Source organism: Pontibacter sp. CAU 1760, from assembly GCF_054482735.1.
This window is the reverse complement of sequence record NZ_JBTLRL010000005.1, coordinates 115344-230686: the sequence shown is the minus strand read 5'-3', so window position 1 is coordinate 230686 and position 115343 is coordinate 115344. Positions and strand designations below refer to the sequence as shown.

109 protein-coding genes (1 of these 109 only partly in view) are annotated in these 115343 nt (G+C 50.9%); 54 read left to right on the top strand and 55 right to left on the bottom strand.

The genetic code is table 11. The annotated features are described in order from the left end of the window. Positions 1-278 precede the first annotated feature (278 nt). Complete coding sequence (locus ACXYMU_RS09380; RefSeq protein WP_458986120.1) at positions 279-1928, bottom strand: carboxylesterase/lipase family protein; 1650 nt, start codon at positions 1926-1928, stop codon at positions 279-281. Between the two features lie 547 nt (positions 1929-2475). Between ACXYMU_RS09380 and ACXYMU_RS09375 the strand changes: the two genes are divergently transcribed. Together ACXYMU_RS09375 and ACXYMU_RS09370 are read left to right on the top strand one after the other, a co-directional pair. Next, complete coding sequence (locus ACXYMU_RS09375) at positions 2476-3672, top strand: MFS transporter (protein WP_458986119.1); 1197 nt, start codon at positions 2476-2478, stop codon at positions 3670-3672. Between the two features lie 206 nt (positions 3673-3878). Further along, positions 3879-6599, top strand: coding sequence for a PAS domain-containing sensor histidine kinase (locus ACXYMU_RS09370; protein WP_458986118.1), 2721 nt, complete (start codon positions 3879-3881; stop codon positions 6597-6599). A 78-nt stretch (positions 6600-6677) separates the two neighbouring features. Here the strand turns inward: ACXYMU_RS09370 and ACXYMU_RS09365 are convergent, their stop codons facing one another. From ACXYMU_RS09365 to ACXYMU_RS09345, 5 genes are all read right to left on the bottom strand, one after another. Further along, positions 6678-7580: a DUF5777 family beta-barrel protein gene (locus ACXYMU_RS09365; RefSeq protein WP_458986117.1), complete on the bottom strand. Its 903-nt coding sequence runs from the start codon at positions 7578-7580 to the stop codon at positions 6678-6680. Beyond that, positions 7564-8115 carry a YceI family protein gene (locus tag ACXYMU_RS09360; protein WP_458986116.1) on the bottom strand — a complete coding sequence of 184 codons (552 nt, stop codon included), beginning with the start codon at positions 8113-8115 and terminating at the stop codon, positions 7564-7566. The genes ACXYMU_RS09365 and ACXYMU_RS09360 overlap by 17 nt, the downstream gene beginning before the upstream one ends. Before the next feature lie 52 nt (positions 8116-8167). Next, positions 8168-8569, bottom strand: coding sequence for a hypothetical protein (locus ACXYMU_RS09355; protein WP_458986115.1), 402 nt, complete (start codon positions 8567-8569; stop codon positions 8168-8170). A gap of 113 nt (positions 8570-8682) precedes the next feature. After that, the gene (locus ACXYMU_RS09350; RefSeq protein WP_458986114.1) at positions 8683-9834 is read right to left on the bottom strand and encodes a CHRD domain-containing protein; all 1152 of its coding nucleotides are present in this window, start codon (positions 9832-9834) and stop codon (positions 8683-8685) included. Positions 9835-9936: 102 nt separating this feature from the next. Beyond that, the gene (locus ACXYMU_RS09345; protein WP_458986113.1) at positions 9937-10497 is read right to left on the bottom strand and encodes a fasciclin domain-containing protein; all 561 of its coding nucleotides are present in this window, start codon (positions 10495-10497) and stop codon (positions 9937-9939) included. Positions 10498-10858: 361 nt separating this feature from the next. Here ACXYMU_RS09345 and ACXYMU_RS09340 point away from each other — a divergent pair, with 361 nt between their 5' ends. The 3 genes from ACXYMU_RS09340 to ACXYMU_RS09330 all read left to right on the top strand — a co-directional run bounded on the left by ACXYMU_RS09340 (position 10859) and on the right by ACXYMU_RS09330 (position 14463). Next, a complete protein-coding gene (locus tag ACXYMU_RS09340) occupies positions 10859-11659 on the top strand; it encodes a PepSY domain-containing protein (RefSeq protein WP_458986112.1) in 801 nt (266 codons plus the stop codon). Positions 11660-11694: 35 nt separating this feature from the next. Beyond that, entirely contained in the window at positions 11695-12354 is a 660-nt protein-coding gene (locus tag ACXYMU_RS09335) for a DUF2911 domain-containing protein (protein ID WP_458986111.1), read from the top strand. Positions 12355-12693: 339 nt separating this feature from the next. Next, the gene (locus tag ACXYMU_RS09330) at positions 12694-14463 is read left to right on the top strand and encodes a chloride channel protein (RefSeq protein WP_458986110.1); all 1770 of its coding nucleotides are present in this window, start codon (positions 12694-12696) and stop codon (positions 14461-14463) included. Between the two features lie 61 nt (positions 14464-14524). Here ACXYMU_RS09330 and ACXYMU_RS09325 read toward each other — a convergent pair whose 3' ends face one another. Continuing rightward, positions 14525-14950 (bottom strand): hypothetical protein, encoded by a 426-nt coding sequence (locus ACXYMU_RS09325; RefSeq protein ID WP_458986109.1) that lies wholly within the window; start codon positions 14948-14950, stop codon positions 14525-14527. Between the two features lie 290 nt (positions 14951-15240). Between ACXYMU_RS09325 and ACXYMU_RS09320 the strand changes: the two genes are divergently transcribed. Next, positions 15241-15777, top strand: coding sequence for a YceI family protein (locus ACXYMU_RS09320; protein WP_458986108.1), 537 nt, complete (start codon positions 15241-15243; stop codon positions 15775-15777). Positions 15778-15912: 135 nt separating this feature from the next. Here the strand turns inward: ACXYMU_RS09320 and ACXYMU_RS09315 are convergent, their stop codons facing one another. The 5 genes from ACXYMU_RS09315 to ACXYMU_RS09295 all read right to left on the bottom strand — a co-directional run bounded on the left by ACXYMU_RS09315 (position 15913) and on the right by ACXYMU_RS09295 (position 20570). Next, positions 15913-16179 (bottom strand): hypothetical protein, encoded by a 267-nt coding sequence (locus ACXYMU_RS09315; protein WP_458986107.1) that lies wholly within the window; start codon positions 16177-16179, stop codon positions 15913-15915. A gap of 223 nt (positions 16180-16402) precedes the next feature. After that, entirely contained in the window at positions 16403-17407 is a 1005-nt protein-coding gene (locus ACXYMU_RS09310; RefSeq protein WP_458986106.1) for an ABC transporter permease, read from the bottom strand. Positions 17408-17484: 77 nt separating this feature from the next. Next, positions 17485-18594, bottom strand: coding sequence for an ABC transporter permease (locus ACXYMU_RS09305; RefSeq protein WP_458986105.1), 1110 nt, complete (start codon positions 18592-18594; stop codon positions 17485-17487). 9 nt (positions 18595-18603) lie between these two features. Next, positions 18604-20244, bottom strand: coding sequence for an ABC transporter substrate-binding protein (locus ACXYMU_RS09300; RefSeq protein ID WP_458986104.1), 1641 nt, complete (start codon positions 20242-20244; stop codon positions 18604-18606). 158 nt (positions 20245-20402) lie between these two features. After that, entirely contained in the window at positions 20403-20570 is a 168-nt protein-coding gene (locus ACXYMU_RS09295; RefSeq protein WP_458986103.1) for a hypothetical protein, read from the bottom strand. Between the two features lie 330 nt (positions 20571-20900). On the opposite strand from ACXYMU_RS09295, the gene ACXYMU_RS09290 reads away from it, so the two are divergent. The 3 genes from ACXYMU_RS09290 to ACXYMU_RS09280 are packed head-to-tail and all read left to right on the top strand — an operon-like array spanning position 20901 to position 25280. After that, entirely contained in the window at positions 20901-22388 is a 1488-nt protein-coding gene (locus ACXYMU_RS09290) for a hypothetical protein (protein ID WP_458986102.1), read from the top strand. Positions 22389-22400: 12 nt separating this feature from the next. After that, positions 22401-23912: a hypothetical protein gene (locus ACXYMU_RS09285; RefSeq protein WP_458986101.1), complete on the top strand. Its 1512-nt coding sequence runs from the start codon at positions 22401-22403 to the stop codon at positions 23910-23912. Between the two features lie 39 nt (positions 23913-23951). After that, complete coding sequence (locus ACXYMU_RS09280) at positions 23952-25280, top strand: MFS transporter (RefSeq protein ID WP_458986100.1); 1329 nt, start codon at positions 23952-23954, stop codon at positions 25278-25280. 89 nt (positions 25281-25369) lie between these two features. Here the strand turns inward: ACXYMU_RS09280 and ACXYMU_RS09275 are convergent, their stop codons facing one another. Both ACXYMU_RS09275 and ACXYMU_RS09270 read right to left on the bottom strand, forming a co-directional pair. Beyond that, on the bottom strand, positions 25370-27034 hold the full coding sequence (locus ACXYMU_RS09275; protein ID WP_458986099.1) for an amidohydrolase: 1665 nt from the start codon (positions 27032-27034) through the stop codon (positions 25370-25372). Positions 27035-27043: 9 nt separating this feature from the next. Next, entirely contained in the window at positions 27044-27817 is a 774-nt protein-coding gene (locus tag ACXYMU_RS09270; protein WP_458986098.1) for an AMP nucleosidase, read from the bottom strand. A gap of 178 nt (positions 27818-27995) precedes the next feature. On the opposite strand from ACXYMU_RS09270, the gene ACXYMU_RS09265 reads away from it, so the two are divergent. Further along, positions 27996-28361: a type I restriction enzyme HsdR N-terminal domain-containing protein gene (locus ACXYMU_RS09265; RefSeq protein ID WP_458986097.1), complete on the top strand. Its 366-nt coding sequence runs from the start codon at positions 27996-27998 to the stop codon at positions 28359-28361. Between the two features lie 30 nt (positions 28362-28391). Here the strand turns inward: ACXYMU_RS09265 and ACXYMU_RS09260 are convergent, their stop codons facing one another. The 3 genes from ACXYMU_RS09260 to ACXYMU_RS09250 all read right to left on the bottom strand — a co-directional run bounded on the left by ACXYMU_RS09260 (position 28392) and on the right by ACXYMU_RS09250 (position 32512). Beyond that, positions 28392-30263 carry an LTA synthase family protein gene (locus ACXYMU_RS09260; protein WP_458986096.1) on the bottom strand — a complete coding sequence of 624 codons (1872 nt, stop codon included), beginning with the start codon at positions 30261-30263 and terminating at the stop codon, positions 28392-28394. A gap of 111 nt (positions 30264-30374) precedes the next feature. After that, positions 30375-31487: an alanine dehydrogenase gene (gene ald / locus ACXYMU_RS09255; RefSeq protein WP_458986095.1), complete on the bottom strand. Its 1113-nt coding sequence runs from the start codon at positions 31485-31487 to the stop codon at positions 30375-30377. Positions 31488-31747: 260 nt separating this feature from the next. Further along, positions 31748-32512, bottom strand: coding sequence for a DUF1573 domain-containing protein (locus ACXYMU_RS09250; RefSeq protein WP_458986094.1), 765 nt, complete (start codon positions 32510-32512; stop codon positions 31748-31750). Positions 32513-32691: 179 nt separating this feature from the next. Here ACXYMU_RS09250 and ACXYMU_RS09245 point away from each other — a divergent pair, with 179 nt between their 5' ends. Further along, positions 32692-35100: an alpha-ketoacid dehydrogenase subunit alpha/beta gene (locus tag ACXYMU_RS09245; RefSeq protein WP_458986093.1), complete on the top strand. Its 2409-nt coding sequence runs from the start codon at positions 32692-32694 to the stop codon at positions 35098-35100. A 91-nt stretch (positions 35101-35191) separates the two neighbouring features. Here ACXYMU_RS09245 and ACXYMU_RS09240 read toward each other — a convergent pair whose 3' ends face one another. Beyond that, entirely contained in the window at positions 35192-35746 is a 555-nt protein-coding gene (locus tag ACXYMU_RS09240; RefSeq protein ID WP_458986092.1) for a hypothetical protein, read from the bottom strand. Between the two features lie 69 nt (positions 35747-35815). Between ACXYMU_RS09240 and ACXYMU_RS09235 the strand changes: the two genes are divergently transcribed. Beyond that, the gene (locus ACXYMU_RS09235) at positions 35816-36811 is read left to right on the top strand and encodes an acyl transferase (RefSeq protein WP_458986091.1); all 996 of its coding nucleotides are present in this window, start codon (positions 35816-35818) and stop codon (positions 36809-36811) included. A 35-nt stretch (positions 36812-36846) separates the two neighbouring features. Beyond that, entirely contained in the window at positions 36847-37770 is a 924-nt protein-coding gene (locus ACXYMU_RS09230) for a M90 family metallopeptidase (protein WP_458986090.1), read from the top strand. Between the two features lie 97 nt (positions 37771-37867). On the opposite strand, the gene ACXYMU_RS09225 is transcribed toward ACXYMU_RS09230, so the two are convergent. From ACXYMU_RS09225 to egtB, 5 genes are all read right to left on the bottom strand, one after another. Further along, positions 37868-38539 (bottom strand): AbiU2 domain-containing protein, encoded by a 672-nt coding sequence (locus ACXYMU_RS09225; protein WP_458986089.1) that lies wholly within the window; start codon positions 38537-38539, stop codon positions 37868-37870. Between the two features lie 253 nt (positions 38540-38792). Continuing rightward, positions 38793-39584 carry a phenylalanine 4-monooxygenase gene (locus ACXYMU_RS09220; RefSeq protein WP_458986088.1) on the bottom strand — a complete coding sequence of 264 codons (792 nt, stop codon included), beginning with the start codon at positions 39582-39584 and terminating at the stop codon, positions 38793-38795. Between the two features lie 405 nt (positions 39585-39989). Next, entirely contained in the window at positions 39990-41102 is a 1113-nt protein-coding gene (locus tag ACXYMU_RS09215) for a pyridoxal phosphate-dependent aminotransferase (protein WP_458986087.1), read from the bottom strand. 230 nt (positions 41103-41332) lie between these two features. After that, a complete protein-coding gene (egtD, locus tag ACXYMU_RS09210) occupies positions 41333-42313 on the bottom strand; it encodes an L-histidine N(alpha)-methyltransferase (RefSeq protein WP_458986086.1) in 981 nt (326 codons plus the stop codon). Positions 42314-42345: 32 nt separating this feature from the next. Continuing rightward, positions 42346-43617 (bottom strand): ergothioneine biosynthesis protein EgtB, encoded by a 1272-nt coding sequence (gene egtB / locus ACXYMU_RS09205; protein WP_458986085.1) that lies wholly within the window; start codon positions 43615-43617, stop codon positions 42346-42348. A 256-nt stretch (positions 43618-43873) separates the two neighbouring features. Between egtB and ACXYMU_RS09200 the strand changes: the two genes are divergently transcribed. Both ACXYMU_RS09200 and ACXYMU_RS09195 read left to right on the top strand, forming a co-directional pair. Continuing rightward, on the top strand, positions 43874-44923 hold the full coding sequence (locus ACXYMU_RS09200; protein WP_458986084.1) for an o-succinylbenzoate synthase: 1050 nt from the start codon (positions 43874-43876) through the stop codon (positions 44921-44923). Positions 44924-45282: 359 nt separating this feature from the next. Continuing rightward, positions 45283-45588, top strand: coding sequence for a ferritin family protein (locus tag ACXYMU_RS09195; protein ID WP_458986083.1), 306 nt, complete (start codon positions 45283-45285; stop codon positions 45586-45588). Positions 45589-45662: 74 nt separating this feature from the next. Here the strand turns inward: ACXYMU_RS09195 and ACXYMU_RS09190 are convergent, their stop codons facing one another. From ACXYMU_RS09190 to ACXYMU_RS09180, 3 genes are all read right to left on the bottom strand, one after another. Continuing rightward, positions 45663-46124, bottom strand: coding sequence for a DoxX family protein (locus ACXYMU_RS09190; protein WP_458986082.1), 462 nt, complete (start codon positions 46122-46124; stop codon positions 45663-45665). 25 nt (positions 46125-46149) lie between these two features. After that, positions 46150-46770 (bottom strand): trimeric intracellular cation channel family protein, encoded by a 621-nt coding sequence (locus ACXYMU_RS09185; RefSeq protein ID WP_458986081.1) that lies wholly within the window; start codon positions 46768-46770, stop codon positions 46150-46152. Between the two features lie 113 nt (positions 46771-46883). Beyond that, complete coding sequence (locus ACXYMU_RS09180; RefSeq protein WP_458986080.1) at positions 46884-47579, bottom strand: SIR2 family NAD-dependent protein deacylase; 696 nt, start codon at positions 47577-47579, stop codon at positions 46884-46886. Positions 47580-47756: 177 nt separating this feature from the next. Between ACXYMU_RS09180 and ACXYMU_RS09175 the strand changes: the two genes are divergently transcribed. Together ACXYMU_RS09175 and ACXYMU_RS09170 are read left to right on the top strand one after the other, a co-directional pair. Further along, positions 47757-48203 carry a LexA family protein gene (locus ACXYMU_RS09175; protein WP_458986079.1) on the top strand — a complete coding sequence of 149 codons (447 nt, stop codon included), beginning with the start codon at positions 47757-47759 and terminating at the stop codon, positions 48201-48203. Positions 48204-48209: 6 nt separating this feature from the next. Beyond that, complete coding sequence (locus ACXYMU_RS09170; RefSeq protein ID WP_458986078.1) at positions 48210-49487, top strand: Y-family DNA polymerase; 1278 nt, start codon at positions 48210-48212, stop codon at positions 49485-49487. Between the two features lie 373 nt (positions 49488-49860). Here ACXYMU_RS09170 and ACXYMU_RS09165 read toward each other — a convergent pair whose 3' ends face one another. Both ACXYMU_RS09165 and ACXYMU_RS09160 read right to left on the bottom strand, forming a co-directional pair. Beyond that, positions 49861-50565 carry a DsbA family oxidoreductase gene (locus tag ACXYMU_RS09165; protein WP_458986077.1) on the bottom strand — a complete coding sequence of 235 codons (705 nt, stop codon included), beginning with the start codon at positions 50563-50565 and terminating at the stop codon, positions 49861-49863. A 62-nt stretch (positions 50566-50627) separates the two neighbouring features. Continuing rightward, on the bottom strand, positions 50628-51260 hold the full coding sequence (locus tag ACXYMU_RS09160; RefSeq protein WP_458986076.1) for an NAD(P)H-dependent oxidoreductase: 633 nt from the start codon (positions 51258-51260) through the stop codon (positions 50628-50630). Between the two features lie 116 nt (positions 51261-51376). On the opposite strand from ACXYMU_RS09160, the gene ACXYMU_RS09155 reads away from it, so the two are divergent. From ACXYMU_RS09155 to ACXYMU_RS09105, 11 genes are all read left to right on the top strand, one after another. After that, a complete protein-coding gene (locus ACXYMU_RS09155; RefSeq protein WP_458986075.1) occupies positions 51377-51796 on the top strand; it encodes a winged helix-turn-helix transcriptional regulator in 420 nt (139 codons plus the stop codon). Positions 51797-52059: 263 nt separating this feature from the next. Beyond that, positions 52060-52683: a hypothetical protein gene (locus ACXYMU_RS09150; protein ID WP_458986074.1), complete on the top strand. Its 624-nt coding sequence runs from the start codon at positions 52060-52062 to the stop codon at positions 52681-52683. Between the two features lie 291 nt (positions 52684-52974). Continuing rightward, entirely contained in the window at positions 52975-53709 is a 735-nt protein-coding gene (locus ACXYMU_RS09145) for a pentapeptide repeat-containing protein (protein WP_458986073.1), read from the top strand. A 50-nt stretch (positions 53710-53759) separates the two neighbouring features. Next, positions 53760-54206, top strand: a complete 447-nt coding sequence (locus ACXYMU_RS09140) for a hypothetical protein (protein WP_458986072.1) — start codon at positions 53760-53762, stop codon at positions 54204-54206. Between the two features lie 310 nt (positions 54207-54516). Beyond that, positions 54517-55395 carry a helix-turn-helix domain-containing protein gene (locus tag ACXYMU_RS09135; RefSeq protein WP_458986071.1) on the top strand — a complete coding sequence of 293 codons (879 nt, stop codon included), beginning with the start codon at positions 54517-54519 and terminating at the stop codon, positions 55393-55395. Positions 55396-55458: 63 nt separating this feature from the next. Continuing rightward, positions 55459-56040 carry a DapH/DapD/GlmU-related protein gene (locus tag ACXYMU_RS09130; RefSeq protein ID WP_458986070.1) on the top strand — a complete coding sequence of 194 codons (582 nt, stop codon included), beginning with the start codon at positions 55459-55461 and terminating at the stop codon, positions 56038-56040. Between the two features lie 12 nt (positions 56041-56052). Beyond that, positions 56053-57141: an alpha/beta hydrolase gene (locus tag ACXYMU_RS09125; RefSeq protein ID WP_458986069.1), complete on the top strand. Its 1089-nt coding sequence runs from the start codon at positions 56053-56055 to the stop codon at positions 57139-57141. Positions 57142-57232: 91 nt separating this feature from the next. Beyond that, positions 57233-57640 carry a cupin domain-containing protein gene (locus ACXYMU_RS09120; RefSeq protein WP_458986068.1) on the top strand — a complete coding sequence of 136 codons (408 nt, stop codon included), beginning with the start codon at positions 57233-57235 and terminating at the stop codon, positions 57638-57640. A gap of 62 nt (positions 57641-57702) precedes the next feature. Next, the gene (locus ACXYMU_RS09115; protein WP_458986067.1) at positions 57703-58167 is read left to right on the top strand and encodes a cyclophilin-like fold protein; all 465 of its coding nucleotides are present in this window, start codon (positions 57703-57705) and stop codon (positions 58165-58167) included. Between the two features lie 8 nt (positions 58168-58175). Beyond that, positions 58176-58841: an NAD-dependent epimerase/dehydratase family protein gene (locus tag ACXYMU_RS09110; protein WP_458986066.1), complete on the top strand. Its 666-nt coding sequence runs from the start codon at positions 58176-58178 to the stop codon at positions 58839-58841. 88 nt (positions 58842-58929) lie between these two features. Then, entirely contained in the window at positions 58930-59385 is a 456-nt protein-coding gene (locus ACXYMU_RS09105) for a GNAT family N-acetyltransferase (RefSeq protein ID WP_458986065.1), read from the top strand. A 141-nt stretch (positions 59386-59526) separates the two neighbouring features. Here the strand turns inward: ACXYMU_RS09105 and topA are convergent, their stop codons facing one another. Further along, the gene (gene topA, locus ACXYMU_RS09100; RefSeq protein WP_458986064.1) at positions 59527-61977 is read right to left on the bottom strand and encodes a type I DNA topoisomerase; all 2451 of its coding nucleotides are present in this window, start codon (positions 61975-61977) and stop codon (positions 59527-59529) included. Positions 61978-62140: 163 nt separating this feature from the next. Here topA and ACXYMU_RS09095 point away from each other — a divergent pair, with 163 nt between their 5' ends. The 11 genes from ACXYMU_RS09095 (at position 62141) to ACXYMU_RS09045 (ending at position 75214) form a co-directional block, all read left to right on the top strand. Continuing rightward, positions 62141-62635 (top strand): SixA phosphatase family protein, encoded by a 495-nt coding sequence (locus ACXYMU_RS09095; protein WP_458986063.1) that lies wholly within the window; start codon positions 62141-62143, stop codon positions 62633-62635. Between the two features lie 99 nt (positions 62636-62734). After that, on the top strand, positions 62735-63484 hold the full coding sequence (locus tag ACXYMU_RS09090) for a ParA family protein (protein WP_458986062.1): 750 nt from the start codon (positions 62735-62737) through the stop codon (positions 63482-63484). A 148-nt stretch (positions 63485-63632) separates the two neighbouring features. Continuing rightward, positions 63633-67898, top strand: a complete 4266-nt coding sequence (locus ACXYMU_RS09085) for a HAMP domain-containing protein (protein ID WP_458986061.1) — start codon at positions 63633-63635, stop codon at positions 67896-67898. Then, positions 67898-68446: a chemotaxis protein CheW gene (locus ACXYMU_RS09080; protein WP_458986060.1), complete on the top strand. Its 549-nt coding sequence runs from the start codon at positions 67898-67900 to the stop codon at positions 68444-68446. Before ACXYMU_RS09085 ends, ACXYMU_RS09080 begins: the two co-directional genes overlap by 1 nt. Before the next feature lie 38 nt (positions 68447-68484). Beyond that, positions 68485-68847 carry a response regulator gene (locus ACXYMU_RS09075; protein ID WP_458986059.1) on the top strand — a complete coding sequence of 121 codons (363 nt, stop codon included), beginning with the start codon at positions 68485-68487 and terminating at the stop codon, positions 68845-68847. A 118-nt stretch (positions 68848-68965) separates the two neighbouring features. Then, positions 68966-70606, top strand: a complete 1641-nt coding sequence (locus ACXYMU_RS09070) for a chemotaxis protein CheA (protein ID WP_458986058.1) — start codon at positions 68966-68968, stop codon at positions 70604-70606. A 34-nt stretch (positions 70607-70640) separates the two neighbouring features. Next, positions 70641-71294: a chemotaxis protein CheC gene (locus ACXYMU_RS09065; RefSeq protein ID WP_458986057.1), complete on the top strand. Its 654-nt coding sequence runs from the start codon at positions 70641-70643 to the stop codon at positions 71292-71294. Positions 71295-71334: 40 nt separating this feature from the next. After that, positions 71335-72135, top strand: coding sequence for a putative phage abortive infection protein (locus ACXYMU_RS09060; protein ID WP_458986056.1), 801 nt, complete (start codon positions 71335-71337; stop codon positions 72133-72135). Between the two features lie 156 nt (positions 72136-72291). Continuing rightward, positions 72292-73599, top strand: a complete 1308-nt coding sequence (speE, locus tag ACXYMU_RS09055; RefSeq protein WP_458986055.1) for a polyamine aminopropyltransferase — start codon at positions 72292-72294, stop codon at positions 73597-73599. Positions 73600-73614: 15 nt separating this feature from the next. Then, positions 73615-74685, top strand: coding sequence for an agmatinase family protein (locus ACXYMU_RS09050; RefSeq protein ID WP_458986054.1), 1071 nt, complete (start codon positions 73615-73617; stop codon positions 74683-74685). A 196-nt stretch (positions 74686-74881) separates the two neighbouring features. After that, a complete protein-coding gene (locus tag ACXYMU_RS09045) occupies positions 74882-75214 on the top strand; it encodes a phage holin family protein (RefSeq protein WP_458986053.1) in 333 nt (110 codons plus the stop codon). A 71-nt stretch (positions 75215-75285) separates the two neighbouring features. Here ACXYMU_RS09045 and ACXYMU_RS09040 read toward each other — a convergent pair whose 3' ends face one another. Further along, positions 75286-75621: a four-helix bundle copper-binding protein gene (locus tag ACXYMU_RS09040; RefSeq protein ID WP_458986052.1), complete on the bottom strand. Its 336-nt coding sequence runs from the start codon at positions 75619-75621 to the stop codon at positions 75286-75288. 153 nt (positions 75622-75774) lie between these two features. Here ACXYMU_RS09040 and recQ point away from each other — a divergent pair, with 153 nt between their 5' ends. Continuing rightward, positions 75775-77913, top strand: a complete 2139-nt coding sequence (recQ, locus tag ACXYMU_RS09035) for a DNA helicase RecQ (protein ID WP_458986051.1) — start codon at positions 75775-75777, stop codon at positions 77911-77913. Positions 77914-77943: 30 nt separating this feature from the next. On the opposite strand, the gene ACXYMU_RS09030 is transcribed toward recQ, so the two are convergent. Next, positions 77944-79455 carry a S8 family serine peptidase gene (locus tag ACXYMU_RS09030; RefSeq protein WP_458986050.1) on the bottom strand — a complete coding sequence of 504 codons (1512 nt, stop codon included), beginning with the start codon at positions 79453-79455 and terminating at the stop codon, positions 77944-77946. A gap of 543 nt (positions 79456-79998) precedes the next feature. Here ACXYMU_RS09030 and ACXYMU_RS09025 point away from each other — a divergent pair. The 3 genes from ACXYMU_RS09025 to ACXYMU_RS09015 all read left to right on the top strand — a co-directional run bounded on the left by ACXYMU_RS09025 (position 79999) and on the right by ACXYMU_RS09015 (position 82610). After that, positions 79999-80766, top strand: coding sequence for an XRE family transcriptional regulator (locus tag ACXYMU_RS09025; protein ID WP_458986049.1), 768 nt, complete (start codon positions 79999-80001; stop codon positions 80764-80766). Between the two features lie 268 nt (positions 80767-81034). Continuing rightward, positions 81035-81754, top strand: coding sequence for a pirin family protein (locus tag ACXYMU_RS09020; RefSeq protein WP_458986048.1), 720 nt, complete (start codon positions 81035-81037; stop codon positions 81752-81754). Between the two features lie 76 nt (positions 81755-81830). Continuing rightward, positions 81831-82610: a TIGR02757 family protein gene (locus ACXYMU_RS09015; protein ID WP_458986047.1), complete on the top strand. Its 780-nt coding sequence runs from the start codon at positions 81831-81833 to the stop codon at positions 82608-82610. A 40-nt stretch (positions 82611-82650) separates the two neighbouring features. On the opposite strand, the gene ACXYMU_RS09010 is transcribed toward ACXYMU_RS09015, so the two are convergent. Both ACXYMU_RS09010 and ACXYMU_RS09005 read right to left on the bottom strand, forming a co-directional pair. Next, positions 82651-83343: a 2'-5' RNA ligase family protein gene (locus ACXYMU_RS09010; protein ID WP_458986046.1), complete on the bottom strand. Its 693-nt coding sequence runs from the start codon at positions 83341-83343 to the stop codon at positions 82651-82653. 471 nt (positions 83344-83814) lie between these two features. Continuing rightward, positions 83815-84279, bottom strand: a complete 465-nt coding sequence (locus tag ACXYMU_RS09005) for a YhcH/YjgK/YiaL family protein (RefSeq protein WP_458986045.1) — start codon at positions 84277-84279, stop codon at positions 83815-83817. Between the two features lie 203 nt (positions 84280-84482). On the opposite strand from ACXYMU_RS09005, the gene ACXYMU_RS09000 reads away from it, so the two are divergent. Continuing rightward, on the top strand, positions 84483-86885 hold the full coding sequence (locus ACXYMU_RS09000; protein ID WP_458986044.1) for an endonuclease MutS2: 2403 nt from the start codon (positions 84483-84485) through the stop codon (positions 86883-86885). A gap of 72 nt (positions 86886-86957) precedes the next feature. Here ACXYMU_RS09000 and ACXYMU_RS08995 read toward each other — a convergent pair whose 3' ends face one another. The 3 genes from ACXYMU_RS08995 to murB form a co-directional block, all read right to left on the bottom strand. Next, on the bottom strand, positions 86958-87416 hold the full coding sequence (locus tag ACXYMU_RS08995; RefSeq protein WP_458986043.1) for a hypothetical protein: 459 nt from the start codon (positions 87414-87416) through the stop codon (positions 86958-86960). A gap of 105 nt (positions 87417-87521) precedes the next feature. Continuing rightward, positions 87522-87941, bottom strand: a complete 420-nt coding sequence (locus ACXYMU_RS08990; RefSeq protein ID WP_458986042.1) for a hypothetical protein — start codon at positions 87939-87941, stop codon at positions 87522-87524. A gap of 163 nt (positions 87942-88104) precedes the next feature. Beyond that, complete coding sequence (murB, locus tag ACXYMU_RS08985; protein ID WP_458986041.1) at positions 88105-89121, bottom strand: UDP-N-acetylmuramate dehydrogenase; 1017 nt, start codon at positions 89119-89121, stop codon at positions 88105-88107. A gap of 207 nt (positions 89122-89328) precedes the next feature. On the opposite strand from murB, the gene ACXYMU_RS08980 reads away from it, so the two are divergent. Then, on the top strand, positions 89329-90510 hold the full coding sequence (locus tag ACXYMU_RS08980) for a THUMP domain-containing class I SAM-dependent RNA methyltransferase (RefSeq protein ID WP_458986040.1): 1182 nt from the start codon (positions 89329-89331) through the stop codon (positions 90508-90510). Between the two features lie 189 nt (positions 90511-90699). Here the strand turns inward: ACXYMU_RS08980 and murA are convergent, their stop codons facing one another. The 3 genes from murA to ACXYMU_RS08965 all read right to left on the bottom strand — a co-directional run bounded on the left by murA (position 90700) and on the right by ACXYMU_RS08965 (position 93188). Next, the gene (gene murA / locus ACXYMU_RS08975) at positions 90700-92004 is read right to left on the bottom strand and encodes a UDP-N-acetylglucosamine 1-carboxyvinyltransferase (protein ID WP_458986039.1); all 1305 of its coding nucleotides are present in this window, start codon (positions 92002-92004) and stop codon (positions 90700-90702) included. Positions 92005-92010: 6 nt separating this feature from the next. Then, positions 92011-92682, bottom strand: coding sequence for a DUF4290 domain-containing protein (locus ACXYMU_RS08970; RefSeq protein ID WP_458986038.1), 672 nt, complete (start codon positions 92680-92682; stop codon positions 92011-92013). A 149-nt stretch (positions 92683-92831) separates the two neighbouring features. Beyond that, complete coding sequence (locus ACXYMU_RS08965) at positions 92832-93188, bottom strand: tRNA-binding protein (protein WP_458986037.1); 357 nt, start codon at positions 93186-93188, stop codon at positions 92832-92834. Positions 93189-93384: 196 nt separating this feature from the next. On the opposite strand from ACXYMU_RS08965, the gene ACXYMU_RS08960 reads away from it, so the two are divergent. Beyond that, the gene (locus ACXYMU_RS08960; RefSeq protein ID WP_458986036.1) at positions 93385-94713 is read left to right on the top strand and encodes a type IX secretion system plug protein; all 1329 of its coding nucleotides are present in this window, start codon (positions 93385-93387) and stop codon (positions 94711-94713) included. 17 nt (positions 94714-94730) lie between these two features. Here the strand turns inward: ACXYMU_RS08960 and ACXYMU_RS08955 are convergent, their stop codons facing one another. The 3 genes from ACXYMU_RS08955 to ACXYMU_RS08945 form a co-directional block, all read right to left on the bottom strand. Then, positions 94731-95966, bottom strand: coding sequence for a bifunctional alpha/beta hydrolase/OsmC family protein (locus ACXYMU_RS08955; protein ID WP_458986035.1), 1236 nt, complete (start codon positions 95964-95966; stop codon positions 94731-94733). 120 nt (positions 95967-96086) lie between these two features. After that, the gene (locus ACXYMU_RS08950; RefSeq protein WP_458986034.1) at positions 96087-96662 is read right to left on the bottom strand and encodes a carboxymuconolactone decarboxylase family protein; all 576 of its coding nucleotides are present in this window, start codon (positions 96660-96662) and stop codon (positions 96087-96089) included. Positions 96663-96809: 147 nt separating this feature from the next. After that, on the bottom strand, positions 96810-97592 hold the full coding sequence (locus tag ACXYMU_RS08945; RefSeq protein ID WP_458986033.1) for a DUF6503 family protein: 783 nt from the start codon (positions 97590-97592) through the stop codon (positions 96810-96812). 261 nt (positions 97593-97853) lie between these two features. Between ACXYMU_RS08945 and ACXYMU_RS08940 the strand changes: the two genes are divergently transcribed. From ACXYMU_RS08940 to ACXYMU_RS08925, 4 genes are all read left to right on the top strand, one after another. Beyond that, the gene (locus ACXYMU_RS08940) at positions 97854-98612 is read left to right on the top strand and encodes a DUF547 domain-containing protein (protein WP_458986032.1); all 759 of its coding nucleotides are present in this window, start codon (positions 97854-97856) and stop codon (positions 98610-98612) included. A gap of 194 nt (positions 98613-98806) precedes the next feature. Further along, a complete protein-coding gene (locus ACXYMU_RS08935) occupies positions 98807-99772 on the top strand; it encodes a glycoside hydrolase family 5 protein (RefSeq protein WP_458986031.1) in 966 nt (321 codons plus the stop codon). A 170-nt stretch (positions 99773-99942) separates the two neighbouring features. Next, positions 99943-101235: an alpha-glucosidase gene (locus tag ACXYMU_RS08930; RefSeq protein WP_458986030.1), complete on the top strand. Its 1293-nt coding sequence runs from the start codon at positions 99943-99945 to the stop codon at positions 101233-101235. 32 nt (positions 101236-101267) lie between these two features. Beyond that, positions 101268-101675 (top strand): alpha-amylase family glycosyl hydrolase, encoded by a 408-nt coding sequence (locus tag ACXYMU_RS08925; protein WP_458986029.1) that lies wholly within the window; start codon positions 101268-101270, stop codon positions 101673-101675. Positions 101676-101768: 93 nt separating this feature from the next. On the opposite strand, the gene ychF is transcribed toward ACXYMU_RS08925, so the two are convergent. Then, on the bottom strand, positions 101769-102866 hold the full coding sequence (gene ychF / locus ACXYMU_RS08920; protein ID WP_458986028.1) for a redox-regulated ATPase YchF: 1098 nt from the start codon (positions 102864-102866) through the stop codon (positions 101769-101771). Positions 102867-103003: 137 nt separating this feature from the next. Next, positions 103004-103366, bottom strand: a complete 363-nt coding sequence (locus ACXYMU_RS08915) for a DUF3276 family protein (RefSeq protein ID WP_458986027.1) — start codon at positions 103364-103366, stop codon at positions 103004-103006. Positions 103367-103497: 131 nt separating this feature from the next. Between ACXYMU_RS08915 and ACXYMU_RS08910 the strand changes: the two genes are divergently transcribed. Further along, entirely contained in the window at positions 103498-103914 is a 417-nt protein-coding gene (locus ACXYMU_RS08910; protein ID WP_458986026.1) for a septal ring lytic transglycosylase RlpA family protein, read from the top strand. Between the two features lie 12 nt (positions 103915-103926). Then, positions 103927-104838 (top strand): DUF58 domain-containing protein, encoded by a 912-nt coding sequence (locus ACXYMU_RS08905; RefSeq protein ID WP_458986025.1) that lies wholly within the window; start codon positions 103927-103929, stop codon positions 104836-104838. Between the two features lie 150 nt (positions 104839-104988). On the opposite strand, the gene ACXYMU_RS08900 is transcribed toward ACXYMU_RS08905, so the two are convergent. From ACXYMU_RS08900 to ACXYMU_RS08875, 6 genes are all read right to left on the bottom strand, one after another. Next, positions 104989-105777: a PhzF family phenazine biosynthesis protein gene (locus tag ACXYMU_RS08900; RefSeq protein WP_458986024.1), complete on the bottom strand. Its 789-nt coding sequence runs from the start codon at positions 105775-105777 to the stop codon at positions 104989-104991. 33 nt (positions 105778-105810) lie between these two features. Continuing rightward, a complete protein-coding gene (locus ACXYMU_RS08895; RefSeq protein ID WP_458986023.1) occupies positions 105811-106434 on the bottom strand; it encodes a DNA-3-methyladenine glycosylase family protein in 624 nt (207 codons plus the stop codon). A 232-nt stretch (positions 106435-106666) separates the two neighbouring features. Continuing rightward, positions 106667-107794 carry a porin gene (locus ACXYMU_RS08890; protein WP_458986022.1) on the bottom strand — a complete coding sequence of 376 codons (1128 nt, stop codon included), beginning with the start codon at positions 107792-107794 and terminating at the stop codon, positions 106667-106669. A 243-nt stretch (positions 107795-108037) separates the two neighbouring features. After that, on the bottom strand, positions 108038-109357 hold the full coding sequence (locus tag ACXYMU_RS08885) for an ammonium transporter (protein ID WP_458986021.1): 1320 nt from the start codon (positions 109355-109357) through the stop codon (positions 108038-108040). Positions 109358-109432: 75 nt separating this feature from the next. Beyond that, entirely contained in the window at positions 109433-109771 is a 339-nt protein-coding gene (locus ACXYMU_RS08880; RefSeq protein WP_458986020.1) for a P-II family nitrogen regulator, read from the bottom strand. 456 nt (positions 109772-110227) lie between these two features. After that, entirely contained in the window at positions 110228-111274 is a 1047-nt protein-coding gene (locus tag ACXYMU_RS08875; RefSeq protein WP_458986019.1) for a threonine aldolase family protein, read from the bottom strand. 77 nt (positions 111275-111351) lie between these two features. Here ACXYMU_RS08875 and ACXYMU_RS08870 point away from each other — a divergent pair, with 77 nt between their 5' ends. Continuing rightward, positions 111352-111561: a hypothetical protein gene (locus tag ACXYMU_RS08870; RefSeq protein WP_458986018.1), complete on the top strand. Its 210-nt coding sequence runs from the start codon at positions 111352-111354 to the stop codon at positions 111559-111561. A gap of 112 nt (positions 111562-111673) precedes the next feature. Here the strand turns inward: ACXYMU_RS08870 and ACXYMU_RS08865 are convergent, their stop codons facing one another. Both ACXYMU_RS08865 and pyrE read right to left on the bottom strand, forming a co-directional pair. After that, positions 111674-112174 carry a metallophosphoesterase family protein gene (locus ACXYMU_RS08865; RefSeq protein ID WP_458986017.1) on the bottom strand — a complete coding sequence of 167 codons (501 nt, stop codon included), beginning with the start codon at positions 112172-112174 and terminating at the stop codon, positions 111674-111676. A gap of 138 nt (positions 112175-112312) precedes the next feature. Next, complete coding sequence (pyrE, locus tag ACXYMU_RS08860) at positions 112313-112951, bottom strand: orotate phosphoribosyltransferase (protein WP_458986016.1); 639 nt, start codon at positions 112949-112951, stop codon at positions 112313-112315. Positions 112952-113059: 108 nt separating this feature from the next. Here pyrE and ACXYMU_RS08855 point away from each other — a divergent pair, with 108 nt between their 5' ends. Beyond that, entirely contained in the window at positions 113060-113740 is a 681-nt protein-coding gene (locus tag ACXYMU_RS08855; protein ID WP_458986015.1) for an NUDIX hydrolase, read from the top strand. Here ACXYMU_RS08855 and coaD read toward each other — a convergent pair. The 3 genes from coaD to ACXYMU_RS08840 form a co-directional block, all read right to left on the bottom strand. Further along, on the bottom strand, positions 113694-114173 hold the full coding sequence (coaD, locus tag ACXYMU_RS08850; protein WP_458986014.1) for a pantetheine-phosphate adenylyltransferase: 480 nt from the start codon (positions 114171-114173) through the stop codon (positions 113694-113696). The genes ACXYMU_RS08855 and coaD overlap by 47 nt on opposite strands. Positions 114174-114300: 127 nt before the next feature. After that, positions 114301-115188, bottom strand: coding sequence for a DUF3822 family protein (locus tag ACXYMU_RS08845; protein WP_458986013.1), 888 nt, complete (start codon positions 115186-115188; stop codon positions 114301-114303). Between the two features lie 83 nt (positions 115189-115271). Continuing rightward, positions 115272-115343, bottom strand: the end of a protein-coding gene (locus tag ACXYMU_RS08840; RefSeq protein ID WP_458986012.1) for an NUDIX domain-containing protein. 414 nt of this gene lie beyond the right edge of the window; the window shows 72 of its 486 coding nt (coding positions 415-486); its start codon lies beyond the right edge, outside the window; its stop codon occupies positions 115272-115274.

The window sequence follows — 115343 nt, the reverse complement described above, 5'->3', positions numbered from 1 at the left end:
TGTCTGTTTTGATAAGGCACCATTGTGAGAGCCCTTTGGTATGATAGTATGGCTGGCCGCTTGACTATGCCTTCAGGTCACAAAGGGTTTGATTTCTTTGCCCTACATGCCGCATCAATTCTGAGCGCCTTTGCCATCAGACTTTAGGTATAAAATGAGCTATCCTACTGGTGAGTTGCAGAAGGCGCAGTAAATCTTAACGTATGCGAACAGCAAAACGCCCATCCAAAGACTTGGACGGGCGTTTTGCTGTTGATCCCACACACAGGGTTTGCGTTTTACTTCTTGCTCAGCTTGTCAAGCAGCAGGTAGCGGTCGCGTGTTTTGTCCTCCTCCAGGCGGGTGTTCACGTCGATGTGCATCACCGGAACTGCCTTGTCGCTGCTTTGCACAGCAGGCCACTTTGGCAGGTTCGCTCCGTTCGGGTCGCCCTTCTTAATGAAGTTAGCAAAGTAGTTCTGCATCACCTCCGAGATCTTGTAGTCCTCCGGTTTCCAGCTGTACACTTTGTTCGATGCGAGGTTACCCATGGCGTACTCTATTTCCGCAGAGTGCACGGCACCACGGGCAGCGGGCGCTTTAGGTGCAGTGGAGTCGCGTACCACACCTCCCGCCAAACCAGCCTGCGAGTTTCCCATCTCAGGGGTCATTTCGGGGCGCGGACGATCGTACATGTAACGGTATACTGGCTTGTTGCCGGTCTTGCTGTGCAGGTCAATCAGCTTCCAGGTGCTGTAGCCGATAAACAGATCACCGGCCAGGTCGGTTGCCGACTGCATCACTTCTTCGTTGGTGGCGGCAGGGTATAATTTCAGCACTTCAGTTGCTTTGTCTGCGTAGGTGCGCTCCACGGCTTTGCGGTAGTTCTCTGGAGTCGGTTCCTCCTGACCCAGCAGATAGCGGTAATTCATTTCCTCAGAGTTCCAACCGGCCAGCAAAGGCACTTGTGCCTGCTCCCCAGCCTCAAAAATAGCGATAGGCGCTTTCGGGAAGAAATACCCATCTACAATAGCCGAAAAGCGGGGTGCCTCAGGTTTGCCCGCAGCTTCCAGCAACTGCTGGGCAGGTATAGCACGAAGCGCAGCCAGCGAGTTAGCCCCAATGCTGTTGGCGAACTTAACACCTATTTGCTCGGCCTGCTCCAATGGAGTAGTAGGCTGCAACGACAGCAGGGACCCGCTTTCTCCGATTGCACCGGCGATCAGGTTTCTGGAAAGGGGGGAGGCCATTTGCGCGCTCACGGAATAAGACCCTGCTGACTCGCCCGCAATGGTTATTTTGTTTGGGTCACCGCCGAAGGCAGCAATGTTCTGTTTTACCCAGTGCAGGGCAGCCGACTGGTCATGCAGGCCATAATTGCCCGAGGCATTGTGCGGCGATTCCTTGGTGAGTTCCGGGTGCGCCATAAAGCCGAACACGCCCAGCCGATAGTTTACCGTGATGGCCACGATGCCCTTGGTAGCCATGCTTTCGCCATCATAGCGGGGCTCAGAACCATCGCCGGCCATAAAGCCGCCCCCGTAAAAGTACACCAGCACCGGCAGGCGTTCTTGCCCGGTTTTGGCAGGCGTCCATACGTTCAGGTACAGGCAGTCTTCACTCACGGTTTTCGAACGGAAGTTCATGTCGCCGAATATCGGAAGCTGCATGGCCCGGGGCCCGAACTCCTTTGCCGGGCGTACGCCTTCCCAGCTTTTTACTGGTTGTGGCGTTTTCCAGCGCAGGTCGCCGACAGGCGGGGCGGCAAAGGCAATGCCCTTGAACGTGCGTATCCCATTGGTGCTGGCGGTACCCTCCAACACGCCATTAGCGGTTTTAACCTGGTTGGCCGTGAGCTTGCCAGTGGTTTTACTTTGCTTTTGGGCAACTGCTGGCGCACTGATGGTGGCCAGCAGCAGCAACATGAAAATTAACTTTGTGTATTGCATAAACCTTTATTTTAATTGATCACCGGTTGAGCCACGCGTTACCGCGTTTTATTGTTTAATGATAATAAATTTTAAGCATATCTATAGGAAATTCTGGCGCTTAATCCCATTTAAGTTTAAACTTTAACCGTTTCGAATCAGTTGAGGCATCTATTGGTTTGTGACAGCTTGAGCAGGTCTGGCAATGGGCCCTAAGCTCCATGCACACGAAGGCAAAAATCGCCTACCCGGAGAATTACCCCGGAAGCTATTACCGCAAGTTTCCTGACTAAGTTAAATTCTGTGTCGTAACTTTGTGCTATGGGCAGGGTATGAGCTTTAAAAAAATAATTGGCATGTATTGCTTGAGCGTTAGTGGCTTAAGTTTAAACTTAATAGAAAGATAATCATTATTCCGAGCATAATCTCAGCTGCTGCGGGTATAAAGGGGCCTTCGGGGCTTACCACTCCAACCGTAGCCTCGTTTTACCTGCGAATAAGGGCAAAAACCTGAACATGTGGGGAAGGAAGCCGACCATATCGATATGAATATTTTAAGCATTGTATATTGAATAAGAAATTATTGCCGCTGGCATTAGGCGGATTAGGAATAGGAACGACGGAGTTTGTGATGATGGGGCTGCTGCCCGATGTTGCAGCCGACTTTAGCATCAGCATCCCCGAGGCTGGATATATGATCTCGGCTTATGCACTGGGTGTTGTGATTGGGGCACCGCTGCTAGTGGTAGCTAGCCGGAGTTTTCCGCCCAAGAAAATCCTCTGGACGCTGATGGTGGTGTTTACGGTGTTCAATGCCTGTTCTGCCTTTGCACCTACCAGCATGAGTCTGCTTATAGCCCGTCTGTTGGCTGGGTTGCCGCACGGCGCTTTCTTTGGGGTAGGGTCGGTGGTGGCAAGCCGTCTGGCCGATAAAGGGAAACAGGCGCAAGCCATCTCCTTTATGTTTGCCGGCCTGACAGTCGCTAACCTGCTCACGGTACCGTTGGGCACTTATATCGGGCACCATTTTTCGTGGCGCTACACGTTTGGACTGATCACGCTGATCGGGCTGGTGACCATGCTGCTGATTCAGCTGTGGCTGCCTGTGCTACCGGTGGCTAAGACGGGCAACATACGCTCTGAGTTAAGCTTATTTAAGAGCCGCGAGGCCTGGTTGATCCTGCTGATCACGGCTATTGGTACCGGCGGCTTATTTGCATGGATCAGTTACATTGCCCCGCTCATGACGGAAGTAGCAGGGTTTGCCCCGGACCAGGTGCCTTACATCCTCATTCTGGCTGGCTTTGGCATGGTGGTGGGTAACTTTGTGGGAGGGCGCCTGGCCGACAAAATCAAGCCTGTAAAAGCCTGCCTGGTGCTGTTACTGTGTATGGCGGCCACCTTGCTTGTCATCTTTTTTACAGCCCAGAGTCAGGTCATGTCTTTGCTGATGACTTTTGTGGCGGGCGGACTTGCGCTGGCCATTGCAGCGCCTATTCAGATCCTGATGATCAATACGGCCCGCGAGGCAGAAATGCTGGGGGCGGCCACCACACAGGCGGCGTTTAACATTGGCAATGCCTTGGGCGCTTTCTTTGGCGGGATACCTATCGCAATGGGCTATGGCTATACCTCTCCAGAACTGGTTGGGGTATTTATGGCAACCTTAGGTGCCGTGTTTGCAGTCTTGCTATGGAAGCGCCAGCAGCGCCCGGAACAGGTAGCCATACCGGGCCGCGTGCAGCAAGAACTGGTAGAGATCTAAGGCGCCACCAGTAGCTTATACTCAGCTGTTTTGGCCTGATAGCATACCGTTAAGTTCTACTTTAAAGTGGCTTCACGCTGTTTATAGGAGCCGTTTGCGTACCGAAAACGGACAGCTGAACCGTGCGGTTCGGGTTAGGTAAGCTTCCCATGTGTGCCACACATATTAGTGGCAATTGTGTATCTTCACTCAATCTTAATTTGAATATGCCCCTATTTTCTGCGATGGACCAGGATTTGGAAATGGATTACCAGTTGATTTTCAATACAATGCCCGGGAGTTTCCTGGTGCTTCGCCCTAACCATCCTGAGTATACTATCCTGGCTGTCAGCGATGTATTGCTTCAGGCAACTGCCCGCGAACGTCGGAATATGGTGGGGCGCAGCATCTTTGAGGCATTCCTCGAAAATCCTGACGCCCCTGGCGTTGCTCATATCAGGGAAGCGCTGCATGAAACCTGCCAAACGAAAAAGCCCAATGAACTGCCTGTCGTGCGCTATGATGTCCCTAACGCTGTGGGTGCTTTCGAAGAACGCTACTGGTCCGTCAACAATACCCCGGTTACAGATCATGATGGTGAATTAAAATACATCATCTATACCACCGCCGACATCACCAAACAGTTTCTAGCTGAAAAACAAAGCAGTGAGCTTACAGAGCAATTGGCTTCCAGCCAGTTAAAGGAGGAGAGTTATGCCCGTTTCCGCGGAACGGTAGAGCGGGCCCCAGTGGCCATTGCGGTTTTCCGTGGGGATAATTTCGTGGCAGAGGTTGCCAACGATGCTTATTTGCCGATTGCAGGTGTTGGAAGAGAGGATTTGATCGGAAAGCCGTTGTTTGACGTGCTTCCGCAAACTCGGGAAACCCTGGAGCCGATTGCGCGTGAGATGATGCGCACGGGAAAGCCTTTTCCAGCCAAGGAATTTGAGATTGTTCTCAAGCGAGACGGGAAAGAGGAGACCTGTTATTTTGATTCGGTATGGGAGCCATATTATGAAAACGACGGTACTGTCGACGGCTTTATTGTAGTTGCCCATGAGGTAACAGACCGGGTGTTGAGCAGGAAAAAGACAGAAGTGAGCGAGGAGCAAATTCGCTCCTTCGTGAACGGTGCCCCATTCCCGATCGGGGTATACATCGGGCCGGAGATGAGAATCCAGTATGCCAACCAGGCCATGCTGCATGCCTACGGCAAAAGTGCCGATGTAATTGGCAAGCGGTATGAAGAGGTCCTGTCGGAGATGGGGCCAGCGGTATTTCAACAGTTAAAGGAAGTTTATAACACCGGTGTGCCGTTTCATGCCAAGAACCAGCATATGGAGGTGATTAGGGAGGGAGAGCGCATGTCCTTTTTCTATGATTATAGCCTTATCCCGCTTTTTGATGCCCAAGGTAACATCTACGGCGTGATGAACACAGCCGCAGACGTTACCCAGTTTAGCCTGGCAAACAAAAAGCTAGAGGAGAGCGAATCCCGCTTCCGTAACATGGTGGAGCAGGCGCCGGTAGCTATTACCCTCACCCGTGGCCGCGACATGGTGATTGAGAGCATCAACACACCGATGTTGCGCATCATGGGCAAGACTGAAGAGGAGGAGGTGCTAGGTCTTAGGATGGTTGAGGTACTGCCAGAGATAAAAGACCAGGCGATCCTGGACATTGTGTTGAGCGTGATGGAGACTGGCAAAGCCTTCGAGGGAGCTGAGGTGCCAGTTCATCTGTGGGTAGCCCACAGCATGGAAGAACGTTTCTTCAACCTTTCTTATACCCCCCTGATTGAAGACGGTGCCGTAACAGGCGTGATTCATGTGGCACTTGATGTAACGGAACAGGTCATCGCCCGGAAAAGAATCGAGGAAAGCCAGGCGCAACTGAAAGGTATCATCGAGGCGACACCGGAGTGCATCAAAATAATCTCCGGGGACGGGACCCTGCAGTACATGAACCCGGTGGGGCTAAACATGATAGAAGGCGACCCAGGACTGCTGGGATGTGCCAACGTGCTGGATGTGATCGCACCGGAGTACCGCCCCCAATGGGCAAGAAACCATAAACGCGTTTGCAAGGGGGAGAGCCTGAGTTGGGAGTTTGATATTGTAGGCCTGAAAGGGACCCGCCGGCGCATGGAAACGCACGCCGTGCCGCTGCACAACGGACAAGGTACCCACCAGTTGGCCGTTACCCGCGATGTGACAGCACGCAAAGCATCGGAGGAAGCCCTGGAACTGAAAAACGCGCAGCTTACCCGCATCAATAACGACCTGGACAATTTCATTTATACCGCCTCGCACGATCTGAAAGCACCTATCTCTAACATAGAGGGGCTGTTGGATTTGCTGTCGGATGACCTGGAAACAGGTAAGGCCCCGGCAGGAGAGGTACAGCGCATTATTAGCATGATGCACGCAGCGGTGGAACGCTTCAAGAAAACGATTGAGAGCCTGACCGATGTCGTAAAACTGCAGCAGGAAAGCATAGCCGATGCCGTGCTGGTTAACCTGCATGAGGTAGTGCAGGAGGTAAGGTTAGATATGGAGCCAAGTATAAAGAAGGCGGGTGTGAAGTTAGAGGTAGACCTTGACAGGCACACTACTATTCGCTTCTCGCAAAAAAACCTTCGGAGCGTAATCTATAACCTGCTCTCGAATGCCATAAAATACCGTTCCCCGGAACGCACTCCTGTCATAAAAGTGAGTTGTGCCAGCACTGCCACACACCACGAACTGACTGTAGCTGACAACGGGATGGGTATCGCAGGCCCTTTAGACAAGCTTTTCACCATGTTCCGGCGTTTCCACGATCACGTAGAAGGCACCGGCGTCGGGCTGTATATGGTTAAGAAGATGGTTGAGAATGCAGGAGGCAGTATCGAGGTTGAAAGCCAGGAAGGCTCAGGCTCAACCTTCCGGGTATACTTCCAGAAGTAAGCACCGGCGTTAGCCTCAACAGCTTTCAGTGACCAGCTGAGTTATCAGAGCAGTATAGACACGATGCTGACCCCAGGGCTATTGTCCAGTGCCGAATGTGCGGGAAATGTTGAAACCGAACTTGAACTCGCCCTCGCCCCACGATGAGGTGGTGTTGGGGATGAAGTTATTCTCAACAATGCCGGCATTGTTGGTGAAGAACATATGAAACACGTGGCCACCCGTCTCAATTTCCACCCCAAAGCCCAAGGGAGCGTAGTAACCGCTGTTAGCCTCGTTTCGGATCCCGGAAAAGGTATAGAAATAGTCAGCCAATAAGGCAAATCGCTTGGTGAGTTTCAGCCTGCCCCCGATACCCATGGAAAAAAGATCGTGTTCGTCCTGTGGATCAAACAGGTAGTTGCGGTGTAGCAGCGTCGGCATGAGCTGCAGCGAGAAAAGGGGGCTAAACTTGCGCGCCACCAATACTTGATAGGTATAGGATAGCCGGTGTGCCACATTAGCATACTCGCTTTCGACAGCTCTTTGAGGCGTAAACCCAGCGTTTATGAGCAGGGTGGTTGAAACAGGCATGTGGTTATCCTGCGTTTGGGTAAAAAGGCTGTACTTGGCATACCCGTCCACCAGTTCACTTATTTTGCTTCTGCCTATACCTAGCGTAAGTTTATCTGTTACCCCATACTCAAAAGCTATCCGGATATCGGCTGCCTGGTCCAGCCCGTAGAGGGTATGCACATTCCCGCCGTCTCCACTGATGTCGCCGAAGTGGTGCGTTACCCTAAAGTCAAGGCCCCTGCGCTTCACTGTTTCCACGGAATGGCCGTTGACTACCCGCGTTGTTTTGAAAGTGGCAAACACTGGCTGGCTTTTATCCGCGCTGCTGTCTGCTAATGCGTCCAGCAGACTGTCCTGTGCCTGGGTTATGTTAGTGAGGAGGCACAAAAAAACCATTACCCATACCGCCTTACTTCTTAGGTTCATAGTGTGCTTTCAGTTTAACGTTGATATTTTGGGAGATCTTTGAGATCTTATCGTTGGGGATGTCGATGCGGTGATCCTCCACGAGCACGTCGAAGGCTGCGCTCAAGAGCATCTGCCCGTTTTTCACCTCAATTATACCTGCGATGGTGCGGTCCTTTGAGATCCCATGCACAGTCAGCCTGCCTGACACCATCACCTTGTAAGTCCCTTCCTGCGAGAGGTTTGTGCCCGGCATCAGCTTGCCTGCAAACGTGGCATTCGGGTATTTATCGCTTTCCATGTAGTTTTCGTTGAAGTGCTCCTGCATCAAGCCGTTTTGAAACACGAAAGAGCGGATCGGGATTTTGAAGGCAACCTCGCCGGTGGTGGTGTTGATGGCAGCACTGCCCTTACGCGAAGTCGCTTCGATGTTCTCGAACCGCGCTTCCGAAAAGAATGATGTTTCCAGGCTTTTAGCAAAGTACAGGTCCTGCGCAAGCACATTACCCGCCAGCGCCAGCAACAGAGTCAAGCAAAGGTATAGCGTTCTCATCATGTTAAATCTTAAAGTGGGGGAAGGGGTATAAGCCGGGCATCAGGCGTTGATGTCAGTTGTTTGGGGCACCCAGCTTTATCCAGGCCTCTATTTTGTGGATATCGGCTTCAGGCAGCGGGTCTTGTTTGAAAGGCATTCCGGGGAACTCCACGAAGCGTAAGCGGGCCTGTAGTTTGGTCATGCTGGCGTTGGAGGTGCTCGGTCTCAAAGCATACCGTTTCAGTTCCTCAAAGTCATCGAGAAAGGCGTAACCGGCTTTCTCGGGGTCGGTGGCATTGGCTGTGTGGCAGGAATAGCAATGCGTCGCGACAATGGGTTTAATATCCGCCTGGTAGCTTACTTGCTCAAGCGCAGGAGTAACCTCACTCGCCTGGTCATAGGTGCAACCGGCGGTTAAAAGCATCACGAAGCCCAAAGACCCCATGCGGCTGAGAAAAGCTGAGTAGTATGTCATGGCTTGCATTGCGTTAAATTTAAGGGTAACAATCCAGAGGCAATTCGTGCTGATGAATTGACCTAAAAATAAAAAGCCCTAGTACCACCGGGGGGCTAGGGCTTTTTGGGGTGTTATTTCACTAATTGGGCGCGGATCTCTCCACCTGCGAAAGCAGCTGTATGTACGTTCAGGTACCACAGGCCTTGCAGCAGATTAGCTTCCTGGGTAGCGTCCAGCGTCACAGTGCCTGTCATGCCAGAAGAATAGGGTCCTGCCACTTCTTTTTCTACGCCGCCGTTTGTGCCAGCAGCAGCTTTATGGAAGTGCATGGCTGTAGGTACAAGGCCGGTGTAGGCAATGTTATACGTTAGGTTCTTGGTCACCTTATCGTATATGGCATAAATGTTTCCGGTAGCCAGGGAGTTAGTTGGGCTTACTTCGTTCTCGCCAGAAAGCTTGTTGGCAAATACTACTTTCTGGTCTGCTACCACCTGTCCTCTGATCTCGCCACCTGGCTGTGCCGCGCTGTGTACGTTCAGGTAAAGATTGCCATTCAAAAGGTCTGTTTCCTGTGCCGGGGTAAAGGCAGCCGTGGTGCCTTTCAGTCCCATGATTTCCATTACCACGTCCCCGTTCACGCCCTGGGCAGCTTTATGCAGGTGCATGGCAGAAGCAGTCAGTCCGTTAAGGGTGATCGTATAATCAGCCTTCTTGGTTTTCTTGTCGTAGATGCCGTTAAAAGTGCCTGTTGCGTTGGAGGCATTGGCAGGCACTTCCTGTCTTCCGGACAGTTTGATATTACTCAGCACTACTTTATCCTCTGTTACGGCCTGGCCTCTCAGCTCGCCGGCGGCAAAGTTCGCGCTGTGCAGGTTCAGGTATATGTTCCCCGCCAGCAATTCTGCTTCCTGGGCTTCCGTTAGCTTCAATGTGCCTTTCATGCCAGAGGTATAAGGTCCTGGCACCTCCACCTCTACGCCTCCTGCAACACCTACTTCGCCCTTATGGAAGTGCATGGCTGTAGGGGTTGTGCCAGTATAATTGATGGTATAAGCCAACTGGTTGCTGTTTTTGTCGTACTGGATCGAGTAGTTTCCAGAAGCGTTTGAGGTGTTCTCAGGCACTTCCTGCTGGCTGCTCAGCTGCACGTTGTTCATGCTAATCATGTCTGCCATGGGCATGTTCATGTCGCTGTCTTTTTCATCGCAGCTGGTAGTAGCCAGGAGTGTACCGAATAGGCAGGCCGAAGCCATCAGCTTTTGGGTGAAAGCAATTTTTCTCATTTTAGTGTTTTTATAAATGGGGGATGGTTGATTACGAGGGGAGAAGAAAGCCCTGCCATAACAGGGCTTCTTGCATTCAGTTATTTGTAGCGGGAGTGGTGCTTACTTAGGTAACATCACTCTATCCAGCACGTGGATCACGCCATTCGACTGCTGCACATCATACACTGCGATGTTTGCAACGTTTCCGTTTTCGTCGGTGATGTTAATGTTACGATCGCCATTCATCATGGCTGTCAGCGTTCCGCCGCTTACGGTTTTCATGGTGGCTTTGCCTTTTCCGGCTTTGATCGCGGCCATGATCTTTCCGGAATCCATACGGCCCGGCACCACGTGGTATGTTAGCACAGTAGCTAGCGTCTGCTTGTTCTCTGGCTTCAGTAGTGTTTCCACAGTGCCATCCGGCAGGTTCTCGAAAGCATCGTTAGTTGGGGCGAACACCGTGAATGGTCCTTTGCCTTTTAAAGTCTCCACTAAACCAGCTGCCTTAACGGCTGCTACCAGGGTAGTGTGGTCCTTTGAGTTAACGGCGTTGTCAATGATATCCTTTGTCGTATACATCGCTTCGCCACCAACTGTAACGGTCTTCTGCGACTGAGCAGCCACAGGGGTTAATGCGGCAACACCAGCTACCAACATTACAGATAAGATTATTTTTTTCATGTGTTTGTTTGAATATGACTCACCTACGCCGTTGCTTGGATAACTGGATTTCAGGACACAGAAAAAATATTAATCTCTCCCTATATAATAGCGGCTTACATGTGGTTTATTGGTTGAATAACAATGTTTTGCGTGTAAGATAAAGGCTGAATTATTTTTTTTAAAAGCCATGGGGCAATCTGACGGCCTCTAAAAAAACAATTGATGTATTCCCGATAATTCACGTATCACGTTTGGGTTTGTCGCCGCAGGGCCTGGCTCTTGTCCTCTGGCTGAGGGCATAGCACAGCATCTATCGCATTTTTAAAATATTATAGCCTATAGCAGGGCTATTGTACTGATGAGCTGTTATATTGTGCTAATGAAATTAAAAAGCAGGAATTACTATATACGCAAGTCGCACCGTTACCTGGGTTTGCTATTGGGAGTGCAGTTTCTCTTCTGGACTTTAGGCGGACTTTACTTTAGCTGGAACAACATAGATGAGGTGCACGGTGACCATCTGCGGAAAAAGAAGCGCTCTTTCCCGGCCTCCATGCCATTAGCTTCGCCTGGGGCAGCGCTGAAAAACCTTGGCGCATTGGCCAGAGTAGATTCGGTGCAGTCGGTGCAATTAATTGATATAAACGGCTTGCCGGTATACCAGGTGCACTATTTTACAGGGGGTAAGGACCATGCGGCACACGAGCCGGGAGGACATAGGGCCATGCCACAAGGCAACCTAAAAGTGCAGTTAGCAAATGCTGAGACAGGCCAGTTGCTGGCACCACTCAGCAAAGATCAGGCACTTGAAATGGCTGCAGGCGCCGTGGTTGCCCCAGCTCAGGTAGAGGAGGTAGAGTACCTGACCGCGGTAGGGGATCATCACGAGTATAGGGGAAGGCCGCTGCCTGCCTGGGCCGTTACTTTCCGGGAGCCTAACTGCACCGTATACCTCTCTGCCGAGCAAGGCACTTACCAGACCATCCGGCATAACCAATGGCGTGTGTTCGATTTCTTCTGGATGCTGCATACCATGGATTATGAGGGCCGCGACAACATCGGCAACTGGCTGCTCCGGATATTCTCTGTTTTCGGGTTAATCACAATTTTGTCTGGTTTTGCGCTGTACTATATCTCATCGCCATCTGTCAGAAAAATGAAGCGTAAAATGCACGTATAATTCTCCGGTATAATCGCCATAAAACTTTAACGCCCATGAAGAGAACCATTATCGCCTTGGCAGTTGCTGCCACGGCATCTGCAACACTGCCAGGCTGCAACAATGCAACCCAGGAGCAGAACACGCCGGACGAACCCGTGGAGGCGACCGCTCCGGAAGACACGGTGGCTGCGGCGGCCGTGCAGGATACAATCAAAGGCAGCATCCCATCGGAGGCGACCGTGCAGGATACAATCAAAGGCAGCATCCCATCGGAGGCGACCGGTACTATTGGCCCAGCCAACCTGAGGATCAGTTATTTTGCACCGGGCGTAAAGGGCCGCAATGTTTGGGGTGGCTTGGTGCCTTATGACCAGGTATGGGTAACCGGTGCGCACATGGCCACGAGCTTGGAAACCGACAAAGCGCTGGTGGTTGGAGGCAAAGACCTGGAAGCGGGGAAGTACGCGTTTTTCACCATCCCCGGGAAAAAGCAGTGGACCGTGATCATTAACAAGAACTGGGAGCAGCACCTGACGGACGATTACTCAGCGGCGGAAGATGTGCTTCGCGTGCAAGTGAAAGCAGAGGATTCAGCGCAGCATCAGGAAAGACTCAAGTATGAAATAATTGATAGCGCAAATGCCTCAGGGGCTCTGCAAATGGCCTGGGGTAAACGGAAAATCTCTGTCCCAATTGAAGTAAAGACTCAGTAACAAACGCCCTGTCTGAAATAACATCAGACAGGGCGTTTGGGTTGTTGTCATACCTATAGCCGCGCAGGGCAGGGGTAATAAAGTGGCGCGTTGTTTACAACTGTTCTGCAGTGAACGGCTATGATGCAGCTTGCATGTATAAGGGATACAGTTTTTGCCCTCGGCCTGTTTGAGGCATCGGTAATACTGTTGTAATATTATTTTTATTGTATGTGTCTTTCTGCTTGAAAAACGTAAAGAGTATTTTGCCGGTGCGCCCTACCAGCTGATGGCAATAGGGGGTGGCACCCTGCTCACAGCTCCGCTGGCAGTGCATTTAACAGGACGCTATCCTAACTCATGAAGCATAAACTGAACCGTTACCAACTCGCTTTTTTCAGGTGGCGCAGAAGGCAGAGCAACAACCGGATCATGCCTTTTGTGCTTAGCGTAGTGGTAGGGTTAATCGTAGGCGTTTCGGCCATTCTCATCAAGTCCATCATCTTTTACATCGAGCAGTATGCGGTTTATTTCGCACCCACCCTGCTTTACTTTCTTTTGCCCCTCATCGGTTTTCTGGCTGTCACGTTCCTGAACCGCAACGTCTTCAGCAAAACAGCTCACTTCAACGGCTCACGTAACGTAATCGAGGCCATTGAGCGTAACGCTTCCATCATCAAACTCCGGCTGGTTTACTCTAAGTTTATCACCACGGGGCTTACCATTGGCTTTGGCGGAAGCTCAGGGGTGGAGGCGGCGATCATTTCGAGCGGGGCGGCGGTGGGCTCCAACGTAGGGCGTTTCTTAGGGCTCGGCTATCGGTTGCGCACGCTGCTGATAGGCTGTGGCGTGGCGGCAGGTATAGCAGCGGTGTATAACGCGCCCATGGGTGGATTTATCTTTGCCCTCGAAACCATATTGCCTGAGTTTACGCCCACCTTGCTGATCCCGCTTCTGGTGGCGGCAGCGGCAGGCAAAATCCTGTACGAGTTCATCATGGGCGAGCATTTGCGGTTCGGGGTGGCCCTCACCGATTTTGCCTACGAGCAGATTCCGATGGTAATTGTGTTAGGGATATTGGGTATGCTGATGGCCAATTACCTGCTCAAAACATATAGTTATTGCGCTATTTATTTCTCCCGGATAAAAAATGCCTATGTACGGGCTGTGGTGGGAGGGGTGGCGTTGGGGAGCATCATTTTCCTGCTGCCGCCTATGTATGGCGAGGGGTATGTGAGTATCAATGCGCTGTTGAACGGGGAGGAACGCTCCCTTATTGTCAACTCCCCTTTGGCGGTGCTGCCCGACACCATCTGGTATAACCTGTTTTTCTTTTTCCTGATCACGATGGTGAAGCCCCTTAGCACTGGCATCTGCGTAAACTCCGGCGGGGAAGGCGGGTATTTTGCCCCATCCATTATTACAGGTGGCCTGTTGGGGTTTGTGTTTTACAAGGTGATGGCGCTTCTCTTTCCTTTTTATGAGTTGAGCGCCGCTACTTATATGTTCCTGGGTATGGCCAGTGTGTTTGCCTGCATCATGAACGCCCCAGTCACGGCTATCTTCCTTGTAGCAGAAATCACGCAGAGTTACCAGCTTTTTGTGCCGCTCATGCTGGTCTGCGCTGTGTCTTACTTCCTGAAATACTACATCGAAAACCTAAGTCAAAGTGTGGACAAGCCCAAGGGGCAGAGCAAAGCCATGCGGGTAGACAAAATTTTACTGAACCAGTTGGACATTAGCATGCTGGTGGAAAAGGCCGGCCCACCGGTGCATGAAAGCACGTCGCTACGCACGGTGGTGGAGGTGTTTTCGAGTTCAAGCCGCGATGTGCTGCAGGTACTCGACAAGAAGGGTATGATGGCAGGTGTCATTTCGCTCAGCGACCTGCGGAAGCAGCTAGGGGATATCTCGAACTATGATATCATGACAGCAGGGGAGCTGATGCAGCCGCCGTCTGCGATGGTGGAGATAGATGAGTCGGCATCGGAGGTGCTGGAGAAGTTCGATAAAAGCAAGCTTTGGTCATTGCCAGTGGTCCGGAATGGCCGCTTCAAGGGGTTCATTTCTAAAAGCAGGCTCCTGTCGCAGTACCGGGATGAACTGACGCGGGTGAACCGGTTCTTTTAGGTTGTTGCCCACTGGCGCAAGAAGCAAAGCAAGGTAAATCGATAGCCGCAAAACCTGTCTGTTAGTTGCTCAGGCCTGAGGTATAAGAGGCAATCTCGTCCTCTTTCTCCTGTAGCTCTCTGTAAGCGAACTTGGTGAGCACATCCCCGGCCATGGTCGTCATCACGCCAACGATGCGCGCCTGGCTAATAACCTCCTCATTCCAAGCCGAAGCAATCACAACGATCACAAACCCATTATAAGGAGACAGGTCCATCAGGCTGGGGTTAGGAGCCGGCCATTTACCGCTGGTGAGGCTGTAATTGCCTTGCTCCCAGCGGGGAGGGTTTTCCAGTTTGTCCTGGCTGGCCTGGAAATAACCATCTGCCACAGTACCGATAAACAAGGCATTTACATTGCCCAGTGCCTTAAGGGCTACTGCCACAGGATCTGGTAGGGCTGTTGGCGCTTTTACAACTTCTTCTTTTGCAGTCTCTTCTGTATGCATTTTGTTTTAGTATGGTGTAGTATAGCAACAGGTGGCAACCTTCTTTTGGTTCTGAGCGAAACCACACGCAGTGCAGATAACTAAGGTGCACAATTAGACGTTTGTTCTGAGAAAGATGTTGTAAGAAGCCGTATAAAGCACAAGCTTACAGTTTTAAGTAATTTTAAGGTATAGGCTAACAGCAAAGCTTTTGATTCTTTAACATTTTTAATATATTTGATGTATATACATGTAATGTTTATACATTTGCAATGTCGAAAAATTTAATTTCAACATTAACACATAAAAATATGGCTAATTTTAAGTGGGTGGTAGACCCGATGCACAGTGAAGTACAGTTTAAGGTAAAGCACTTGATGATCACGACTGTAACAGGCTATTTCAACACGTTCCATGTAGAGGCAGAGAGTGAGGATGATCAGTTTGGCGGTGCAAGCAACATCCTTTTCACTGCTGATGTAAATTCTATCAGCACCAATAACGAGCAGCGGGACACACATCTGAAGTCGCCCGACTTTTTTCATGTAGAAAAGCATGACGAGATACGTTTTGTAGGCACCAACTATGAAAACACCGGCGGAAACGAGTTCAAGCTGCATGGCGACCTAACGATCCGTGATGTCACAAAGCCTGTGACAGTGGACGTAGAGTTCGGCGGAATTGTAGTAGACCCGTACGGGCAGACCAAAGCGGGCTTCACTGTTTCAGGTAAGATTAGCCGTAAAGAGTTTGGTTTAACCTGGAACGCCGTGACAGAGGCTGGCAGTGTGGTGGTGAGCGATGAGATCAAGCTACAGGCTGAGATCCAGTTGGTGAAGCAGGGTTAAAAAGCTTAACTTATAAAGTGCGGGCAAAACAAAAGCCCTGTAGGGGGGACTACAGGGCTTTTTGCCTAATCTAAACACAAACAACCAACAAATTTTCTTATTTCTAACTGATAGTAGATAGCTTTTTTAAACTAGTTAATAGCGGATAAAAGGGCCATTCAGGTGAATGGAGTGATAGCTGTCGGCCAGGCCTACAAAGTAATCTCCAATAAATATTCCTGCTCCGTTATTCACTGCACTGGTTACTTCCAGATGATGTACCATGTTCCCATCGATCGTGGCATAGCCGAGTAATTCTTCCTCGTGTGTATCGGCTGTTAACAGTGCAATTGCAGACAGGCAAGTGCTTTTGTAGCAGTTGGTTACGGTACTGTCGTTCGAAGGGCTAAGGGTTCCTTTCATGTGGGGTAGAGTGCTTACGTTTTTAATACGTAACAATTTTACAGCTTTCCTTACTCAGGAAACAGGAATATTCAGTAGCCCAGGTAACATGAATTTTCGTGCAATTTAAGTTGCATTTAGAGCGGCAAGTTTATCCAATGTTACAAATAATGAGGCCCAATCAGGTTAAATTAGCGGTAAATCGTAAATATTGTTTGTGTTGAATATTGCTAAAAGTAACATTTTAAGCATTGTCATTTCTATGAAAAACTGCCGCTAAATAGTGGCTACAAGTATAAAGTGCCAGGATAGTGAGCGTCAAAACCAGACCAGGGAATACCACCAGCCACCAAGCAGAGGTGTTCGATCGTACGTTGGCTATGGTTCTGCCCCAGCTCACAAAGTCTGTGGGGATGCCAATGTTCAGAAACGAGAGCGTAGATTCCAAGGCCAGCAAACTTCCCAAACCAAACGTGAACGACACCAGCACCGGGCCCAACAGATTAGGCATCGCCTGCCGCCAGATGAGCTGTCTAGGCCGCAACCCAATGCTTTTGGCTGCTTCGAAATAAGGGAGCTGCTTAATTCGGCGCATCTCTGCGCGCGCCAAACGGGCCGTGTTCGTCCAGATAGTCAGGATAATTATGATGGAAAGCAGCGACACAGATGGTGGCGTGTACGAAGCAAGCACCAGGATCAGGACAAACCTGGGGATGGTCGAAAGACTCTCGATCAGGCGCAACACGATCTGGTCTACAGGTATGGCTACCTTTTGGCGCATAACAGGAATAAAACGATGCAATATTTTAAAAACCGTAAAAAGTAACATTAGCAGTAGACAGCCCGCCAAAATACTTTCCCCAATCACGCGTTTCTCAAATGCCGCCTCCATCAAGTGCAAGGGGAGGTATAGCCCGTAATAGCCTATGCAAATTACACTGACGGGCAGCAGCAGTAAATTTGCTCGGGTTGTTTTTAAGCCCTTTTCCCCGAAATAGCCTGCTGCTGCCCCTAACAGTACCCCAATCAGGGTAGCAAGCAACATAATGGGCAAACTGATGAAAAATGCCGTGCGGATGCCATAGAGCACATTGGACAGCACATCACGGCCCAGACTGTCGGTACCCAGAAAATGCCAGCCAGCATTGCCCAAGTCTTGGAAAGGGGGCTGGAAGATATTAGCCAGGTCCAGTTGGTTGGGGTTATGCTGTAGCGGCAGCCAAGGAAGGGTAAATGCTAGAAGCAGCAAAAGGCCCAGGTATATTGCTGCTATCCTAAACGCTAACTTGTGTTGCCACAAGCTTTTTATATGCCGCCATACCTGCCTCATGCGTTACCTCCCTGCTTGATCCGCGGATCCGCCCAAGTGTAGGCGAGGTCAGCCAACAGATAGGCCAGCATTCTAAAAGCAGCCACGAGTAATATAATGCCAGTCAGCACGGGGTAGTCTCTGGCAAGCACCGAATCAATGAGTAAGCGGCCTGTACCAGGCACCGCAAAAACCGTTTCGATGATAAAAGTGCCTGCCACCAAAGCAGGTATAAAATCAGAGAGCAATGTAATGAGCGGCAATAGCGCGTTCCGGACCGCATGTTTTCGGATCACTTTCGCCTCCGCTAATCCTTTGGCCTTAGCCGTCCGGATGTAATCTTCCTGCAATGCCGCGCGTAGCGCATTATAAAATTGGCTAGTAAGGTATGGGAGGTTAAACAGTACAAGGCAGCTGAGCGGCAAGGCCATATAAAAGAGCCACTCCGTTAGTTGCTGCCCTAGCCCTACACCTTGAGGGGTATAGTATCCCATTCCGAAGGCAGGGAAAAGCGGGAGGAAATCCGGGTTGGCGAAAAGGGTCAGCAGCAACAGCGCCAGTACAAAAGGGGGTATACTATCGAGCACGAAAAGCACAGGCAGTAACAGCTTGCGGAGCCACTGGCCTTTGCCCTGCACCATTCGGATGCTCGCTTCAAAAGCCACTAGTAGCGCTACCAGCATACTGCATAACAACAACCAGAGCGTATTCCCCACCGAACTGCGCAGCAAATGCGCCACCGGCTGGCCGTTCTTCAACGAGGTGCCAAAATCGCCCTGGGTCGCCTGCCTTAACCACCTTTGATACTGGTTGTGGCTGCCGTGCCAGGTAAATTGAGGTATAAGGAAGGTGTATGCATCTGCTCCCGTTGGCTTTTTAGGCAGCGCAGCAGGAGAGAGGGAGAAATAAAACAGCGGCAGGTCCTGCCCTGTACGGTGCAAATAAGCCTGATAAGCCGCCTCCCGGTCGGCAGTGGCGCCGGTGCTGTAGAAACCAGCCTCAGCCCCCAGAATACGTTCGGAGGCATAAGAGCCTGGCAATATCCTGCTTAGCAAAAAAACTATAGTGCCCAGTGCCCACAAAGCGGGTATGATCAGTAAAAGACGCTTGAGCAAGTGGTAGCCCATGAAGCGGGGTTATTCTTTAAGGGTAAAAGCACTCACATCGTAGTTCGGCTTCAGGCCCGAGATTTTCAGATTGCCAAATCTTCTGTGAACGGCCAATCTTTCCTTCAGGTAGAACAGGGACAGAAAAGTGGCTTCTTCATGCAGTATTTCCTGCAAGCGTTTCAGCAGTTTAGCCTTCACTTCCGGCGTCTCGGCCTTGTTGATTGCCTCTAGTATGGTGTCACTCTCCTCCGTGCCGAAACCGGTCGTGTTCATACCGCCGGCCTGTGCAAAGCGGGTATGGAACAAGGGTTCGAAGTTCAGGACAAATGGGTTTCCAGATAAAGACCTGAGGTAAAGCTCAAAAGTCTGGGACTTGAGTTGCTGTACCAGCAAGCTGTTTTCCATGGCCCGAACCTCCACAGGTATACCTGCTGCAGCGGCACTTTGCTGGAAAATGATAGCCGTATTTTCATAACTGGTGTTTCCGGCCCGGTAAGCAATCTCTAACGTTAGCTTCTCCCTTTTTCCGTTTAAGGTCTGATACCAGCCATCAGCCTCCTTTTCCCATCCTGCAGCAGCGAGGAGGGCAGTCGCCTGCTGCACATTATAGGTATAAGGCTGCAGTTGGGCGTGATAAAAAGTTTTGAGAGAAGGCGGGACCGGCCCCACCGTAGGAGTGGCGTAGCTCTGCTGTGATGCTTTGATAATGTTTTTGACATCCAGGAGATGGGCAATGGCCTGTCGGGTGCGTTTATCCGCGAGTTTCGGAAGACGGGAGTTCAAGCCGGCAAAAATAAACTCGTAGGCATCGGGCGCATAAAGCGCATAATCCTTTTTAAAAGCGGGATCTGCTTTGAGGCGGTCGAACTCGGGTGCCGGGATGGTTTCGAGCACGTCCAGCTGCCTGTTTTTCAGAGCAAGCAAAGCCGTTGTGTTATCCGGGATCACCTGGAAGCTAATGCGTTCGGGGTTGGCAGTAAGATGGGTGGCCTCCGGTAAGGTGTTACCCCACCAGTTTTCTTTTTGCTTTAGTGTCAGGTATCTGCCGCTTTCCCAGTTTTCCAACACATAGCCTCCAGACCCTTGTAATAAGGCAGGGGTTGTGCCCATGGTCGGAGAGTTGAACTGTTTGGCAAAAGCCTGCAGTTCCTTGTTGTTTTCAAGCTTGGAAAGGCTCTCGTTAAGGTCTGCTACCTGCAAAGGCAGCAACAGGGAGTTTGGGTCGAGAAGGTAGGTTGGTAGGATAAAGAAGTCTCCGGTCAGGAGTTCCATCTCGGGGCTATAGCCATCGCAAACCAGCGTAAAGCGCTTTGGGTCAGCCTCATCCAATCTAATATCGCGGATAAACTGCACTTGCGGCTTCAGAGACTCATTGTTCAGCAGCGGGGCTTTCATCACCTTCAGTGTAAAGGCAACATCCGCTGCCGTTACAGGAGATCCGTCCGTCCAGACTGCCTCATCACGGAGTTGGTAACTAAAAAGCGTTGTCGAATCTGTCCGCTCCATCTCAGGCATCTCAGCGGCCAGATAAGGCTTGATCTGATCATCAGCCAGGTCGGCACTAAGCAAGCTCTGAAACAAGAGGTTCAGAATCTGCAACGAGCCCGCATCCCCGTGATGATTGATGGGGCTTAGTGTTTCCGGTTCTATAGCTAACCGAACGCGCACCTCATAAGGTGCGCGTTCGGGCTGGGTACAGCTTGATAGTATTACTATTAGGCTAAATAAGAATAACCTTACAATTTTCATTAACTCAACCTTGTTGCATTTGACAAATTCTTCAAGGGCAAGTTATGAAAAAGGTTATTAGCCTTACAATTTATTTATCAGTCTGTGCCATTTCCCCAGGTACCTGTGCCGCCTGCTGCGTTAGCAGTAGGAGTGGTTGACGTCGTTGTAGTCGTCGTCGTATCACCAGTTTTCTTGGGTATTGTGGTGCCTGTAGTAGATCCACCTACTATGGTGATGATAAGGGAAATTAGTAATGCTACCATTGTATCTGATTTAGGAGTTGTCTATGTATTACGTTACAAATATTAGACAGACTACCCTAATAAAAAAGGAATGTTTAATTAAAAAAGTAACTTTAATTATGTAAATATAAAAATAGATTATTTTTACTAATTAAGTGATACAGTCTCTAAATTATACTTCATTTTAAGTGAATCTGAAGTTTTTTGTTATAAATTGCTAAACCAACACTTAATAAAGATATTGTGTTAAATGCTCAATTAGCTTCGGTAAGCTATATCTTTCAAAGATATAAAATGCAAAGCATATATTAGGCTTAAAGAATTAAAACTTGCCTTTCTATTCTATTGATCATGAATGAATTATTAACATTAACAAATTTAGTAACTAGAGGGGTAAACTTAAATAAGGCCTTACCACTTGATAATGGTCGAAATAGCAAAGAACATCTATTCATAGAAAATCTTAGGAATAAGAAATTTACTTCTGATGAACAGGCTGCCAAGGAACTTTATGGTAGTAATCAGGGCGATGTAAGATATAAAATGTTAAAACATCGTTTAAAGAAGAAACTTTACAACAGTCTCTTATTTATCGATTACAATAAAATAGGCCTTAAGGAATACAATCAAAAAGAACACGAGTGTATGACTCTATTACATCAAGCCCTCATATTGCGTAGGCAGTATGAACTTGATATGGTCATTAATTTAGCTAATAAAGTCATCACAATAGCTGAAAGACTTGATTTTACGCATCATATTGTAACAGCATTAGAACTTAAAACATCATGTTACTCTGAGAATGGTAATGTCAAACTTTTCAATAAATCATCAAAGCTGCTAAAATCTTATTTGAGGGTAAGAAACAAAGAGATAGAGGCTATCTATCTCTTTCAAACAGTTGTAATAAACCTTAAAAAATCTGTTACAACTCGCAAAAAACTTCTTCCTCAAGTGCCTGATATAGTTTCAAAATTAGAGTCATTATGGAGAGAGACCAAGTCTAATAATATATTTGATGCATATTATAAGACTGCTATCTCTTATTATGAACTTTCAGGTGATTTTGACCGAATTGTTGAAATGACCATTAGCTCACTTAAATGGGTAAAGGAGGGATTAGTTAATGCGACTTTGTTTAATTCAAATTATAACAAGTTCGTTCTAGTGTATGCTCACTTAAGGAGCAAGAAATATGCTGCAGGGCTTAAGTATGCAGAATCTTACGCGAATGATTTTAAATACAGTTCTGTAAACTGGTTTCCTTTTATGGAAAACTATTATCTGTTAGCACTGCACTCCAAGCAGTATGATTTATCAAGCCTTTTATTGCAGCGGGTATTCAACAACCCTTCTTTTAAAATAATATCAAACGCCGCTAAGGAAAGGTGGAGTTTATACCGGGCATATTTTGACCTCGTTTCCCCGGCGCCTGATGCAGACGTTACCACAATAAAAAACCCGTATAGCCTTTCTTTGCCGGAATACAGCAAAGACAAACTGGGCTTTAACGTGGCGATTTTAATACTACAGTTTATCTACTATCTAAAAAAAGAAGATTCTGAAGCCTTGTTATACAGAATTGAAAGTTTGAAGAAATACATCCTTACGCATCTAAAGGATACTTTTAGTACCAGAAGTAAGACGTTTCTGAAATTATTGATTCTGACCGTGACAGAAGACTATGAAGCAGATACATGCCGTAAAAAAGGGCAGAAGCTTTATGTGAAATTAACTGAAACACCGCCACCAGGGGATGCCTATGCCGAAATCGAAATAGTTCCTTATGAGCATTTGTGGGAGTATATTCTTTCGATATTAGATCATCAATCAAAATAGTAATTGCCCTTTATGGAAGAAATCATAAGGTTGGTGAGGTTAATTGAGCTTAGAAAATCAAAATCTTCTCTTTTCATCAATTTAAACGACGATACCAATTTTGAGTCAAAATTATATAAACTGATCGATCAACAGTTAATTTCAAATGACGACGAGGCTATGACGGCGCTTTACGGTGACAGTGAGTCATCGGCGAAGTTCAGAGTGCTTAAGTCAAGGATGCGTAAAAAACTCTTGAACCAACTGTATCTATTGGATTTTCCCGCTGACAAGTTTGTTCAAAGTAATATTATTAACTGTAAAATTGATGCAGCCCTTTTAGAGGTTCAAATATTGATTACTGCCAATGAGTATAGGATTGCAAATAAGCAGCTGACATTCGCAATCACACTTGCTAAAAATCACGGCATGACAAGGTCAACTGTCAGAGCGCTGGAATTACAACAGAGCATTAACACTGCTTTAGGTGATAGAGGCAGTTTTCAACAATGTGACACACTTCTACAATCTTACTATAGTTTAGAAATTGCTGAACGAAAAGCAATAAGCTTATACCAAAATACCATTCTAAACTTACAAGTAGGGGGCGAAACGAAAAATAAGTATTTTTCAGAAGTGCCGGTCATTCTTCAGCAATTGAATTCCTTATGGGAAATCAATAAACTGCCACGTGTCTTCAGTTTGTATCATTTCCTAAGTATTTATTATTTAGAGCTCCTGGGAGATTATACAGCTATAGATAAAGTTATTGAAAAAGCAGAAAAGCTTTTGGAGAATGGCGTTGTACCCCTTACATGGTTTGACCAGAAATACAATGCTTTCATACGTATTTATGCATTGTTGCGCACAAAGCAGTTTAAGCTTGGGCTCGATCTTTCTGAGATATACCTGAACTTGTTTGACCCGGATACCGTGAATTGGTTTGCTTTTATGGAGAACTATTTGCTATTGGCTTTGCACAGTAAGCAGTATCAGGCTGCAGGCAACTTGTTCATGCAGATTTTGAATAACCCTTTCATTAAGCAAATCCAGGAGCCTGCGAAAGAACGGTGGGAGTTATACCGGCGGTATTTAGTGCTGATGGGTGAGGTACAGCCAGAGCAGTTAAAGGTAGATTTACCGAAGCGGGTATTCAGGCCACTGGTTAAGCTTTCGCATGACAAGGCAGGGTATAACCTGTCGTTGCTGGTGCTCGATATCACTCAAAGCTTCTCGTCTACTTCGATCGACTCTTATGAGCCGCAGATGCAGAGGTTGAAGCACTACATTAAAAAGCACCTGCGTGGCGACAAAGCCGAGCGGCCCCGTTACTTCCTGAGGCTTTTGCAACTGCCAATTAAAAAGGAGCTGAGTTGCAGGCACACGAAAGCCGCCGGAGCCAATCTGTTCACGAAGCTTAGTCAGACACCGCCTCCGGGCGATGCGTTTGCGGAGGTGGAGATAATCCCTTACGAACACTTGTGGGAAGTGGTACTGCGTGTGCTGGAGCTGCGTGAGAAGAAATTGAAGGGTAAGAAACGCTAGTGCGGCAACTTATGCATTAGAAATTCACTATTTTAAGGCATGCAAAAAAACAACCCCACCATCACCCGGGCCTGGTGCTTTTACGACTGGGCAAACTCTGTTTATTCGCTTGTCATCACTTCCACTATCTTCCCGATATATTTCAGTGCCGTTGCCCGCAATGCAGATGGCAGCAGCATGATAGATTCTCTGGGGTTTCGGCTGGATAGCTCCGTGCTGTTTACCTACGCTATCTCCGCGGCGTTTCTGCTGATTGCCATGTTAAGCCCTTTCTTAACGGCCATTGCCGACTATAGTGGCAGGAAAAAGCTGTTCATGCAGCTTTTCTGTTATCTGGGCGCCTTTTCCTGTGCTGGGCTATACTTTTTTACCCGCGAGACATTTACAATTTCCGTGTTTTTGTTCGTGTTGGCTACCATCGGGTTTAGTGGCAGCATTGTGTTCTACAACGCTTACCTGCCCGAGATTGCCACAGAAGACCAGTATGATAAATTGAGCGCCCGTGGCTTTTCGATGGGGTATGTCGGGAGTGTGCTGTTGTTGATTTTTAACCTGGCCATGATCATGAAGCCGGAGTGGTTTGGCATTGCGCCGGAAAACACTTCGCTGCCGCCTCGCATTGCTTTTTTAAGCACCGGCATCTGGTGGTTCGGCTTTGCCCAATATTCCTTTTACCACCTGCCAGGCAATGTGTATGCACGCAAACCTAAGGGAAGCTGGGTGCTGAACGGCTTTAAAGAACTAAAGCAGGTGCTGGACCAGGTAGAGGGTTTGCCGCAGCTGAAGCGCTTCTTGCTGGCTTACTTTTTCTATAACATGGGGGTGCAAACCGTCATGTACCTGGCGGCCATTTTCGGGGAGGTGGAGCTGCGCCTTCCAAGCGAGGTGCTCATCTTAACGATTCTGATCATACAGTTGGTGGCAATTGCTGGCGCGTATACCTTCTCCCGGCTTTCGGCAGCCTTCGGCAACATACAGTCGCTCATTCTTGCGGTGGTGATTTGGATCGGGATCTGTATCGGGGCTTACTTTACGTATACCGAATTTCAATTTTATATCCTCGCCGCCATTGTAGGCTCCGTGATGGGCGGGATTCAATCGCTTTCCCGTTCTACTTACTCCAAACTGATTCCGGCGACTACCCTCGATCATGCCTCGTTTTTCAGCTTTTATGACGTGACGGAGAAGGTTTCTATTGTGCTGGGTACTTTTGCCTATGGCCTGATCGCTTACTATACAGGCTCGATGCGTTACAGCATTCTGGCCCTAATCAGCTTTTTTGTGCTGGGCTTGCTTTTCCTGTTCTTGATCCGTCGAAAACAAACCATTTCCATGCGGCCAGATCGTATGCGTCAGGCGCACAGCTAAAGCGTTATTTAACAATGTGCGGTACATGACAAAAGACCCGCTGCATAATCTTGCAGCGGGTCTTTTGTCATGGTATGCTTAGCAAATGCTTATTTCTGGTACACCTGCTTTCCGTTCAGGTAGGTTTTGGTTACCTGTGTGTTGCGCATTTCAGCTGGGGCAATCTGCATCAGGTCACGGTCCACGATGATGAAGTCAGCGAACTTGTTGGGTTCGATGCTGCCTTTTTCGTTTTCCTCAAAATTTGATTTGGCGGCCCAGATGGTTATACCTCTCAGCGCTTCTTCGCGGGCCAGTGCGTTCTCCATCTGGAAGCCGGTTGCAGGCCAGTTTTTCGCGTCCTGGCGGGCCACTGCCGCATGGAAGGTATAAAACGGGTTAATGTCCTCAACCGGGAAGTCGGAGCCGAGCGGAATAAAGCCGTTTTGCTCCAGCAGCTCCTTGAAAGGGTAGGCATGCTTGATGCGCTCCTGACCCAAACGGTCGCCTGCCCAGTACATATCGGAAGTGGCATGTGTAGGCTGCACGGAAGGAATGATGCTGTATTGGCCGAACTTGGCCATGTCAGCCGGGTTCACGATCTGGGCGTGCTCAATGCGCCAGCGCCTGTCGTTCTTGCCTTTCAGCACATCGCCGTAAATATCTAGCAACAAGCGGTTAGCTGAGTCCCCGATGGCATGGGTGTTCATCTGGAATCCCTTCTCATACAGTTCCTTCGCTGTGTTGCGGAACTCTTGCTCAGAAGCCAGCAAAAAGCCATACTGGTTAGGCCGGTCGTGGTAGGGCTTCAGCAAATTTGCGCCCCTCGATCCAAGTGCGCCATCCGCGTATACCTTGAAAGAACGCACATTCAAGCGATCCGTTTTGTAAGGGCCATGCTGGAAGTAATGCGCTTTGTTTTCTTTGGTGGGGTTCAACATCGCATACACACGCATCTGCAGTTCTCCTTGCTGCTGCATGGCATCGATCAGGTCTACGGTCGCTTTATCCAATCCGGCATCGTCTACGGAGGTAAGCCCTACAGCAAAGCAATTGGCCTCGGCGTTTTTCAGGGCCGTTCGTTTTTCAGCCTCGTCAGCCTCCGGTATCACATCGGTTACCAAGTCTACGGCATTGTCAACCAGAATTCCTGTGACACGTCCGTTTTGAACTTCTACCAAACCGCCCACCAGCTTTGTGTTGGCAGTAACACCTGCCAGGTCAAGCGCTTTCTGGTTCGCCAGGGCTGCATGGCCGTCTACACGGGTAATAATCACGGGCGTGTTCGGGAAAAGCTCATCCAATTTCGCCTTGCTCGGAAACTCCTTTATCTCCCAGTCATTCTGGTCCCAGCCACGGCCGGTTAGCCAGTCAGCTTCCGGGTACTTGGCCCGGTGTGACTTCAGTTGCTCCAGCACCTCCTCAAAAGAGTCTGTTCCCACTAAGTCTGCCGACTGAAGCCCGAGGCCATAGCGGTAAAAGTGTGCGTGCGCGTCAATTAGCCCAGGGTATACCACTTGGCCAGCGGCATCCACTTCTTCTGTTGCGGTGTACTTTTGCCGGATGTCCTCGGTGCTCCCAACAGCCAGGAACTTGCCGTCCTTTATGGCAAAGGCCTCTGCCTTATCGAAGTTACTGTTAACGGTATACACCTGCCCGTTGTACAGGATCAGGTCCGCCTGCTGCGGTGTGTTTTGTCGGCTGCTGCTACAGCCGCTCCATAGCGCACTGCCCAACAGCAGGGCAGTGGCCACAGGCCTAAAAAGTTTTTTCATGGGTATGATTTACTCGAAGCGCATGTGTTTCACTGACTCGCCGGAGTTTATGAGCTCCTGCAGCGAATCGATGCCGATGCTAAGGTGCTTCTCCACGTAATTGCTCGTCACCAGCTTATCGCTCTCCGATGTTTTCACCCCCTCCGGGATCATCGGGTTGTCAGACACTAACAATAAGGCACCATGCGGGATTTCGTTGATGAAGCCTACCGTAAAGATGGTGGCGGTTTCCATGTCCACACCCATTGCACGGATCTGGCGCAGGTATTCCTTAAACTCCTCGTCGTGTTCCCAGACGCGGCGATTCGTGGTGTATACCGTGCCGGTCCAATAGTCCATCTCATGCTTTTTGATCATAGACGACACGGCGCGCTGCAGGCGGAACGATGGCAATGCCGGAATCTCAGAGGGCATATAGTCATCTGAAGTTCCTTCGCCGCGGATAGCTGCAATCGGAAGGATCAGGTCACCGATCTGCGTCTTTTTCTTCAAGCCGCCGCATTTGCCCAGGAACAGGGCTGCTTTTGGCTTGATGGCTGACAGCAGGTCCATTACGGTGGCGGCCATGGCGCTGCCCATCCCGAAGTTGATAATGGTGATGTTGTGGGCTGTGGCTGTTTGCATCGGCTTGTCCAGTCCGTTGATCTCCACATCGAAGCGGTCGGCGAACATGCGCACATAATTCACAAAGTTGGTGAGCAGGATGTACTCCCCGAACTGATCCAGTGGCACGCCAGTGTAGCGGGGCAACCAGTCGCTTACTATTTCTTCTTTGGTCTTCATTTGGCTGATATGCTAGAAGTGATATAAAAAATCCGCCGTAGCAGCTATAGCTACTGTGGCGGAGCATCGGAAATGGCTAAATTGCAGCATGGATGCTTTGAATTTGCCATCATTTGAACACAAAATTACGAAATCCGGGCCAAATTTTCTGATTTTTGATATTATCCGCCGAAAAAACGTGGTCCTGACCCCCGAAGAGTGGGTGCGGCAGCACGTGGTACATTACCTGATCGGTACGCTTTCCTACCCCAAGGGGCTCATCAGTATAGAGCGCGGAGCCAATTACAACCAGTTGCAGAAGCGCGCTGACCTTTGTGTGTATGACCAATCGGGCAAGCCGCACCTGCTGGTAGAGTGCAAGGCCGCGCATGTACCCATTACACAGGAAGTCGTGAAGCAGGTATCCGTGTACAACCAAACGCTGCAGGCACCTTACCTTTTGATCACGAACGGGCTGCAGCACTATTGCTGGCAGGTCGATTTCAACACGAGGTCTTTCCAAGCTCTGCAGGAGATTCCCTCCTGCGGCTTTGATGCAGGTTGATATACTCTGCTACCACAGCAACCTGGCGCTTTACTTCCTCCAGAGATACAAATTATTGCTCAGCATCCCATTCCGGAAGTACTGGACATAGGCCTTAAGCTGCTGCTCGGCGTTTGGAGCGGGTGGGGCAGGGCCCATTTCCGGGAAGGTATAAAACCGTACTTCGTCTTGTAACGTCAATTCTGTAACCTGCTCTGGCTGCACCAGGAAATACGCATGGCCATTAAAAAGCAAAGCTTTTCCTGCATTGCTAGTGTCTAAAACAGACTGGCCAAAGGGCAGCACCTCTTTTGTCGGTAAATTCAGGTAGTCAACCACGGTAGGCAGGATGTCGGCATGCTGTGTTACCCTGTCGGGGTTGATGGCTTGAAAGTTCTGGCCGGGGTGGAACAGCAGGAGCGGCACCCGGTAATGGCCTAACTCATTCTGGTATGCCGGGGCGATGCTCTTCTGAGTATGGTCTGCGGTCAGGATGAACAGCGTGTTGTTATACCACGGTTGTTGTGCGGCTTTCTCAAAAAACGCACGCAAGGCATAATCGGCGTAGCCAATGGATTCGTGTATCTCCAGTTCGCCTTTCGGGAAGCGGCCCTTGTGCGGCACGGGTATGGTATAAGGCTGGTGCGAGCTTAATGTGAAAGCCAGTGCCATAAAGGGCTGCGGCAGTGTCGTCAATTCCTGGGCTACATACTGCAGGTATGGCTCGTCGAATATTCCCCATTGCCCATCATAATCCTGCTCCCAACGCTCCGCGGGGTATTCATCCAATCCATAGTAGGCCTGCATGCCCGTTGTTTTCGCGAAGTTGTTAAAGCCCATCGAGCCGTTGGCTGCCCCATGAAACATGGCTGTGCGATAGCCCTGCCGCTGCAGCAAACTGCCCAGGCCGCTATAGCGGTTAGCCTGGTATGGAGAGGTAATAAACGGCTGATCCATTAGAGAGGGGATGCCTGCCAGGATTGAAGGGAGGGCTTCGATGGATTTCCGGCCATTGGCAAATGCGTTTCTGAAGAGAACCCCTTGGGTAGCCAGGGAGTCGAGGAAGGGGGTATAGCCCTGGCCATTGTTGAGCGTGCCCACGTACTCCGCTGCAAAGCTTTCGAGCACGATGATGATGATGTTCTCCTTTTTTGATGCTGCGTTATTGGCTTTTACAACCGCTGGGGTATGGGAAAGCACCGACAGCAGTGCCTGGTCTGATGGGAAGTAGTGCTTTTCGTTTAGCTGCGTTTGCCCCACACTTTTAATAAAGGTAAAGGGCGTGTTAAGACTCAAGTGGCCTAGGGCGGCGGGCTCCAGTATAAAAGCGTGACTTGGCCGAAGCGGCTTTAACTGTAGCCCACCCCGGATGCCCAGCACCATAAACCCGCCCACCAGCAGAAGGCGCAGACTGCGTACCCATACAGGCGCTTGGGGAGCCTGGCTAGCATGAGCCTTTGGATAGACCTTAAACAGCGCTACGAGGAGGAAGATAAATCCAACCCCCAGGTACCAGTAATACTGCAGCAACTGCCCCGTCTGCTCGGTAATGTCGCCGGCGATGGAAAAAAGCTCACTGCCAGATCGGCGGCCAATAAACTTAAAGAACTCCGTATCGGCCAGGGCCAAGGCTATAAAAGGCGCGTTTGAAAGCAGGTATACCCACTTTAGGGTGCGCTGGTAACGGGGGTGAAGTATGTTGTTGACAGGCAGCAGCGAAAGCAATACGAACAGGCTGTTGATGACCAGGATGGCTGCCACATCAAAACGGAAACCATGCAGAAAAGCCAGCATCGTCTCTGTGAAGCCTGCCTCGGCAAAAGCACTGTAATTCAAGAGGTAAAACACTGCCCGCAACACAAGGTATAGCCCTAAGAGCAAGGCAAGTCGTCGCAGGAGTAGCTTAAAAGAAAGATCAAACATGGAACGAAGGTACTATCGGCAAAAGAAAAAGCTAGGAGGTAAATGGTATAAAAACGGGCGCCTTTCCAACAAAGTCAGAAAGGCGCCCGCAAGTTAAGCTGTATTTGCTGGTTAGAGCACGTTTTCTGCCGGCACAAACTCAAGGCCGAACGCTTCTGCAACGCCCTGGTATACCACTTTGCCCTGTACCACGTTCAGGCCTTTCAGCAACTCATCGCTGTCGGCACAGGCTTTTTTCCAGCCTTTATTGGCTAACTGGATGGCGTATGGTAAGGTAGCGTTGGTAAGCGCCAGTGTAGAGGTATAAGGCACCGCACCTGGCATGTTAGCCACGCAGTAATGCAGCACATCATCAATAATGTAGGTTGGGTTTTCGTGGGTCGTTGGCTTGCACGTTTCGATACAACCGCCCTGGTCTACCGCTACGTCTACCACCACCGTACCCGGGCGCATCTCTTTCAGCATGTCGCGCGTGATCAGGTGCGGAGCCTTGGCGCCTGGTATCAGCACGGCACCCACTATCAGGTCGTGTGTTGGCAACAGTTCACGGATGTTGTACTCGTTGGACATGAAGGTGTTCACGTTCGCTGGCATGATATCATCCAGGTAACGCAGGCGCTGCAGGTTGTTATCCATAATGGTTACATCGGCACCCATACCGGCAGCCATTTTCGCTGCGTTGGTACCCACTACACCACCACCGATAATCAATACCTTGGCCGGACGCACACCCGGTACGCCACCTAACAGAATACCACGGCCCTGCATCGGCTTCTCCAGGAACTTAGCACCTTCCTGGATGGCCATACGGCCCGCTACTTCCGACATTGGCACCAGCAAAGGCAGGCTTCTGTCGGTTTTCTCCACTGTTTCGTAGGCAAGGCAAACCGCCTTGCGCTCAATCATGGCATGGGTAAGGGGCTCATAAGAGGCAAAGTGGAAATAAGTAAAGAGCAACTGGTCTTCGCGGATCAGGCTGTATTCCTGCTCAATCGGCTCTTTTACCTTGATGATCATCTCGGCGATGCCGTAAACTTCGTCTATGCTCGGAAGGAGAGACGCACCCGCCCGGATGTAATCATCATCCATAAAGCCGCTTCCCTCACCCGCAGTAGACTGCACATATACCGTGTGGCCATTGCGAATCAACTCAATGACACCGGCAGGCGTTACACCCACCCGGTTTTCGTTATTCTTTATTTCCTTCGGAACACCAATTATCATGTGGTTCTATGTTAAAGTAGTTTTAGTTTATGTGTTTTAGATCGTGGCGCAAAGATACCACTTCTGTTCTCAAATAAAACACCATCTGGCAAGGCAAATCAATGTGTAGCAACGTGCTGTAACTGGCGGGGTTACCGGTGCCATAAATCTGGCCGGGTAACTTGTGTTGTAAAGGGGGGGGAAATAAAAAAAGGCAGTGATAGAACCACTGCCATTAGTACAAAATAAAACTATGAAAAAAACTATCTCTAAGGGGGCCGTTATTTGCCTTCCCTTAACATATTTTGAGGTGCCTGCGGCTCTATAACATTGGCTTTTAACGTTAGCCGAAGCGTGGGCACTACAATATCATTTGAAAAAACTGTCACCTGCTCGCTTTGTTCGTTTAACACCGCTGCCGTGTATCTTAGTTCCAAAAGGGCCGTCTGCCCTGGTTTTAAAGATTTCTCCGAAACGCGGTACTGTATACAGTTGCACGGAGACTTTATGCCTTGTATCACAAGCGGTTGTCTGCCTGTGTTTTTTATCCGGAATTTAGCAATTACTTTTTGTCCTTTTTCAAGTTTTCCGAAGTTGTAATTGGTGCTTCCAACTGCCAAACGCGGCGACATCGCCTTTTGTTCCTGGGTGTAATTAGTTTTTAAATCTTTTGGTCCGACAACTCCTTTTAAGTGCAATACCTGCTCTGCTTCCAAGGCGTTTGAGCTCACGGTAATGGCCTTGTTGAAGGCGCCTGGCCGGCCGGTACTATTGTATACAGCAGATATCAAGCCAGTTTTTCCAGGCAAAATAGCCTCTTTTGTCCAGGTAGGGGTAGTGCAGCCACAGGCCGGGCGCACGTCGGCAATTATCACCGGCTGATCGCCCACATTCTTCACCTTAAACTCGTAAGTAGCTTGGGTGCCTTCGGCGATTAGCCCGAAATCGTGGGTGTCTTTTTCAAAGCTGAGTTTCCCCTGGGCCCGGGCTGACCCGAGGGTAATCAAAAAGCAAAGCAACAGAAATAAATATTGCCTTTTATTCATATACTAAATTGTCAAAAAGTGAGTAATCATTCCCCTGTAGGGTACAGCGCAAAACAAATATACAAATTCTTTCAGAAAAGAGCGTGGCCAACTCCGGCTAAACCCGCTCAAATTTGAAAATAGGGTATTTTTCTGTACTTTTGAAGGGTAATATAACTTACGAGCCAAACCGAGAAAACATGCAAACTGCTGAAGCATCTATTACTCAAAGACTAACAGCTGAAGAGATCCTGAATGACTACCGGATCGGGTGGGAGAGTCGTCAGGCAAGCCTTACCGGCCGCAAGGAAGTGTTCATGGGCAAGGCCAAGTTCGGCATCTTCGGCGACGGCAAAGAAGTAGCGCAGCTGGCAATGGCCAAATTCTTCCTGAAAGGCGATTTTCGCTCAGGCTACTACCGCGACCAAACCTTTATGTTCGCGGCCGGGGAGCTCACGCTTCAGCAGTACTTTGCACAGCTTTACGCCCATACCGATGTGGAGGCAGACCCTTCCACGGCGGGCCGCGCCATGAACGGCCACTTCGGTACCCGCTCGCTGGATGAGGAGGGGAACTGGAAGAACCTGATGGAGATCAAAAACTCAAGCGCGGATATCTCCCCTACCGCTGGGCAGATGCCGCGCCTGGTGGGGTTGGCCTATGCCTCAAAACTATACCGCCAGAACCCGGGGCTTCAGCACCTGGAGCAGTTCTCTGCCAATGGCAATGAGGTGGCTTTCGGTACGATTGGCAATGCCTCTACTTCTGAGGGGATGTTTTTCGAGGCGATCAATGCGGCAGGGGTGTTGCAGGTGCCGATGCTAGTTTCGGTTTGGGACGACGGCTACGGCATTTCTGTGCCAGCCGAGTACCAGACAACCAAAGGAAGCATTTCTGAGATCCTGTCGGGGTTCCAGCGCAACGCCGAGGACGAGCAGGGGTATGAAATTTTCAAGGTGAAGGGCTGGGACTATCTTGCCCTTTGCGAAACCTATGAAGCCGCCGTACGGGTATGCCGCGAGCAGCATGTGCCGGTGCTGATTCATGTGGAGGAAGTTACGCAGCCGCAAGGCCACTCTACCTCCGGCTCGCATGAGCGCTACAAGCCCGCTGAGCGTCTGTCGTGGGAAGCTGAGTATGACTGCCTGAAGAAAATGCGGGAGTGGCTGCTTGAAAACGGTATCGCCAGTGTCGAGCAGATAGACAAAATAGAGGCTGAAGCCAAAGAGGCGGTGCGCGTTGCCCGTAGTGCCGCCTGGAAAGCCCTGATGGACGAGGTAAAGCACGATCATAACGAGGCGCTTCGGTTGCTGGATAAACTGGCTGCTGAAAGCGAGCATGCCACGCAATTGGCTGCCCTCGCCAAAGAACTGCGCAAAGTTGACCCGCCCATCCGTACTGATGCGGTTCGGGCGGTGCGCAAAGCCCTGCGCTTTGTGCGTGCCGAGCGCAGCCAGGCCAAGCGCGAGTTGATTGGTTGGTTAGAGCAGGTTATGGGCGAGAACGCTGACCGGTATAATTCATACCTGTTCAGCCAGTCGGATGCGTCTGTGCTGAATGTGGAGGAAGTGAAACCCATTTTTGATGAGAACTGCCCTACCGTAGATGGCCGCGAAGTGCTGCAGGCCTGCTTTGATGCCATGCTGGCCCGCGACCCGCGTGTGTTCGCTATTGGTGAAGACGTCGGCTATATCGGGGATGTGAACCAGGCCTTCGCCGGCTTGCAGGAAAAATACGGTGAGTTGCGTGTAACAGACACCGGCATCCGCGAGTGTACCATCATCGGACAGGGGATAGGGGCCGCCTTGCGTGGACTGCGCCCTATCGCTGAGATTCAGTACCTGGACTACCTGCTCTATGCGATTCAGATTTTGTCTGATGATCTGGCGACATTACAGTACCGCACCAAGGGTGGCCAGAAAGCGCCATTGATTGTGCGTACCCGTGGCCACCGCCTGGAAGGTATCTGGCATTCCGGTTCTCCTATTGGTATGATATTGAATAGCCTGCGGGGAATGCATGTGCTGGTGCCGCGCAACATGACGCAGGCAGCCGGCTTCTACAACGCCCTGCTGAAGTCTGACGAGCCGGCGCTGGTAATCGAGTGCCTGAACGGTTACCGTCTGAAAGAGTGCCTGCCAAGCAATATCGGGGAGTTTACATTGCCGCTAGGCCAGCCCGAGGTATTGAAAGCAGGTACCGACATCACGATTGTGACCTATGGCTCCATGTGCCGCATTGTGCTGGACGCTGCCAAGCAATTGGAGGCTTTCGGGATATCGGCGGAGGTAATTGACGTGCAGACCTTGCTGCCTTTCGATGTGGACCATATGATTTCGGACTCTATCCGTAAGACCAACCGCGTATTATTTGCCGATGAGGATGTGCCGGGTGGAGCCACAGCCTTTATGATGCAACAGGTGGTGGATGGCCAGGGCGCCTACCGCTGGCTCGATTCGAAGCCGACATGCTTATCTGCCCATGCGCACCGCCCGCCTTACGGTTCTGACGGAGACTATTTCTCCAAGCCCAATACGGAGGACGTGTTCGAGATGGTGTATGAGATGATGCACGAGGTAAACCCGGAAGCGTACCCTACTATCTACTAAACAAAACCCCATACGGTATAAAGCAGGAACCCCCGGCAGAACTGATCTGCCGGGGGTTCCTGCTTTATACCGTATGGGAAATAATGTGCTGTTACTGGCCCTGGAAGAGCACGATATCATCGGAGTAAACGACGTTGCTTTTGTGGAGGGCACGGTCGTATATAAAAATCTCGAAGCGGACAGTATCGCGCGGGTCAAAAATATCGTTTGAAAAGTTGGTAAGCGTGTATTTGATCTCGCCTTCCAGCACCTCGTTTTTATCGTCGCGGGCTAGGCGCGGAAAACGGCCGTTAAAGTTAAGGAACTCAGAGGCGAAGGGGTACGGCACATAGCGGTTACCGCGCTTCACTTGGAGATTCACAAAGAAGTTATTGAAAAACTGAGAACTCTGGTCGAAAGGCGCCCTGAAATCAGGGTCACCGTCGCCGTTTGGGCTCCGGCGAAGCCCCAGGTCACCGTCACCGTCCTGAAAGTCCACGACCACTACCAGCGAGTCAAACGTGATCCGATTTTTGGTATAGGTAAACTGGTCTACCCGGTCAAACGAGATAGACGGCTCATCCGGATAATTGGGCTCTTCGCGGCAACTGCTCGCCAACAGGGCCAGCAAAACCAGGGCGAAGCTATACTTTAGCAAGTGTCTCATGTAGGAAGTCAAAAAATGAAGCTAAATTTACTAAATCAAACGCAGGAAATATAGCATTTGTTGTATCCAATGGATTTTATCAAACATCACACCAAATTGTTGCTACAAGCGGAGCCTTTTAATTTTGAGGCGGCTGCCCTGGCGCTTTTCCAGTATCAAGCCCAGCACAATGCGGTGTATAACGCTTACCTCACGAACCTGGGTGTTCAACCCGCCTCTATCCAAGCGCTCGAGAAGATACCGTTTCTGCCTATTGGGTTTTTTAAGGAGCAGGAAGTCAAGACCGATGACTTTAACCCGGAGGCGACCTTTTACAGCAGCGGCACCACGCAGCAAACCCGAAGCCGCCATTTTGTGGCTGACCTGGCCTTATACCAGTATGTTACGGAGCGGACCTTTGAGGCCTTTTACGGCCCTTTGCAGAATTTTGTGGTGCTGGCGTTGCTACCGTCTTACCTGGAGCAGGGCGGTTCCTCGCTGGTGGCCATGGTGGACTACTTCGTAAAGCGTACCGGGCAGCAGGAAGATGGCTTTTACCTGCGCAACCACGCCCAGCTGTTGCAGGCGATGCGGCAGGCGCGGAAGCGCGGTAAAAAGGTACTTTTGATTGGTGTTTCCTACGCCCTGCTAGACCTGGCAGAGGAACTGCAGGGGCAGGAGGATTTTACGGGCGTGACGGTGATGGAAACAGGGGGGATGAAGGGCCGCCGCCGTGAGATGATCCGGGATGAACTGCACGCACAGCTAAAGGCAGGGTTTGGGGTAGCGGCTGTACACTCGGAGTATGGTATGACGGAGTTGCTCTCGCAGGGCTACTCCCAAGGCGAAGGCATTTTCCTGCCCGGTTACAGCATGCGCGTACTTCTCCGCGACCTGAACGACCCGTTCGACATGGGCCCGCAGCATCGTTCAGGCGGCATCAACGTCATCGACCTGGCCAACCTGCACTCCTGCGCCTTTATCGAAACGAAGGATATTGGACGGATTTATGACGATAACAGCTTTGAGGTGTTGGGCCGCTTCGACAATTCGGATATCCGGGGTTGTAATTTGCTGGTTATATAGGCATCTTTCCCATTTTTCGTGCGTTTAAGTGCTCCATGGGATATATTGTTTTTATTGCACTGGTAGCAGGCATGGGCCTGCTTTTTTACCATTGGGCTACCCGCAAAACACGCAAACGCAAAAAGGTGCTGACGCAGGAATTCCCGGCCACATGGCGCAAGATTCTGCAGGACAGGGTCGGTTTTTATCATACCCTAAGAACCGATGAGGACAAGGCGCGCTTCGAGAAAATGCTGCAACTGTTTCTGGCAGAGAAGCGCATTACGGGTATTGACGTGGTGGTAGACGATGTAACCAAAATCCTGGTAGGGGCAAGCGCCATCATTCCCATTTTCGGCTTCCGGGACTGGGAGTACCAGAACCTGGGCGAGGTGCTGGTGTTTCCGGGAAGCATCAAGCGGTACAAGGACGAAAAGAGCGAGGCGGTGTCGGAGGTGCTGGGCCGCGTGAACCCTTTCCAGAACTCACACTACGTTACGTTGTCCAAGCCTGCCCTGGAGCGTGGCTTTAACGACATGGCCGACCGCAAGAACGTCGGCATCCATGAGTTTGCGCACATGCTAGACCAGGCCGACGGCGAGATTGACGGGGTGCCGGAGGCTTATCTGCCCGAAGAGCTGGTGCAGCCGTGGCAGGAACTGATGTACCGCAGCATTAAGAAAATCAAGAAAGGCGATTCTGACATCAACCCTTACGGAGCCACAAGCGAGGCTGAGTTTTTTGCCGTGGTTACAGAGTACTTTTTCGAAAAACCAGACCAACTAGCCGAGAAGCACCCGGAGCTTTATACCCTGCTCACCAAAATCTTCCATCAGAAAAACATCAAACGCCGCTTCCGCATCGACTTTAAGAAACTGCTGAACCCCTACGGCAAGCGGGTGCGCCGCAACGAAATGTGCCCCTGCGGCAGCGGCGAGAAGTATAAGAAGTGCTGTAGGCTAAAGCGTGCGGCGGCTTAAGAAGAAGAGGTGTATCAGGGTATTTCAGCTTGCTTGCACCGTGATGCTTGCTGAATAGTACTGATAAATATGCTTGTTCAGTAACTATCATAATGGCTTAGATATTATTGCCTATCGGCCTCTTCCCTAATATTATATCTCTAATGTTTTCAAGTTTCCCAATATTAGGTGATTTCCGCCTCTCATTTGAAATAAATGTTGCAATTTCGCGGAATCGTGACACGGCAATAATCTCATTTGGCGTTCTTCCACAACTTTCAAAGGCAATTTGACAATTAGAGAATCTTAAACTCAATTCATTATAAATATCCTGTAGAATGATTAAGGTTTTCCAGCAGTTTGATAATGTTACTTTGCTTTCGTGCTCATGCTTCGCTTTATCATTATGAGCGTAATACTTATCCCGTAATGTTTTAAAACTTTCAAGTTGTTCTTTATTTAAGTTATTAACTTTTTCTTTTAAAGTTTCTAGTTGCTCTATTGAAGTTTCTCTATGCCAGCAAATTCTCCTTCTCTCTGTAATAGCAAAGGCAAGGGTTTTCGCTAAACTGAAATGTTCATTAGGATGTAACAATTTGCAAACGTCGATTACAAATAGCTTAATTGAATTTCGATAAACTCTATATAAGAAGTCAGAATTTTCGACTGCATTTACAAAGTATTCAGACTCTTGATCAGAGATGAAGATGATATCTTTTTTAAGCTTTTCTAGGTCTCTTAAGATTTGGCTTATTTCATTAAGCTTTTTTTCAAAGTTAATTGTTTCCATTTAAGTAGATTGAACTAGCAGAAAATTTAATGAGAGCTACTGTTTTTGGCCCTAACATAGCAACATAGTGGGAGATTACATGGAAGAACTTTTCCGAATTACACTATGTATAGCGCAATATACATCAGACAGCTATAATTCCTACTTGTAACGCAGGTTAAAAAAATACCAGTCAGCTACTAACTGACTGGTATAAGTGTTATGTGTATTGCAAAAGTATATAATTTACTATGTGGGTAGTGGCTAACTCAGCTTATATAACTGGACTAACAGCTAATCTCTCCTCCAGCTTCGTTCGTATCTCCTCAATCGAACCTAAGAGTTGCTCGTACGAGTCAATCACAAAATACCTGTCCTGGAACGTGTCTTTCCGGTAGGGGGTGTCTAGAATCTGATCGACATTGTAAGCGAAGTGCTGCGGGGCATCGCTCAGGCTGAAGCGCGTTTCGCCGACGGAACTCAAAATGCCGGCACCGTAGATGCGCAGTTCGTTGTTTTCCCGGATCAGGCCAAACTCTATCGTGAACCAATAGATGCGGGACAGGAGTTCGATGGCCACCGGGTTATCGGCGTGCTGGTAGCCGATCTGGCTCAGCGCCTGTAAGAATTGCGTAACGGCGGAATTGCTCAACAGCGGTACGTGTCCGAACACATCATGAAACATATCCGGCTCCTCCAGGTAGTCCAACTCACTCATTTTGCGCAGCCATGTGGTGGCCGGAAACTTCTTGTCGGATAGCAGCCCGAAGAAGACCTTATCGTCCACGATGCCCTCTACGGCCACTACTTCCCAGCCATTTACGTTGCGCAGAATAGCGTTCACTTCCTCGAAGTTGGGGATGCCAGCCTCTTTAAACTCCACTACGCCCAAGCCTTCCATAAACGCTTTGGATGCCTGCTTCGGGAGTTCCTGCATTTGCCTCGAGAAGAGTACTTGCCATACCTCCTGGTCTTCGGGCGTATAGTTTTGGTAAACCTGCTGCATGTTCTGCAGGGTAGGTATTTGTCTTTTTAGAATAGTTGTGTCTTGTGTTGCGTGATTCATGGTAGTATGGGTTTTATTTGAGGTATGGACATAAAAAAAGCCTGACTCCGGTTCCGGAATCAGGCTTTTGTATCGTTGTTTGCTAGCTACATTACATCAAACAAACGCATCCCATTCCGAAACTGCTGTTGCGGCGATAGTAATAATAGGCGTATGCGTTGTTTGTGATTTTCATCAGGACAAAGATACAAGTGATTGGTTAATTAAAAAGTTTAAACGTTATTTTTCTTGGCGGGTTTAAAAGAAATTGTTTAGCCCTCGCTCGCCTCTGGCGAGTGTGAGATTTCCGGTGGCGTTCCGCCACTTACACCTTTCACATTTTAAACGCGGCCAGAGGCCAAGCTATAGCGCACACTCGCCAGAGGCGAGCGAGGGCGTGAAAGTTTATACTGTCTTTGAACTGCATCAATGGTTACGCAGCGCTTCCAATCCACGCTTTAGCCGCTGCATGGCTTCTTGCAGTTTCTCCTGCTCGATGGCAAAAGACATGCGCACATGGCCAGGAGCACCAAACGAATCGCCTGGCACGAGCTCTACGCCGTGGCTTTCACGGAGGTAGCGGCAGAGGGCTTCGGTGGTATGGAGTGCCTCGCCGGATGGCGTGTTTTGGTGGAGGTAATAACTGAAGTCGGGGAAGAAATAATAGGCTCCGTTTGGCAGGAAATAGCTTACATGGGGTATGGCATCCAAACCCTGCTGCATCAGTTCGCGGTTTTGCGCCAGCGCCTTCAGCATTTCAGGCATTAGCTGCGCTTCCTGCTCCAGTGTCGCCTGTGCGGCATCCTGCAAAAAAACGCTCACGCCCGCATAAGTGATCCCCTGAAAGTCTGTGCATTTTTTGATGATCTCTTCCGGACCTACCATATAACCGAGGCGCCAGCCCGACATAGCAAACGATTTGGAGAAGCCGTTTATGAGGAAGGTCCGGTCTTCTTTTGCCCCTTGGCAGGAAAGGAGAGGAGTAAAAGAGCCATCGTAAGTAACACGGTCATATATTTCATCAGAGATCAGGTATAGATTCGGAAGTTCATTTGTCACCTCCAGCAATGCTTCCAGCTCGGCTTTGGTATAGGTGCGACCGGTCGGGTTGCCGGGGTTTGTTAGTATGAGTATACGGCTGCGGTCGGTCAGAGTCTTGCGCAGCGCCTCGGGCGTCAGGGCATAGCCTTCGGCTTGGTTTGTCTCGAGGGGCACCAGCATGCTCTTGCTGTACTTCATCAGGTCCTGAAAACCGAACCAGGCCGGGGTTGGCACCACCACTTCGTCGCCGGGGCGCAGCAGCACTGTGAACAGGTTGAACAGCGCCTGCTTGCTGCCAGGGGTTACCAGCACCTGCTCCGGCCTTATGTGCAGCCCGTTTTTATTGTTATGATCGGCGATCGCCTGGCGTAGTTCCGGTGTTCCCTCGGTGGGTCCGTAGGCCGTTTTTCCCTCGTGCAGGGCGGCAATGGCGGCATCGATGGCTGGGGCGGGGCTTCGGAAGTAGCTGGCGCCGGAGGCTAGGGAGATTAGTGTCATAGGGTAGGGGCGTGTGGGTAAAAGTGTGTAATAGTTGAATGTACGGGGTATAGCGGTGTAAAGCAAAAAGCACTCTCCGGGTGGGGAAGTGCTTTTTGCTTTCGGGACCAGTCGAGTCACAGACTCGATTTTATAAGAAGGCACGGATTGCAAATCCGCGCCAGCGGAAGTTTTACTCGTGCTGAAATTCTCTTCTTGGGAGCAGGGCAGGTATTTACACCCACGACTCTTTAATCTACGGTAAACAGCACATCGGCGTATCGGCACTCGGCATCCTGGAAAACCGTTTCGATGCGGAAGCCACAGGTTTTGCCCAACTCTTCAACTTGCTTCAGCGAATATTTGTGTGAGTTCTCGGTATGGATTGCTTCCCAGGCATCGAAATGAAAGGTCTGGCCTGTGGCGCGAATATGCACGTCCTGCGTTTTTTTGCTGACGATAAAGCTGCGCATCACGCCCTCATGCGGGTTATAAATGGGGTAATGCATGAACGCATCCATATCAAAGTCACCGCCCAATTCTGAGTTAATCCGGCGCAGCAGGTTCATGTTGAACGCGGCCGTTACGCCGGAGGCATCGTTGTAAGCCTTCAAAATGGTGTCGGGGTCTTTGCGCAGGTCCACGCCCATCAGCAGCTTGTCGCCGGGGCTTAGGTTGCTGCGGATGCTTTTGAGGAAGCTGATGCTCTCGTCGTTTTTGAAGTTGCCGATGTTGGACCCCAGGAACAGCACAATCTTGCGCTCGGGCTTGTTTTGCTGCAGCCATTCCAAGGCCTTAAAATACTCGCCCACTACAGCCTGCACGTTCACGGAGGGCATTTCCTGCTGCAGGCTGTCGCTGAGCTGGCGCATGGCATCCCCGGAAATGTCCACAGGCACATAATCGAAGGCGTTTTGCTGCTGGGCAAGCTCCCGCAGGAGGATTTTTGTTTTCAGGGCATCGCCAGCCCCGAGGTCGATCAGGTGGAAGAAACCGCTTTGCGCAAACTGCCGCACAATCTCTTCCCGGTTCTCGGTCAATACCTCAAACTCGCAGCGGGTGAGGTAGTACTCGGGCAGCGCCATAATTTCCTGGAAAAGCCTGCTGCCGGTGGCATCGTAAAAGTAGCGGGAGGGGAGCGACTTTAGGCTGGCGCTTAGGCCCGCGGCCACATCGGCTGCGAAGGTTTCGGTATCATTGGTGCCGTCCTTTTTGCGGCTTAAATCTATCATGGGTGCAAGTGTCGTGGTCAGGTCCATAGGTTCTATTTTTGCGCCAGCCGGATGCCGTTGTATTGCCAGCGTTTGTCAGGGTGAAAGAAGTTTCGGTAAGTAGTACGGATATGGCTCTCGGAAGTGGCACAGGAGCCGCCGCGCAGCACCATCTGATTTAGCATAAACTTGCCGTTGTACTCACCGATGGCGCCCGGTGCCTTGGTAAAGCCAGGGTAGGGGTGATAAGCGCTATAGGTCCATTCCCATACATTGCCGTATAGTTGCTGCAATCCGCTAACGGTTGGGTCGGCGGGACGAGGCTCCAGCAGCCCGCTTTCCACGAAGTTTCCTCCTTTGGGCGGGTATACCTGGCTGGCTGCTTCCCACTCAAACTCGGTGAGCAGGCGCTTGCCAGCCCAGTTGGCGTAGGCATCAGCCTCGTAAAAGCTGATGTGGCACACAGGGGCATTCAGGTTCACTTTCTCCAGCCCGTGCATGGTAAAGCGGTGCCAGCCGTCTTCCTGCTTCACCCAGTAAAGCGGCGCCTCCAGGTTTTGGGCGTTTACCATAGCGAAGCCCTCATCCAGCCAATGCCTGAAATCTTGGTAGCCGCCATCCTGCATAAACGCCAGGTACTCGCCGTTAGTTACGAGGCGGTTCATGATCTGGAAGTCGTCCAGCAGCACGTCGTGCACGCCCAGCTCATTGTCAAAGCTAAAGCCCTCGCCCTGGAAGCCGATGGTATACACGCCGCCCGGAATGGGTATAAACTCGGCTTTGGTAGCCTGGGTGGTCTCTTCTTTCTGCTGCGGTTTATACAACGGCAACATGGGGTTGGTACTCAGAATGTATTTAATGTCAGTTACGAGCAGTTCCTGGTGCTGCTGCTCATGCTGCAGGCCCAGTTGGATCAGGGGCAGCAGTTCGGCTAACTTGTCCTCGTCGAGGCGCTGGAAGAGCTGCTGCATGTGCTCGTCTACGTGTTGGCGGTAGGTATAAATGTCGCGCAGCGGCGGACGGGTGAGGGTGCTGCGCTGGTCGCGCTGCACGCGGCTGCCCACGCTGTTGTAGTAAGAGTTGAACAGGTAGCTGTATTGCTCATGAAACACCTTATACCCTGGCAAGTGCGGCTGCAGCAAAAACGTCTCGAAAAACCAGCTGGTATGGGCCATGTGCCACTTCGGCGGACTCACGTCCACGATGGGTTGTACCACGGTGTCCTCTGGCTCCAGGGGCTTGCAAATGGCTTCGGTGTGGGCGCGGATGTGCGCGTATTGCTGCAGGGCATCCTGGGTGGCAGGGGCAGTAAGGGGGGCGTTCATAGGTATTCCTTGTTTGAGGGTTCGTAAAGGATATAAAATCAGCACAAAAACAGGTGCCTGGGGTTAAGCCGTTTTACTGTAGTTTCGTACATCGTGGCATATTTCCCGGCAATCATGACAATTGTTCGGCTAATGATGGCGGTATAGTGTCCTATTTTCAGACAACGTCTAGCAAGGGATGTCTATACTCGGTTTTCATTTACGTCAGAATTGTCCGTTATGGTTTATCTTGTCACCAAATTCAATGCTAAATAACATGGCCCTGCAGCTACGCTATACCCCCCATACTCTACAATTTAAGTTTGATGCCCGTACCTCGCGCGGTGCCATTTCCGAGCATAAGGTCTATTTCGTTAACCTGTGGCACACCGATGCCCCGGAAGTGGTAGGGATAGGCGAGTGCGCCCCGCTGGCCGGCCTCAGCATCGACGACCGGCCTGACCTGGAAGAGAAACTGCAGCAGGTGGCACAGCAGGTGAATGAAGAGCAGGTAGACCTGGAGGCCAACGGCACGTTGCCCGAAAGTTTGCAACTACAGGAGTGGCCGGCCTTGCGCTTTGCCCTTGAAACCGCGCTGCTCGATTTGCAGCAGGGCGGCCAGCGGCAAATCTATGACAATGCCTTTAGGCGGGGTGAGGCGGGTATACCCATCAACGGCCTTATCTGGATGGGCAACAGCCGGTTTATGCAGGAGCAAATAGAGAAGAAGCTGCAGGAGGGGTATAGCTGCCTGAAATTGAAGATTGGCGGCTTGGATTTTGTGCAGGAACTGGCCATCCTGCAAAGCATCCGGGAGGTGGCCAGTGTGCAGGAACTGACGGTGCGCGTGGACGCCAACGGCGCTTTCGCTCCGCAGGAGGCCTTCAAAAAACTGGAGCGCCTGGCCCGCTACGACCTCCACTCCATCGAGCAGCCGATAAAGCAGGGGCAGCACGAGGCCATGGCGCAACTCTGTGCCTATACCCCCGTGCCCATCGCCTTGGACGAGGAACTGATCGGGGTGCAGGAGTCGGTGGAAAAGGTGCAATTGCTGGAGGCCATCAAACCCCAGTACATCATCCTGAAACCTACCCTTGTAGGCGGCCTGGCTGCCAGCGCTGAGTGGATAGAACTGGCCGAAGCCCGCAACATCGGTTGGTGGAATACTTCGGCCCTTGAATCCAACATCGGCCTGAACGCCATCAGCCAGTTCACGGCCAATTACAATATTACGATGCCGCAGGGCCTAGGCACCGGGCAATTATACCACAACAACATCCCGTCGGCGCTGCAAATCGAGCAGGGGCAGTTGTGGTATAAAATATAGGTTGGGTTTTTCATACCTCCTCGTAGGGACAGGTCGCGACCTGTCCGAATCGTTCCCGAGCAAAACTGTCAGCATCAGGATTTACAGGATTTAAAGATGGGCAGGATTAAAATGCAACAACACGGCAGTTCAGTGTTGCATTGCGTTCATTTAAGGCTGGTATGCGGACAAAAAGGTATATCCGATTTAATTGTCCGGGATAATACGGTTGCCGGTGCTTATAGCTTGTCATTGCATTGGAAGGTTTACGCGCGGACAGGCCTCGACCTGTCCCTAGGAGGATGTGGGGCTCAACCAAACATCTTGTGCAGCGTTAGGATAGGGTATAAAATATATTTCCATTTAAACCAAATCAACATATGCCAACAGACCAATACCACGAACCCGCACACGAGTTATCCGACAGCACCCGCACCTTTGCCCGCATGATCACGGGGCTGATTGAGGAAGCCGAGGCCATCAGTTGGTATGAGCAGCGGATAGCGGTGGAGAAAGACGCGGAAGCGAAAGCCATTATGCAGAACGCGCAGAACGAGGAGTTTAAGCACTTCGGTATGGACCTGGAGTTTCTGTTGCGCAAGAAACCGGCCTGGCGCGAGATGATGAAGATCATACTGTTTACGGAAGGGGATATCGTGGCGAAAGGCGAGGAAGCGGAAGACTAAGCGTTCAGTTTTATACCTAACTATACAGCCCTCGGGCAGGAACGGTCTCCGTTTTTGTTCGGGGGCTTTTTCCGTTAAAAGTTTCTTTCGGCACCCATCATGCTGCGGTCCAGGCTCAGGGCACCGCCACCGCCAACCGTCAGGGCCCAGGCCATCCCGATCACAAGCAAATGAAACTCATACCCTTCACCACTCAGCTTGCCGCTCCAGTTCATGAAAAAGCCGTTGGGCAGGTGCACCGTCAGGATGATGCCAATGAAGAGGCAGAGCATGCTAAAGGCCCAGATACGCGTCCAGAAGCCAAAGATGAGGCAAATAGAGCCGACAAACTCGATGAGGATGACGAGCCAACCCAGAAAGCCGGGAAGCCCTGTCATGTTCTCAAAACCTACCAGAAACGCCGCCGGACCGCCACCGCCAAACCAACCCAGTAGCTTCTGTGCTCCGTGCGGCAAAATCACAAGGCCCAGCATCACCCGCAGCACCGTGAGGCTCCAGGTGTCAGGCGTATGCAGTATCCTGTATTTTGCGTCCATAGGTATTGGTGTGTAAGCGGTTTACTTATTGCCGGAGCCTGTTGAACTTCGGCAAGCTTAGGTTATACTTCAGGGCGACCAGGCGGATGAGGATGATGAGCAGCACCGAGACGATGAAATTGGTGTTTCGCTCGATGTGCAGTTGCTCCATGCCGAGGTAAAACGTAGCGCCCATCAGGCAGGCACTGGCGTATACCTCTTTCCTAAACAGTACGGGGATTTCGTTGGTGAGGATATCGCGGATCACGCCGCCCATCACCGCCGAAAACATGCCCATGATGGCCGCAATCTCAGGGCTTACCCCCAGGCTCAGGGCCTTTTCGGTGCCCACAATCGTAAAGAGCGAAATGCCCAGCGTGTCGAAAAGCAGGAAGGTGCGACGCAGCCGGATGAGGAATTTATAAAACAGCCCGGTGCACACAATGGCCGCGATGATGGTATACAGCAGCGTGATGTCCTGCACCCACACCAGCGGGTAACTGCCCAGCATGATGTCGCGGAGGCTGCCCCCGCCAATCGCCGTTACAAAGCCCGTGAACCCAGCACCGAACCAATCCTGCTCGCTGTCTTTCTCGCTCACGGCCAACGCCCCCGACATGGCAAACACTACGGTGCCCAGTATCTCAAGTATGTATTGTATGCTCACAGGCTTCTAATTTCCGGCAAGATAGGGGAGGCGCGCTACAAGCCCAAGTTTGTCACTTCCCAATGCCCAGCCACTGAAGCAAGGGGAGGGTATGGCGGGCTGCCTGGCAGGTGTCAGCAATACTGCTCACGCAGAAGCTGCGCCACCTTCAGCATGCCAGTGCTGGCTTTCTCCTCGAAGCGATGCAGGTTGGGGCGGTGGCACACAGCAGGCTGGCTGGGGTCTACCACCAGCACGGGCACATGCTCCGGCACGTAGTCCACCAGGCCAGCGGCTGGGTATACCACCAGCGAAGTGCCCACTACCAAAAAGATGTCGGCCTGCATGGCTTCTTCCATGGCCTGCTCCATCAGCAGCACGGGCTCCCCGAACCACACAATGTTGGGCCGAAGCTGTGAGCCGCGTTCGCATTTGTCACCTTTGTTCAGCTCCCACCCGTTCATGGGGTATACCAGCGAGGGGTCCAGGGTGCTACGGCTCTCGAACAGCTTGCCGTGCAGGTGCACCACGTGGCTGCTGCCCGCGCGCTCGTGCAGGTCGTCTACGTTCTGGGTGATGATGCGCACGTCAAAGTCCTTCTCCAGGTCGGCCAGGGCCAGATGCCCGGCGTTGGGCTGCGCGCCGTGGGCGTTTTTCCGGCGCTGGTTGTAAAACTCAAGCACCAAATCCGGGTCTTTGCGCCAGCCCTGCGGCGAGGCCACCGCCATCACATCGTGCCCTTCCCAAAGGCCGTTGGCGTCACGGAAGGTCGCGATGCCACTTTCGGCACTGATGCCGGCACCCGACAGTACCACTACACGCTTTTTCATGCTTGCTCTAACTATTGTACCCTTTGCTATACCCTGCTTTGTGCGAGGTGTTTCACTCCGGGCAATTTTACGAAAATAGCGCGAGGGTTCACGAAACAGGCATCCTCCAAAAATTAAAATACTAAATTATTTAGCATAAAATATAGCCAATACTAATTTTATTCGTAAAATAGCGGTATGGAAGCAGAAGTTACATTGATAGCGCACCCCGAGGTGATGCAATTGCAGCACATGACGGCGCACCACCTGTCGTTGTTTTCGTCGGCGGTTCGTGCCGGTTTTCCGAGTCCGGCAGCAGACTATGAGGCGGAGCCCATCGACCTGAACGCCTACATCACCAAAAACCCGACCTCCACTTTTCTGGCCCGCGTAGAGGGCGATTCGATGATCGGGGCACACATTGAGCCGGGGGACTTGGTGGTGATAGACCGTTCCGTGAAACCGAGCAGCGGCCGCATTGTACTGGCCTTTGTAGCCGGTGAGTTCACCATCAAGCGCCTGATGCTGAAGCCCGACGGGGCTTACCTGGAGCCGGAGAACCCAAACTACAGCAGCCTGAAAGTGAGCGAGCCGGACATGGGTATGATCTGGGGCGTGGTGGTAGGCGTGGTGAAAAAGGTATAGCTGCGGATGAAGACGACACGATTTGCCCTGGTAGACTGCAACAGCTTTTATGCTTCGTGCGAGCGGGTGTTCCGGCCCGAGCTGAACGGCAGGCCCGTGGTGGTGCTCAGCAACAACGACGGCTGCGTGATCGCGCGCTCCAACGAGGCGAAGGCCCTGGGCATTAAGATGGGCACGCCTTATTTTGAGGTGAAAAGCCTGATAAAGAAAGAGGGGGTGGAGGTGTTCAGTTCCAACTATGAGCTATATGGCGACATGTCGCGGCGCGTGGCCAACACGCTGGCGCAGTTTACGCCTAACCTGGAGATTTACTCCATCGACGAGTGTTTCCTGGACCTGAGCCACCTGAAGCCGGAGGAAGAGCAGGCCTATGGCCAGCAGATCCGGCAAACGGTGCTGCAGTGGACGGGCATCCCGGTGTCGGTGGGGATAGCCGGCACCAAAACGCTGGCCAAGGTAGCCAACAAGCTGGCCAAAAAATACGCCGGTGCCGATGGGGTCCTGACGCTGCAAAGCGAGGCCGAGATAAGCCAGGCGCTGCGGCATACCGAGGTGGGCGATGTATGGGGCATTGGGCGACAGCACGCCAAGCGGCTGCAGCAACTGAACGTGCACACAGCCTGGGACCTGAGCCGGATGCAGGCGGGCTGGGTGAAGCAGCACATGGCCGTAACGGGGCTGCGCACCTTGCTGGAACTGCGCGGCAAGCCCTGCCAGGAACTGGAACTGGAGGCGCCCGCTAAAAAGAACATCTGCACCTCCCGCTCGTTCGGCAGGCCCCTTACCGAGCTGAAAGACATTGAAGAAGCCCTCTCGACGCATACCGTGCGCTGCGCCACTAAGCTACGCCGGCAGGAGAGCTGCGCCACCAGCCTGACGGTGTTTCTGATGACCAACCGCTTTGCCGTAACCGAGCAGGTATACTGCAACAGCCGCACCATGCAACTCAGCAAGCCCACCTACAACGAGCTGGAGTTGGTGCGCCACGCTCTGCACCTGCTGAAAGAGATGTTCAGGCCCGGCAAACGCTACGTGAAAGTGGGCATCATTTTAAACGACCTGGTGCCGGCCACCCAGGTGCAGCTAGACCTATTCAGCCAGCAAAACGACGAGAAGCACAGCCAACTCATGAGCACCCTGGATACTCTGCGGAACCGTTTCGGGCACCAGGCGCTGAAGTATGCCGTGCAAGGCGAGGAGGAGGCCCCCTGGAAACTCAGGAACGAGCATACCTCCGCCTGCTATACCACTGACCTGGAGGGGCTGCTGAAAGCGAGGCACTAAATAAACGTTAACAATCACAGAAGCTTGCTGCAAGTTTTAGCGATATCGTCCTATAGCTGTTTTTCCGCTCCACGCCCGCTGGGGCGCGTTTTTCCGCTCGGCGCTGTGTAGTTAAAGCTGCCCTCGCTCCGCTGCGGGCTGCCTCACTGCGTGCGGCACCGCAATACCTACAAGGCGTCTCCCAGAAAAACTGGAAATAATATTGCTTTAATCATACAAAGAGCAGTGCTTGAAACTGTGGAAAACTGTTTTTCATAATATGATCCGTGTAGATTTCCAAGTTCACATTAAGGAAACAAAAACAGCTAAAAAAAAACGCCCCTTGCGCTAAAGTAGGGCAAGGGACGCAGGTATATATAGACTATAGGAAAAATCAGCAGCCATCTACGCCGCAGCTGGCCCCCTCGCCGGTAAGGTCCTGCAGGGCAGGTGCCGGGGTAATTTGCTGGAACACGCTCAGGAAGGTGTCGGCAGGTTGGGCGCCGCGCACCAGGTACTGGTCGTTGATGATGAAGGAGGGCACGCTGGTAATGCCTGCGGACTGGGCGAACTGCTCCATCTCACGTACTTCCTGCTTCCCTGCCTCGCTTTCAAAGAAGCCTGCCAGCCTCTCAGCCGGGATGCCCTGCTCCACACCAATGCGGGTCAGCACGGCGGGGTTGTTCATGTTCTCGTTGTCGGTGAAGTAGCTCTTGAACAGGGCTTGCGCCACTGTCACCTGCACGCCATACTGGCCAGCCAGCCAGATCAGCCGGTGCCCGTTAAAGGTGTTGTGGATGGGCATGTCATCGCCGAAGTTAAACGTGATGCCCTCGGCGGCACCATCGTTTGTCAGGCGCTCGTCCATCACGCTTACCTGCGGCAGAAAAGCCTCCCCGTAGTTCTTCTTGAAGTACTCCTGCCGCGTCATGCCGTCGGCGGGCACGTTGGCGTTCAACTCAAAGGCTTTAAAACTCAGGTCGAACGCGTAGTTGTCAGCCACTGCGTCCATGGCCTTTTTCAGGCGACGCTCCCCTACGTAGCACCAAGGGCAGTTAATGTCCGAAACAATGTCTATTTTGATTTTCTGCTTTGTCATCATTCAAATTTAAATAAAACCGCCGGCCACACAGAGGATATGGCCGGCTGGTGTACTTGGTGTTACAGCTGCACAAAGAACTTGCTCTTGTCTCTCCTCACTTTCGGAAGCGGGGCAAGCCAGTCGTTCTCCACATCGCGGAAGCCAAGCGGCAGCATGGTGACGCTGCGCAGGCCTCTTTCCTTCAGGTTCAGCAACTCGTCCAGAGCGGCGGCATCAAAGCCTTCCATGGGGGTGGTGTCCACCTTCTCGGCGGCGGCGGCCACCAGGGCGGTGCCCAGGCCAATGTAGGTTTGCTTGGCAGCCCATGCAAAGTTCTCCTCAGGGGTGTTCTTCTCGGCAATCTGCAGCAGCGTTTGCTTAAAGTCGTTGAGTTGCTCTACCGGCATCTTGCGCACCGTGGCCATCTCGTTGATGTACTCGTCGATATGGGCAGGCGTGATGTTATCCCAGGCAGCGAAAACCAGCAGGTGCGAGCTCTCCACGATCTGCGGCTGGTTCATGGCAACCGGCTGAATCTGCTTGCGCAACTCCGCATCCTCGATCACGAGGACAGAGTAGGGCTGCAGGCCCATCGAAGAGGGGGCCAGGCGGATGGCCTCGAGGATGTTCTCTAGTTTTTCGGCAGGCACGCGTTGGCCGTTCATGCGTTTGGAGGCGTAGCGCCACTCCAGTGCGTCTAAAATATTATTCATGGCAACAGAACAGATAAAATAATGGTATTGTTTCAGTACTAGGTTACTTTTAGTAACTCAAAATTATTCCTAAATTTCAGGCCAGTCAAGTAGGCACACCAAATATCGTAAGGAACATGGCAGTAACTATTCGTGAGGATCAGCGCGTTAAGGCGCAGAAAAAAATGCAAACAGGGCCCAAGCAGCTGCCGGAGGCAGAGGCGTGTTGCCCGGTAAAAGACATTCTGGCCCGCTTCGGCGACAAGTGGTCGATGTATGCCATCCTAAAGTTGGGGCAGGAGGAGCGCCTGCGTTTTAACGAACTCAAGCACCTGATCACGGGCATCTCGCAGCGCATGCTCACAGTGACGCTACGCTCTTTGGAAGAAGATGGCCTGGTGAGCCGCACGGTATACCCCGAAATCCCGCCAAGGGTGGAGTACCGCCTCACTGAGCTGGGCCAAAGCCTGTTGCAGCAACTCCTGCGGCTGGCTGACTGGGCTACTGTTAACCTCGGTGAGATACAGGAAGCCCGCCGACGGTATAACCGGAAGTAACAGCCGAAGAGGCAGTGGAATAGATAATATATACCATCAATAAGATAAAGGTATTAGGTAATACTTTCTTATCTTGATGTAAGATTAGGGTTTACACACGGATGGGTATTAGGAATAAAGCAAATGTTTCAAAACAATCATCAGGCAGGCGAAACCACCTCCATACATAGTGCAGATAAGCGTATGTTTACGCTTTCGAGGTAGTTAGGCTGAATAAGAGTTACAGAACCATAGAAACCAAACCATAGAAACACTACCCTTATATGAAAACAAAACTACTGTACCTGCTTTCCTTTGCGGCAGCACTAACCTTAACTGGTTGCCCAAATCCCTGTATCAACGGGCTTCCACTATACAATTTTCAGATTACAGCTCACTTCTCTCCTGAGCAGGACAGCATACAGGTAGGTGATACGCTCTACCTTGTTTCTGAATTCGAGAAAAGGCTTAGACCTAACGGTTCACAGGATGTTGTCGATTACTCGAACGCAAACATAAACGGCAGCTTATCTGTAATTGAGTTAGTTCCCAATCAGGAATTTGCCACAGATGCGGTTTTCAGCTTTGACTATGTCTCTTTGGGTGGGCAGATATACAACTCTCGTGAAATACCAAGACCTGATGGTGTCCAGCAGTTTATATATCAAGAATTAGCTGACAGATACCTGCTTAAAATAGCGTTTATTCCCAAGAAGAAAGGAATATACGGTTTAGGAATTCTGACCGTGGCGAGCAAAGGCAGGAGCGGCAGCGATGGCTGTGATAATGCTTCGTTCAAGACAGTTGTAACCAATGATGACATCAATGACCACTATCGGCGGGAGGGGTTTATTGGACTAACTGATTCACCACAGCCTGATAACGGCTTTTATTTCAAAGTTTATTGATATTCACTATAGGGTTTGTACCCCAGGCTTTGATAGGAGCAGGTGTTTTATTTCTCATATTGTAAGAGTAATACTTAGCCTAACCACGCCTATAATATAGCTAAGCCACATTATAGGCAAGTCCGTTGTACTGCATCTGAATGAAATAAGTCCCAGTCTCTTTATCAACTAATAATGAAAAATCTGAGCTTAAAGTACTGGATTAAACACGAATTACCGCAGTATAATGTTATTCTTTTCTTCAGTATTCTCTCCTTTCTAAGTCTGATTATAATTATATTCTTAGATAAGTTGGATACAGAATTCAGCAAACATGATATACTAGTAGAAGCACATGGATTGATCTTCGATTTATTTGTATTCGGTATCTTAATTACTGTATTTGATTTCCTAAGAAATAGAAGGGAAAGTCGTTCTCGTTATAATGAAGAAATACAGGACTTATTAGGTTGGGAAAGCGATGAAGCTAAAGTAAAAATACTTGCTAGACTTAAAAGATTATATGAATTAAGACAACGCCGTTTTTTTCTTTCAAAGGCTTATCTAAAGAATGCAGATCTATCAGACTATGACCTTACAGACTCTATTCTAGTCTTCGCAAATATCAAAAGTGGTTCATTTATTAGGAGCAACTTAAAGAATGTTAAATTAACAGCTTCAAATTTACAAAAGGTCTATTTTACTTCTGCTATCCTAGAAAATACTGACTTATCCCATACAAATTGTAAAGGCGCTTTTTTTACAGATACTGATCTAATAAATACGAATTTTGAAAAAGCAGATTTGAGAAAAGCCAGTTTCCAATGTTGCTACTATGAACATGTAAATATGAAAGGTGCTTTAATTGAAGGTGCCTGTGTAGACGATTTACATTGGTTAGACAATTTGGAGAAGACAGGAACCAAGGGTATAAAAGAGTTGAAACAGGATTACATGATTAACTCCAACTCTCTAGTAGATAAAGATGGAGTTGCCACCTACAGAATAGAAAGAATAAAACCTGCACACAACAACTACAGTGCTTAAATGCACCATTGCAAAGGCATTATACGGTAATAAAATTATAAAAAAGAGAAATGAGAAAACTGTTTACACTCACCTTCCTTTTGACACTAATAGTAACAATTTCCTTTGCTCAAGGAATAGAACCTTTAAAGCTAACCGAAGAGGAAGTTTCTGAAGACTACATAAGGAGTGAAAATATACTCTGCAAATCTACCCAAGCAGCACTCTTCTATAAGAGCCCAGAAATGTATTCTATGATGTTGGGAGACGTGGTTGAGAAAGGTTATCAATCTTATGAGAAGAAAGGTGACAAAGGCACTGTGCTCTACTTCATCTTTGATAAAGATATGACTGATAATGCTTTTATACCTGGCCTACTTTGGGGTAGTGTGGGCAAACCAACCAAAGCACATCCTGAAGAATATATCGCAAAAGGAAACACCTTGGTGATTTGGAGCTTTGACAAGGACAGCACCATCAAGAAACTATCAAAAGAAAAAGTAGCTAAGGCTCTGTAGAAACGAATGTGTGAAAAATATCACCATACAACAAAGTTCACAGTTCAGGCTGCGGCTACGCCTTGCCCGTACTATGCACGAGAACGTTGCGGAATATAACAATAATGAAAAATGGTCTTCCTGCGATTCTGCTGGTTTCAATGATAGTGGGAACTTCCACAGCCAGTTGATGAGAAAAAAGGACCATTTCTCTCTAATTATTGGTAGCTGCTTTATACATTTTACAGCCTTATCGTTGTTCGTAACCAATACGCGCTGATAGAAAGCTACGTTGTAACAGTTCCTGTTTTGATTTTCTTAACTTTACTGTATGGATAGTAAAAATATGCGACAGGTTTCAGCGTTCAACAACGAATTAAAGTTGAAAGGCTTTAATGTGTTTCAAATAGAAGCAGATGGCAGCGCTACAAAGACGTATAGCCGAAAGGATTTCTACAAAATATGCCTGACCACAGGGAAAAGTAAAATCCATTATGCGGATAGAAGTTTTGAGCAGGAAGGCACGATTTTGTTTTTCGGCAATCCGCACATCCCTTATTCCTGGGAGACTATTTCCACTACCTATGTTGGCTATACGGTTCTTTTCTCCGAAGACTTTTTTAGCGCATCGGACCGTTCGGAAAGCCTGCAAAACTCTCCCTTGTTTAAAATAGGCGGTACACCGGTTTTAAACATCGATGAAGGGCAACGGTTGTTTCTCAATTCCATTTTTCAGCGAATGATTGAAGAGCAGAAGAGCGACTATGCTTATAAAGATGACCTTATCCGCAATTACATCAACCTGATCATTCATGAAGCTCTCAAACTTCAGCCTTCAGAAAGCCATCAGCAGCACCAGAATGCTGCGTCCCGCCTTACCTCCGTGTTCCTGGAGCTCCTGGAGAGGCAGTTTCCTATTGAGAGCATCGACCGGCCGCTGCAACTGAAAACAGCCCAGGACTATGCGGCTGCGCTGCATGTGCATGTCAACTACCTCAACCGTGCAATCAAAGAAGTAACAGGGAAGTCTACCACCACCCACATCACCGAGCGCATTGTGAGCGAAGCCAAGGCGCTGCTTCAGCATACATCCTGGAACATTGCCGACATTGCCTACGCACTGGGTTTTGAATACGCCACTTACTTTAACAACTTCTTCAAAAAACTAACGGGCACAAATCCCAAATCGCTAAGAGCGAAGAAAGTTTGAAATTCTTAATGATTGGTTTGATAGTCTTTATGAGTTGGGGCCGTAATGTAGGACCTTTACGCTATGGTATCAAACCCAAACAACAAAAGCATATTTGAACGCCTGCGTAGTGGAGAAACAATTGCTGCGCATGACCCCAAAGCGTATCAACTTCGGGAGGCTTCATTCTCTACCAAGAAGTTGTTGATTCAACTAAACAACTCTTTTGATCCGGCAGAAATCAGAGACCTGCTAAGCCAAATTACGGGCTCTCAAATTGATGAGAGCGTCACCGTGTTCACGCCTTTGTACATTAACTATGGCAAGAACACCACGATTGGCAAAAATGTCTTTATCAATTTTGATTGTGTGTTCCTGGACTTGGGCGGAATCACAATCGAGGACAATGTACTGATTGCTCCAAAAGTCAGCCTACTCTCAGAAGGCCATCCCATTTCCCCTCATGAAAGAGCCTCCCTTGTTCCCGGACCTATTCACATCAGGAAAGGGGCTTGGATTGGTGCGGGTGCAACGATACTTCCTGGTGTAACTGTTGGAGAAAATGCTGTAGTAGCAGCAGGTGCTGTTGTTTCCAAAGATGTTCCTGCAAATACGGTTGTTGGCGGCGTGCCTGCAAAAACACTCAAAACAATTGAGTACTCATAAATAACTAGCCCAATGAAGAAGATAACACTCATAACGGCTTTGTCCTTTTTACTGATAGGGCATGTCTTTTCTCAAACAAAGCAAAAGAAAGAAGTCATGAATAACGCAGCGCAAACAGAACACTACACCTTTAAGCTAAGCGACAAGGTGACAAGACAGGTCGTAACATTCAAGAACCGTTATGGAATTACATTGGCAGGCGACTTGTATTTGCCAAAAAGCAGTGGGAAGCAGCCTTTAGCGGCACTTGCCATTAGCGGACCTTTTGGAGCGGTAAAAGAGCAATCATCAGGACTGTATGCCAACCAAATGGCAGAGCGAGGTTTTGTTGCGCTCGCCTTTGACCCTTCTTATACCGGCGAAAGTGGTGGTGAACCAAGAAATGTGGCATCACCCGACATCAACACGGAGGATTTCAGCGCAGCTGTCGACTTTTTAGGATTACAGAAAAGTGTAGACAGAGAACGCATCGGCATCATCGGCATTTGCGGTTGGGCCGGCTTTGCACTTAATGCTACTGCCGTTGATAAGCGGGTAAAAGCGGTTGCTACCACCAGCATGTACGACATGTCACGGGTGAACGCTGAAGGTTATTTTGGATCGCTGACGCCGGAGCAACGAACGAAGATGTTGACAGAAATGAGCTTGCAGCGTTGGGAAGATGCAAAGGCAGGAACGCCAAAATACCCTGAAAATGGATTAGGGCAGACCAACGAAAAATCACCCCAGTTCGTGAAAGAGTATTACGATTATTACAAAACTGAAAGAGGCTTTCACCCGAGGTCAATCAATTCCAATGCCGCCTGGTCAGCAACGAACACCTTGTCTTTTATGAATATGCCACTCCTGACATACGTTAAAGAAATAGCGCCAAGACCGGTGCTGCTGATTGCAGGTGAAAATGCACACTCCCGCTATTTCAGCGAGGATGCCTACAAGGCCGCAGCGGAGCCAAAAGAGCTGATGCTTATTCCGGGTGCAGTCCACACCGATTTGTACGACAGGCTCGATACAATCCCTTTTGATAAGCTGACATCGTTTTTTACCAAACACCTGCAGGGATCTCCGTCAAACAAAACGGCAAAGGCAGTTGCTAATTAGTAGTAAAGATCGGCACGTAATGAAACAGTTATTATTCAGCCTTGCTGCAGCCTGTGTCATAGGTACAGGCTGCGGTGATAAAGAATCTGCGATGGAAAACGATCAAATAGTCGAAAGCATTTTCCCGAGAGGAGAAAAAGGGGCCGTAGAAACCTTTACAGGCAACGCTTACAATTTTCCCCTGGTAGAGAATGACAGCATTTATAACATGGTTGTAGGGAATGTCTACTTCGAACCGGGTGCACGGAGTAACTGGCACACCCATCCTTCAGGACAAATTCTCATCATTACCGACGGTGTGGGCTATCACCAGATAAAAGGGCAAGCGGTGCAAACCATCCGCAAAGGCGATGTGGTGAAATGCCCGCCCAATGTGGCGCACTGGCATGGCGCCAGCGCCGACACAGGCTTGCAGCAACTCTACATCGTTCCCAACACAGAAAAAGGAGTGGTAAACTGGCTTCAGCCGGTAACTGATTCAACGTACAATAGAGAGTAGAAGTGCTTGGCTTGCAAAGCGCATCAGCCAATAACAGGTATAGACATACAGAGGCATACAGCATGAAACAATTGCTCTTCATGGCATTTTTTGCAGTCTCACTTCTCAGTTGTGCGGCTTGTAGTAAAGATGCTACCCCGGGAGATAAAAACAGCGATAACATTACAGATCCAACCGGAAGTAAAATGAAGGTTAAAATAGGTGACAGTACATTTACTGCGACATTGTATGACAATGCTACAACAGCAGCATTCAGATCCATTTTGCCATTAACAGTAAATATGGTAGAACTGAACAACAATGAAAAGTATGCTGACTTGCCCCGCAGCCTGCCAACCAATGCAGCCAATCCGGGAACCATTCAAAACGGTGACCTAATGCTATACGGTTCTTCCACCTTAGTGCTGTTTTATAAAACATTTCCTACTTCCTACAGCTATACAAAGCTCGGCCGCATGGATGATGCAACAGGGCTTGTTGCTGAACTGGGAAAAGGTAATGTAACGGTGACATTTGAACTAGAGTGAATGTAGCGATGAAAGTCATTATCACAGGAACAACCGGTATGGTGGGCGAAGGCGTTTTGCTGGAATGCTTGGCAAACCCAGCAATCACAGACGTGTTAAGTGTTAGCCGTAAACCGATACATACCAAACATCCAAAGCTGAAAGAATACATTGTAGCGGATTTCACTACATTAAAAGAGGCAGATAAAAACCTGGAAGGGTATGATGCCTGCTTCTATTGTGCGGGGGTAAGCAGCGTGGGTATGAAAGAACCCGAATACACCCGGATTACCTACGACACAACTATGGCCTTCGCCAAAACGCTTCATCCCAAGCAACAGATGACTTTTGCATTTGTCAGTGGCGCCGGAACAGATAGCAGTGAACGGGGAAGACAGATGTGGGCACGGGTAAAAGGCAAGACAGAAAATGCTTTGATGAAAATGCCTTTTAAGCAAGTTTTTGCTTTTCGTCCGGGCTTGATGAAGTTTACCGAAGGGCAAAAAAACCTGTCCAAAACACAGAAGTTCATGTCGTGGGTTTACCCGGTTTTCAATGCCGTCTTTCCAAAAACTGCAAACACCATATGCCAATTGGGGCAGGCGATGATTTATGCAGCGCAAAATGGCTATGAAAAGAAAGTAGTGGAAGTAAGCGACATCAGGATTTTAGCGGATAGGGCGACGAAGCAGTGACAGTAGGTTTATTCAGCAGCGGATCCGGGCGAAGCGCTCAATGAAAATCCCGCCTTCGGCAATACCTGACCTTTGCAACACACTATATATGAAACTCCGGGAAGCTACCATCAGCGACATCAGGCAAATACAAATTGTCCGGCATTCGGTAAAGGAAAACATCCTTTCAAATCCAGAGCGGGTGACAGACGCCGATTGCGAAGAGTTTATTACCAAAAGAGGGAGGGGCTGGGTTTGTGAACTTGACGGCCTGATAGTGGGGTTTGCCATTGCAGACTTGAAAGACAATAACATTTGGGCTTTGTTTGTGAGGCCCGAATTTGAAGGCTGTGGGTATGGGCGTCGGCTGCACGAAGTAATGCTCGATTGGTATTTTGCGACCGGAAAAGACAGGGTTTGGCTAGGCACATCGCCTAACACGCGGGCGGAAAAGTTTTACCTGCAAATGGGTTGGAGAGAAATTGGCCTACACGGTGACAATGAGATTAAATTTGAAATGACCAGAGCAGATTGGCTGGGAAAGAAGAACGGTGCTTACTCTTAAAACAAGAAGTGCGGCAGGCAATACGATGGAAATGGATAAGACCGTGAACCAGGTATAACTCAGGAAACAAAAGCTATATAAAAGCAGCAGCCACTCCCTGACAGGAAATGGCTGCTGCTTTTTGGGTATGAGGGAAATCCGTTACGCCTTCTTCTTCGGGGCGGCCTTTTTGGTACCGGCAGCTTTCTTGGCAGTCGTGGTTTTAGCCTTTGCTTTGGCGGCTGGCTTCTTCTTCTCGGCGGCGGGCTTGTCGGCATCCGCTTTTTTCTTGAAGCCACCGCGGCCCTTTTTCTCCGGCGTGGCCTCGGCCAGGGCAAGGCACTCCTCCAACGTCAGCTCCGCAGGCTCTTTGTCCTTCGGTATCTTCACGTTCTTTTTGCCAGCCACAATGTAGGGGCCATAGCGCCCGTTCAGCACCTGAATGTCCGGGTTTTCTGGAAAGCTCTTGATCAGTTTCTCGGCATCCGCTTTGCGCTTGGTCTCAATCAGGGCAACGGCTTCCTCGGCGGTTACCTGCAGCGGGTCAAGGGTTTTCGGCAGCGAGTAGAACTTGCTGTTGTGGCGGATGTATGGTCCAAAACGACCGATGGCGGCGGTCATATCCTTGTCTTCAAAAGTGCCTACAATGCGCGGCAGTTTAAAGAGCTCCAGGGCGTCTTCCAGGGCCAGGCTTTCAATGAACTGGCCTTTGCGCAGGCTCGCGTATACCGGTTTCTCGCCGGTTTCCTCGTTCTCTTCACCCAGCTGCACGTAAGGGCCATAGCGGCCCAGCTTGGCGATGATGGTTTTGCCCGTAGTGGGGTCTATACCTAATTCCCGTGCACCGGATACGTCGGCGCGGTTAATGCTCTCGCTCGACTCGATGCGCTCATGGAATTTTTGGTAGAACTGGTCCAGCATGGTTTCCCACTCTTTCTGGCCGTGCGCAATCTCATCGAACTCAGCCTCCACGCGGGCGGTAAACGAGTAGTCGATCACGTTCGGGAAGTGCTCCACCAGAAAGTCGTTCACCACCATGGCCGTATCCGTCGGGAACAGCTTAGCCTTCTCGGCGCCTGTTATCTCGGTTTTGGTCTGGGTGTGGATGGTGTCGTTTTTCAACGTGAGCACCTGGTACTTGCGCTCCTTGCCATCGCGGCTGTCCTTCTCCACATACCCGCGTTTCTGGATGGTGGAAATGGTAGGCGCATAGGTAGACGGACGGCCGATGCCCATTTCCTCCAGCTTCTTCACGAGGCTGGCTTCGGTATAGCGGGCAGCGGGGCGCGTAAAACGCTGCGTGGCCAGCATCTGGCGCAGGGTTATACCCTGCCCAATGCTCAGTGGCGGCAACATGCCTTTCACATCATCGTTGGCGCCTTCCTCGTCCTCGTCGTCTTTCGACTCTATATATACTTTCAGGAATCCCTCGAACTTGATCACCTCGCCGGTAGCCTGCAGCTTCTGGCTGGGCTGGGTGGAGATGCCGATGGTCACGGTTGTTTTCTCGATCTGCGCATCCGCCATTTGCGAGGCAATCGCACGCTTCCAGATGAGCTCGTAGAGGCGCTGCTCGTTGCGGTCGGAGCTGGCTACCATCTGCGAGAAGTCGGTCGGGCGGATGGCTTCGTGCGCCTCCTGCGCCCCGGCAGACTTTGTTTTGAAATGGCGCACATTCACAAAATCCTCCCCAAAAGCACGCTTGATCTCATTTGTTGCCCCTTGAATGGCGTCTTGAGACAGGTTCAGGGAGTCAGTACGCATGTACGAGATCTTACCGGCCTCGTACAGGCGCTGTGCCACCGTCATGGTCTGGGCCACAGAGAAGTAGAGCTTTCGGCTGGCCTCCTGCTGCAGGGTAGAGGTGGTAAACGGAGGAGCCGGGCTGCGCTTCAGCGGCTTTTTCTCCAGGTTCTCGATGGTATAATCCGCGCCCAGGCAGTTTTGCAAAAAGGCCTGCGCTTCTTCTTCTGTTTTAAACTTAGCCGGAAGTTCTGCCTCCAGCGTCTTGCCCTGCACCTCAAAGTTAGCCGTGATGCGGAACGATGACTCTGCCTGGTGCCGCTCGATCTCGCGCTCGCGCTCCACCACCAAACGCACCGCCACCGACTGCACACGTCCGGCAGACAAACCTGTCTTGATTTTCTTCCAGAGTACCGGAGAGAGCTCAAAACCTACCAGGCGGTCGAGGATGCGGCGGGCCTGCTGTGCGTTTACCAGGTCCATGTCGATGCCGCGTGGGGTGCTGATGGCATTGAGAATAGCGTTTTTGGTGATTTCGCGGAACACGATGCGGCGCGTTTTGGCGTCGTTCAGGTTCAGCGCCTCGGTCAGGTGCCACGAAATAGCCTCTCCCTCGCGGTCATCATCCGATGCGAGCCATACCACTTCGGCTTCCTTGGCCAGCTTGCGTAACTGCGACACTATTTCCTTTTTGTCGCTGCTCACCACGTAGGTCGGCTTAAAGCCATGGGCCACGTCGATGGCGTTGTTGTCTTTCGGAAGGTCGCGTACGTGCCCAAAGCTAGACTTAACTACAAAGTCTTTCCCCAGGTAACCTTCGATCGTTTTCGCCTTGGCAGGCGACTCTACTATGACTAAGTTTTTTATCATGCTTTCATTTTGCAGGCGAATCAGGCCAGGTTGGCCCAAAGTTCAGGCTTTTTTTATGACAATTACAACTTCATACGGAGAACATAGGTTAAACAAGACGCAAAAAAGCGGAACTTTATTTATATTCCAGCTTCTTAAGCAATCCTGTCACCTTTTACTTTTTATGCAACGAACTTTACTTCTTTGCCGCCACGCCGAAACATTTGACCCATACCCGCTGCAGCCGGATTTTGAGCGGGAGCTGACACCCCACGGCGTGCACCAGGCAAACCAAACAGGCAAATGGCTGCGCGAAAACTTTGTGAAGATTGACAAACTGCTGGCTAGTCCGGCTACACGCGCCGGCATGACCGTCCGTATTGTGGCCGGGCGGCTCTACTTCGACGAGGAACGGATCACATACCTGCCCGACCTGTACAACGCCCGCGAGTCGCAGTTGTTGCAAATACTTAGCCTGCTGCCCGACCACGTGAGGCAGGTGCTGCTGGTGGGGCACAATCCCGGCATCACGAAACTGGCCCGCGAACTGACCGAACAGCAGATCAGTTACCTCGAGCCCGCCGACGTGCTGGCCATTACGCTGCCCCTCGAAAAGTGGGAAGACATTTACGTGCAGACAGGCAGGGTGGTGGGCCATAACAAGGAGCAGGTGCTCTAACTGGCTGCCCTATACCATCAATAAAACTTAATTCATCTGACAGATAGCCCGCAGGGTATGATCCGCAGTAATCGGCCATACTCCTAAGCAAGAGATTACATGGCAAAAACAAAGGTAGTAGCCGTTATTAACCAGAAAGGCGGCACCGGCAAAACCACCACCACCATTAACCTGGGCAGTGCATTGTGCAAGCTCGGCAAAAAAGTACTGCTGCTCGACCTGGACCCGCAAAGCAACCTTTCGTACTCGTTGGCGGTAACAGGCCCCGAGGCTACGCTGGCCGACGTGTTTGAAGGCACGAAAAGCCTGCAGGAGATTGTGGTGGGCAAAGATGGCCTATGGGTGGCACCGGGCTCAAATGAACTGGTGGACGTAGAAATCTCGCTGGTGACGCAACCCGAGCGGGAGCAGTTCCTAAAAACCATGCTGCAGGGTATAAAAGGGTATGATTATGTGTTGATCGATTGCCCGCCGTCCCTGTCGGTGCTGACGCTGAATGCCCTGACGGCTGCCCATGAGGTACTCATACCCCTGCAAATGGAGGTACTGACCTTACAGGGGGTCGACCAGATCCTGAACACGGTGGAGAAAGTGCGCAAGGCGTTTAATCCGCAGCTCAAGATAAAAGGCATTGTGGTGGTGATGTATGACGTGCGCCGCAAACTGAGCCAGGAAGTGCTGGAGTACCTGCACGAGAATGTGAAAGAGAGGATCTTCGAGAGCCAGATCCGGATGAACGTGAAGCTGGCCGAGGCACCCTCGTTTGGCAAAAGCGTGATTGACTACGATGCGTCCTCAAACGGAGCAAAAGATTATATGGCACTGGCCTCAGAGTTCATCAGAGCATAAGCATTCGTGCGGGAAAGCTCTGATTTTATTCATTGTGTTTTTTGTCTAAATTGCACTCACTTGTCATTCTGCGATCAGCCCATACAGTGGTATAAGCCACTGCAGCGTAACCCAGGATGCAGCGATACTATTCCAACCCAAACAAGATATGGCCTTAGGTAAAAACTTGAAGTTGAGCAAAGAGAAGCTCATCAGTGATGTGGAAGCCAAAGAAAAAGATGTAAAGGGCTCTGCCGCAAACGCAAAAGAAGATGCCAAGGCATCGGCCCAGCCTGTAACGGATACACCCGCAAAGCCTACCAAAGCGTCGCAAGCCGAAAAGCCAGTTCCAGCACTCGTGTCGCAGAACGGCACCAAGGCCGATGGGGAACAAAGAAAAGACAAGGCAGCAGCTACTAAAGCAGAGCAGCTTGCCAATAGCCCTGAGTATATCTCAGAGCAGCTGAACAAGGTGCTCTACGCCCTGGATGCCTTTAAGAAAGGTGATATTTCCGTGCGCCTCACCAAGCAGAACGACGACCTTTTTGCGGAGATCGCAGAAGCCTATAACTCCATGGTGGAGATGATCGGTGGGGTAGGCGGCGAGGTGTCGCGTATCTCGAAAGTGGCAGGGGTGGAAGGAAACTTGAAAGCGCGGGCCTCGGCCGAGAACGCCTCCGGTTTCTGGAAAGACATGATCAACAACATCAACGGCCTCGTGGATTCCATCGCGGTGCCGGTACTGGAAGTAGGCAAGGTGTTGAAGAACATCTCACGCGGTAACCTCGACGAAACCTTCCAGATCCCGGTATCGGGCGACTTCAAGGTGATGGCCGAAACCATCAACCGCACTATCGACAACCTGAACCTGTTTGCCGGCGAGGTAACCCGCGTGGCCTTGGAAGTAGGTACCGAAGGTAAATTGGGCGGACAAGCCTCTGTGCCGAACGTGGCCGGTATCTGGAAAGATCTCACCGACAACGTAAACACCATGGCCTCTAACCTGACGGCCCAAGTGCGCGACATCGCCAATGTGGCAACCGCCGTGGCGAAAGGTAACCTGACCCAGAAGGTTTCGGTGGATGTGCGCGGAGAGTTTGCCCAGCTGAAGGACAACGTGAACCAGATGGTGGACTCGCTGAACGTGTTTGCCGATGAGGTAACGCGCGTGTCGCGGGAAGTGGGTACCGAAGGGAAACTAGGCGGCCAGGCCAAGGTGCCGAACGTGGGCGGGGTATGGAAAGACCTCACCGAGAACGTGAACACCATGGCCTCCAACCTCACCAGCCAGGTGCGCGACATCGCCAACGTGGCAACCGCTGTGGCCAAGGGCGATTTGACCCAGAAGGTAACTGTGAATGTACGCGGCGAGATCGCCGACCTGAAAGATATCATTAACCAGATGGTGGACTCCCTGAACGTGTTTGCCGGGGAAGTAACCCGCGTGGCGCGTGAGGTAGGAACAGAGGGGAAATTGGGAGGACAGGCCAACGTGCCGAAAGTGGAGGGAACCTGGAAAGACCTGACCGAGAACGTGAACCTGATGGCGGGCAACCTGACAGCCCAGGTACGCGACATCGCCAACGTGGCTACCGCGGTGGCCAAGGGCGACCTGACCCAGAAGGTGTCGGTGGACGTGAAAGGGGAACTCGGCGAACTGAAGGATATCCTCAATGAGATGGTGGACCGCCTGAATGTATTCGGTGCGGAAGTAACGCGTGTGGCGCGCGAAGTGGGTACAGAGGGTATACTCGGTGGCCAGGCCAACGTGCCGAACGTAGCCGGTATCTGGAAAGACCTCACCGAGAACGTGAACTCCATGGCCTCTAACCTGACCAGCCAGGTGCGCGACATCGCCAACGTATCGACGGCGGTAGCGAAGGGCGACCTGAGCCAGAAGATTACCGTGAATGTGAAAGGCGAACTGGCCGAGCTGAAAGTGAACCTGAACCAGATGGTGGACTCCCTCAACGTGTTTGCCGGGGAAGTAACCCGCGTGGCGCGTGAGGTGGGTACAGAGGGCAAGCTGGGCGGACAGGCCAAGGTGCCGAACGTGGCGGGGGTATGGAAAGACCTCACCGAGAACGTAAATACCATGGCCTCCAACCTCACCAGCCAGGTGCGCGATATCGCCAATGTGGCAACTGCGGTGGCCAAGGGCGACCTGACCCAGAAGGTGTCGGTGGACGTGAAAGGAGAATTAGGAGAACTAAAGGAGAACATCAACCAAATGGTGGACTCCCTGAATATATTCGGTGACGAGGTAACCCGCGTGGCCCGCGAGGTAGGTACCGAGGGCAAGCTGGGCGGACAGGCGAACGTGCCAAACGTAGGCGGAACCTGGAAAGACCTGACGGACAACGTGAACCTGATGGCCAACAACCTGACCAGCCAGGTGCGGGATATTGCCAAGGTAGCCACTGCTGTAGCGAAAGGCGACTTAACGCAAAAAGTGTCGGTAGAGGCACGTGGGGAAATCCTGGACCTGAAGGAAAACCTGAACCAGATGGTGGACTCCCTCAACGTGTTTGCCGATGAGGTAACGCGCGTGGCGCGTGAGGTGGGTACCGAGGGCAAGCTGGGCGGCCAGGCCAACGTGCCGAAAGTGCGCGGAACCTGGAAGGAACTGACCGACAACGTGAATACCATGGCCTCTAACCTCACCAGCCAGGTGCGGGATATCGCCAAAGTATCGACGGCGGTAGCGAAAGGCGACCTGACCCAGAAAGTAACGGTGGACGTGAAAGGGGAGATGGCCGAGCTGAAGGAGAACATCAACCGCATGGTGGACTCGCTCAACATCTTTGCCGGCGAGGTAACCCGCGTGGCCCTGGAAGTAGGTACCGAGGGCAAGCTGGGCGGCCAGGCCAACGTGCCGAACGTGGCGGGGGTATGGAAAGACCTGACGGATAATGTGAATACCATGGCCTCTAACCTTACCACGCAGGTGCGCGGCATTGTGAAAGTAGTAACCGCCGTATCGAAAGGTGACCTGACCCAGAAGCTGACCCTGGAAGCCAAAGGCGAAGTGGCGGAGCTTGCCGATACCATCAACACCATGGTGATCGACCTGAACCGCCTGGCGGGAGAGGTAAGCCGGGTAGCCCGAGTAGCTGGTGTAGAAGGCAAACTGACCGAGCGCGCAACCTTGCAGGGCGTGGGCGGCAGCTGGAAAGAGCTGGTAGATACCGTGAATGATCTCCTGGAGTCTATTGTGACGCCGATGCTGGATGTATCGCGGGTGGTAAGAGCAATTTCGGAAGGTGACCTCACCCAGAAAGTGGAGGTGCAGACAGCCGGTGATATCATGGATATGGCCAATGCCCTGAACCTGGCGGTTGACAACCTGAACGCACTATTAGGAGAAATAAACGATTCTTCGCTTGTGGTGGGCACTTCTTCGGAGGAGATGGCCACCAAAGGGCTGGACATGAACAAAGTAACGCTGGATGTGGCCCTGGCCATGCAGCAAATGGCAGAGGGGGCACAGAACCAGGCCCTCAAGACAGACCAGGCTTTTAAGCTGATCGAAGAAATCATGAAGACCACGAAAGACACCGCGAACCGTGCGGAGGTGGTGAATAAATCGGCTTTGCTGGGTGAGCAAAGCTCCCAGACGGGTCTTAAGACAGTGGCCGAAGTGGTGCGGAACATGGAAGAGATCTCCAGCTCTGCCGTGCTGACAGCCAAGACCATTGAAGTTCTCAGCACCCGCTCGCAGGAAATTTCCCGTTCCCTGGGCGTTATCACGGATATTGCCGCGCAGACCAACCTGCTGGCTCTGAACGCTGCCATCGAGGCGGCCAGGGCAGGGGATGCCGGCCGCGGTTTTGCCGTGGTAGCCGAGGAGATCCGCAAACTGGCGGAAGGCTCCCGCAAATCGGCCAGCGAGATTGCCACGCTGGTGGAGGACGTGAAGAAAGACACGGCCTCTGCGGCCACGGCCATCTCCACCATGGAGAGCCGGGTATCGAAAGGGAAGAATGCTACGTTTGAGGCATCCGGTGCCTTTAAAAACATTGCTTCCTCCAGTGGCGAGACCCTGCGCACTGCCCAGGACATCCTCACGGCAACAGAGATCCAGAAATCCTCTATCGGAGACGTGGTAAAATATGTGGAGGAAGTGGTGGCGATTGCGGAGCAAACAGCCTCTGGTACACAGCAGGTGGCCAGCACCGCCAAGCAGCTTTCCACCTCCATGCAGGAACTGACGTCTTCGTCTCAGGAACTGAACGACATTGCCGCCGACCTGCAGATCAGTATCTCGGCCTTTAAGTTAGTGGATGGTAACCTGGTGTTCAGCAATGGCAAGAGTCGGCGTATGACCTCTATCCCGCCTCAAAAGCTTGTTGCCGTTGCCACAGGAAACAACCGACTGGCGACAAGCTCCCAGAAACGCAACATGGGCAATGGCACTGACAGCAACGCAAGATAATGGCACAGCTTAAAGACGAGGAAGACAAGAAGAAGGGGCAGTCGGCAACAGGCCAGCAGGTGACAGAAAACCCGCTGGAAACCCAGATGATGCACCTCATTGTGTTTAAACTGGGGGTGGAGCATTATGCCATCAAAATAGAGCAGGTAAAGGAGGTAACCGTTACGCCGGAGGTAACCCGTATGCCGCGCACGCCGCACTTTGTGAAGGGCGTGGCAAACATCCGCGGAGACATTATTGCGATTATAGACCTGGAGGATCGCTTCCAGATCAGGCCTGCGCCGCTTGCTGAAGCCGGAAGCCCCCACCTGAGCTATACACTGGTGATTGAAGCCAAGGATTACAGCATTGGGGTGGTGGTAAGGGAAATGCCGCAGTCCCTGAACCTGCCAACATCCAAAATAGACAAAGCGCCTTCTTTCCTGCAAGACGTGAACATCAGCGAAAACTTTATTGAAGGCCTCGCCAGGATAGACAGCCGCCTTATCATCGTGCTGGACATGCACAAGATCCTGACGCAGGATGAGGTAAATGAAATTTCGAAATAAAGGCATTTGACAAATAATATATAACTACTTTAGATAATATGAAGCGAATATTAATAGTGGACGATTCTTTCTACATGCGCACCATGTTGAAGAACATGCTGACGGATGCAGGTTACGAAGTAGTAGGAGAGGCCCCGAACGGCCAGACGGCCCTGGAACTTGCCAAAGAGACGAAGCCTGACCTGGTTACCCTCGACGTGATCCTGCCGGACAATACCGGGCTGGATGTGCTGAAAGGCATCAGGGCGGACCAACCGGACATGAAGGTGATCATTGTGAGCGCAGTGGGCCAGGAGGTGATTGTGAACGAAGCGATGGAAGCCGGCGCAAAATCATACATCGTGAAGCCATTCTCGGAGGAGAAAGTGCTGGAGGTGGTCAGCAAGGTACTGGCAGAATAGCCATTTCGGGCCAGGTTTAGCCGAGAAGTAGCGCTAAAGCTACCATAAACACATAGCAAGGGAAGTATAGCAGCACTAGCGGCAGAATACAGCAGGCCAGGGGAACTGGCAGCGCAGCATGAAATCGAGAGAACAGGAGTATAAAGAAATATTCATAGCCGAGGCCCTGGAGTACTTTGATGCACTGAACAGGCATATCAGCACCCTGGAGAAACAGCCCGACGACGAACAGACGCTGGCAGAGGTTTTCCGGCTGCTGCATAACCTGAAGGCGAACTCCAAAGCCATCGGCTACCTCCAAATCTCGGATGTGTCGCACAAACTGGAAACGGCTTTCAGCCTGATCCGCAGCAAGGAACTCAAGTTCAGCGAGGAGGTGGTGACCGTGCTTTTCGACGGCATTGACCTATTGGGGGAGCTGATCCGGGGCGTGGCGCGGGACGAAAACCCCGATGCGGACCCGGTGCTGCTGCGCAACCTCGACCTGATTGTAGAGAGCCTCTCGGACAGCGCCATCGAGCTGACGAAGGTACAGAAGTACAATACTTCCAAGAACCTTGCGCTTTCTGACCTGGTATACATCCGTATCAAGAAGCTGGACCACATCATGAACCTGGTGGGGGAGCTGATGATTGACCGGGACCGCATTATCTCCATTGGAAAAGAAACGGATAACAGCGAGCTGAAAGCCGTTAGCTCGCATCTGTACCGCATTACCGAAGACCTGCAGTACAGCGTGATGGATGCCCGTCTGGTAAGTATAGGCTCGCTCTTCAACAAGTTTCCGCGCATTGTCCGCGATATCGCCGCCGCTGAGAAGAAGATGGTGGACCTGACCCTGACCGGGCAGGATATACAGATAGACCGGAACATCCTGCAGATCATCACTGACTCGCTGCTGCACCTGGTTCGGAACGCCATTACGCACGGCCTGGAGCTGCCGGAGCAGCGGGCAAAGCACGGCAAGTCTAAAACAGGGCACCTGCGTCTGGATGCGCAAAGCGACCGCGACAACGTGCTGATCGAGCTGTCGGATGATGGGAAGGGGATGGACTACAAGCAGATAAGGCGCACCGCCGTCGATCGTAAGCTGGTAACCGCCGAGGCCGCTAAAAACCTGAACGAAGCCGAAACGCTTTCATTCCTGTTTGAGCCCGGCTTCTCAACCGCCAAAGTCGTGACGGAATACTCGGGGCGTGGCGTAGGGCTGGATGTGGTGAAGAATGCCATCGATTCCATTGGGGGGCGCCTGATGGTGAAGTCGGAGAAGAACCAGGGGACCACCTTTACCATGCTGCTGCCTACCTCCATTGCTGTGAAGGGCGCGCTGCTGTTTGAGGTTGACGGGAGCTTTTATGCCATCCCCCTGATCCATACCGACCAGGTGGTGGCGCTGGACAAAGACGAAATACACGAGGTGGGCAATATGATGATTGCCGACCTGAAAGGCGAGAGCGTAACGGTGGTATACCTGCACGAACTTTTAAACGCCGATGAGAATAACATGCGCCTCGGGGATAAAACCCGCCTGAAAGGGCAGGTGCAGAACATTGTAGTGGTGTCTTACAACAACAGAAAGCTGGGCCTGATCGTCGATAAGTTATACCGGCAGCAGGACATCGTGGTAAAGCCGATGAGCAAACCGCTGGACCGGATTGACCTGTATGGCGGCGTAACGCTGCTGGGCTCGGGCAAAGTGTGTCTGGTACTGGATGTGCCGGCCACCACACGCTATTTTATGAACAAAAGGCAAGGTTGAGAGGATGGATGTGAAGCCTATAAACGCGATGAATATGACAACGGAACCTCACATTACGGAGCTGGAGCGGGATATTATCAAAGAGATCCTGAATATTGGGCTAGCCCGTGCTGCCGACTCTTTTGCGGCAATAGCAAAAGACAAGGTGCTGCTGAAAGTGCCGGATATTACCTTGATAGAGGTAAAAGAGCTATTGAACCTGGTAGCCAAGTACGAAGACACGCATGTCATTATCCAGTCTGACATCAAAGGCGACCTGAACGGGGCGACGCTGATGCTTTTCTCCGACGAGCACGTGGTGCGCCTGTCGGAGATTTGCCTGAGCATGCTGGATGTGCAGCGGGGAGAGCTCTCCGTCATGCAGGAGTCGCTGCTGCTCGAGATCAGCAACATCATCACGGGCGCCCTGGTAACGCAGCTGGCCAACATTCTGAAGTCCAATATCTACGGCTCGCCGCCCAAAGCCCCTAAAAGCCACATTGCCGATTCGCTGAAAGGCATCCTAGTGCAGCACCCTCTTTTCCAGCCGCTTGTGTTCACCGTTATCACACGCTTCACGCACAATTCAAAGAGCGTGGAGTTGCCGCTGCTGCTTTTCTTTGACACCAATACTTTACTTAAAATCCTCGAGATCATCCGCTCTTTCGAGTTAGGGAAAAACAATCTGTCGGAGTATGACGTGGAATAGCAGCGATGTTATACGCACATGCTCATAAGCACTTTTTAACTTGAAACTGAGCCGCTACGAACTTACGGGGTATATACTGATTGCTGCCGGCGCAGTGGTGCTGGTATGGGGAGCCGTAAAGTTTGACCTCCTGCACGAGCTATACCTCGACCCGCTTGCCCGAAAAGGAGGCGTGCTGGGGGAGCTCGGGGAGTTTATCGGCGGCATCGTAGGGTCGTTGTGGGCACTGGCGGGGGTGTTCCTGTTCTTTGCCACCCTAACGTACCAGAAGCGTGAATTTGAGCTGCAGCGCCGAGAACTGCACAAGACCCAGAAAATATACCAGCAACAGAACTTCTCCACGCTCTACATCAGCTTCATCGGCAAGCACAACGACATCATCGACTCCCTCACGGCCTACGACATTAACCAAAGCGAGTGGAGCGGCACTAATTTCTTTGTTTTCTTCCAGGAGAAAGTCCTGACCTCTTTTGTGCAGAAAGTGCGCGCCCTGGCCCCGGAAGACAGAACCCCAGAGAATCTGCACAGTATATTCCGGGAGTATTTCACGTACCATTTCTCCTTTTACCAAAGCAGCCTGGCACCGTACCTCAAAAACCTCAGCGTGCTCTTCAAACTCATTCAGCGTTACCGCTCCGAAACAGAGGATGCAGGCGAGTATTATAGCTTCATCACCAAAGCCAGCTTCACGCAGTCCGAGTTATTCCTGATCTACCATGTGGCGCAGTTTGGCCTGATCAAAGAGTTCAGTGCCTTTGACGATGCTTTCGATGTGTTTGAGGATTTGGTGGAGGAGTACAAAGTGACGGCCATTGTGCAGAACGAGCTTCCCCTTCGCTGACATTGCTCTGGGAATAGCCTTTCCAGCCAAGATGATAAATATTAACACATTGCCCCTCAATGCAGTATACTGCTGTAGGCCTGATAAGCTTTTGATTATAGCCGCTTATTTCGTTTTTTTGTATTTTATCTTTTTTATAACCTTTCATACCCATTGATGAACGCTTTAGGTAGACACATTTTAGTTGAGTTTTATGATTGCTCGCCGGAGCTGATGAACGACGTGGTGCATATTGAGAACAGCATGGTTGCCGCGGCTGAAACCGCCGGTGCCACTGTCATCAACAGCACGTTCCACCACTTTTCGCCTTACGGTGTTTCGGGTGTTGTCGTGATACAGGAGAGCCACTTGGCCATCCATACCTGGCCGGAGTACGGCTACGCGGCAGTTGACCTGTTTACCTGCGGCGACTCGGTTGACCCATGGGTATCCTACAATTATCTGAAAGAGGCCTTCGAGGCCGGGCACGGTTCTTCGATGGAGCTTCGCCGCGGCCAACTGAGCTTGCTCAAGCGAAATGACTTTAACCTGGAGTCGCTGCGTGACGTCTCGCCGAAGCCAGAGGAGGAACTGGGGACCATTACCCGCGATGTGTGGTTCACGGAGCGCGATGAGAACATCGCTCTGTCGCTGAAGCACAGCGGCGACCAGCTCTATAAAAAGGATTCGCCGTACCAGCGTGTGGAAGTGTTCGAAACGCTGGCTTATGGCAACATGCTCACGCTGGACGGGATGGTGATGTGCACGCAGAAAGACGAGTATGTGTACCACGAAATGATCACCCACGTGCCGATGTTCAGCCATACCAAAGCAAAGCGTGCACTGGTAATTGGCGGCGGAGACGGCGGTACCGTACGCGAACTGTTGCGGCATGAGCAACTGGAGGAAGTAACGCTGGTGGAAATCGACGAACTAGTGATTGAGGCCTGCAAACTGCACCTGCCTGAAACGGCGGTGGCCTTCGGCAATCCGCGTCTGAACCTGCTGGTAGACGATGGCATCAAGTACATCAACGACTGCGAGGACGGCCGTTACGACCTCATCATTATCGATTCGGCTGACCCGGTTGGACCGGGCGAAGGCCTGTTCACGGCCGAGTTCTACAGCCAGGTGCATCGTTGCCTGACGTCGGATGGTGTGATGATCACCCAGTCGGAGTCGCCGCGCTTTAACAGCGGGGTGTTTGTGGAGATTTACGATACCTACAAGAAAATATTCGGGCAGGATAACGTGCATTGCTACCTGGCAGGTATCCCGACGTACCCAACAGGCACCTGGAGCTTCTCTTACTCTTCGAAGGGCGATTCGCATCCGCTAAAGTTTGACCACGAGGCGGCAGCACAGTTCTCGAAAGCCCAGGGCCTGAAATACTATAACGAAGAAATCCATACGGCTGCGTTCGCGCTGCCTAACTTCGTGAAAGAGCTGCTGGCAAGCGGAGAATACCCATCTACCAACGCTTAGTTGCCACACCAAACCATGAATAGCAAAGAGCAAAAGATAGCTAATTTCGACCCAAACGGTGTCGGAGATGTGAGCGGCGGCCTTTTCGGGCTTCCTTTCACCATCGAAGAATCAGAGGTTGTGATCATCCCGGCTCCCTGGGAAGTAACCGTATCCTATAGTGCGGGAACCGCACAAGGCCCGCAGGCAGTAAAGGAAGCTTCGCCACAACTCGACCTGTACGAGCCCCAGATAAAGGATGCCTGGAAACTGGGCATTGCCATGGAGGAGATCTCAGAGGAGTGGGCTGCTACCAGCGATGTGCTGCGCACCAAAGCGGAGTCCTATATCACCTGGCTGGAAGCCGGAAGCCCGGAGGAAGGCAAGGAGGAGTTTGAGAATCTACCTGCTGAGGTGACTGAGAAAGGCCAGGAGTTCCTGCAGTGGCTCAAGCAGAAGGCATTGAAATACCTGGAGCAGGGTAAATTGGTGGCTGTACTTGGCGGTGACCATAGCACCCCGCTGGGCCTGATGCATGCCCTGGCCGAGAAGCACGAGGAATATGGCATTCTGCAAGTGGATGCCCATGCTGATCTGCGGGAGGCCTATGAAGGCTTCGAGTTTTCGCATGCGTCCATCATGTATAACGCCCTGAAGCTGCCGCAAGTTAAAAAGCTGGTGCAGGTGGGTATACGTGACATTTGCCAGGCAGAGGCCGAGTTGGCCGAGCAGTCGAATGGCCGCGTGACCATCTTTTACGATGCTGTGCTGAAGGAAAACATGTACGGCGGCGACAGCTGGAAGAAGGAGTGCAAGAAAATAATTGCGCAGCTGCCGCAAAAGGTATACATCAGTTTTGATATCGACGGGCTTGACCCGAAACTTTGCCCAGCCACGGGCACGCCGGTACCGGGCGGGCTGGAGTTTGAGCAGGCCATCTTCCTGGTGAAGCAGTTGGTAAAATCAGGCCGTGAGATAATTGGTTTCGACTTATGCGAAGTGGCCCCAGGCGACAGTGAGTGGAACGGCAACGTTGGTGCCCGCGTACTGCTGAAGCTTTGCAACCTGATGGCTGTATCGCAGAAAAAACTGGAAGCGCAGTTCTAATTTGGCAGAGCGGTTCTGAACTGTAAAACTCTCCCCACAGCAAGTAACTGCTGCGGGGAGAGTTTTTGTTTTATACCCTATAGGCTGATAGGGCGACAAGTATTAGAAAAAACCTATCTTTATACCGGAAGCGCACGTATGCTTAGCCAAAGACATAGAACATAATAACCTACATCAAAAAAGAAACTATAGATTTATGGGATTCATTTTAAAACTACTCCTGACGGGCGTGGCTGCCATGTTATCGGCTTACATTTTACCTGGTGTTGACATTGACGGATTTATGACGGCTGTTATCCTGGCAGTGGTACTGGCGGTGTTGAATGCAGTGGTGCGCCCTGTGCTCATTTTCCTGACCATCCCGGTAACGATCCTGACGCTGGGCCTATTTCTGCTAGTCATTAACGCCCTGATCATCCTGCTGGCCGATTCGCTGATTGCCGGGTTCGATACCAGTGGCTTTTTCACGGCATTGCTTTTCAGTCTCGTGCTCTCGGCCATCACAGCTATTCTGGATATGATCTTCTAACAGGCTTCATACATAAAAAGAAAGAGCCGGCTATACGCATAGTCGGCTCTTTCTTTTTATGTATGCTAAGCTTATTTCTTGGCCATCCACTCTTCGCAGGCATCGGCGCACTCTTTGCAGGCGTCTGCACATTTCTGGCAGTGGTCGGCCTCGTGCTGGCGACACTCTTTTTCACAGATGCGGCAAATCTCAATGCACTCGCGCATGACATGCTTGGCGTGTTCTGAGTTACGGGCCACGAAGCGGGCCGTGATGGTGCAGATGTCGGCGCAGTCGCGGTCAATCATAATGCAACGGGCCATCATTTTTACATCGTCTTCCTGCAGGCACAGCGTGGCACAGGTCTCGCAGGCGGTGATGCATTTGATCAGGACGTGCTCTAAACTATTGGTGATTTCAGATTTCATAGCTTGTGTTTTAAAGTTTTATCAGATGCTTTAAGGATACGCAAGCAGTAAAGCAGGGTTATTGCAGTGGGCGGCATACCTGCAGAAGCAGAAAATTATGGTTAACTTTGAGAGGAGAGAAAGAGCAGCCAGGCGGTTGCAGAAGAACAAGACATGGCAACGATACGAGAAGCGAGGGAAGCCCTGAAATTATATTTTGGATACGAACAGTTCCGGCCGATGCAGGAACAGATCATCAGCGGGCTGCTGGACCAGAAGGATGTAGTGGTGCTGATGCCAACGGGGGGCGGAAAGTCGGTCTGTTACCAGGTGCCCGCAATCGTGATGCCGGGGCTCTGCGTGGTGATTTCACCCCTGATTGCCCTGATGAAGGACCAGGTGGAGGCGCTGCTGGCTAACGGCATCCCTGCGGCCTACATCAATAGTTCGCAAAGCGCCGAGCAGCAGTATGCCATCGAGAACCAGTGCCTTTCCGGGCAACTGAAGTTATTATATGTCTCCCCTGAGAAGCTATTGTCTTCCGGTTTTCTTTCTTTTCTGAGCAGGTTGCAGGTATCCTTGTTCGCCGTAGACGAGGCGCACTGCATCTCGGCCTGGGGCCACGATTTCCGGCCGGAGTATACCCAACTCAAAGCGCTTAAGCAGCAGTTTCCGCATATTCCGGTGGCGGCGCTCACGGCCACTGCCGACAGGCTCACACAAAAAGACATTCAGGAGCAGTTATACCTCCAAAATCCCGAAGTGTTCGTTGCTTCTTTCGACAGGCCCAACATCAACCTGACGGTGAAGCCCGGCAAAGACAGGTTCAACAAGATCACCGAGTTCATCAGCAAAAGGCACCGGCAGCCGGGCATCATTTACTGCCTCAGCCGCAAAGCCACCGAATCGCTCTCCAATAAGCTGAAGCAAAGCGGTTACAACGCTACTTTTTACCATGCGGGTATGGCCGCCCCCCAACGCGCGCGGGCCCAAGAGGCGTTTCTGAAAGACGATGTGCAGATCGTCTGTGCCACCGTGGCCTTTGGTATGGGGATAGATAAGTCGAATGTGCGCTGGGTGATTCATTACAACCTGCCCAAAAACATTGAAGGCTATTACCAGGAGATAGGTCGCGCGGGCCGTGATGGGGCGCAATCGGATGCCTTGCTTTTTTACTCCTTTGCCGATGTGATGAACATGCGCAACATGCTGCAGGACAACGAAACAGATAAAAAGCAGACGGAACTGCAACTGGTGAAACTGGAGCGCATGCAGCAGTTTGCCGAGGCCGCCGCCTGCCGCCGCCGGATCCTGTTGCAGTATTTCGGCGAGACCATGCCGAAAGACTGCGGGAACTGCGATATCTGCCGAAACCCACCCACTACCTTTGATGGGACGCTGCTTGTGCAAAAGGCGCTTTCCGCTATCGCCCGGACCCAGGAGCGTGCGAACATGGGCCTGCTGGTGGACGTACTGCGCGGAGCCCGGAACAGCCACGTGCTGCAGTCCGGTTTCGATAAAATAAAAACCTATGGGGCCGGGCGCGACATCAACACCCTGGACTGGCACCGCTACCTGCACCAGATGCTGAACAGCGGGCTGGTGGAAATGGCCTATGACCAGGGCTATACGCTAAAGCTGACAGAGCAGAGCCGCGAGGTGCTGTTTGATGGGAAGCGTGTGCAACTGGTGAAGTTTGATGAAGTGAAGCAGCCAGAAGAGGCCACCGTGCGGGCAAGGCCGAAGCGCGAGCTCATCAAAGACGCCTTGTTTGAACGCCTCCGCGGTCTGCGCAAACGCCTGGCAGACGAAATGGGTGTTCCGCCATACGTGGTCTTTACAGATAGTACCCTGCAGGAGATGGCCGCCGAAAAGCCAGCCAACCGCATCGCGATGCTGGCTATCTCTGGTGTAGGGGCCCAGAAGTTCGACCGTTTCGGCGAAGCTTTTATCACTGAGATCGTCGACTTTATTAATGATGAGCAGGCCAAGGGCAATAAGATGAAAGGCGCCACCCACTTGGCTACCCTCGAGTTGCTACAGCAGGGATATGGCGTAGACCAGATAGCCAAGCAACGGAGCCTGAACCCTGTCACCGTATACTCGCACCTGGCCACGCTATATGAGCAGGGGTATCCTGTGGACCTGTATAAATTCGTGAGCAAGGCCGAGTATAAGGTAATCGCGGTGGCCATCGCCAGGCATGGCACGGAGGCAAAACTGAAAGACCTGTTTGAGGCACTGAAAGAGCAGTACGAATACTACAAAATTAGGCTCTCGGTGTCCATTTATAAAAAGGAAAACACCTGGTAATCAAATCAGTTAGGTGTAAACACAAAGTGCTTATTGCACGGCTTCTACTGAAGCAATAATGTCGATGTTTGCGTCTTTGTCGCCGGTGATGTAGCCCTGAGAGTAGACCGTGCCGCGCAGCAACAGAACACCGGCTACGTGTGGCGAGGCCATGGAGGTGCCATTGCCACCAGACATAAAGCTGCCGTTCTTAGTGGTCATGGTTACGTTTACGCCGGGCGCCGCGCAATCCACAGACAAACCATAGTTAGAGCGTTCCCAGAGCACATTCGCATTGTCAATTGCCGAAACGGTATAGATGCCCTTGCCGTTAGCACGGGCAGGAGAGGTTTCGCTGCAGTCTGTCCCACTGTTGCCAGCCGCTATGGCGAACAAAATCCCTTTCTCCGCTGCAGCAATCACAGCATTATCGAGGGTGGGAGAGGCACCGCCGCCCAGGCTAAGGTTCACTACATCGCCCGGCTTTCCGTACTGGGCCACGTGGTTAACTGCCGAAAGCGCTCTTGACATTGTTCCGGTACCGGTATCGTCGAAAATACGCAGTGCTACGATAGTTGCGTTGGAAGCAACGCCCAGCATACCTGAACCATTGTTTTTGGCGGCAATGATACCGGCTACGTTGGTGCCATGCCCGAAAACATCCTCTATAGAGGGTAGCAGGTAAATAAAGGAGACGCTTCTGGTTAGGTCGATGTTCAGGTCCGGGTGATCAGTATCGATGCCCGAGTCGATAACCCAAACAGTTTTGCCAGTGCCGTCTCCGTAGCCTGTCTTGGCAATGTTCCAGGGCAGTGTTTCGCCCGGTAGAGGCGTAACGCGGGTATAGGATGGAGCGGTTGTTTCAGTCGGCACTGGTTCTGTAGGGGCAACAGGCTCAGTAGGCGCTGGCTCTGTTGTAGCCGGTGCGGTTGGCGCCGGTTCAGAGGGAGCCGGTTCTGTGGCTATTGGTTCTGTAGGCGTGGGTTCTGCAGGTGCCGGAGCTGGTTCCGTGGAAGGCGCAGTAGGCAATTGTTTGCCCTTGCCGTTTCCAGTGCCCTTCTCTGTGCTGTTGTTGCCTTTTGTGTTAGTGGTTTTGTCGGGATTGCTACCGCCTTTGGTAGTAAATACCTTGGTAACGGAGCCTAGCGAAATATATCTGTCCTGTTCGATATAGGCAACTTCCGGGCTATTGCGCAAGGCGGCTAGCTGCTCCGGCGTAAGTTTTGCCGCAAATCCGTTTACTACCCCGTCGTATACCTGGCTAACAAGGGAGGCCTCCAAGTTAACAGCCTTGTACAGGTCCTGGCGGATTTTAACAGCCTCTGTTTTAGTAGCACTGAAGGACCGGTGGCCGGTATTACTGCTAGTTTGCGTGTTACCGGGTTTCAGGACTACGATGTACTGGCCCTGAATTAACTGACCGGCTGCCGTGTTGTCTGCCGCAGCATGAGAGGCAGATAATTCTTGCAGCAAATCCTCTTTCTCACAACCCGATGAAAAGGCAACCACAGATGCCAGAACCGCACAGGAGATGGTTCTTTTAAGTTTGCTTGATGAAAGCATAATGCGTAATAATATAAGGGTGTATGTTTTAAAAATCTTCGGTCTTTAGCAGTTCAGCTCAGAGGCTATGGCACGTACTTACCCGGATGCCCTACCGCGAGGGGTTAGCAAAAGAGTTTAGGCTGTAGCCTTTTATAGAACTGGTAGTTATATGCGCTTATCAAGATAAAAGAAAAATACTTTTACCGATAGGATTATGTGGGGCAATAGATACAAATTAAAATATTGCGTTTAATTGTACCTATCCAATAGGTTTTACATATCAGAATGTAAATATAGACTCTTTTCCAGTTGATAAGCAAATAAAAAGCTAGTGTAGTTACAGTATAATATTGTATTAAATCAATAATTTTAAAGGGTGTGAGTATAATGAAATATTTTTGCTTTAATAATTCAATCCTATTAGAATTGCTTTTAGCAAAAACTACTAATTAAATTAGCATATCAAAAATAATTTTAGTATTTTTACCAGCGGTGGTGAAGTAGCCACACATGAATTCATAAACCATAGCTTTGGCTGATATGCAAATGGTGACATCAAACATGAGACATCTGCGAAAAAGCGCGGGGTATACCCAGGCGCAACTGGCAGAGAAGTTAGATATAAAGCGCTCGCTGGTGGGCGCTTACGAAGAGGGGAGGGCAGAACCTAAGCTAAGCACATTGATCAATGTGGCCCGGCTTTTTGATGTATCGCTCGACCAGTTGATTGCGAATGACCTGTCCAAGGATGGGGTTTTAACCGCGAATTCGTCTGGAACCGCTAAGACAACGGGGGGCAACATGCGGGTGCTGGCTATAACTGTAAACGAAGAGGAGAAAGAGAACATTGAGCTGGTTCCGTACAAGGCCAGCGCAGGTTACCTGAACGGTTACGCCGACCCTGAGTTTATGGAGGAACTGCCGCGCTTCCGGTTACCAATGCTGGGTGTAGGCGGCACGTACCGCGCATTCGAGATCAGCGGAGACTCTATGTTACCGATTGCCTCTGGCACTGTGATCGTGGGCCGATACGTAGAAGACTGGAATCAGCTCAAAGACGGTACACCCTGTATTATCGTGAGCCAGAAAGAAGGTGTGGTTTTCAAGCGGGTATTCAACAAGATCAAAGACACGGCTGTTCTGCACCTGCATTCTGACAACCCGGTTTACTCGCCTTACGAGGTACACGTGGAGGATGTGGTGGAGATTTGGGAAGCCAAATCATACATCAGCTCTACTTTCCCGATCGCAGACCTTTCGCTGAACAAGCTTTCTTCGATTGTGCTGGACCTGCAAAAAGAAGTGCAGAAATTAAAGAAGGTGGATTAATTCTCTTTCTCTAATTTGTGCTTTTTTGAAGCACGATTTTTTTTTGAGTAATGCATTTAATGCTATCCCTTGATTGAGATAGCAATTTAGAGAGCACAGGCAAGCCTTGCAGGGACATTAAGCGCCCTTGCAAGGCTTTTTTGCGTGTTAACTCCCATGATTACGGCTTTTGCTAACAACTGAAAGCAATATGCGTAAAGCCATATGGATGCCGCAGGCCGCCATATTTCAACATGCTATAAACAACATCACACAGATAACACGCCATATGATAAAACTAATAACCGCCGCCGAGCGCCACCGTGCCGAAGTAGGAGACTGGTTGCAGTCGCACTACCTTTTCTCGTTTGCCGATTATTATGACCCCAACAATACACAGTTCGGACCGTTGCGTGTGTTTAACCATGATGTTGTGAAGCCCCACTCAGGTTTTCCTTCCCATCCGCATGCCGAGATGGAAGTAATCCAGGTGGTAACGCAGGGGGAGTTGTTGCACAAGGATGACCTGGGCAACGAGGTAACCCTGAAGGCAGGCGGAGTACAGCGCATAACCGCTGGCACCGGAATAAATGTTTCCGAATCGAATAGCTCCGACAACCCGCTGCAGCTTTTTCAGTTGTGGTTTTTGCCCAACAAGCGTGGCCTGGCACCATCTTATGAGCACATGGACCTGGAGTTCCTGGATAAGAAAAACGAGCTGGTGCCCCTGGCCACAGGCCAGAAGGTGCTGGAAAATGTGGTATACCTCAACTCTAATTCATCGGTATACTACGGCAGCTTATCGCAGGGCGAGGACATCGACTTTAAAACGTTTAAACTGCGCAAGATTTTGGTTTACGTGTTGGAAGGTAGCCTGCTGGTTAATAACATGGAAGTTGATACCTATGACCAGGTACGGCTCGAGGATCAAACGGTGGTCAGCCTGCATGGCACAGGCACAGCCAGATTCCTGTTGGTAGATGTCCCTGCTACCGAAGTAAACTATTAGGTAAGGGATATAGCCGAAATCACTACATTTGTCGACTAACTCTTACAGCAGCTTGTGTTAACAAGTTGCTTTTTTTATGCCGAAGAATAATATACATCAGATAAAAGCCCTGCTCGATGATCGGGTGGAGAAGTATAACCAACCGGACTTTATACCCAACGACCCGGTTTCCATACCCCATCGGTTTACGAAAAAGCAGGACATTGAGATCAGTGGCTTCTTAGCCGCCATCCTGGCCTGGGGGCAGCGGAAGACCATCATCAACAATTGCCTGAAGCTGATGGACCTGATGGATAACGCACCGCATGATTTTATACTGAACCACCAGGACCAGGACCTGCCTCGCTTTCTTGGTTTCAAGCACCGTACCTTCAACGACACTGACCTGCTGTACCTGCTGCATTTTTTTCAGCAATACTATCAGCAGCATGACTCACTGGAAACCGCCTTTGTAGGGGAGAATAACCAGCTTAGTTCGCAGAAAGAGCGATTGATGCACTTTCATAACCTGGCATTCAGCCTGGAGGATGCTCCCCAGCGAACGCGCAAGCATATTGCCACGCCGGCCCGAAAGTCGGCGTGTAAGCGGCTGAACATGTACTTGCGCTGGATGGTGCGGAAGGACCGGCAGGGTGTGGACTTTGGGGTTTGGGACACCATGCCCATGAGTGACCTGATTTGCCCTTGCGATGTGCATGTCGAGCGGGTAGCCCGCCGCCTCGGCCTGATCACGCGCAAGAACATGGACTGGGAAACCGCCGAAGAACTAACCGCCCATCTCCGCACTTTCGACCCGGCTGACCCTGTGAAATACGACTATGCGCTTTTTGGGCTAGGCATTGAGGAAAAGTTCTGATGCCTTTTTAATGGCAAAGGCAGCGGAACTCCGGATAGTTTCAAAGTTTGAAGGTATGCAGGTTCTTGACTAATTCGGCCCGTTGGTACCAATCGTTGTACACTAGCTCGAGCGCGTCAACCTCAAAGGTACCGAAATCGTGGGTGCGCCAATCCTCCAATAGCTGCAGGAACTGTACTGGATGCCTGAACTCATTTTGAAACCGGACGACCGTGGCGTGCGCCGTTTGGATGGTATAGCGCTTGTCGATGCTCTGTTGCAAGGTGGAACTTCTGAAATTCGTGCGCAGGCTGTACCGGATAGCATCCAACGCACTGTTTTCTAAAAACCCCTGCACCATCACACTGGAATCGGAAGCGGTTATACCCCTGAAATGAATTTTGAATTTCCTATAGGTATGTATGCTTTGGTTAACCAGCGCCACATAATCCGGAACCGATATCTGATTTAAAACGAAGCCCTCGTAATTCGATATGATGGACATGACAGTGATGTGGATATCGGAATCAGGATAATAATACTGAACGGGTTCAATCGCTTTTAACTCGTTTAGAAAAAGCTGTATCCTGTTTTTGACCTCCTGGCTGGGGCGGGCCACCAAGGTAATGCCACGTCGTTTGTCGTGCGGTGAACGTATCTGCGTATCCAGTTGGTACCTACCGGCAGCAATTTTTTGCACTGCAGCTTGATACAGCGCATCGTAGTGCGTAACTAGGTTAAAAGAGGGATCCAATTTCTTTCAGCTTATAAATATGGCCGGGCTAAAGCACCCCTTACTGCTTTAGGTCTATACCCTCTCCAGTTTCAGTATGCTTACGAGCCGCTTCCAAAATTTCCTTTACCGCCATGTTTTTATCAAAGGAAAACAAATAGCAAGGCTAACTTTAATTCAGCAACTAATCGACCTCATACTTCCTTAAGCCATGTGATTCGGTATAAACCATACGTGCTGCTCGTCATTATGCCTGGCTATAGCGCGATTTTGCTCCACGATATTTTGTTCTTTACAGACCCCAACTTCTCTGCCTGGCATCCAATGCACCTAAGCACAACTTGGGGCATCACGCAGCTACTCTTAGCAACACTTGCTAGGTAGATTGTATCTGCCCAGTAGCAATAGGGGAAGAAAAGTTAGGAGAGGCCTGGAAACCACTTCTAACGTTTGGGTCATAAACAGACGCTAACTATCAGGAACTGCAGCGTACTACCGTGCCCCCGTGGGCTCAACGGCAATCTTCAGGACCACCTTACGCACGTGTTCCTCGGTTGCCATAGCGGCGTGTGCATCGTATGGGTAGAAAATAGTGAAATAACCTGCGGGCACATCAAACCAGCTGCTGGTTTTGTCAGGGAAAAAGGCGGCATCACGCTCCGAGGTATAAGGCTCGCTCGGGTCAGCGCACAAAGCCAGGGGCTTCCAGCCCATATGGTCCGTCCCCGCAATCACAAACTGTATGTCAATGTATTGCTGGTGCACCTCTAACTTGGCAGCTGCCTCAGTTGAGCCTGTGCCTTCCGCTATTATCGCGAACAGGTCCTTGCCCAGTATGGTATGTTGGCCTGTGGGTAAGACCATCAGGTCTGTTTCCTGCAGAAAACGGAAGGCCTGGTCGAACAGGGGGTGCAGGGCGGTGTAGCGTTCTGCGTGCTTTAAACTATCTAAAACCATTTACTTATTTCTTGATTTAACATTTGACCTGATGTATCGGGGTTTGGCTATTACTGCTCTCAGTTACCGCTTATGTTTGCAAGCGATGGCTCCCGCGTAACGGCTGCAGGGGTATAAACGGTAGGGCAGGACAAATAGAACAAAACACCGCACGAAACTTGTTATAGGAATTGCTAATTTTGAAGTAAATTAAAACATAACAATTGATCTACCCAGAGAATTTTGAGATAAAAATTGGGTTTGCACAAGTACGCGAAATGCTGTCGGAGCTTTGCCTGAGCCCGCTCGGCCGCCAGTTTGTAAACCGCATGGCTTTCCTGAACCGCCAAGATCTGGTGCAGCGACTGCTTGAACAGACAAATGAATTTAAACAATTGCTGGAGTCGGACGCTGAGATTCCGCTGCAGCATTATTTTGATGTAACCGCTTACCTGGACCGGGCGGCTATACAGGGCACTTACCTGGACGTGCAGCACTTTTTTGAGATCAAGATGTCGTTGCGCACCATCCGTGACTCGCTGCGGTTTATCTCTTCGGCAGAAGAAGGGCAATACGAGAACCTAAAGGCGCTTGGCACCAACGTGCTGGTGGAACGATCCCTGATTGCGGCCCTGGATAAGGTGGTAGACGACAGTGGCGCTGTGCGCGACGATGCCACGCCAGAACTGCAGCGCCTGAAGCGTGACCTTATTTCGCAGCAAGGCATCCTGCGCAAGCAAATCCAATCCATCATCAAGCACGCTAAAAACGAAGGATGGACACCTGCCGACGCAGAGCCAACCATCCGGGGTGGCCGCTTGGTTATACCTGTCCTGGCAGAGTATAAGCGCCGTGTAAAGGGCCTCATCCACGACGAGTCCAGCACGGGCCAGACGGTATACATCGAGCCGGAGTCTATCTTCGGCCTCAATAACGACATCAAAGACCTGTCGAACGCATACCACCGCGAGCTGATCCGCATCCTGGTGGGGCTGACCAATACCTTGCGCAACCATATACCGGAACTCCGCAAGGCTTACCAGTACCTTGGTCTGCTCGACTTCATCAGGGCGAAGGCAGCTTTTGCCCGGCGCATCGAGGCTAACATACCGCAGCAATTGCACAAGTATCCGCACATCAAGTGGTTGCAGGTCATGCATCCGCTGCTGTTTTTGGCGCACAGGCAGTTGGGCAAACCAACAGTGCCGATGGATCTGGAGCTGACGCAGGAGCAACGTATCCTGCTCATTTCGGGGCCGAACGCTGGCGGTAAATCAGTAAGCCTGAAAACGGTGGGGCTGGTGCAGTACATGCTTCAGTGTGGTATGCTGATTCCGGCGGCCGATAATTCAGAGGCCGGTATCTTCCACGATATCTTCATCGATATTGGGGATGAGCAGTCAATCGAAAACGACCTGAGTACCTATAGCTCGCACCTGACTAACATGAAGAAGTTTGTGACGGTGGCAGACAAAAAGAGCCTGGTGCTGATCGATGAGTTTGGCACGGGCACGGAACCTGTATTAGGGGGCGCCATTGCCGAAGCAGTACTCCAAAACCTGAACGATAGCAAAGTTTTCGGGGTGATTACCACGCACTATACCAACCTGAAGAACTTTGCGGAGCGCAACTCGGGTGTGGTGAACGGCGCCATGCGCTACGATCATAAAAACCTGCAGCCACTCTACCAGCTGGAGATTGGCAAACCCGGTTCTTCGTTCGCGATTGAGATTGCCCGTAAAATTGGTTTGCCCAAGCAAATTGTCGACAAGGCCAGCAGTTTGGTCGGCAAGGATAAAATTCGGTATGACCGCCTGCTCGAGGAACTAGAAACTGAAAAGCAGGAGTTGGAGAAAAAGCTGCGTGAGGCAACCAAGCTGGAGGAAAAGCTGAAGCGCAACGTCAAAGACTATCAGAACCTGAAGGATTTTCTGGAGGACAGCAAACAGGACATCATGCGGGAGGCGAAGGGCAAGGCCAAGCTGTTGCTGAAAGACGCGAACCAGAAAATTGAGTCCACGATACAGCAGATTAAGCAAAGCCAGGCTGAGAAGGAGCAGACCAAGCACGCCCGGCAGGAACTGGAGACATTCGCCGCCGAGGTACGCAAGGAAGCGCCGCGCCCGGCACACAAGCGCGTTGCCAGTGGGGCCATCAAACCTGGCGACAATGTTGCGTTGATTGGGCAGGACTCTATAGGGCAGCTTGTCAGCATTAAAGGCAAAACGGCAGAAGTGCTTTTCGGGGGGCTGAAGACTATCGCGAAGGTCAACAACTTGGAGCGCGTGGAAGGCCAGGTGTCTACGAAGCCAAAAAAATCGAAGGTCGGGGACAGCGGCGAAAGCTATAGCCGGGGCATGAACATGACCCAGCGTATGGCAGACTTCACCGCTACCCTGGATATTAGGGGAGAGTATGCCGAAAACGCCCTGACCAAGGTCATGAACTTCACGGATGAAGCCGTTATGCTGGGTATGCCGGAAATCAAAATCATACATGGCCGCGGCAACGGAGTGTTACGGCAAGTGGTGCGCGATTACCTTTACTCTGTGGCGGAAGTGGCCAGTGTGGGCAACGAGGTAACGGAGCGGGGAGGAGATGGCGCGACCGTAGCCGTATTAAAGTAGATATGCTGATGTACTGGCAAAAAAAAGGCTCCTGCTGTAGCGGGAGCCTTTTCTGTCTTCAATGATTTGTATCTAACGCACGAACTGCATTTCCACTGGTACCGGAAATGGGAAATCCGGAACGTCCACAGAGGTTTTTAAGACAAGGCTGGTTTCGTTAAGTACCGCTACATCCGCCTCAGAGGAGAAGCCGAAAAAGTTACCGATCAGCTTTTTCTCATCTGCAGTAAACTCCCATTGGCCAGAAGCGGGCACGGTTTGCCCGTTTAAGGTATACACCGCCGAGTAAGTCCCGTCCGCATTGAACGTGATCGTGATTGATTTGGGATCTGGTACCAGACCGGCTGCACCCGGATAAGCAGAAGCATCTGTGCCAGCCACAAGTATCCTGTCGCCTTTCCAGGGGCCAGCAGTGAGTTTCTCTGTTTCGGTTGCCTCTGGCTCCGGCTCATCGCTGTCTTTATCGCAGGCAGTTAAAAAGGTCAGGAAAAGAATCGCAAAGAGGAAGGGTTTTAAGGTCGTTAAGTTCATATGGGTTTAAGTATAATAAGCCGGGTTATATAGCGTAAGCGGTAAAAGAAAGTTGTGGCAAATCAATTTGATGGTTGTGCTCCATGCTGATTTGGCAATCATTTTTTACTGCATCTTCACAAACCTATACTCCACGCCCGCCTGCTGGTACCAGAGCGTGTTGTCGTCTAGCTTAGAGATAACTACCGAGTATTCATCGGTTTTCCCTTTGTCAAAAATAATCACGCGTTCATCGTTGGCATACTCCCAGGTGCCTTTCACAATGCTGCTGCCATCATAAAAGTCCTCGTAATTGCCCTCCTGCGTGAAAGTAGACTTATACTTGGTGATGTCTAACCCGGATTGCTGCTTGAAATCGGCTGTTCTGTCCACGTTATCGACATAAACTGCATTGCCAATCCAATCGTTAACTGTCAGCCGTTTGATGTTCGGCGAAACGCTATCTTCATCGTCGTCGCCACAACTTGTTACAGTTACAAGGCAAAGCAAGGCAAAAAGCAATGGGAATAATCTAGTTTTCATCATGGTTCGAATTTAAGTTTTCAGAGACTGAACAGACGTTTAGCAATTTAATTTAAGCAAAAAAAGGAAGTATACCGCTACCCTGCAGGGAATATTATACCCAAATGTAGCTTATCCGTTCCTTTATCCGGTAGTGGCATCAATATCTGTCAGCCTGAAGGTTTGCTTACAGGATGTTGACTTCGGGGTGCAGGCTGATTCCGAATTTTTCCTGCACGGAGGCGATGATTTCGTGAGCCAGTTGCCGGATCTGATCGCCTTTTGCTCCGCCGTAGTTTACCAGCACCAGGGCTTGGTCTTTATGCACACCATAGTTGCCTAGCACTTTGCCTTTCCAGCCGCATTGTTCAATCAGCCAACCGGCAGGCACTTTTACGGTGGTTTCCGAAACAGGGTAGGAGGGAATCTGTGGATAGGCTGCCTGCAATTGCCGGAACTGCTCCACCGGAATCTCCGGATTCTTGAAAAAGCTCCCTGCATTCCCGATCTGTTTTGGGTCAGGCAACTTGCTTTGGCGGATATGACATACGGCTGCGCTCACATCCTGGATGGTGGGCTGCTGTATATTCATTTCGCCTAGCGTGGTGCCAATTGCGCCATAAGACGTGTTGAGGGTATGATCTTTAGTGAGCCGGAACACCACCGACGTTATCACAAACTGGCCTTTGAGTTCGTTTTTGAAGATGCTTTCGCGGTAGCCGAAGCGACAGGTCTCATGGTCGAAGGTGCGCACCTGACCGGTTTGCATATTCACGGCTTCCAACTCCTCGAAAACGTCTTTCAGCTCTACGCCATAAGCACCAATGTTTTGCAAGGGAGATGCGCCCACAGTACCCGGAATCAGGGAGAGGTTTTCTACGCCGCCCAAGTTGCGCTGCAGCGCGTGCAGCACAAACGCATGCCATACCACGCCGCCTCCAACTTTTAGGTAGACATACGTATCGTCTTCGCGAAGCTGCTCAATGCCTGTAATGCCGTTTTGCAATACCACGCCGTCAAAATCCCGGGTGAAAAGCAGGTTGCTGCCACCGCCCAGAATCAGTTTCGGCAGGTGCTGCACCTCCGGTAAACGTAGCAGTTCCTGTAATTCCGCCACACGCTCGAAGCGGGCAAAGTAGCGGGCTTTCACATCAATGCCAAAGGTGTTGTAGCTTTTCAGCGGGAAATCGGTCTGCAGTTTCATAGGTGCTAAATTAAGACAATTTCAGGAGATATGGCGCAATGCAAGGCTTTGTGTACTCAAAGCGCTCCATACAGCATACCATCCTACCTTTATGGCTTCAGTTGGATAAATATGTTAAATAAGGCTGCCTCGTAGCGCTGCTGGTCAGTGGAATTCGGAATACCTGTTGTTAAGCCGTATCTTTGTGCGATTCTATACCTACATCGCATGGCAAAACCTAAACCCAACTCAAATTTTAATATCACGGTCACCACCTTATCTGGTTTGGAGGAGGTGCTGGCAGAAGAGCTGCGAGCCCTTGACATGGAGTACGTGAAGGTAGGCAACCGGGCCGTGACCTGCTCTGGCAACCTGCGCCAACTCTACGAAGCCAATCTTTGGTGCCGCACTGCGATTCGTATTCTAAAGCCTATCCGCACCTTTAAGGCGCGTGATGAAAAAGACCTTTACGCACAGGTACAGACAATTAACTGGGCGGACTACCTCGATCTGAAGCAGACGTTTGCGATTGATGCGGTGGTAAGCCATTCTACCTTTGAGCACTCGCTTTTCGTGGCGCAACTTACCAAAGACGCGATTGTAGACCAGTTCCGGAAAGCCACCGGCGAGCGTCCTTCTGTGGATAGAATTCGGGCGGATGTGCGCCTGAACCTGCACATGCACGAGAATATGGTGACGATCTCCCTCGATTCATCCGGCGATTCGCTGCACCGACGCGGGTACCGCCTGCAAACCAACGTGGCACCGCTCAACGAGGTGCTGGCAGCCGGTATCATCGGACTAACAGGCTGGGATGGCACGTCTCCTTTTGTGGACCCTATGTGTGGCTCGGGCACGTTCCTGATTGAAGCTGCCATGATTGCCCAAAACATTGCCCCAGGCTTGTATCGCCGCGACCCGTACGGCTTCGAGAATTGGAAAGACTATGATGCGCAACTCTTCGAGATGATCTGGAAAACCGCCGAGGCTAAAGCGAGTTTCGACCCCAAAGCCAGCATTATAGGGTATGACCTGGATCCAGATTACGTGGAAGCCGCTCAGAACAATATTGAGAACGCCGGGCTAGAGATGGTCATCAAGGTTGAGAAAGCCAACTTCTTTGAAACTGAGGCGAAGGAGCCCAACGGGGTAGTGGTGATGAACCCTCCCTACAACGAACGGATCCTGTCTGATGATATCAACGCTTTATACAAGAACATTGGGGATACGCTGAAAAACAATTACCAGGGTTACGATGCCTTTATCCTAACGGGTAACCTGGAGGCTGCAAAGAATATTGGTTTGCGTGCCTCCCGTCGTACGCCGCTTTACAATGGCTCTATTGACTGCCGCCTACTGAAGTATGAATTGTACCGTGGTAGCCGCCGGACAACGGAAACCGAGGCATAAGTTTAACACCTTATAATAAAGAAGGGCACCCCGCAAGAGGTGCCATTATTTGTTTGCAGCAACAGTTTATCTATCCCTGAGCAGTTTTTTACCTACACCTAAGCGGAAATTCCCACACAAAGTCTCAATCCGAAAACAAAAAGCACCCTGTAAGGGGTGCTTTTCAAACTTTGTGGCTATGCTATTTTATTAGATACGTCTGATCTGCGCGCCGATGGCGTTCAGTCTTCCATCGATGTTCTGATAACCGCGGTCGATCTGCTCTACGTTGTCGATGATGCTGGTGCCTTCCGCGGAAAGAGCAGCAATAAGCAGTGCCACACCCGCGCGGATGTCAGGGGAAGACATCCGGATACCACGTAACGGAATCTTGTTGTCCTGGCCGATGACAGTAGCCCTGTGTGGATCGCACAGGATGATCTGCGCGCCCATGTCGATTAGTTTATCCACGAAGAAAAGGCGGCTCTCAAACATTTTCTGGTGAATCAGCACCGTTCCTTTGGCTTGCGTAGCTGTAACCAGCGCTACACTCAGCAAGTCCGGCGTCAGGCCAGGCCAGGTATGGTCAGAGATGTTCAGGATGCTGCCGTCAATGTAGGTGTCTACCTCATAATGGTCCTGCTCTGGTATGAAGATGTCATCCCCACGGAACTCCATCTTGATGCCCAGGCGTTGGAAGGTCTCGGGTATAAGCCCCAGTTCTGGTATCTGGCAGTCCTTGATCGTGATCTCGGAACCTGTCATGGCGGCTAGACCGATAAAAGAACCGATCTCAATCATGTCGGGCAGCATGCGGTGTTCAGTGCCCTGTAATTGCGCCACACCCTCAATCACCAGTAGGTTAGAGCCCACACCAGTTATCTTGGCCCCCATGCGATTTAGCATGCGGCAAAGCTGCTGTATATATGGCTCACAGGCGGCGTTGTAAATCGTGGTGGTTCCCTCGGCTAGCACGGCGGCCAGCAAAATATTGGCAGTACCCGTCACAGAGGCCTCATCCAGCAGGATGTATGCTCCTTTCAGCTTATCTGCCGTCGCGCTATAAAAGATGTCCGGGGTATCGTAATTAAACTTTGCACCAAGCTTCTCTAACCCTATAAAATGCGTATCAAGGCGGCGGCGGCCGATTTTGTCGCCCCCTGGCTTTGGCATCTTAGCCACACCAAAGCGCGCCAGCAGCGGGCCTACAATCATCACGGAGCCACGGATGGCGCGGCCCTGCTCTACAAACTGCTGTGTCTCCAGGTAATCCAGGTTCACACTGTCTGCCTTAAACTGGTAAGTATCCGGTGCAAGCTGCTCCACCGAAACACCCAGGTCACGGAGCAGCTCAATCAGTTTATTCACGTCCCGGATATCTGGCACGTTAGAGATGGTAACAGGAGCGGAGGTTAACAATACGGCACACAGAATCTGCAGCGCCTCGTTTTTAGCACCTTGCGGGTAGATGTCGCCTTTTAACTTGTTACCGCCCTTTACTTCAAATGAAGCCATTTAATCTTATTTATTTCTTTGGTTCGATGAGGTTCTTGTATTCTTGCGGTTGCGGTTTTCGCTGCCGCCACGGTTTTGCTGCTGGTCGCGGCGCTGGTTCTGGCTGTCCTGCTGAGGTTTCACATTCGACTCAAACAGGTTGTTGCGCTCGATCTGGGCCAGGTCCATATCCAACTGGCCTTTCGACAGCTGTTTGATATCATCCAGGATCACACCGTCGGTAATGCTGTCTTTGTTGTAAGAACGGTAGAGCGTTTTCATCAGCTTGCCCAGCGAAACGATCGCGGCATCACGCTCCTGCGGATCCTGCAACTCGGTTGCACGCTCAATCAGCAACTCTACGTTTTTGCCATAGTGCTTGTAGCGCGGCGTATCCATTGGGTAATCGATCTTTTGCGGCTTGTCGTTCAGGTACTCCATGGCGCTGAGCGGGTAAGGCGCATCCACGTCCAGGCTAGAGCCGGACATCACGAACAGGTGGTTCCAGAGCTTTTGCTGGTAGTCCTGGGTGTCACGTAGCTGCGGGTTCAGCTTGGCCATCAGGTTGATGAGCAACTGCGACAGTCGGGTGCGCTCTGAGCGATCTTCTACCTTGGTAATATAATTTACTAGGTCCTGCACATTACGGCCATACTCGCGCAGCAGCAGATCTTGTTTAAAAGTGGTACTAGCTTCCATTATTTCTTTTATCTGGATTCAAAATTAGGTAATTGAGCGCACTTTGGCTCACGGCGACATCAAATTCTTTCTGTACCCCTTATGGCTTACGCAAACAGGGGGCACAAGGTCAGGTAAAACGTAGCAGCCGTTCAGGTATACGCGGAACGCTATTTTAGTTTGACCCCATTGGGTACCGGAGTAGCGGGCTGTGCCAATACGATATCACCTTGCTCATCCTCGAAACCCGTAACGAGCACCTCCGACATAAACGGACCGATCTGTTTCTTGCCCAGGTTCGTGACGCACAGCACCTGGCGCCCCAACAAATCATCGCGGCTGTAGTGCCTGGTAATCTGCGCGCTGGACTTCTTCATCCCCAACGGGCCCAGATCGATCAATAACTGATAAGCGGGACGGCGTGCCTCCGGAAAGTCATTTACTTCTATGATGGTGCCTACGCGTATGTCAGTCTGCTCAAAGTGTTGCCAGGAAATGATCGGGGTATGTTCCGGCGCAAGGTGCATTATTTCCGTGGGGGTTGGCTGAGTTTAGTGATTATAGCGGTACAATATAATGCTTTTATACGATATAGCCGCATAAAGTTCCTGCTAGGTTGTACTTTAACGCCATAGAGGGATACGGATAGGGTTTTAAAAAAACATAATTTAAGTATCTTCGTTGGTGCCGAGCATGGCTACGACATCCTTAAACGCAATAAGTATGCTGAGAAAACTGACATTTACGTACCTCATTGCCGGGATTTTAGCCGGCGGCATGGCCGCCTGTGTGCCAATTGAGCAGCAAAGCCAGAGCGGCTCCGCAACGGGCACTACCGCGCAGGTGCCGCTGCGCTACGAGGATTATGTGTATGACCAGAGCATCCAATCTGTGCAGGCATACCTCGCCACTGGTATGGAGGATGAAGTACTGAACCCGGCAGTAACCCCGCTCAGCCAGGAGCGCCCGGTGGTGCTGGAGTTCGATAGGCTGAACGCGCAGCAGCAACGGCTTTTGGTAAAGCTCCGCCATTGCAATGCCGACTGGACACCCTCTACGCTCAACGACACGCAGTTCCTCTACGATTTCAACGAGTTTATCATCACGAATGCGCAGATCTCGGTCAATACACGCATTCCTTATGTACACTACACTTTTAGAGTACCCCGCGTGCGCTTAAGCGGCAATTACCTGATCGAGGTGCAGGAGGAAGGTGGCCGTACCCTCCTAACGCAGCGCATGCTGGTGTATGACAATGCTGTGGTGGTGGCCGCAAGGCTGGGTGCTCCCTTAGGACCAGGAGGCCGCGAGACACGCCAGCCCATCGAATTCAACATCATGTACCCCGACTTTGAGATCGTGAACCCGGCAATGGAAGTGAAGACCATCGTGCGACAGAATTACCGCTGGGACAATGCCAAGGTTATCCGGAAGCCAACCTATGTACAGGATGCACAGCGACGCCTGGAGTATGTATTCTTTGAGCCAAAGGACCTTTTCAAAGGGCTGAGTGAGTTCAGGGCGTTTGATACCCGTAGTCTTAACTTCCGAAGCATCGGCGTGCGCGAGATCAACTTGCAGACAAACCCGGTGGAGGTGCGGCTTATACCCGACAAAAACCGCCAGGCCATAGCCTATACCCAAGACCCGGACATTAACGGCAAGCGCATCTTCGGAAACAAGCAGTATGGCAACAGTGCCGTGAACGGCGATTATACCTGGGTGGAATTCAACTTGCAGGCTCCGGCAGCTTACCCGGGCGATGTATACGTGCAGGGAGAGCTTACAAACTGGAACCCAACCCAGGAGGCCCGCATGAAATACAACGCGGAGACGGGCCTTTATACCACGCAAATGCTGCTAAAGCAGGGCTACTACAATTACTATTATGCTTTGAAAGCAGGCGGCACAGAGCCGCTGGATGCCAGCTATTTTGAAGGCAGCCATTTCGCGACAGACAATATCTATGATATTCTGGTGTACTACCGCCCCCCTGGGGCACGGGCAGACTTACTGATTGGGTATGAAAGGCTGTACTTTAACCGAAAATAGCTAACCAGGTATAAGGTTTAATCAATAAGCTGAGAGCGTACCACCACGCCCTGGTGCAAGGTTTTGTGCACAGGGCATTTATTAGCGATTTCCAGGATCCTGTCGCGTTGCGTTTGGGTGAGCTTCCCCGTTACCCTTACATCCCGTTCAAAGACATCAATTTTGGCATCGGCATCCTGTTGGTGGGCTGTGTCTACGGCATGGTCTTTCCGGTAAGTAATATGTACTTCGATATCTTCCACGGGCCAGTTTTTGCGCGCAGCGTACATCTTGATCGTCATGGCAGTGCAGGCAGCCAGTCCTGAAGCCACGAGTTCGTAAGGGCTTGGTCCAAAATCGTTGCCCTCCATTTTCACGGGTTCATCGGCTGTCAGGTAGTGCTCTCCGGCCTTGATGGTGGTGGTAAAGGTGTCGGCTTGCTGCAACAGGGCCACTACCTGGTGCTCGCTGGTGAGCTGTGGGGCCGGGTAGCTGGGCAGATAATGCCTTGCCCATGTCGAGATCAGGTTCCCCGCGTAAAGCGAGTCAGTCTCGGTGTTGAGTAAATGATCTGCCCCATCCAGCGAGATAAAGCTTTTAGGGTGATGCGCCGCCTCAAACAGTGCAGCTGCATTGCTTATACCCACCACCGCGTCCTGCGGCGAATGCATGATCAGGATGGATTTGCGGAGCCCTTCCATCAGCTTCGGCAGCGTAACATTCACCAGTTCATCCACAAACTCTTTTCGGATCTTAAACGGCCTGCCCCCAATGCTCACCACTGCCTCGCCAGCTGTCTCAATATCTTCAAGCCGGCTTTTAAATAGCCTGGTCAGATGCTGCGGGGTGGCGGGACTGCCGATGGTGGCAATTGCCAGCACCGATTTCAGTTTGGCCGCTGCCATTATCGCCGCCGTACCGCCTAACGAATGCCCAACCAGCAGGGTAGGGGCCTGGTAATGCTCCTCCATGTACTCAGCCGCCGCAACCAGGTCGTCTACGTTGCTGGAGAAGGTGGTCTGCGAAAAGTCTCCCTCGCTCTCGCCTAAGCCCGTAAAATCGAATTGAAAAACCCCAAAGCCATTCGTGGCGAGCGCCCGGCTTACGTTGCGGACGGCATGGTAATTTTTGTTGCAGGTAAAGCAATGGGCAAACAGCACGAAATTATGCGGTTTCTGATCGGCCGGAAGTTCCAGGTTTGCACTTAGTTGGATGCCGTCTTTGTTCCGGAAGTATATCTTGTTCGATTGCATGTTGAGGCTTGCTAATGGCATTATGCGTGATAAACGCTGGTGTTCTTTGTTGCTTTTAAGCAGAACGGCTTCGCCGAGGCAGAGGTTGGATACGCTGCCACGGGGAAGCCGTTCGATGACTTTAAGCTATTGAGCCGGGAATTAGTTCTTCTCCCAGGCCCGGTGGCTGAACAAATCGTCTACTTCGGTATGGAAGATGTGGTTTGAGTAGTTGCTGAGCGTTTTCACGGCCAGTGCCAGGATTATTTCCAGCACGTGCTTCTGCTCAAATCCAGCCTCCAAAAACTCCTGCACTTCTGCGTATGTTGGGAAACCGCGCTTGTCGAACATAAGGCGTGTGAACTTTGAGAGTGCCTGCAGTTTTGCATCCGGAATCTCCTTGCCGTCGCGAATAGCGTTGGTCACATCTGCGGGTACTTTGGAGGCATTGTCAGCGATAAAACTGTGGGCGGCCACGCAGTAGGTACAGTTGTTCGCCACACTGATTGTCACGAATACTACTTCCTGCTCTACGGGGCTGAGTCCACTGTTCTTTCGGAAGTGGTCGTAGCCAACGGCATAGGTCTCCATCAAGCCAGGAGAGTTCACCATGTTGGCATACATGTTCGGGATCATACCCATCTGCTTGAGCGAGTTCTCCAGTAGCGGCTTTTGCAACTCGTTTGCATTATCAAGGTTTACGGGTTCAAGCGTGGTTTTAAATGATGAATTATCCATTGTTATCTTTAGTGTTAATTGAAAAATGTATGGTTGCGCCTTGCAAGTTGCGGCAGGTATACCCTGTCAAAATCAGCAGGACTACGGTTCAAACCAGGTGAGAGGTCAATTGTTATAATCTTCCTAAACTACGCTGGGATTTACAAGCTAAAAGGTCACGGTGTCAACTTCTGCCTGTTGCGGCTTTTCGAACCGGCTTACCTCGGGCTGTTCCTGGCTGAGGCGCAGGTTTTTGATCTGTGAGTAATAGCGCTCCTGTCCCAACTGGTCATTTTCAAAAGCATAACTGGTCAGCTTGGTCGGGAAAATCATGCCGTGGTGCTGTTCATAACCATCAAATTTCATCGCCTTAAATTCATCAGCTGCGTTTTTGTCGAAGTAGGTGATGGTATACAGCAGCCATTCGATGCGCTTGGTGGCTGGGTCCACTAATACGCGGTAACGGTCTTCCGGGGTGTCTCCCACATTTTCGCCAAAGGAAATCCCGATCACATTATAGGTTTTTCCCTGTATCATCAGGTTTTCCTCTTGCGAGTACTGCACGCCCGGATCGGCCAGCACGAAAGGCATTGCGTAAAAATAGAAGTACAGGTTGTGGTAGAAGCGGGGAGATTTACCCTCAAAGGCCGCTAGCGTAGGGCTAACCCATACCTCCGAGCCGTCATACCCAACGGTATACCCATCGCCCTGAACCAAGTCTTTCCGGGTATTGGTGTCGATAAGGTGGGTCTCTGTTTTCCCGTTGCTATTGTTATACAGCTCGAACTGCATGGAGCTGAGTTCCTGCCATTTCGCCAGACCACCGTGCGCTTCCAGCACCTCCTGGAAGTAGGCCGGGTAATCTGTTGGTGCGGTGGTGTCCGTTGCTTCATTGGGTCGGCAGGCCGTGCCAAGCAGCACTGCCAGGAAGAGGTAAAGGATCTTGTTCATACACATGGTTTTTTGGTGCGCGGCAACGCTGCTGTGTGTTCCGTTGCGTTGCTGCGCCTTTGCTCTACGTGTTTTTACGTGGCCTGGCCAGAGTAGCGGGCAATGTGAGGAGGTTGTCACCACCTCAGTTGTAACCCAAGCGATAACCCGGATGCTTTTCAATGTGTTCCTTTCGGAAGTATCCTGGCTGCATCTATACCTATTGTGCTTTTCGTACATAGCAAAACAGCTCTTCCAATTAAAACGATCGTCTGCCCATTTATGAAATTCCTGTCCCTTGTTGTTTCCCTTTTTATTGCCTTTGGTTGCCAGGGCGTCTCTACGTTAGGGGCAAGAGGCACCCAGCCGCCCTCGCACCAGCTTTGGGATGAATTGCTGCAGCAGCATGTACACCCGGATGGCACAGTCAACTACACTGGCTTTATAGAGGATAAGGCAAAGCTGAGCCGCTACCTCGACACTATCAGCCAACATCCGCCCGACAAAGCTGCGTGGTCACCGGAAGAGCAGCTGGCCTATTGGATCAATGCTTACAATGCCTACACCGTGAAGCTAATCATCGACCATTATCCGGTCAAGAGCATTACCAAGCTTCACCCTACGCCCTACATACCGGGTGTGCGCACCGTTTGGCACCGGGAGTTCTTTAAAATCGGAGGACAAAAGGCCAGTCTGGATGAGATCGAGCACCAGGTGCTGCGGAAGCAGTTTGAGGAACCACGCATTCACTTCGCCATCAACTGTGCCTCGGTATCGTGCCCCGCGCTTCGTAACGAGGCCTACGTGGCCGACAGGCTAGCGGCACAACTCGAAGAGCAGGCCAAACGGTTTATCAATGATCCGAGCCGCAACAAGATCAACCCAGGACAAGCCGAGATATCCCAAATATTCAGCTGGTTTAAGGGCGATTTCACGAAAGATGGTAGCCTGGTGGATTTCCTGAATCGGTACGCGAACACGAAGGTCAAATCCGATGCAAAGATCGACTTCATGAAGTACGACTGGGACCTGAATGAGTAAAAACGCCTCATGCGATTGTCATGCTTATGCCATGACATCATGCATGTCTTAAGGCAAAATGGGGAGCACAGGTTGTTAAACTTCTCCAAAAGATATCGAATGAGGTTGAAAATCAGACGGTATCTACTATCTTAACTGAATTCCCTGACGGGCCATACCCTCAAACCGTTTCTATTTCAAAAAACACATCAGGAATGAACCTTAAAACCACCTTCGCGGCCCTTGCCCTCTTAGGCTGCACCTTTGCTGCCAATGCCCAGTCCGTAAAAAAGCATGGGCAGCTAAGCGTAGACGGCACGCAACTAAAAGACCAAACCGGTGAGGCTATAGTGTTGCGCGGTATCAGCTATGGCTGGCATAACTTCTGGCCCAGGTTTTACAATGCCGGGTCTGTGAAGTGGCTGCATAACGACTGGAAAGCTTCGGTGGTGCGGGCTGCCATGGGTATAGAGCCCCGAAACGGCTACCTCGAAAAACCAGAGTGGTCTAAGGAACAAGTAAAGGCTGTGGTGGATGCCGCCATCAAAGAGGACATGTACGTCATCATCGACTGGCACAGCCATAACATTAACCTGAAGGAGGCAAAGGCTTTTTTTACCGAAATGGCCCAAACGTACGGGAAGCACCCGCACGTTATCTATGAGATTTTCAACGAGCCGGATGAGGAGTCGTGGGATGAGGTGAAGTCCTACTCTACAGAAGTGATAGAGGCCATTCGGGCACACGACCCGGACAATATCATCCTGGTGGGTTCCCCGCATTGGGATCAGGACATTCACATAGCGGCCGATGCGCCGCTTACAGGCTTTGATAACCTGATGTACACGGTGCACTATTATGCTGCCACCCATAAGCAATCCCTGCGCGACCGCTGCGATTATGCCCTTAGCAAAGGGTTACCGCTTTTTATCTCTGAATCGGCGGGTATGGAGGCTACCGGTGATGGCCCGCTAAACTTAGAAGAATGGCAGAAGTGGATAGACTGGTCAGAGAGAAACAAAGTAAGCTGGATTACCTGGTCAATATCGGATAAGGACGAAACCTGCTCCATGTTACTTCCCTCCGCCAATGCAGAAGGTGGCTGGAAAGCAAAAGATTTGAAAGCGTCAGGAGAGAAAACAAGAGCTTTTTTGAGGCGCTATAATTCAAAGAAGAAGTAGGTCTGGCAGGGTTGATGAAACAGGTGCCCACAAATAAAAGCGGTGAAGGAACATGCCTTCACCGCTTTTATTTGCATCCGGTTGTAAAGCAAATTTTGCCCGTAAACGCTGTGCCTGTTATACAACTGACTGGTATTTTGTAATTTAGGCATCGGAATAATCAATATTAGATGAAAAAGCTATTATTTGCCTTAGCACTACTGGCAGCCGCGAGCTGTAGTGTTAAGAACCCCGAAGCAGGCAGTGTGCCGGAGCAGGTGGACAAAAAATGGTGGAAAGAGGCCGTTGTATACCAGATCTACCCGCGTAGTTTCCAGGACAGCGACGGGGATGGTGTAGGCGATCTGAAAGGCATTATTTCTCGGCTGGATTATATCAAAAGCCTGGGTATAGATGCCGTATGGCTGAACCCGATCTATGCCTCGCCTAACGATGACAACGGCTATGACATCAGCGACTACCGGGCCATCATGCAGGAGTTTGGTACCATGAAGGACTTCGACAAGATGCTGGAGGAGATGCACAAGCGCGATATCAAACTGGTGATGGATGTGGTGGTGAACCACAGCAGCGATGAGCACGAATGGTTTAAGCAGTCCAGAAGCTCCCGCACTAACCCTTACCGCAACTACTACCACTGGTGGCCAGCCGAAAAAGGCAAACCAAACTACCGTTACAGCCTTTTTGATGAGAAAGGCGATGCCTGGAAATATGACTCCCTGACCAATGCCTATTACCTGCACTACTTCTCGCAAAAACAACCCGACCTGAACTGGGAAAACCCTAAAGTGCGCCAGGAAGTGTATGACATCATGAAGTTCTGGGCAGAGAAAGGGGTGGATGGCTTCCGGCTAGATGCTTTCCAGTTTGCAGCCAAAGACACTACTTTCCCGGCCTTCCCGAAGGGGTTCGAGAAAAACTTTATCGACTACTACGCCATGCAGGGCGATTTGCACAAGTATCTGCAGGAGATGAACCGTGAGGTGCTGAGCAAGTACGATGTGATGAGCGTGGCAGAGGGTGCGGGCCGCAACTTTGAGGACGCCCATAAATTGGTAGATGCAGACCGCAACGAGTTGAACATGGCGTACGCTTTCGATGGGGTAGACATTGCCAAGCGGGAAGGGTATAGCCTGACGCATTTCAAGCATGTCTTTTCGAAATGGGACAGTGCTTTCGCAGAGAGTGGCTGGCTCTCGATCTTTCTCTCCAACCATGACCAGGCGCGCCTGGTGAGCCGGTATGGAAACGACAAGCCTGCGTTTAGGGCACCTTCCGCCAAAATGCTGCATACGTTTATCCTGAGCATGCGCGGCACCCCTTACGTTTACTATGGCGATGAGCTGGGGATGACCAATATCGGCTTCGATTCCATCTCGCAGTACCAGGACATTGCGGCCATCAACGGCTATAAGAAGGTGCTGCACGAAGGCGGAGATGTGAAAGCCTACCTCAGGACCTGAAATTCAGCTCTCGTGACAACGGCCGCACACCCATGCAATGGGATGATTCCAAGCACGCCGGGTTCACGAATGGCAGCCCGTGGCTGCCTGTAAACGACAACTACAAAGAAGTGAATGTAGCGGTGGAGGAGAAGAACCCGAACTCTATCCTGAACCACTTCCGGGAAATGGTATCGGTGCGAGATAAAAACCCCGTGCTAGTGTATGGGGCTTACAGATTGCTGCTGCCCGACCACAAGCAGGTGTACGCCTATACCCGTACCCTCGGCGACGAAAAGATGTTGGTCCTGCTGAACTTCTCGGAGCAAGAGCCGAGCATTACACTGCCTGACGACCTGAAGCTAAAAGATGTTGTGATCAATAACTATGACGCGGTAAAGGCAACAGGTAAGCGCGTGACGCTAAAGCCATACCAGGCTGTGATCTTTAACCTAAACTAAATGGTATAAACCTCCGGCTGGTTTACAAACAGAAAGAGGCAGGTATAGCACCTGCCTCTTTTTTATTCAATCGGTATGATGGATGGTCTGTACTTACACGTTGAAGCGGAAGTGCATGATGTCGCCATCTTTCACGACATATTCTTTTCCTTCCACGGCCATTTTACCGGCTTCCTTGATTTTGGCTTCGGTCTTGTACTCCTGGTAATCCGGCAGTTTAATCACCTCGGCACGGATAAAGCCTTTCTCGAAGTCTGAGTGGATAACACCGGCAGCAGCAGGGGCTTTCCAGCCTTTGCCAATTGTCCAGGCGCGCACCTCCTTAGGGCCTGCGGTGAAGTAAGTGATCAGGTTCAGGAGGCTATAGGATGCTTTTATCAGCTTGTTCAAGCCAGACTCTGTTAAGCCATACTCCGACAGGAACATTTCCTTTTCATCTGGGTCAGTCAGCTCCGCAATCTGCGCTTCGATAGAAGCCGAGATCAGCACCACCTGCGCGTTCTCGTTCTTTACGTGCTCGCGCAGGGCCTCCGAGAACTTGTTGCCGTCATTCATAGAGTCTTCGTCTACGTTCGCGGCATAAATCACGGGTTTGTCCGTCAGGAGCTTCAAATCTTCTACAGCCTCTTTGTCTTCTTCCGTCGCCTCCAGGCTGCGAGCGTTCAGGCCAGCCTCCAGGTGCGTCTTGTATTTCTCCAGGCTAGCCAGTTCTTTCTTGGCCTTTGCATCGCCGGATTTGGCAGAGCGAATCACTTTCTGGATTTTCTTATCTACAGAGTCCAGGTCTTTCAGCTGCAGCTCGGTATCGATGATCTCCTTGTCGGAGATCGGATCTACCTTGCCGTCCACGTGTACAATGTTTGGGTCTTCGAAGCAGCGCACCACATGGATGATGGCGTCTACCTCACGGATGTTAGCGAGGAACTTGTTGCCCAGGCCTTCGCCTTTGCTGGCGCCTTTCACCAGGCCGGCGATGTCTACGAACTCGATGACGGTTGGCAGCACACGCTCGGGGTGCACCAACTCTTCGAGTACCTGCAGGCGCTCATCCGGCACCGTGATCACACCCACGTTAGGCTCTATCGTACAGAAAGGGTAATTGGCAGATTCTGCCTTAGCATTAGAAATAGCGTTGAATAACGTTGACTTGCCCACATTTGGCAGTCCTACAATTCCGCATCTGAGTCCCATGATGAATATCTTTTAAATCAGGGCGCAAATATACGAAAATTTTGGCTGCGATGCGCGAAGCTTCTGGCCGGGGGGAAATGAAAAACCCATGGCAGGCCATGGGTTCGGTATAATTTTTATCTAAAAACGGGAGGGGATTACTCCCACTTCAGTTCGCTGTTATACGTTGGGGTTGCTTCTGCCTCAATGGCTTCCTCGGTGTCAGCGGGTGCCTCGTAAGGCGTGTCAAGCGAGGCCAGGGCTTCTTCAGTCAGAAGGTCAGATTTAACGTGCTCGATTGTTCCCTGAAGCGCCTCCATGAACTTGGCAAAATCTTCTTTGTAAAGGAAAATCTTGTGCTTCTCGTATGAGAAATTGTCCTCGTTAAATTTTCTTTTGCTTTCAGTGATGGTCACGTAGTAGTCATTCGAACGAGTTGATTTCACATCAAAGAAATACGTTCTTTTCCCGGCTCTAACTCTTTGGGAATAAATTTCTGCTTTTTCGTTGTTCTCTTCCACCGTTTTAAACGTTAAATTCGACTTTGTGAATCTAAAAGTAACATATATATCTGATATATAAAAATGCTTGAATTTAAAAATTAAGTTAATTTTTTCCCGTTATATTTGCAGTTGGACCAACAGGAAGTACTGTGAATATATGTTCGATAGTATTCTTATTTCTCCTTACCTTTTTTGGTAGCAGCAACCGCTACACGGCTCAGGGGAGCGCCTCCTATTACGCAGATCGCATGCAGGGCCACAAGACGGCCAGCGGCGAGCGGTACGACAAAACACAGCTCACGGCTGCGCATGCCACCCTTCCGCTGCAAACGCGGGTGCAGGTAACTAACCTCCGGAATGGCAAGGTGGTGGTGGTGCGCATCAACGACCGCAAGGCCCGTAACCGGCACAACATCATTGACCTCTCCCGCGCGGCGGCGGAGAAAATCGATATGGTTCGGGCAGGCAGTGCGCCGGTTCGGCTCCTGGAAGTCGAAAAAGAGCCATTCTCACAACAACCCGAGCCCGTAGCCGTTTCACAAGCAGTAGCAGAACCCAAACTGTAATTGCCCACCCCCATGAAGCAGCGCCTTTCCCTTGCCGACGTACAGAAATTTGAAAACATGGAGTTTCTGGCTAAGCAACTGGTAGAGGGGTTTATCACGGGCCTGCACCAGTCGCCATACCACGGTTTTTCGGTGGAGTTCTCGGAGCACCGCCTGTATAACAGCGGGGAGAGCACACGGCATATCGACTGGAAGGTTTTTGCCCGTACCGACAAGCTTTTTGTAAAGCGCTACGAGGAAGAGACCAACCTGCGCTGCCACCTGCTGCTGGATGTGTCGCCTTCTATGTATTACCCCACCGAGAATAAAGGCAAGCTGGTGTTCTCAGCGCTTTGTGCCGCATCCATCGCGACGCTGCTGCGCAAGCAGCGCGACGCCGTTGGCCTGGTTACATTTTCCGATAAAATAGAGCTGCAGACACCGGTTCGCTCCACGGGCTCGCACCTGCACACGCTGCTGCTATTATTACAAAAGCAGCTGGAGCAGCAGCCCACCGCCACCGATACCAACGTGGCCTCGGTAGTGCACCACATCGCTCAGCAAATCCAAAAGCGGTCCCTGGTCATTATCTTCAGCGACATGCTGAGCCAGCAGGATAACCTTGACGAGATCTTCGCTGCGCTGCAGCACCTCAGGCACCAAAAGCACGAAGTGCTGATCTTCCATGTGATGGACCGGAAAACAGAGGAGGAGTTTGACTTTGCGGAGCGGCCTTACGTGTTTGTGGACGTGGAAACAGGGCAGGAACTTAAATTGCAGCCCTCGCAGGTGCGGGAGCACTACAAGCAGGCAGTGGAGCACTATAAGCGCGAACTGGAATTGAAGTGCGGCCAGTACCGGATCGACTTTATACCTGTCGATATCAGCGAGCCTTTTGACAAGGTGCTGTACGCCTACCTGGTGAAGCGGGGCAAGGTCAAGTAATCCCTGACGTCTTCCGCTAACATTCACGATTTTTTTCTCAGTCCATAAGCATCTTTCCCGAAGCTGATCTTATCCAAAGTAGAATTGCGCCTTTTCGGAATCTATCATTGCGCCTTGATAGGGTTTAACCAATCAGCAGATAACCGTGATTTATTCGAGGTGTATATGCCCGACGAGGTATAGCTTTGCCTTGCCACAGATTTCCACGCGGTCGCCTAGGGCTTTGCATGCCAGGTACCCTTTTCGATCAGATAGCTGGATGGCCCTGAGTTGCTGCTTGCCTAGTTTAGCGGCCCAATAGGGGATGAGTGTGGTATGGGCCGAACCGGTTACCGGATCTTCGTTGATGCCGGACTGTGGAGCGAAGAAACGCGAAACGAAATCCACTTCTTCTCCCTTTGCCGTAACAATCACTCCCCGGGCAGGGAGTTGGGCTATTTTGGCGAAATCAGGCTGTAGGTTTTTAACCTGTGCCTCCTGTTCAAAAACCAGCATATAATCCGTCTTGCCTTTATAGGCCTCGATGGGCAGGAGATCAAACCCTGAGGTCAGTTCTTCTGTCAGGGGTACCGCCTCATAAATATCCGTGGGAAAATCAAGCGCGAGGTACTGCTGCTTTTTGGCAACAATAAGCTCTCCGCTTCTGTCGGAATAGAACCTGATTTTATCCCCCTGCATGCCCTCGTGGTTAAATAAGACATATGCGGCGGCCAGGGTGGCGTGGCCGCACAGGTCCACCTCCACAGTCGGGGTAAACCACCTGATCTCATACCTGTCATCCTGCTTCACATAAAAGGCCGTTTCAGCCAAATTGTTTTCAGCGGCTATTTGCTGTAGCAAGTCATCGGGCAGCCAGTTTACCAGAGGGCAAACTGCGGCAGGGTTTCCACCAAAAACCTTGTCTGTAAAAGCATCTACCTGATATATTCTCTGTTCCATGGGAGGTATAAAAAAGTGTACTAATACTACTGCTTAAGCCGGGGCGTTGTTCAGCGACTGCCAGAGGTATCTACTGGCAATGGTACGGTAGGGGCGCCAGTTCTCGGCGATCTCTATCATGCGTAGTTTCAGTGGCTTGCCTTTTTCTTCTAGGCCATAGTGTCGTTTCATCGCATTCTGTATACCCAGGTCGTCTGTCGGAAACACGTCGGGCCGCTCCAGGGCGAACATCAACAGCATTTCCACTGTCCAGCGGCCTACCCCCTTTAGCTGGGTGAGGTGCAGAATCAGGTCTTCATCAGCCATCGCGTCGATGGTGGCGTGGTCCATGTGGCCTGCTGCGGCAAAGGTAGCCACGTTGCGCACATAGCCTATTTTCTGAAAGGAAAGCCCTGCGCTGCGCAATGTCTCATCCGAGGCGTCAAGTACCAACTCCGGCGTTGGGTATGCATTCACAAACAAGGCAAGGAACCGTTGGAAAATGACAGCGGCTACCTTCGTGCTCAGTTGCTGCGACACAATGGCGCTCAGCAACCTCAGATAAAGGTCGTTTGATTTTGATGAGGCAAGCGGGCTCCCCTGGCGGATGATGCCAGCCAGCACCGGGTCTTTGCTCAGGACTAAATGTGCTTCGGAAGGCAGCGTGTTTAAACTCATGTAGTAAGCTTGTTTGCGACAAGAAGCTAAAAAAAACGGAGGCTGGCAACAGGTATGGCTGCAACCCTGCCAGAGAATGCGCCCGAACAGGCCTAGAGATAGCTTGCGAGATACATACTTGGGGAGAGGTATATATGAGGAGTGAGCAGCTGAGTGCCTGTCAATTCAGGCCTCGGCTGCTCACTGGAACTACTCTCACTGCAAGGGGAGGGAAGGGAGGGAAAGGCAGCTTCTACTCTGTGCTGAAAGAGTATATGAAAGCAGCTCCGACTGTAGTTTGGCTTTTCTTGGAATACGCGCCTGCGGAGTTCTCAAAGAATGCATCGTTTGATTTATCGAATCGCACTTCCGGCTTTATGTTAAAGTTTCCGCTTGCCAGCTTGATGTCGCCGGTTAAAGTAAGCGAGGCTACCTGCAACGGGCCAAAGTAACGAACTCCTTCAGGGTCAGAGAAGTATTCGGCGCGCATTCCGATGCCGAAATTCTGGCTGGTGGCGTAGTTCATGTACATGGCCGCGCCGCCCCACTTTGCGTCCTCAGACCAGGCGTTGCCTGCCTCGGCCTCGGCATTGCCGGTATAAAATGCGCCGTAAGCTGCGTTAATGCCAAGGTTCAGGGCGTCGTTCACCTGGTAGCTGGTGGTAAGGTCGTAGAGGCTGGTATAAGAGCCTTTGGTGTCACCGAAGTTAGAGAGGGTGTTGTATTCGTCCCCGCCAATCCAGTTCACAAACACATCCAGGCCAGCTACCGGTGCCAGGTGCGCCTGCGCGGTGATGGACTTTTTGCTGTTGAAATCTGTCAGGCCGTCCCAACCGTTCACTACGCCCAGCATCAGGCCAAGCTTATCATTTACAGCATAGTCAAGCTTCGCGCCGGTATGGTAGAACGGGCCGTTGCCAAACAGGTAAGACAGGCTGTAGTTAAAGTTAAGAGGAGCATCGATCAGCTCATAACCGATGTGCGTGCCATACTGCCCAATAGTGAAGTTTAACTTGTTAGTCAGCTCATAGGAAAGGAAGGCCTGCTTGATGACACGGGCAGTTCCCTCGTTTCCGAAGTTGCCCAGTTCCGCGTTCGGGCCGAAGGTAAGGTCAGCCACCACTGTCGCGCGTCCCTTGGTATAGGAGAACATGGTCTGCACAAGGCCAAGGGAGAAGTCGTTGTGCTTCGTGTCGAAGATGCGCCCCTGGTTGAAGCCGGACTCCGGGTTGTTGAGGTTATACTGGTAATAGGTGTCTACATAGCCGCTGATGGTCAGTTTGCCCTTGTCGGCAGCTTCATCTACCGCTATGTCCTGGGCATTTGCTATATTTGCACCTACAAAGCACGTAGCTGCAAAGAGTGATAGAAATCTTTTCATGTTCTTGCTTTTAGTGTTGGGAATATTTTGGGAAAAGTATTTGTAATGCTCCTTCTGCGGGTGCCGTTCCTGAGATTGCCGTCTCAGAAGCCACCTACTCATGCAGGAAGGGTATAAGTGCCGACATTAGAGCCTGGGCGTGAATGCTGTCGCTCAGCTCGCTTTGGTGGTAGAACGGTGGTAATGTCTGATCACATTACCACCTGTTTTACCTTCCATGTCAATAGAATTCGTTCGTACTGCTTATTTCATCACCGCGGTTTTTTGTGCCTCTTTGGCATTGCGTGTGTTCATCGCAATCATCATCTCCTTTTCGTCCAGGCTCATTTCGTAACCCGTTCCGCTGAAGTCTGGGTAGGCGTGCATCTTGTGTTCGTGGATATCCAGTCCTTCCACTTCTTCTCTGGCGCTCACCCTGATTCCGATAGTTGCCTTTAAGGCATACCACAGCAGGAAGGCGAAAGCAAAGCTGAACACACCAATCGCACCTATACCGATAAACTGACTGATCAACTGGTCTGTGCCGGCGAGCCCGCCGAATATACCCACGGCCAACGTTCCCCAGATGCCACACACCAGGTGTACAGAAAGCGCGCCTACCGGGTCGTCCAGGCGGATGCGGTCAAAGAACCCCACTGCCATCACGACTAGCGCACCTGCCACAAAACCGATGATGATGGAGTCGGTTACGCCCATCTGGTCAGCACCAGCCGTGATGCCTACCAAGCCGGCCAGAATACCGTTCAGCACCATCGTGATGTCGCTTGCTTTAAAGAGAATCAGTGAGAAGATGCATCCCCCGATGGCACCAGCTGCAGCTGCAAGGCTGGTCATCACCAGTACCCGCGATACCGCTCCCGGATCAGCAGACAGCACAGAGCCACCATTGAAGCCGAACCAGCCCAACCACAGGATAAACACCCCAATGGTAGCCAGCGGAATACTGTGGCCCGGTATAGGCTTGATCTTGCCATCCACGTACTTGCCGATTCTTGGCCCCAGCAGCATGATACCCGCCAACGCTCCCCAGCCGCCCACAGAGTGCACGATCGTAGAACCTGCAAAATCATAGAAAGGAACAGAAAGCGTGTTCAGGAAGCCGCCACCCCATTTCCACATGCCTACGATGGGGTAGCAGATGCCCACAAACAGGACAGAGAAAATGATGAAGGACGACAGTTTGATGCGCTCGGCTACAGCACCTGAAACGATGGTGGCAGCTGTTGCGGCAAACATGCCCTGGAAGAGGAAGTCAGTCCAGTAGGTATAGCCTTCGTTGTAGGCCGATGTTTCGCCGCCCTCTGGCAGTGGGATGCCCCAGCCCGAGAAGCCGAAGAAACTGCCCTCGAAGGCACCGCCCGGATACATCAGGGAAAAACCCCAGAGCGCATACGTGATCAGGCCTATGGCCGGAATCATACTGTTCTTGAAGAGGACGTTTACCGTGTTTTTTGATCGGGCCAGCCCCGACTCCAGCGTGGCGAACCCAAGGTGCATCACAAATACCAGGAAGATGGAAACCATCATCCAGACGTTGTTAGTGACAAATAATTCTTGTGACATGGTTGAAAATTTATGTTTGAAATTGGTTAAAAGTGCTTGAGAATTGCCTGTAACTACAGGGGGAGGGCCAAGGGGTTAAAGGGCTAATTCGCCTACCTCGCCATTTCGGATGCGGATGACGGATTCAACATCCATGATGAAGATCTTGCCATCGCCTACCTTTCCGGTGTTGGCAATGCGAAGAATGGTGGCTACCACGTCATCCACATGGTCTTCGGTGGCGATCAACTCGATTTTGGTTCTTGGTATAAACCCGACGCTGTAGGTGGTGCCCCGGTATACCTGCGATGAGCTGTGCTCCATTCCGAACCCTTTCACATCGTAAGTACTCATAAAGGCGATCCCTATCTCTGTAAGGGCTTCATAAACCTCCTCAAATTTGGATGTTCTGATGATGGCTTCAATTTTCTTCATTCTCTACGATCTTTTAGTTAGGGGTTGTTTTTATAGGGGGTATGTTTAATTATAATGCTAATGTATACACTGACCCCATATAAAACAATAGGGGTATGTGTAAAAATTTACAAAAGTTTTAAAAAAATGGGTGTATGGTTGGGACCCTTTTAGCGAAAAGAGTAGTTTGTTAGCATATTCGATATTCATGTAAACCATTCCAAAACATGAATACTAAGCAAATAAAGGGGGTATGGGTATAAATATGAAGCTATGTAAGGATATGGTAGTGTTTGGATATGGTTGTTTAATAAATAACTATTAAAATCATCTGATGGGGGTATTAAAAAGTAGGGGGATATCAGAGAAATTTCTAGAACAACGAAATTAGGAGATCCTGTAGAGGAGCCATAAAATCAGAAAGGGGGAACGCTGACCTGGCAGCGTTCCCCCTTTCTGATTTTATGGTGTTTTGTACTATAGCGTGGCGGCGGTCACTTGATTCAGGGATTGCAACACCTTTAAGGTACGCTGTAACATTTCCTCAGTCACATCCAGGTGGGTGACAAACCGGATCATCTGTGGCCCGAAACTGGACGCACGAATTCCGTTGCTGGCCAGCAAATCCACGAAAGCCTTATCGGTATACCGCTGGTTTAGTTTAAATATGACGATGTTCGTTTCCACGGGCAGTACGCTTTCCACATAGTCTGTCTGCAGCAGTGCTTCTTCCAGAGCTTTGGCCATCTGGTGGTCCGCTTGCAGGCGGCTGATATGGTGGTCGAGGGCATAGGTGCAGGCGGCAGCCAGGTATCCTGCTTGCCGCATACCACCTCCCAGCACCTTTCGCACCCGCTTCGCTCTTTTGATAAAGGCATGGCTGCCCAGTAACACCGAGCCCACTGGGGCTCCGAGCCCTTTAGAGAGACACACAGAGATACTATCGAAATACTTGCCGTACGCCAATGCGTTGTCGCCGGAGGCCACAAGGGCGTTAAATACGCGGGCGCCGTCCAGGTGCAAGGCCAGTGCATGGCGCTGGCATACCTCAGCGATGGCCGCAATCTCGGGCAGGGTATAAAAGGTGCCCCCACCTTTGTTGCAGGTGTTCTCCAGGGCCACCAGCTTAGTTTCCGGGAAGTGCACGTTGTCCAGCGGACGGATGTGGGCTTCTACCTGCTCGGGTGTCATCTTGCCCCGGTTGCCATATACCAGGGCCATCGAAGCGCCGGAGTTGAACGGGATGCCGCCTCCCTCATACTGGTAGATGTGGGCCGTGATATCACAGATGACTTCGGTGAGCGGCTGCGTGTGCACTTTGATGGCGATCTGGTTGGTCATGGTGCCGGAAGGGCAGAAGAGGCCAGCCTCCATCCCGAACATGGCTGCCGCTTTTACCTCCAGTGCATTGATGCTGGCGTCTTCCCCGTACACGTCGTCGCCCACCTCGGCACCGAACATGGCTTGCAGCATGGCTGGCGTGGGTTTGGTAACGGTGTCAGAACGCAGGTCTGTTATTTGCATATCAATTAGATTCTCTAAATACTTTACTTTGTAAAATTAAAAACTTACTTTTGCCGTTCAAATTAAATATTGCAACGATGGGAGTTACTAGATTAAAAAGAAAAGATCGCAAGAACAAGGCAAGAGCAAACAACAAGGTAGCGCGTATCAAGCAGCTGCTGTTAACGCCTGTAATTAAGAACGTTGACATGGACGAGCTGAGAGCTCAGTTCGGTGAAGCACCTAAGAACAAGAAGGAAAACACCGAGGAGCCCGCTGCCAAAACAGAAGAAGCTTCTGCTGAGTAGTTCTTTTTAGGGGTATGTAAGCCCATCTGCCTGCCGCTGCTATTCCAGCACAAATGGCGGCGGCTTACTAAAAAGATTTCAAAGTGTGTTTGCTACGGCAGGCACACTTTTTTTATGCCCTTTTGCCAAGCTCAATCACCTGCAGGTCCTGTATCTTGCCGTTTTCTATAGCAAAACGCACCATAGTGCGCACCTTATGGAAGCCGTGCTTGCCTGCAGCCCCTGGATTGATGTGCAGCAGGTTGCCCAACTTTTTGTCTGGCATCACTTTGAGGATGTGGGAATGGCCGGTGATGTAAAGTTGCGGTGGGTTTGCTTTGATCAGTTCGCGCACATCGGGGTGATATTTGCCGGGGTAGCCACCGATATGCGTCATGAGCACATCCAGGCCCTCCACAGCGAAGCGTTCTACCTTCGGGTACAGCTGGCGGACATCGGCCCCGTCGATATTGCCATATACCCCACGCAACGGCGCTATAGCGCTGAGGCGCTCGGACACTTCTGCTGTGCCGAAATCGCCGGCATGCCATATCTCATCCCTGTCCGAGAGCAGCCGTAGTATCTGGTCGTCTAAATAAGAATGGGTGTCGGAGAGGAGACCTATCTTTCGCATGCTTTTTCTGAGATTTTATGCCTAAACGTTTTCGCTGCTGCCCATTTTAGAGTAGACAGCACTGCCAGGAAAAATGAAGGCGAAGCCTTCGCCCCGCCCTTTGATGTGAACTGTTGCAACCCTTGCGCTGTCGCGAAGCTATACCCCCCAGGTTTCAGGAGACTTGCGCCACTGCGCCAGGGTGTCCATCGCGTCTGCCGGGATGTAACCGTTTGACAGGGCTGCCTGGGTCAGGGCGCTATAGTCGCTAAGGCAGTGCAGGGTGATTCCTGCTTGCCGGAAGTTCTCGTCTGACACGGCAAAGCCGTACGTGAAAATAGCGGCCATACCGATCACCTCAGCGCCGGCAGCCTGCACGGCGGCGGCGGCCTTCAGAGAGCTTCCGCCCGTCGAGATCAGGTCTTCCACCAGCACTATTTTCTGGCCCTCCAGCAGCCTTCCCTCAATCTGGTTGCCCATGCCGTGCTTCTTCGGCTCGGGTCGCACATATAGGAACGGCATCTCCAGCAGGTCGGCCACCAGGGCTCCCTGCGCAATGCCAGCCGTGGCCACGCCCGCAATAGCATCCGCTTGCGGATAGTGAGTTTTAATCAATTCTGCTAACTGTTGCTTGATGTAGCTGCGTATATGTGGAAAGGAAAGCGTGACACGGTTATCGCAGTATATCGGCGAATTCCAGCCGCTGCTCCATTTAAACGGCTGTTCAGGTCTGAGTTTAACCGCCTCTGTTTCCAGCAGGTACGAGGCCACCTGTAGTGCTGTGTTTGTAGAATCCATGGCCGAATTTACATAAATATTCTTCCTTTTTCAGCTTGCTGATTTTGTTTCAGTTGATTTATTTATTGCTTTGTGTAAAATACGGTTTCATCAGAAGCACCCAAGCGCATGAATGTTTTTATAAACGATATCCCTTTGATCATTAAGAAGGCGACAGAAAAGGTGTACAAGCATGAGTATGACTTGATGCTGAAGGCTTCCGATCATTTCACCTCCAAGGATTTGGTAGGGGATGTGATCATCAAGGACGCTGATGCCCACCTGATCGACCGTATCGTGCGGTTGATGGAGGTGAAGAAGCTGAAGAAGCTACGCTCGCTGACGCTGGTGACCGATAAAAAGAAAAAACTCATCGAGCACCTGAAAGATCAGTTTAAGATTGTGCGTGCAGCCGGTGGCCTTGTGCTGAAAGACGACAAGATCCTGATGATCTACCGCCTGGGGGTATGGGACCTGCCGAAAGGCAAGCTCAACAAGAAAGAGAAAGTACAGGAAGGCGCCTTGCGCGAAGTGGAGGAGGAGTGCAACATCCAGGTGGAAGTGGCCAAGAAGCTACCCAAAACCTGGCACTCGTATGCCTACAAGGGCAAGAAAATACTCAAGAAAACCAGCTGGTACGTAATGACCTGCACCGACGACAGCCTGATGAAGCCGCAGGCCGAGGAGTTTATCGAGGAAGTGCGCTGGATGACACCGGAGGACGTGCTAGAGGTGCTGCCGAAAGCTTATACCTCCATCGCCTTTATTGTCCGACACTATCTGCAATCTCTGAAAACCGGAAAGGTATAAACTGATCCACGTTGCCGCCAAAACGGTGAATTTCCCGGATAATGGACGAGCTGATGGCCGCCAATTGAGGGGATGTGATCAGGAAAACGCTTTCCAGGTCATTGTTCACGTGGCGGTTCGCCTGCGCGATGGTGTTTTCATACTCAAAGTCGGTGGTGTTCCGGAGCCCGCGCAGCAGGAACTGGGCGCCCACCTCGCGCGCGAACTCTGCCGTAAGCCCCTTGAATGTCTGCACCTTGATGTTAGGCTCGTCCTTGAAAAGTGCTGTCATCACCTCAAACATCTTCTGAATAGGTATGTAGCGCTGTTTGCTGCTGTTATTGCCAATCGCCACGATAACTTCGTCAAACAGTTTGGCACCCCGCATCACCACATCGTAGTGTCCGTTCGTGAAAGGGTCGAAAGAGCCGGGAAACAGGGCAATTCTCTTCATAAGTTATTTCTGATTACTGGATGCTGACTAGTTAAATTTAGTCTGGTATAAGTGGCCAAGAGTTTCGAACGTGGGTGGAATTCTAATAACACCCGATTACTCCTTTTATCTCGATTCGGGATTGATGCTATTCGCTTAAATGCAGGCTGTATAGCTCAAAATACCGGTGCTCAAACATATCATGGAACTTGTAGCTATACTCCACATCGGTTGGTTTCCTGCCTAGCTTTACCTGCCGGATATACTTCTGCAGGATATGGAACAGGGAAGAGTCGTGGGTGATGTCGCCCCACGCTAGAATGGTTTCCTGCTCCGGGTTCAGTTTCTGCTCCTGCATCACAAACACGATAAAGTAAATAAAGTCTTCGGGGCTCTGGTACGGGAACACATTGCAGAACTCCAGCCCGTTTTCACTTACAATGAGTATCGTTACAAAATTGCGCTCCACGAAAACATTCATCTGCCTGGTAGCACTACGGCCGGTATGGTGCAGAATACTTCGGATCAGCACGCTGGTCTGGTGCAGCACCTTTGGCTGGGATCGTTGGAAAATATCCTGCAGCGCCTCGTAAGCAGCCGCATCCACCGAAAAGATATTCACCGCCTCTAAGCCGCCATGGCGATGGGCCAGCACAACATCCTGCAGTTCGTTCAACTCGCTGTGCAGGCGCAGGTAATCTTCCCGGTGTGCCGGGTCGTAAAGGGTTTCAGGCACCAGCGTAAAGTGCTGGTTGCTGAAAGAAGCCCGCACTGCATTCCACTGGGTTTCCTGTAGTAAAGGGTTCTCTGAGGCAATCAGGCGCAACTGCTCAGCCATCTGCAAAGGTGTGAATACCGTGATCAGCTCATAATCCTCAAGCACCACAAACTTATTCCGTACGGTGTCTACTACAGCCAACCGAATGGCCTTTTGGCTGAGCGAAAGGTATAAATTACAGTAAGAAGCCTGCGAAAGCGCAAATGCTTCGTCCTGGATTTTATGGGAAAGCCGGTAATGGGTGTTGATGGTATTCAAACTGTCAGATTTAAGGTGCCTTTTTGCAGCTGGCAAGGTATTGCAAGTATATAAAAATTATGGCAAATGGCCGCAACGTGCTGTTATGCCAGAAAATAATGATTCATACCTAGCAGGTCGTCAAGGGAATAAAGCAGTTGTAGCGTGCGGTGCTT

Excerpts from the sequence above, each read along its gene's own strand:
- ACXYMU_RS09380 (WP_458986120.1), bottom strand. The coding sequence starts at position 1,928 with ATGCAATACACAAAGTTAATTTTCATGTTGCTGCTGCTGGCCACCATC.
- ACXYMU_RS09370 (WP_458986118.1), top strand. The coding sequence starts at position 3,879 with ATGCCCCTATTTTCTGCGATGGACCAGGATTTGGAAATGGATTACCAG.
- ACXYMU_RS09365 (WP_458986117.1), bottom strand. The coding sequence starts at position 7,580 with ATGAACCTAAGAAGTAAGGCGGTATGGGTAATGGTTTTTTTGTGCCTC.
- ACXYMU_RS09360 (WP_458986116.1), bottom strand. The coding sequence starts at position 8,115 with ATGATGAGAACGCTATACCTTTGCTTGACTCTGTTGCTGGCGCTGGCG.
- ACXYMU_RS09355 (WP_458986115.1), bottom strand. The coding sequence starts at position 8,569 with ATGACATACTACTCAGCTTTTCTCAGCCGCATGGGGTCTTTGGGCTTC.
- ACXYMU_RS09350 (WP_458986114.1), bottom strand. The coding sequence starts at position 9,834 with ATGAGAAAAATTGCTTTCACCCAAAAGCTGATGGCTTCGGCCTGCCTA.
- ACXYMU_RS09345 (WP_458986113.1), bottom strand. The coding sequence starts at position 10,497 with ATGAAAAAAATAATCTTATCTGTAATGTTGGTAGCTGGTGTTGCCGCA.
- ACXYMU_RS09340 (WP_458986112.1), top strand. The coding sequence starts at position 10,859 with ATGAAATTAAAAAGCAGGAATTACTATATACGCAAGTCGCACCGTTAC.
- ACXYMU_RS09335 (WP_458986111.1), top strand. The coding sequence starts at position 11,695 with ATGAAGAGAACCATTATCGCCTTGGCAGTTGCTGCCACGGCATCTGCA.
- ACXYMU_RS09330 (WP_458986110.1), top strand. The coding sequence starts at position 12,694 with ATGAAGCATAAACTGAACCGTTACCAACTCGCTTTTTTCAGGTGGCGC.
- ACXYMU_RS09325 (WP_458986109.1), bottom strand. The coding sequence starts at position 14,950 with ATGCATACAGAAGAGACTGCAAAAGAAGAAGTTGTAAAAGCGCCAACA.
- ACXYMU_RS09320 (WP_458986108.1), top strand. The coding sequence starts at position 15,241 with ATGGCTAATTTTAAGTGGGTGGTAGACCCGATGCACAGTGAAGTACAG.
- ACXYMU_RS09315 (WP_458986107.1), bottom strand. The coding sequence starts at position 16,179 with ATGAAAGGAACCCTTAGCCCTTCGAACGACAGTACCGTAACCAACTGC.
- ACXYMU_RS09305 (WP_458986105.1), bottom strand. The coding sequence starts at position 18,594 with ATGGGCTACCACTTGCTCAAGCGTCTTTTACTGATCATACCCGCTTTG.
- ACXYMU_RS09295 (WP_458986103.1), bottom strand. The coding sequence starts at position 20,570 with ATGGTAGCATTACTAATTTCCCTTATCATCACCATAGTAGGTGGATCT.
- ACXYMU_RS09290 (WP_458986102.1), top strand. The coding sequence starts at position 20,901 with ATGAATGAATTATTAACATTAACAAATTTAGTAACTAGAGGGGTAAAC.
- ACXYMU_RS09285 (WP_458986101.1), top strand. The coding sequence starts at position 22,401 with ATGGAAGAAATCATAAGGTTGGTGAGGTTAATTGAGCTTAGAAAATCA.
- ACXYMU_RS09280 (WP_458986100.1), top strand. The coding sequence starts at position 23,952 with ATGCAAAAAAACAACCCCACCATCACCCGGGCCTGGTGCTTTTACGAC.
- ACXYMU_RS09275 (WP_458986099.1), bottom strand. The coding sequence starts at position 27,034 with ATGAAAAAACTTTTTAGGCCTGTGGCCACTGCCCTGCTGTTGGGCAGT.
- ACXYMU_RS09270 (WP_458986098.1), bottom strand. The coding sequence starts at position 27,817 with ATGAAGACCAAAGAAGAAATAGTAAGCGACTGGTTGCCCCGCTACACT.
- ACXYMU_RS09260 (WP_458986096.1), bottom strand. The coding sequence starts at position 30,263 with ATGTTTGATCTTTCTTTTAAGCTACTCCTGCGACGACTTGCCTTGCTC.
- ald (WP_458986095.1), bottom strand. The coding sequence starts at position 31,487 with ATGATAATTGGTGTTCCGAAGGAAATAAAGAATAACGAAAACCGGGTG.
- ACXYMU_RS09250 (WP_458986094.1), bottom strand. The coding sequence starts at position 32,512 with ATGAATAAAAGGCAATATTTATTTCTGTTGCTTTGCTTTTTGATTACC.
- ACXYMU_RS09245 (WP_458986093.1), top strand. The coding sequence starts at position 32,692 with ATGCAAACTGCTGAAGCATCTATTACTCAAAGACTAACAGCTGAAGAG.
- ACXYMU_RS09240 (WP_458986092.1), bottom strand. The coding sequence starts at position 35,746 with ATGAGACACTTGCTAAAGTATAGCTTCGCCCTGGTTTTGCTGGCCCTG.
- ACXYMU_RS09235 (WP_458986091.1), top strand. The coding sequence starts at position 35,816 with ATGGATTTTATCAAACATCACACCAAATTGTTGCTACAAGCGGAGCCT.
- ACXYMU_RS09230 (WP_458986090.1), top strand. The coding sequence starts at position 36,847 with ATGGGATATATTGTTTTTATTGCACTGGTAGCAGGCATGGGCCTGCTT.
- ACXYMU_RS09225 (WP_458986089.1), bottom strand. The coding sequence starts at position 38,539 with ATGGAAACAATTAACTTTGAAAAAAAGCTTAATGAAATAAGCCAAATC.
- ACXYMU_RS09220 (WP_458986088.1), bottom strand. The coding sequence starts at position 39,584 with ATGAATCACGCAACACAAGACACAACTATTCTAAAAAGACAAATACCT.
- ACXYMU_RS09215 (WP_458986087.1), bottom strand. The coding sequence starts at position 41,102 with ATGACACTAATCTCCCTAGCCTCCGGCGCCAGCTACTTCCGAAGCCCC.
- egtD (WP_458986086.1), bottom strand. The coding sequence starts at position 42,313 with ATGATAGATTTAAGCCGCAAAAAGGACGGCACCAATGATACCGAAACC.
- egtB (WP_458986085.1), bottom strand. The coding sequence starts at position 43,617 with ATGAACGCCCCCCTTACTGCCCCTGCCACCCAGGATGCCCTGCAGCAA.
- ACXYMU_RS09200 (WP_458986084.1), top strand. The coding sequence starts at position 43,874 with ATGGCCCTGCAGCTACGCTATACCCCCCATACTCTACAATTTAAGTTT.
- ACXYMU_RS09195 (WP_458986083.1), top strand. The coding sequence starts at position 45,283 with ATGCCAACAGACCAATACCACGAACCCGCACACGAGTTATCCGACAGC.
- ACXYMU_RS09190 (WP_458986082.1), bottom strand. The coding sequence starts at position 46,124 with ATGGACGCAAAATACAGGATACTGCATACGCCTGACACCTGGAGCCTC.
- ACXYMU_RS09180 (WP_458986080.1), bottom strand. The coding sequence starts at position 47,579 with ATGAAAAAGCGTGTAGTGGTACTGTCGGGTGCCGGCATCAGTGCCGAA.
- ACXYMU_RS09175 (WP_458986079.1), top strand. The coding sequence starts at position 47,757 with ATGGAAGCAGAAGTTACATTGATAGCGCACCCCGAGGTGATGCAATTG.
- ACXYMU_RS09170 (WP_458986078.1), top strand. The coding sequence starts at position 48,210 with ATGAAGACGACACGATTTGCCCTGGTAGACTGCAACAGCTTTTATGCT.
- ACXYMU_RS09165 (WP_458986077.1), bottom strand. The coding sequence starts at position 50,565 with ATGACAAAGCAGAAAATCAAAATAGACATTGTTTCGGACATTAACTGC.
- ACXYMU_RS09160 (WP_458986076.1), bottom strand. The coding sequence starts at position 51,260 with ATGAATAATATTTTAGACGCACTGGAGTGGCGCTACGCCTCCAAACGC.
- ACXYMU_RS09155 (WP_458986075.1), top strand. The coding sequence starts at position 51,377 with ATGGCAGTAACTATTCGTGAGGATCAGCGCGTTAAGGCGCAGAAAAAA.
- ACXYMU_RS09150 (WP_458986074.1), top strand. The coding sequence starts at position 52,060 with ATGAAAACAAAACTACTGTACCTGCTTTCCTTTGCGGCAGCACTAACC.
- ACXYMU_RS09140 (WP_458986072.1), top strand. The coding sequence starts at position 53,760 with ATGAGAAAACTGTTTACACTCACCTTCCTTTTGACACTAATAGTAACA.
- ACXYMU_RS09135 (WP_458986071.1), top strand. The coding sequence starts at position 54,517 with ATGGATAGTAAAAATATGCGACAGGTTTCAGCGTTCAACAACGAATTA.
- ACXYMU_RS09130 (WP_458986070.1), top strand. The coding sequence starts at position 55,459 with ATGGTATCAAACCCAAACAACAAAAGCATATTTGAACGCCTGCGTAGT.
- ACXYMU_RS09125 (WP_458986069.1), top strand. The coding sequence starts at position 56,053 with ATGAAGAAGATAACACTCATAACGGCTTTGTCCTTTTTACTGATAGGG.
- ACXYMU_RS09120 (WP_458986068.1), top strand. The coding sequence starts at position 57,233 with ATGGAAAACGATCAAATAGTCGAAAGCATTTTCCCGAGAGGAGAAAAA.
- ACXYMU_RS09115 (WP_458986067.1), top strand. The coding sequence starts at position 57,703 with ATGAAACAATTGCTCTTCATGGCATTTTTTGCAGTCTCACTTCTCAGT.
- ACXYMU_RS09110 (WP_458986066.1), top strand. The coding sequence starts at position 58,176 with ATGAAAGTCATTATCACAGGAACAACCGGTATGGTGGGCGAAGGCGTT.
- ACXYMU_RS09105 (WP_458986065.1), top strand. The coding sequence starts at position 58,930 with ATGAAACTCCGGGAAGCTACCATCAGCGACATCAGGCAAATACAAATT.
- topA (WP_458986064.1), bottom strand. The coding sequence starts at position 61,977 with ATGATAAAAAACTTAGTCATAGTAGAGTCGCCTGCCAAGGCGAAAACG.
- ACXYMU_RS09095 (WP_458986063.1), top strand. The coding sequence starts at position 62,141 with ATGCAACGAACTTTACTTCTTTGCCGCCACGCCGAAACATTTGACCCA.
- ACXYMU_RS09090 (WP_458986062.1), top strand. The coding sequence starts at position 62,735 with ATGGCAAAAACAAAGGTAGTAGCCGTTATTAACCAGAAAGGCGGCACC.
- ACXYMU_RS09085 (WP_458986061.1), top strand. The coding sequence starts at position 63,633 with ATGGCCTTAGGTAAAAACTTGAAGTTGAGCAAAGAGAAGCTCATCAGT.
- ACXYMU_RS09080 (WP_458986060.1), top strand. The coding sequence starts at position 67,898 with ATGGCACAGCTTAAAGACGAGGAAGACAAGAAGAAGGGGCAGTCGGCA.
- ACXYMU_RS09075 (WP_458986059.1), top strand. The coding sequence starts at position 68,485 with ATGAAGCGAATATTAATAGTGGACGATTCTTTCTACATGCGCACCATG.
- ACXYMU_RS09070 (WP_458986058.1), top strand. The coding sequence starts at position 68,966 with ATGAAATCGAGAGAACAGGAGTATAAAGAAATATTCATAGCCGAGGCC.
- ACXYMU_RS09065 (WP_458986057.1), top strand. The coding sequence starts at position 70,641 with ATGACAACGGAACCTCACATTACGGAGCTGGAGCGGGATATTATCAAA.
- speE (WP_458986055.1), top strand. The coding sequence starts at position 72,292 with ATGAACGCTTTAGGTAGACACATTTTAGTTGAGTTTTATGATTGCTCG.
- ACXYMU_RS09050 (WP_458986054.1), top strand. The coding sequence starts at position 73,615 with ATGAATAGCAAAGAGCAAAAGATAGCTAATTTCGACCCAAACGGTGTC.
- ACXYMU_RS09045 (WP_458986053.1), top strand. The coding sequence starts at position 74,882 with ATGGGATTCATTTTAAAACTACTCCTGACGGGCGTGGCTGCCATGTTA.
- ACXYMU_RS09040 (WP_458986052.1), bottom strand. The coding sequence starts at position 75,621 with ATGAAATCTGAAATCACCAATAGTTTAGAGCACGTCCTGATCAAATGC.
- recQ (WP_458986051.1), top strand. The coding sequence starts at position 75,775 with ATGGCAACGATACGAGAAGCGAGGGAAGCCCTGAAATTATATTTTGGA.
- ACXYMU_RS09030 (WP_458986050.1), bottom strand. The coding sequence starts at position 79,455 with ATGCTTTCATCAAGCAAACTTAAAAGAACCATCTCCTGTGCGGTTCTG.
- ACXYMU_RS09025 (WP_458986049.1), top strand. The coding sequence starts at position 79,999 with ATGAGACATCTGCGAAAAAGCGCGGGGTATACCCAGGCGCAACTGGCA.
- ACXYMU_RS09020 (WP_458986048.1), top strand. The coding sequence starts at position 81,035 with ATGATAAAACTAATAACCGCCGCCGAGCGCCACCGTGCCGAAGTAGGA.
- ACXYMU_RS09015 (WP_458986047.1), top strand. The coding sequence starts at position 81,831 with ATGCCGAAGAATAATATACATCAGATAAAAGCCCTGCTCGATGATCGG.
- ACXYMU_RS09005 (WP_458986045.1), bottom strand. The coding sequence starts at position 84,279 with ATGGTTTTAGATAGTTTAAAGCACGCAGAACGCTACACCGCCCTGCAC.
- ACXYMU_RS08995 (WP_458986043.1), bottom strand. The coding sequence starts at position 87,416 with ATGAACTTAACGACCTTAAAACCCTTCCTCTTTGCGATTCTTTTCCTG.
- ACXYMU_RS08990 (WP_458986042.1), bottom strand. The coding sequence starts at position 87,941 with ATGATGAAAACTAGATTATTCCCATTGCTTTTTGCCTTGCTTTGCCTT.
- murB (WP_458986041.1), bottom strand. The coding sequence starts at position 89,121 with ATGAAACTGCAGACCGATTTCCCGCTGAAAAGCTACAACACCTTTGGC.
- ACXYMU_RS08980 (WP_458986040.1), top strand. The coding sequence starts at position 89,329 with ATGGCAAAACCTAAACCCAACTCAAATTTTAATATCACGGTCACCACC.
- murA (WP_458986039.1), bottom strand. The coding sequence starts at position 92,004 with ATGGCTTCATTTGAAGTAAAGGGCGGTAACAAGTTAAAAGGCGACATC.
- ACXYMU_RS08970 (WP_458986038.1), bottom strand. The coding sequence starts at position 92,682 with ATGGAAGCTAGTACCACTTTTAAACAAGATCTGCTGCTGCGCGAGTAT.
- ACXYMU_RS08965 (WP_458986037.1), bottom strand. The coding sequence starts at position 93,188 with ATGCACCTTGCGCCGGAACATACCCCGATCATTTCCTGGCAACACTTT.
- ACXYMU_RS08960 (WP_458986036.1), top strand. The coding sequence starts at position 93,385 with ATGCTGAGAAAACTGACATTTACGTACCTCATTGCCGGGATTTTAGCC.
- ACXYMU_RS08955 (WP_458986035.1), bottom strand. The coding sequence starts at position 95,966 with ATGCCATTAGCAAGCCTCAACATGCAATCGAACAAGATATACTTCCGG.
- ACXYMU_RS08950 (WP_458986034.1), bottom strand. The coding sequence starts at position 96,662 with ATGGATAATTCATCATTTAAAACCACGCTTGAACCCGTAAACCTTGAT.
- ACXYMU_RS08945 (WP_458986033.1), bottom strand. The coding sequence starts at position 97,592 with ATGAACAAGATCCTTTACCTCTTCCTGGCAGTGCTGCTTGGCACGGCC.
- ACXYMU_RS08940 (WP_458986032.1), top strand. The coding sequence starts at position 97,854 with ATGAAATTCCTGTCCCTTGTTGTTTCCCTTTTTATTGCCTTTGGTTGC.
- ACXYMU_RS08935 (WP_458986031.1), top strand. The coding sequence starts at position 98,807 with ATGAACCTTAAAACCACCTTCGCGGCCCTTGCCCTCTTAGGCTGCACC.
- ACXYMU_RS08930 (WP_458986030.1), top strand. The coding sequence starts at position 99,943 with ATGAAAAAGCTATTATTTGCCTTAGCACTACTGGCAGCCGCGAGCTGT.
- ACXYMU_RS08925 (WP_458986029.1), top strand. The coding sequence starts at position 101,268 with ATGCAATGGGATGATTCCAAGCACGCCGGGTTCACGAATGGCAGCCCG.
- ychF (WP_458986028.1), bottom strand. The coding sequence starts at position 102,866 with ATGGGACTCAGATGCGGAATTGTAGGACTGCCAAATGTGGGCAAGTCA.
- ACXYMU_RS08905 (WP_458986025.1), top strand. The coding sequence starts at position 103,927 with ATGAAGCAGCGCCTTTCCCTTGCCGACGTACAGAAATTTGAAAACATG.
- ACXYMU_RS08900 (WP_458986024.1), bottom strand. The coding sequence starts at position 105,777 with ATGGAACAGAGAATATATCAGGTAGATGCTTTTACAGACAAGGTTTTT.
- ACXYMU_RS08895 (WP_458986023.1), bottom strand. The coding sequence starts at position 106,434 with ATGAGTTTAAACACGCTGCCTTCCGAAGCACATTTAGTCCTGAGCAAA.
- ACXYMU_RS08890 (WP_458986022.1), bottom strand. The coding sequence starts at position 107,794 with ATGAAAAGATTTCTATCACTCTTTGCAGCTACGTGCTTTGTAGGTGCA.
- ACXYMU_RS08885 (WP_458986021.1), bottom strand. The coding sequence starts at position 109,357 with ATGTCACAAGAATTATTTGTCACTAACAACGTCTGGATGATGGTTTCC.
- ACXYMU_RS08880 (WP_458986020.1), bottom strand. The coding sequence starts at position 109,771 with ATGAAGAAAATTGAAGCCATCATCAGAACATCCAAATTTGAGGAGGTT.
- ACXYMU_RS08875 (WP_458986019.1), bottom strand. The coding sequence starts at position 111,274 with ATGCAAATAACAGACCTGCGTTCTGACACCGTTACCAAACCCACGCCA.
- ACXYMU_RS08870 (WP_458986018.1), top strand. The coding sequence starts at position 111,352 with ATGGGAGTTACTAGATTAAAAAGAAAAGATCGCAAGAACAAGGCAAGA.
- ACXYMU_RS08865 (WP_458986017.1), bottom strand. The coding sequence starts at position 112,174 with ATGCGAAAGATAGGTCTCCTCTCCGACACCCATTCTTATTTAGACGAC.
- pyrE (WP_458986016.1), bottom strand. The coding sequence starts at position 112,951 with ATGGATTCTACAAACACAGCACTACAGGTGGCCTCGTACCTGCTGGAA.
- ACXYMU_RS08855 (WP_458986015.1), top strand. The coding sequence starts at position 113,060 with ATGAATGTTTTTATAAACGATATCCCTTTGATCATTAAGAAGGCGACA.
- coaD (WP_458986014.1), bottom strand. The coding sequence starts at position 114,173 with ATGAAGAGAATTGCCCTGTTTCCCGGCTCTTTCGACCCTTTCACGAAC.